The organism is Rhodococcus sp. GB-02, assembly GCF_053470465.1.
In genome coordinates this window covers 339287-454629 of the sequence record NZ_JBPUKE010000001.1, presented here as the reverse complement: position 1 = coordinate 454629, position 115343 = coordinate 339287, and the positions used below count along the sequence as shown (strand labels likewise).

Here is a 115343-nt window from a genome sequence, read left to right as displayed (position 1 = left end):
GGCTGAACTAGCTGGGCCGCCCGAGTGCAAAAGCCATTACGGGAAGCTGCGTCGTCGCGAGATTCAACAGAGATGCCACTCGCGCATCCGTGAATCCTGCGATGGCGCAGCCCACAAGTCCCATCGCCTCGGTCACAAGGTACAGATTCTGAACCAGCACACCGGCATCCACGTGCATCGTGCGGTAGTGGCGCATCGCGTACTTCTCGAGCGGCGCTTCCACGTCGGCGACCACAAACAAAAGAACCGGGAACACGTCGACGAACTCGGGCTGGAGCAGGCTCGCTCGAAGGTTTCCTTGTACGTCACCCGGCCGGACGGCCTCAGCACGGCCTTCCTGGATGTACCGGTACACCCCGGCTCCAAGCGAGTGTCCGGGTTGGCTGACAACAAACGACAGCCTCAGTTCGCGCATCCCACCGGCCGTCGGGCTGCTGACCAGACTGTGGTGCAGCACATTTGAAAGTTCATCGATTCCCAAAGCATCTTGCGCTGGGTTGTAGTGGCTCCGTCGTGCCTGCAAGATATCCGGAAAGTCCTGGGCCGGCAGTGGCGTCGGCGCCGGTAATTCAACGAACTCAGACGTCACCGGCGGCAGTGCGCCCTCGTCGAACGGTAGCTCCGACGGAGCCACCGTCCGGTCAAGCGCAGCATGCAGCGATACGACGGCCTCGACCCGCTCGAGGGCGGTCAAGACCTCACGAACCCGGGTGCAGCAGGCGAGATACCTCGGCAGCTCCGTCGATCGACACCAATTCACCGGCGAACCACGCCTCCGGGACGGCAAAGATCGCATTCGACGTCGCGGCAGGCGTCCCGGCAAATGCCGTGCGAGCAGCGTCGAGTGTGGATTCCCGAGCCGACTCGGTGGAGTAAACGACAAGAATTGCCTGCGGCGACTTCGCGAGTATCGATTCGGTGGCTACCTGGCCGAAGTACTTCCCATCCGGAAGGTCGCTCTCGTAGAGGTTCTTTCCCCCGGCCGCCTCGAGCACGCTGCTGTAGAGGCCCCTCGCCAGAGCGTAGGACTGCCCCTCCGAAACCTGAACCATCACAGTGGGAACCGGCTCTTTCCCGGCGACAGATGCCTCGGTTGCTGCGAGCGACTTCTTGCCGTCTACCAGGAGAGTTGCTGCCTCGTCACGTGTTCCGGTCAGGGTACCGAGACCGTCGATGTCGGACCAGACGTCGTCGATCCGCCCCTCGGTGACTGCCTTGTGGCAATACCCGCTGTTCACGAAGATCGGGATGCCGAGGTCGCGCAATTCGTCCATGCTCTGCAATCGCTCACCGTCGAACCAGTACTCGCCGTCGGAGACGATCAGATCTGGACGGGCGTCGAGCAGTGCTTCTTTCGCGGGAACTCCGGTACTCAGTACCGGCACGGCGGCGAACTGTTGCGCGAGTTCGGGGCTCGGTGGCGAGAGATCGGTATTCGATTGTCCGACAATGCGGTCGGCGGCACCGAGCTGAATGAGAAGCTCCGTCATCGACGGATACAGCGAGACTATCCTTTCGGCCGTCTTGGGCAACGTGATGTCGCGATCACAATTGGTGACCGTGATCTTCTCGGACGAGGCCGCAGCCGAATCGTCAGTGGAGTTCCCGCATGCGGTCAGTACGGCGGTGGCGGCCACGGCCGAGCAGAACAGCGCGGCAGTACGTATCGAGGTTTTCAAGACACTACTTCTTTCGTAGGTAGGAGAGGAGGGGCGAACGAGAGCAAGGGGCGCCCGGTCAACGGATGAGTGCCGAGATGCACCTGAACCCCGAAGACTTCGGACAGCAGATCCTCGGTCAGGACCTCGCCGGTGGGTCCCGATGCGACAACTGCACCCTCTGAAAGCAGGCACACGTAGTCGCAATATGCGGCGGCCAGCGCAAGTTCGTGGATCGCAACCACCGTCGTGGTGCCGAGTTCAGTGACCAGTTCCATCAATTCGAGCTGAGCACGGATGTCGAGGTGGTTGGTGGGCTCGTCCAGGACCAACACCGACGGCTGCTGGGCGATCGCCCTGGCCAACATCACACGCTGCTTCTCACCGCCCGACAATTCGGCGAAGAGTCGTGATCCAAAGCCCTGCATGCCGGTTCGTGCCAGTGCTGCGCTGACGATGTCCCGGTCGATCTCACCGAGTCGAGAAAATGCGCTGTGATGCGGCGTCCGGCCCGTTGCAACAACCTCGCGGACACTGAAAGAGAAATCGGATGAATGCTCCTGCCCCACAACACCGATGATGCGTGCTGCCGATCGTGGCGAGAGATCATCCCACACGTTCACCTCGTCCACCTTCACGATTCCGCTTTGCGGCTTCATCGAGCGGTACAACGCGCGCAGGAGGGAGGACTTTCCACTGCCGTTCGGTCCGACGAGCCCGACCACACTTCCCTCCGGTGCTTCCAGATCCACACCCGAAACCACCGGGCGCCCGCCCCGAACGACCTGAATTCCGCTGGCCGACAATCTCACGACTGCGCACCGCCGTCCCGTCGAAGCAACCAGAGAAAGAACGGAGCGCCCAATCCGGCGGTGATGATCCCGAGTGGCAATTCGTTGGGCGCATCCAGCATTCGAGCTGCAAGATCCACGATCACCAGGAAGGTGGCTCCAACCAGCGCGGTCGCGGGGAGCAGCTTGCCGTGATCGGATCCGACCAGAAGTCGTACGGCGTGCGGCACGAGCAATCCCACGAAACCGATTCCGCCGGCAACGGATACAACAACCGCGGTCAACAACGACGCAATCACCAGTAGTAGCAACCTGGTCCGACGCACGTCGACGCCTACCGATTGCGCGCTCTCGTCTCCCATAGCCAGCGCGTTGAGTTGGCGTGATTGCGTCAACAGCACCGCAGCACACATGGTGATCACCGCGGCGGGCACACCGAGATCCGACCAACTTGCCCCGCTTACCGAGCCCAGCAACCAGAAGAGCACTCCCGAAAGCTGGCTCGGATCGGCGCGCAACTGGACAAAACTTGTTGCAGCCGAGAGCAGATAGCCGATGGCAACTCCCGCCAGGACCATGCGCAGCGGGACAAGCATTCCCTCTCGCCTTCCCAGGACGAGAACCGCGATCAGGGAGACCATGGCTCCCAGGAACGCTGCCACGGGGACGCCGATCGACAGACCGGTTCCGATGCCGGTCGTCATGATCAGTACTGCGCCGAAGGATGCTCCGGAACCCACGCCCAGAATGTATGGATCGGCAATCGGGTTGCGCACCAACGCTTGCAGCACGGCGCCGGCCAACGACAACCCGGCGCCCGCCAATGCCGCAATCAGAATGCGCGGTACCCGCAATCCCCACACGATCCGATCGAGCAGCGGGTCGACCAGCGGACCGCCGACGTGCGCGTACAACACCGCGAATACGTCGGCAAAGGACACCGACGCGGCACCCGACCACACCGCGACGGTGGAGACCGCGGCAAGCACAACCGCCGTGGCCAACAGAAACGGGACGTACCCGCGCTCGCCGACGGGATGCGCGCGCGACGGCACTCGTGGTGCTGCCTCGCTGGTCAGCGTCATCGCACTCCTGAGTAGGTGGGGTTCGCAGTCATGAACAGGTGGATCTAACCATAACGACAGTCGTTTTCATTAATAGTCACATGCTCATCTGTGCGGGTAAGGGTCGGTCCGCAGCGCACTCGCCCACGCGAAGAGCGCCCCGACCAGCGCAGAGATGCACGCAACGAGGTAGGCGGTGCCGATGTCCCAGCGTCCTGCGATTACCCCCGCAAGCAACGCGCCGACCGGCGAACCACCCCAGGCGACCATCCTCGCCGTAGTGTTCACCCGGCCCTGAAGACGATCCGGAGTCAGACGCTGACGTGCACCGATGCCGTTGAGGATGGTGACGGTCGCACAGCCGGAGTAGACAGCGAGTGCCGTGATCGCGGCGCCGGTGTTGCCGGTTGTCGCAACGACGAACAGCACCACCGGGGCGATGGTCAGCGCACCGATCGTGATCGCCCCCACCGGCCACCGCGCCGGCAGCCGTGGAAGCACGAGAGCGCCGACCACTCCACCCACGGAGACCGCCGTCCACACGGCGCCGATCATCGGACTCGACGTCGAAATCCCCAGCCTCTCGGACGCGTACACCACGAGGAGAGCCGTAACTGCACCCTGCGTCAGCGAATTGACGAAGCCGACGCCGGTCAAGGCTCTCAGAAGCGGCGACTGCCAAAGGAAGCTGAGGCCTTCGCGTATGTCACGCGCAATTCCGGGTTCCGACCGCGGCGCCGCTGCAGGGGCAACCGAGAACGAGGCTCCGATCGACGCCATGGCCAGTCCGGCCACTACGTACGCCAGCGCATCAGCGCCTAATGCGTAGGCCGGGCCGATCGAGGCCACAAGCACGCCGGCTATCGCCGGAAAGACAACATCGATCAGCGTGCTGGACGTCCACAGCGCACTGTTCGCGGCCGGTATCCTCTGCCGGCCGACCAGAGCAGGCAGCGCTCCGAAAGCAGCGCCGTCGAACCACACGAAACACGTTCCGATGCACATCGATACGCCGACGGCATGCCACGCCGTCAATACGCCTAGCGCCTGCGCTGCCGGAATACTCGCCAAGGCGAGAGCAGCAACGGCCTGCGCACACAGGATGACCGTCCGCCGGTTGACTCGGTCTGCCACGGCGCCGGCAAACAAGCCGAACACGAGGTACGGCAGTACCGTCCCCGCAGCCGCGAGCGAGGTGAGAAACGGAGACCGACTGATGTCGAACACCAGGATCGGCATGGCCACTCCGGTGACCGCCGCACCGGCTACGGCAATCGTGCGGGCGGTGAAGAACAATCGAAACGATCTGTCCCGAAAGACATGTGGTTGCGCTTCGACGGATCCCGTCGTCGGGGTCTCGCTCATGTATGCACTCTCTTGTACCTGTTGCTCTCCGTCGCGATCTTTCGTACGGTGGCATCGTAATGGAAATGGTTTCCATTACGGAAGGGATGACAATGAGCAACATTTCGTTCGACAGCGTCTCCAACTCGGCTCCGGCCAATGCACTCCAGGGCGTCGGCACCAACGCTCTCGTCGACAACCCGTTCACCTTCGAGCCGGTTGCCGAGGCAACGTCCGCACACGCTCTGCAGGGTGTGGGCACCAACGCCCTCGTCGACAACCCGTTCAGCTTCCAGAGCTGAAACCTTTCCTGATCCAGACTGTTTCGACAGCCTGATCTGCCGATGACCCCGCCCGCATCCGACTCGTCGGGTGCGGGCACCGACAAGGAGATCCGTGTACGCCCTCGCCGACGGACACCAGCTGTATCCCACACCGGACGGTATTTGGCACTACCTGACACCGGACGAGAACGCAGTCACGATCGGTGCTCCTGCCGAAGATCTCGCAGAACTCGACAACTTCCTCCGGCGGTCGAGTTCGCTGCTCGGTGCCGGAGCGAGCGAGATCGCCGACGCTCTCGTCGCTCGCGGCGTGCTGGCTGTTCCAGGTCGAGCGCCGGAGATTCCGGGTCCACAGCGTGTGCTGATGGACGGTATCGGACCCGTAGTCGATGCCTGCATCGCTCTGCTCTCCAAGGCTCTTCCGGATCTCGAAGTCGTATCCACCACTGCGCCTGACGAAAACGACGTGGCATCTTCAGACCTCGTATTCTCGGTGGCCGACGCTCCTCCTCATGACGAGTGGTCGGAACTCGATACCTGGTGCCGCCGAAACCGAACACCGTGGCAACGCGTCCACGCGGAGCTGGGTGAGATCTGCATCGGGCCCTTCTTCGACGGTATCGACAGCGCAAGCTACCGGGACGTCTGCGGTCGACGGCTTGCCGCGTCGCGTGTCCCGGATCATCTGCAGGCGCTGTGGAATCACCTCGCCGGCAGCGAACCTCGCCCGCTTGAACTTTCACCCACCACAGCCGCAATGGCCAGTGCGCTCGCATGTTCGGACGTCGTGGCTGGTACCCGTGGCGCACCGCCATCACACCTTCATCACCAGATCCGGGTGAATCCGCGAACCCTCATGATGATTCGCCATCCCGTGCTACCTCTGCCAGGCGGCGTTCTCGAACCTTCGCCGACGCTCCGGTGATCTCACTCGGAGTGGCGATCCCAGCGGCAGACGGATCTTCGTTGGCTACGGATGTTCTTCTCCCACCAGAGTCTTCACCTCGAGGTCTGATCGTGATCCGCACCCCGTACGGGCGCGGGTGGCATCTGGCCGAGGGAATCGAATGGCGAGCGCGAGGAATTGCATTCATCTGTCAGGACGTACGTGGACGGCACGATTCCGCCGGTTCTTGGGAACCGTACGTCCACGAGCGCGAGGACAGTGCTGCCCTCGCCGAGTGGCTGCAGGATCAGCCGTGGACCCCGAACTGCGTCATCGCAAGCGGGGCTTCATACGCGGCAGGAACTGCCTGGGCGTTTGCTGCCGAGACCAACAGCGCCGATCGGCCCTTTCACGTTGGCGGCGTCGTCTCCAAAGTGCCGACCATCGGAAGCGATCGCGTCAAACGTGATCCCTCGGGGATACTTCTCCTCGCCGAGCATCTGGCGTGGTGGGGCGAGCACGGAGATTCGGCTTCGTCCCGTGAAGGTTTCATCCCTGCCCTGATGCGTTCGAATTCATCTTTGCTGGAACATCTCCCGGTGCAGTCGATGATCGAGAAAGTCGGCCTCACTTCCGATTCACCAGGTTGGGTGACGCCGATCAGCCGGGCTCGTGAACGCGAACTGTACGGCAGCGACGATCTCGTCTCCGCAGACGAATTGTCCGAGCTCGATGTCGCCGGACTGCACATCGGAGGCTGGGACGATGCGATGATTCGGGAGACGCTACGACACTTCGCATCCGTGGGGCGCGGGCCACAAAGTTTGATCGTGGGCCCCTGGGCGCATGACCTCCGCCCTGGAATGGTCGGCGAGACAAGTTTCGGCGGCCTTCAGGTCGAGTGGATGGAATCGATATTCTCGGCGCGGCCCCTGACTGTCAATCGGGTGTTCGACCGGGGTGTGGGCGAATGGTCGACCGAGCCGTATGTCACGGGTGCGAATCGCGTTCGTCTGGAACCAGACCTGGCGAGCGCTCCGTACAGTTTCTGGTACGACGCGGTGGACAACCGAAACGACTGTGTTGTCTGGACTTTCGACATGCAGCTCGAGTGTGTGCTGTCCGGAACACCTTCGGTGGAGCTGAAAGTGCACTCACCCGAGGGCGAAGCCGATTGGATCGTCGAGCTGAGCGTCGTCGATACCGCTGGAGTCACCAGGTCGATCGCACGCGGCGCTGGCGTCAGCCTTCGATCCGGCACGCAGACCATCGATCTCGATCCTGTGCTCCACACCGTGCTCCCCGGTGACGTTCTGTCACTGCGGATCTCGGGTGCGGACTTCCCACGGCTCGCACGCAATCTCGGAGACGGCGATCGCTATCGAGGAACACGCAGTATCGCACTGCACCAATCATTTTCCGGGTCGCTGACCCTGCCGATGCTCGGAGGAACCGACGATGAATGACGTGCTCGTCGACGCCCGGAGCGGCGTACTGACCTCACTGGAACCACACATTCGCTCGGACATGCCGACAGGCTGGGTCGGGTGGGCCGCGAAGGTGGCCGACACCCGCAACTTCGGCGGGAGTGGTTCGCGGTTTCGCGCCGACCCCTACGGATTCGGGGCTTCGATACGCGACGATGCCGCGGCACGCGGGGCGGCAACCGGTGAGGCCGCCGAAAGATACTGCGGCAACGTGGTCCCCGAAGATCTGGTCCACAGCAGTGCATCAGCGCTGGCACTGGCCGGCTCATGGGTCGTCGATCCGGCGAGTTTCGCGCTGTACAGCGAGGACCAGTACCGCCTTCCCGGATTCCCCTTCGTCCCCTTCACCTCTGCTCTGGATGTCCGCTGGGCACTGGGTCACACTATGGACGAGGGAGTGCCCACCTATGTGCCGGCCGCCCTGACCTATCTCGGGTACTACACGGGCACCCGTCGCCACGAACCACCGATCGCGTCGTTGCAGTACGCCGGAATCGCTGCTGGGCGCTCACGCGCCGAAGCCGAGATGTCAGCTCTGCTGGAACTTCTCGAACGCGATGCCACCGCACTGTGGTGGTGCGGAGACCGGTCACAGCCGGCAATCGAACTTTCCGACTGGGAGCGGTTGCCCGCGCACCGCCACCTCGGGGACCTGGAGAGCGAGACCCGGAGCGTTCGAGTGCTGCTGCTTCCTTCCCCCTTCGACATTCCTGTCGCCGCAGTGTGGATCCGGGATGACCGACGTGGATTGGTCGCCCTGGGCACCGCTTGTCGACCAACGATAGAAGCGGCCGTGTCGAAGGCTCTTGTCGAGGCGTACGCGGTACTGGCCATCACCATCGACCTCGCCGACCCCGACGGGCCGACCTGGCGCAGCGTGGCTGACGGAACGCTGCCGGCGCACCTGTACAAACCCTTTCGGGCCGACCGTCGTTACCGAGACGAGTTCGATCCGCAATGGAAGGACGTCGTCGATCTGCCGACCGTCGCCCAACTCTATCTCGACCCCGTGATGGCTAGCGCGGCGGAAGAGCATCTTTTCGACTACACCGAAATACGCTCGGTATCAGAGATTCCCGATGAAGCGCCGTTGAATCTGGATTCTCTCGTAGCGCTTCTGACGTCTCGAGGGCACCAGCCGATTTCCGTCGATCTCACCACCCGCGACATCTCGATTGCCGGGTTGCACGTCGTCCGCGTCCTGACTCCGGGCCTGTACAACAACGCCCCGGCAGCCTTTCCCCTTCTTGGAGGTAGCAGATTGACCAGCGCATCAACCACCCATCTGCATCTGCCGGTCCCCCTCGCATGACATCTTCGCTCGTTGACCGCCGAACTGGGATCATTCGAGAGCTGGTCGACGCCGTTGTTCCCCTGCACTTTCCGCCCGAGTTCAAGCTGATTCATTCGTATGTCTGCGATTCGGCGCGCTTTTCGCCCTGGTCCAGCGACTCGGCGGGCGCCGGATATTGCTTCGATCTGGGTGACCGTGCGCGGCCTACCGCAGCTGCGATAGGCGAAGCGGTGGAACGGTATTGCGGCAACATCGTCGCCAAACCGATCGTCCGCGAGTCCGCCGAAGCGTTGATCGGAGCAAGCATCGACCTGTCACAACTCGCGCGTTTCGACACTGCCCAGTACGCGCGGCCCCAGTTCCCGTTCGTCGAACCAACCGACGATCTGGAGATGGACTGGACTCGCGGAGCCGACCTGATCACGGGTTCGGATATCTGGGTACCGGCCGAACTCGTCTGGGGTTCGTATCCTCATTTCGTCGCCCGGACGGGTCCGGCGATCTCTCCGGTGGCTCAGGCGGGTCTCGCCGCCGGGCCCTCGGTGAAGTTCGCAATCGACAATGCCTTGCGCGAGATAGTCGAACGAGACGCGATGACGCTGTCCTGGACCGGGCGGCGTGGTGTTCGGGTCGTCACCGGCATTCCCGAGGTGCTTCGGCGACTGGGGAATCACGGCACCCTCTCGACCAGGTGGTTGTCATTCGACAGCGATTTCGGGATCCCGGTGCTCGGCGCCCTCGTCCACGACGGACTCACCGGATACTCGACCATCGGTACCGCCTGCCACGAAGAAGCGCAGACGGCTGCGTTCAAGTCACTCGGCGAAGCGCTTCAGCTGCAGCTGCTTTCCGCCGACTACGACAACCCGGAGAGCGGCATCGGTCGAGCCGCGGCCTCCCCGACCAGTCCGCTTGCGCCTTGGCGAGCTGACCGAAGCTATGCAGGCGCCTACCGACCGGATTTTGCCGACGTGATGGACTACGGATGCCACTTGCAACTTCACCTGGACCCGGAGATCCAAGCACGATTCGAGAGTGAGCTGGTCGGTGCCGTCGTCGGCGAGGTGGGACTCGACTCTCTAACATCAGCCGCCGGCACCGAAAGCGCTCTGACGGCAGCCGGTTTCAGGCCGGCATGGGTCGATCTCACCACAACTGATGTTCTCCACGCCGGCCTGCACGTCGTCCGCGTCGTCGTTCCCGGTTGTCTCACCAATGCGGCCGCCGGATTACCGTTTCTCGGCTCGTCCCGACTAGTCGACAGTCTTGCCGGACGCGCTGCTCGCACCATCCCATTGCCGCACTGACAGTTCGGGAACAGCAGCTTGCAACGACTCCGCGGTCTCCACCGAGTGGAACCACGTCGGCTTCGAGATCGCGGCGTCTCGAAGCACCTGCACGGCTCGTGCGGCGATGGTTGCCGTCGCAGCCGACTGGCTCCGTCCCGAAACCCAGAGCGCCGGAACGGTATCCGTTCTGGCCATCGCGACCCAACGATCCGAGCCCCACAGCTTCTTCGGTACTACCTTCTGGAGCGCGGGTGCCCACGTCATGGCCGCAAGTCCGAGCGTCGCGGTGGACGTGTCCAATCGCAGGTACGTCCTGACCGGAACACCGAGGTCTCGCGTCAACGCATGCTGGTCCGAAAAGTCGGCCCGCACAGCAGGACCGGTGCGGTATCCGATCGCATCGGCCGGCATTCGAAACGTCTTCATCCCGGTGTAGTTGCGGATCGATCGTCCGTCGGGATCAGGAAACCTCGTGCCCAACATCCCGTACGTCCACGCCGTTGCGGCCGGCCCGTGTAGTTCTCCACCGCCGAGGCCGATCAGGATGTTCACGGGTCCGTCGCCGAGTCGATGCGCCTCGGTTGCAAGGACACTGGTCAATCCCGGCGCCAACCCGACGCCCATCAGAACGGGTCCGTCGACCGCTTCCAATTCTTCGCAGTAGCTCGAGGTCGCCGTGATGTCGACGAATGCCGCCCCACCGCGTACCGCTTCGTCGGCCAGGCGAACGTCCTCGAAACCCGACGCATTCACCACGACATCGAAGTCTCGAACGACAGTCGAATACCCGCCTGGTTCTTTAAGATCAACGACGACGTCCGCGCGGGCAGGATCACGGCCGGCGGAGTACGCGGAGATTTCGGGGACCTTCGCGAGTTGTTTCATCAGGGGAATCCCGACGGCACCGTAGCCACCGAGTACAAGTACCTTCGCCATTATTTCACCTCCCGAGTCGCTAGAGTTCGACTCTAGAGTTAAACTCTAATCATGATTGAGGTTCTTCGGGAAGACACGTCGGCGCGGCGCAAGATCATCGCGGCAGCGCGTGAAGTCTTTGTCGATCCCGGCTACGCGGCCGCCACGATCAAACAGCTTGCCGCGGCGGCGGGCGTGTCGGTGCAGAGTGTCTATTTCGTGTTCGGCAACAAGCCGAGCGTGCTGTCAGCACTACTCGACGTGGCCGTTGCGGGCGACGAGGAAAAGACAGCAACTCTGGACCGACCGTGGGTGGCGGCAGCACTCGGCGCCCCACATCCCCTCGGGCAACTCCGGATTCAGGTTCACCACGGACGACTCATCCTCGAGCGCACCGCAGACATCCTGCTGGCACTGCGGGCCGCCGCTTCCGCGGACGACGACGCCGCCCGCTTGTGGCAAATCAACCGCACGCAGCGACGCACGGTGCAGGAACATCTGATGGTCGGCATTGTCGAAAAAGCGCCGACGGTCGACCTCGAAACAGCCGTGAACGTGTCACTCACGCTGCTCAGTCCCGAGACGTACACAGACCTCGTGGTCGGCGCGGGTTGGACCGGCCAACAGTACGAAGAATGGGTGGTCAACACCCTTGCCGCCACGCTCGGCCTGGACCGAACCGTCACATCCAGGAAGTAACTCGAACTACTTGGTGGGCTTGTCGTCGATGTGCCGTGGGTTGTTCCACAGGCGCTCCGTCAGATCGTGGAGGACGGCAAGGGTGATCGTGTCGTCGTCACGGCGAAGCAGCGACTGGCTGACCGTGGCCCGCACCAAAGTGCTGTCGGAGTGCACGAACTCCTTGACCGAGCCCGGTTCGGAACTCAGTTCGCGATGGGCCTGCTCGGCACTGACGTCGTCGGCATCCTTGTCGTAAAGAATGTCCTGCAAACGCAACGCCGAGACGGCCTTCTTGGGGTATCCCAGCATGTCAGCGAAGGACGGATTGGCAAAAACGATGCTGCCGTCGCGGTGAACGGCCATGACCGGCACCGGAAGCCTGTCGAGGAGAATCAGGGCAGGCATCTGCTCCAGATCCGCAATCGGCGATCGTGGCGGCTGCGCAACGTTGCGGCGGCGTTCCATAACACGTCCTCTCAAGTTGCCCGAGTCGACAACAGTCTAACTGCCCAGCAAATCGCGGGTTGACTTCCCGCCCGGATGCAGTGACGAATGCCCGAATCGTGCCCGCCTGAGTTACGCCGCGAGCGCCTCCTGGTCCTCCGCCAAGGAACCGTCAACAACACGATAGACAGTATCCATCCGATACAGGTGACTTCGGTCGTGTGTCACGAGAAGGGTTGCCGCCTCGTGTTCCCGCACCACCCCGATGATCAGATCCATGACGGCAGCACCGCGCTCCTGATCGAGCGCGCTGGTGGGCTCGTCGACCACCAGAAGCTGCGGATCGTTCATCAATGACCGCGCGAGATTGACCCGCTGCCGCTGCCCGCCCGACAGCTGGGACGGCCGTTTTCCGCTCTGATCCGCCAGTCCGACAGCGTCCAGCAAATCCATCGCTTTTGATTTCACGGCCTTGCGACGGGCCCACGACGTGAACACGGACTGCCCCAGATGCGCCATCACCTCGAGCTGCTCCAGTGCCGTCAACGACGACACCAGGTTGGACTGCTGAAAGACGATCCCGATGGACGAGCGTCGCAGCTCCGACGCCGCCCGCCGACTCAGCGCCGCGATGTCGGTGCTGCCCTCCGGCGTCCGGAGGTAGACGTGCCCGGAATCCGGACGGATCAGGGTCGACGCCACCGCCAACAGGCTGGACTTACCTGAACCCGAGGGCCCGGTGATCGCGGCGATCTCGCCGCGGTGCAGCCGCAGGGAAACGTCGTCCAGCGCCGTCACCCGCGATTGTCCGTCGGGAAACGTCAGGTCGACGTTCTGGATATCGAGAACTGTGGTGCCGGTAGTCATGGTCATCGTGCGCTCCCCAATGCTGTGAGTGGATCGGTGGTCGAGAGGAATCGAAGTGCAAAGGCCGCGCCGAGCAGACCGAGTCCGATCAATGCCACGGCAGGTACGACGGTCGTAGATGCGTCCAGGACGAACGGCATTGCGTCACCGATCAGCGAACCGGCCACCGCTGTCAGTCCGATCCCGACGGTGACTCCGGCGATCAGTACGATGAGTGCCTGGCCCAATGCGTCGCGCACCAGCGAACCGGTAGTCGCGCCCAGTGCTTTCAGCGTCGCGATGTCCGGGGTTCGCTGGATCGTCCACACCGTGAAGAACGCACCGATCACCAGGGCCGAGATCGCGAACAGCATGAGCGTCATCAACGTCAGAGACCCGTTCTCCGACTTGTACGAACCGATCGCGTCGAGCGAACCGCTGACCGTAGTCGACGTCGTCGCAGCCGACTTGTCGGTTGCGGAAGCGTCAGAGGCTCCGCTGACAGCCAGCACCGTCGCGACTCCGCCGCGCGGGTTGGCCGCCTGCCAGTCGTCAAGTGTCATCCAGACGACGGGCGAATGGCTGTACCAGTCGTCACCCCGAACGGCGCTGACGGTGAACTGCTGCGTACCGACGCTCACCTGATCGCCGGCGCTCGCCGCCAGATCGCGGGCGGCACCTTCGCTCAACACCACCGTGCCTGACGCCGACGGCGTCACGTCCCCGAAACCGCCGTCAGCACCGAACAGGGCGACCGACTTCTGATTTCCGCCGGCCAATCCTGCTTTCCCGCGACCGATTCCGATGGGATCGACGTCCTTCGACGTGGAGGTCCAGGCGTTGACCTGGTCCTGCGTGAGCGCCGACTCGTCGAACGACGCACCTGCTCCGGTGTCGGCGAACACGACCGTGTCGGCATTCATGGCCTCGATGGCTGACACGTTCTGATGGCGAAGCCCCGCAGTCAAACCGCTGAGAAAACTGACCAGAAGTGCAACCAACAGAACCACGACGGAGATCAACGCGAATCGACCTCGCGCTGCCCGTAAGTCCCTCATTGCGACAAACACTGTGAATTCCTTTCCTGTGCTTGCCTCTACGCTCCCGCGGATGCAGACTCTTTCCATCGCACCTCGGATCGACTTTCCAGCGCTCGAAAGAACCATCCCGGTTTACAACTTTTGATGGATGATCCGAGGCCGAACCTCGCTAAGCTGGGCGAGATGCACAGATCTCCGCTCACGCCTGTCTTCGCCGGCCTACAACTGGGTCTGCATGTCCTTGTCATGGCGCTGGCCGGGGTCGTGTTTCTCCGAGCGCTGATCGACGAATCCGACCTGACCGCAACCATCACCGCGCTGTCCGTGATCTTTGTTGCCGTCTATCTGTTCGGGGTCGCCAAAAGGCTGCGCGGCAATGCTGCCCGCTGGTGGTTAGCCGCGCTGACCCTCGTGTGGATCGCGACGATGGCGGTATCCGCCGACGCCGCCTACCTCGCGTTCGGACTCTTCTTCCTCTATCTCCATCTTCTGCGACGCCCCTGGAGCCTTCTTGCGGTCACCGCGGCAACGGCTGTCGCCGTGATCGGCACCGGACTCCATCGTGGATGGACGATTGCCGGCGCCGTCGGTCCGATCATCGGCGCTGCCGTAGCGGTTGCAATCGGTCTCGGATATCAAGCGCTGTACCGCGAGGCAGCTGAGCGCGGACGTCTCATCGACGAATTGATGAATACCCGTGAAGAATTGGCGTCGACGTCCCGCGATGCGGGAAAGTTCGCAGAACGCGAAAGGCTCGCGGCCGAGATTCACGACACCGTGGCCCAAGGACTTTCGAGCATCCAGATGCTCCTTCACGCTGCCGAGCGTGCCGATCCGGACAGCCCGGCCATCCGACAGATCAGCCTCGCGCGCGAAACTGCCGCAGACAGTCTTGCCGAAACCCGCCAACTCATAGCCGAATTGACACCCGCAGCCTTGGACGGTCAGTCGCTCGCCGACGCGCTTCGTCGAATCTGCGAACGCGCGAGCAGCCCTGAACTGGAAGCGCGATCCCTGGTCGAAGGCGAGGCGGTCCGGCTGCCGATGCCCCTCGAAGCAACATTGGTGCGTATCGCTCAGGGCGCGGTGTCCAATGTTCTCCGCCATGCGGATGCAACCAGAATGGCTGTGACACTGACGTATTCCGACGACACCGTCAGCCTCGACGTGGTCGATAACGGTCACGGCTTCGACGTGGCAGTTCTCGAACGTGGGCCGGCGGAATCTTTTGGCCTCAATGCAATTCGTCGACGCGTCGAACTGCAGGGCGGAACGTTCTCCATCGAGTCCGAGGCGGGACACACGGCCGTCGCAGTGACGTTTCCCCTCGATGTCGGTGAACAGTGATCCGCCTGCTGCTCGCCGACGATCACGCGATCGTGCGCGCCGGGCTACGAGCGCTACTCGAAAGCGAATCCGACATCGAGGTGGTCGGCGAAGCAGGGACCGCCGAGGAAGCCATAGCTTTCTGCGCCACCACGCCGGTCGACCTCGTGCTCATGGACCTGCGGTTCGGGCCAGGCAAGACGGGGGTCGACGCCACCCGCGCGGTATGCGCGCTGCCGAATCCGCCGCACGTGCTCGTCGTGACCAACTACGACACGGACGCCGATATCTTGAGCGCCGTCGAAGCTGGAGCCAGCGGCTATCTGCTCAAGGACACACCCCCGGTCGAGTTGCTGTCTGCCGTCCGCGCCGCTGCGAGCGGGGACAGCGTTCTCTCCCCTGCCATCGCGTCGAAGCTCATGACTCGCGTACGTAAGCCCGAAACCAGCCTCAGCCCAAGGGAAATCGAAGTGCTGAAGCTGGTCGCAGCGGGTCGGTCCAACCGAGAGATCGGTAAAGAACTGTTCCTCAGTGAGACCACGGTCAAATCGCATCTGGTCCACATCTTCGGCAAGTTGGGAGTGAAGTCGAGGACGTCGGCCGTCGCCCGTGCGCGGGAGTTGGGTTCGATCTGAGGTTTGTCCGAATTGTCGAAAGTAGCTGTACAGCAAGAATTTTCGCTTGCAATTCTCTTGTATTCGAAACTCTGTTCGAATATGATTGCTTCATGAACAGTCGGGATGCGTGGCAACTGGATGGCGAGGACCTCAAGAGTGAGGTTCTCGATCTGGTGCGTGTCCGGCACGAGTTGCAGTCGCGGATGGTGCTGCTGATCGTGGAGATGTTTTCCCGTGAGGTTCTCGGTGGGAAGGGTTTTCGGGCGATCGCGCAGTGGTTGCATGGTTCGACGAATCTGGAGATCGGTGAGTGCAGTCTGCTGGTCGGCCTGGCGCGGTTGTTGATGCTCGAACCTGTTGTCGCGGATGCGTTTCACCGGGGCGATGTTGATGCATTGAAGGCGCGGCAGGTGGCGTCGTTTTGTCAGCATCCGCCGAAGAACATGACCCTGGCGGAGGTGGACAAAGCTCGCGGGATCTTGTTGTCGTTGGCGTCGAAGAATATTGCGGATTGTGATGCGGTGCGGGCGGCGATCCGGAGGATCGAGAAGCAGTACGGCAAGCGTGAGGACGGTGTTCCGGTCGGGGAAGACTCTGAGCGGAATGAGTTCTACGCCTCGAAAGGCCTGTACGGGCGGGTCACAGTCAAGGGCGATCTGGATGCGGTGAACGGGGCGCGGTTGATCACGCTGCTCTCGAGCCTGTCCGGTCCGACGCCGGAGAAGGATGGCGTCAAAGACACCCGCACGCCGGCATTGCGGCGGGCCGACGGGTTTTGTGAACTACTGCGCCGGTACGAGCGGGCAGGGTTGGGTCCGATCGAGGGTGGGGTGAAACCGCACATCACGGTCACCGCCAGCGCCAAAGACATGACCGACCTCAAAGCATTGAAAGATCTGTTGCCGTCCACGGAGGAACTCGGGTTCGCATGGACGGACTGGGTGGGCCCGATCAGTATCGACACCGCACGGATGCTCGCCTGCGACTGCACCGTGACGCGGATCTTGTTGGACGAGAATGGTGTTCCGCTCGAGTGCGGTAAGGAAGCGAGAACGGCGACGGTTCCGCAGCGGCGAGCGTTGGCGGTACGCGATGGCGGTTGTGCGTTTCCAGGGTGCGGGACACCATCAGGGTGGTGCGACGCTCACCATATCGTTCATTGGAATGATGGTGGCCCAACAGATCTCGACAATCTGATCTTGTTGTGCGGTCATCATCATCGGACGCTGCACCACACCGAGTGGAGAGTGGAAATCGGCCCCGATCGAAAGACGGTGTTCTATCCACCGATGTCGATCGATCCGTATCAGCAGCCGATCGGCGGGAACAGCCCACCGACAGCCGCCTGAACGGGCATAACTGAAAATGCCAGCGTATGCACCGGGGAAGAAACCATGCCTCGGGGCATACGCTGGCGTTTTCAGCTGCTTTCGATGTCCGTCTTGCGACAGCATCTGTCTCCACTTCGACACGCAGGACCAATAGGGTCGAGGCATGTCTTTCTGCGAACCCGCCCGCGTCGTCACCGTCACGTCCCTGACCCCGCACATGCGGCGAATCAGCATCGAAGCAGAAGGCGACTGGCATTGGCCGACAGGCGGACAGGGCGACGAGCGCATCGACATCGCGTTCCCGAAACCCGGTGAAACAGAAGCAGAATACGACTACTTCAACAATCCCGACTACGGCAAGGCCGATCTCGGAACCGAGCCACCGTGGCGGCACTACACCGTGCGCAAGGTGCACGACGGCGGCCGACGTCTGGACATCGACTTCGTCGTGCACCCTGGCGGTATTGCAGCGGATTGGGCCCTGCGGGCCGAACCAGGTCACCTACTCGGCGTCTTCTGGTCGGACAGTTCTCGTTCCCATTACCAGGCTCCGGCGGGTCCTCGCTGGCAGCTGCTGGTCGCAGACGCCACGGGTCTCCCCGGACTGGGCAGGATTGTCGAAGAACTTCGTGAAGGCGATGTCGCACAAGCGATCATCGAGGTCGAAACCGAAGAGGATCGACAGGAATTTGTCACTCGCGGCGACGTCACATACACGTGGCTCGTGGGGAGTGGTCTCGGAAAGGCGCCGAGCGCGCTGTTCGAGGCTGTGGAGAAGGTCGAGTTTCCCGAATCCGAATCGGCCGACGTCTACGCGTGGGTGGCGTGCGAAAGCGCAACCAGCCGTCGTATTCGTAAGCATCTGAGGGAAGTTCGAGGAATCGCTCGCGACAAGCACAATGTTGTCGGGTACTGGCGAGAGGGCGCCGACGGCCACGTTTCCGGCATGAACAGCGAGGAAGTCACCGTCGGCGCCTGAGCGCCGTGATCACTCTGCCGGCAGTGTGTCGGTAGATTCTGCGGCTGTAGCTTCTGCGTCAGTCGGTTCTACATCGGCCGGCTTTTCCGCCAGCATCTCGAACAGTGCTCGGCGTGCCTCGGCAAGGATTGCCTCTGCCTTGGCGACCTGCTCAGCGGTCCCACCTGCGGCTACCGCGACAGCGGCACCTCGGAGTAGACCCATCGCGGGACGGAGCGCTGCGCCGGCTTCACCGAAGTGAGGGCGGCCGTGTCCGCGCTGGTCAGGTCGACCAAATCCGCGCTGGTCGGGCCGGCCAAATCCGCGCTGACCCTCGCGACCGCGTCGGCCTTCGGGGCGTCCTTCTGCTCGGTCTTCGAAGCGACCCTCGGGTCGCTCGGCATCGAATCCTCGACGGAAACCGTGTCCACGATGCGGGCCTCGGCGGCCATGCTCGCGACGTTCGTGCATTTCTGGGTTGTTGTGTGGGGCGTACATGTTGTCCTCCTGGACTGTCTGTGTTTGTTTGACGTATCGACGATATATCGACAATAGATCGAACGCAAGGTTCCGGAGAATAATTCCCGCACCCTCGTCCGGATACTCTGAAGCCGTGAACACGGATCTACAAGCCCAGGCCGCAGACGTCCTACGCCGCCTCGCACTCGACGAATCCCTGAAAGAACGCACCATGGCGGACGCTGCGACGGCAGCACTCGCACGGAAAGTCGCCGCTCGCTACATCGGCGGCGAAACCATCGACGACGCTTTCGACCGCCTCCCCTCGATCTTCGCGCGAGGACACAAGGCGAGCATCGAATACACCGGGGAAAGCGTCCGGGATCCCGAGCTCGCGAACGCCGAAACCGATGTTTTCGTGGAACTCGCGGAACGAATCGGCACGTCGGGTGTCGAGAGCACCGTGTCGTTCGACCTCTCGCACATCGGCTTGGTAATCGATCCGGAGCAGTGCTTTCGCAATGTCGTGCGCCTGGCCGAGGCCACGGAACGCGCAGGTGCCGAGCTGATCATCTCCGCCGAAGCGTCCGATCGCACCGACCTGGTCCTCGACATGCACGCGCGGCTGGCCGAGCGCTTCACTCACGTGGGGATCACCATTCAGGCCCGACTGCACCGGACCGCAAAGGATCTCGCCGCTCTGCTGGACCGACCCGGCCGCATCCGTCTCGTGAAGGGCGCCTTCCTCGAAGCCGAATCCGTCGCCTACCCGCGCGGTAGTGCCGAGCTGCGACGCGCGTATCTCGACTACGCAGCCCGAATTGTCGAATCGGGTCACCAGGTTTCCATCGCGACGCATGACCGCGACATCCTCGAAGCATTACGCGCCGAGCATGATTCGAAGCTCAGAGGCGAGCACATCGAGTTCGAGATGCTGCTTGGTCTCGGTACCGAGCAACTGGACGCCCTCCGAGCCGCGGGCTTCACCACACGCGAATACGTCATCTTCGGAACACAGTGGTGGCTGTACGTACTCAATCGCATCGCCGAAGAACCGGAGCGTGTCTACACCGCGCTCGTCGACGCCGCGCTTGTCACCACTGCAAACTGATCCGCAGCAACACAAGTGGGGCTGCACTCGAATCGAGTGCAGCCCCACTTGTGTAAGTTTCTAGCTCTCCAGAAACGCCTTGATGCGCGCCAGCGTGGTTTCCATTCCGGTCTGCATCAGCTGATCTCGACCCCGACCGAGCAGGCCGCTACCCGACATCATGCGGACGTAAAGCGCAGGCGTGGCATAGATTTCACGAGTCTCGGTAAGCACAGTGCCCGTTCCCGAAGGCTCGAGCACGTACGTCCACCGAGCCTTCGGCTCGTCCGATTCGAAGGAGAACTTCCGGCAGTCGACCACGTCGATCACCGTGCAGTGCGTGCTCCACCGAATCAGGCCGTGCTTGTTGGTGCCCTTGAACTTTGCACCCACTGTGCCCGGAGTTCCGGAAGTCCATGTTCCACCGGTGTTTTCAGGACTGAAGCGACCCATACCCTCGATGTCGCTGACAACCTTCCACACCGATACCGGCGTTGCCTCGATGTACGCGCTGGCGGTTTCCACCCGTTACCGGCCCGGAACCCAGGACATGATCTTAATGGCGTGAGGCATGAGCTTTGCCCACACCTTGGCCGGAAGTCCGCGCGGTCCACCGAGATTCATGACGCGAGTGGTAGCAACGGTCTGCGGTTCGGTGTACTTGATCAGACCCTCGGCGCCGTGACGACGACCGACGCCCGAGACACCCATGCCGCCCATCGGTGCAGCGGTGCTGCCCCAGGTGGGAGCGTAACCCTCGTCGACGTTGACGGTGCCGGCGTGGATACGCGCTGCGATAGCTTCACCGGCGGCCTTGCTTCCCGCCCACACACTGGCATTGAGGCCGTATTCGGTGTCGTTGGCCTGAGCGATGGCCTCCTCGACGTCCTTGACCGGGTAGATCGAGACGAGCGGCCCGAAGGTCTCGTCGCGGTAGCACTCGGCGTCCTCGGGAACCCCGGTCAGCAGGGTGGGCTCGTAGAACAGCGGTCCGATGTCCGGGCGGGCCTTGCCGCCGGCAATGACGGTGGCGCCCTTGACGACTGCGTCGTCGACATGAGCGGAGATTGCCTTGACCTGCGCCTCGGAGACGAGACTGCCCATCTCGATTCCGAATTCGTAACCGGCGGCGAGGTTCATCTTCTTGACGCGATCACCGAACATGCGGATGAACTCGGGAGCGATGGACTCTTCGACGTAGATGCGCTCGATGGAGATGCACAGCTGACCGGAGTTGGAGAAGCACGCACGTACAGCTGCGTCGGTGACCTCGCGCAAGTCTGCGCCGGCGGCGACGATCATCGGGTTCTTGCCACCGAGTTCGGCGGAGAAGCCGATCAGTCGACGACCGGCCTGCTCGGCGAGGAGCTGACCGGTCGCGGTGGAACCGGTGAACATGAGGTAATCGGTGTTCTCGACCAGGGCGGTACCGACGACGGAGCCCGGTCCGGGAACCACGGCGAAAAGGTCCCGGGGCAGCCCCGCCTTGTAGAGCAGTTCGACGCAGGCGAGCGCGCAGTACGGCGTCTGGCTGTCCGGCTTGAGGACAACAGCGTTACCGGCGAGCAGCGCGGCGATGGCGTCGGACACGGCCAGCGTCATCGGGTAGTTCCACGGCGAGATGACGCCGACGACACCCTTGGGCTGGTATCGGACGACGGTCTTCGTCAGGCCCGGAAGCATGCCGGAGACGCGACGCGGACGCAGCAGCTTCGGCGCCACGCGTGCGTAATGACGCGACGTCATCGAGATGTCGAGGACTTCTTCCTGAGCTGCGGTACGCGACTTTCCGGTCTCGGCCTGGGCCATGTCCATGAGTGCGTCGCGGTTCTCGAGGATGAGGTCGCGGTAGCGGTGGAAGACGGCAGCGCGATCGAGGACGGAGCGCTTGGCCCATTCCTTCTGGGCGACGCGCGCACGGGCGATGGCCGCAAGTGCGTCGTCGGCGGTGCCGACGGGGATGGTCGCCAGCTCCTTGCCGGTGAACACCTCGGTGATGGACTTCGTCGGGCGATCGGCAACATTGTCGATGGCGATCAGATCGGCGAGCCGCGAGAAGGTCGCAGCGGACGGAGCAGGCATTTCAGTACCCCTACTGGTGAGTAGTTCTTGGAGTTACACACAACTTACCCCGTCGGTGGTACCGATCACAGTGCCGAATCAGACAGAGTCAACCAATACTGCCTCTTTCGGACGTTTTGCGATCAACAACGACATGACTGCAGCGATCGCACACAGTGCGCCGGCCACGAAGAAGGCGGCGTCGTACGAGCCGATCTGATCACGAACGAGGCCGGCCAAGAAGGCCACCAGACCCGCACCGATCTGGTGCGATGCCAGCACCCAACCGAACACGATGGGAGCGTCGGCACCGAAGTGCTGACGGCACAGCGCGACGGTCGGTGGAACCGTCGCCACCCAATCGAGCCCGTAGAAGATGACAAACGCGATCATCGGCGGATTAACGGTGTTGGCGAGCAACAACGGCAGAAACAGCAGTGAGATTCCGCGGAACAGGTAGTAGATGCCGAGAAGTTTTCGCGAGTCCATGCGGTCGGTGAACCAACCCGAAGCGATGGTGCCGACCATGTCGAGGATTCCGATCAACGCCAACAGTGACGCGGCCGTGGTGATCGGCATTCCGTGATCGTGCGACGCCGGAACGAAGTGCGTTCCGATCAGGCCGTTGGTGCTCGCGCCGCAGATCGCGAAGGTACCGGCGAGAAGCCAGAACACCTTGGTCTTCGACGCCATCACCAGCACCGAGATCGCCCGGCCTCCGGCGCCGCCGCGCTGGTAGACAGGCTTGGCGGGTGGGGCGTAGTCGGCGGGGGCGCCGTAAGGCGTCGTACCCACGTCTGACGGATAGTTACGCAGGAACAGCAGAACGAACGGCACGACGGCCAGTGCGGCGAACGAGACCGTGAATGCGACGCTCTTCCAGTCGTACGTTTCCGCGATCTTGGCCAGGACTGGCAGGAACACCAGCTGACCGGCCGCGCCACCGGCCGTCAGAATGCCGGTCACGAGACCACGCTTTTCGACGAACCAGCGATCGACGACGGTGGCGACAAACGCCAGCGCCATCGAACCCGTACCGAGGCCGACGAAGACACCCCACAACAGAATGAGCTGCCAACTCGAGGTCATGAATATCGTGAGACCACTGCCGAGCGAGATGAGCGCCAACGCCGAAGTGACAACCGCCCGGATACCGAACCTTTCCATCAGGGCAGCGGCGAACGGCGAGGTCAGCCCGTACAGAATCAGGTTGACCGAGACTGCGGCGGAGATGCTGGCGCGCGACCAACCGAAATCCTCGTGCAGCGGATCGATCAGCACCGATGGGGCGGCGCGGAAGCTCGCTGCACCGACCAATGCCAGGAACGCCACGATCGCGACGGACCAGGCGCGGTGAAAGCGCGGCGTGCTTACCTGCTGTGGGCCCGATTCGGGGAGAGCGGTCTCAGAAGTCACAGAGAAGATTCTGCAGTTCGGATTCGATCGAGAACAGTGGCCGGATTGCCAATATATGAAAGAATCGAGCCATGTCTGGTCCACATCGCGTCGTCGTACTGGCGCTGAACGGAGTCATCCCCTTCGAACTCGGGATCCCCGCGCGCATCTTCGGGCGCGCCCTCGACGTCGAGGATCGGCCGCTGTACGAGATCCTGACGTGCACCGTCGACGGCAATCCCGTGCAGACAGACGCAGACTTCAGCATCTCGGTCGACCACGGGAAGGAGCTGCTCGCCACCGCCGACACCGTCGTCATCCCCGCGTCATACGAACTAGGCCCGGCGTACGAAGACGGCTACCTCTCCCCCGAGTTGGCCGCAGCGTTCCAACACATCCGCCCGGGCACTCGACTGGTCTCGATCTGCACCGGTTCGTACATCCTCGCCGCGGCGGGTTTGCTCGACGGACTCCGCGCCACCACGCACTGGCGCAACACCGACCATTTCCAGCGCGTCTACCCCAAGGTGAACGTGGACCCCGACGTGCTGTTCGTCGACGAAGGCCACATCCTGACCTCGGCCGGCGTGGCGTCAGGCGTCGATCTCTGTCTACACATCGTCAGGCGCGACCACGGCATGGAAGTGGCGAACACCGTCGCGAGGCGTTGCGTCGTACCGCCGTGGCGCGACGGTGGCCAAGCGCAGTACATCCGCCGCCCACTGGCCGACAAGCCTTCGGAATCGACTGCCGACGCTCGGCACTGGGCCCTCGAACATCTCGACGACCCGATCACGCTGGCGGACCTGGCGGCGTGCGCCAACATGAGTGTCCGTACGTTCAGCCGTCGATTCCGCGACGAAGTCGGAACGACACCGAACCGCTGGTTGACCAGCAGACGCGTCGATCGGGCGCGGGAACTCCTGGAGGAATCCGACCTGTCGATCGATGCGATTGCTGCTCGAACCGGCTTCGGGACTGCGACATCCATGCGTCAACACATGAACGAGGCCCTCGGCGTTTCACCGAGCGCCTACCGACGCACATTCAAGGCACCGGTGTAAGCGGCAGTACCAGGCACTATCCTGGAGGCCATGGCCGAACAGACTCGCCCGAACTTTCCCCAGTACTGCGGATACCTCCTGGGAAAGACACTCCCCGACCGGTACCAGGACTGGGTGCGAAACGATCTGGTCGGACCGGGCGCGCAGGCTCGCTACATCATTCGTTTCACCGTGCCGGCCACGCTGATCCTGCTCTTGTTCCTGTTGATTCCGGGACCGATCTGGATTCCCTTGGCCATGATGGCCTTGTTGCTCATCCCGCTCGCGTACTTCGTCGTGGCGCTCGGCACCATCTACCGCCGCCACCGCCTGCTGAGCCACGGACTCGATCCCGAACTGCTCGACGAGAAGGCCCAGCGCCGCGTCGATCGCACTCGCGAGGACTACGAGAAGCGGCACGGTCGCTGAGCACACCTCAGCGGAACATCGTCACTGCGGCCTTGGCGAGATACCTTCGGGTCCTTCTCGTAGTGATGCATCTTGGTGAGCTTGTCTTCCGGAATTCCCAGGAACTTGTAAACGGCCACCTGAGCACAGCGCACCGAGTGCTGCTCGGTGAACACCATGTCGAACGGCAGCTCCGCGAACTAACTGATGAACGCCAGGCGTAAGGCATGTGGCTGGGAATCGAATTAACGACGCTGTCCATGATCTCTTGTCTGCGCGTGGTAGTGCGGCTGATGGTGGACCACGATCGACAGAAGCACGTTCGAGTCCACGAACTTGTTGAGCGCATTTCCGGGGAGCTGCTTGGTGATTCGGGACATCTCGTTGATGAGCTCGTGTGACGACGTGGTGACAGTGAAGCTGGTCCACTCACTCTGCGCCCGGTCCCCGACGAACTTGTCAGGATTCCCGAGATCGTGGAAATGCTCGGTGGCCTGCTTCCACAGCAGCGCACTCGGTGGGTTTCTCATGTCTTCTGCGATCGGGGTGTACTGGTTGTACGCGGACCTGATGATACCCGCGAGAGTCTGAATGCGACTGAACTCGAGAATCATTCGGTTCATGTGCCGGCGAAGCTCATCAGCTTCGCCAACAGGTATCGATCGTTGTTGTCGAATTGCATGTGCTTGTAATCGTTCTCGCCGGGACGGAACCGGTTGACGAAGCCCGCGTCGTCGCCTAGCTCGCGATCGCCGTACTGACGCTGGGCGGTAGCGGCAGATTCGCCGCCATTCTCTCCATGCATGTCCAGGTCCATGATGGTGATGCCGGCACCGATCACGTAGTCCTTGTGAGACAGCTTGGAAGACATCGCGTTTCGTTCCTTACTCGAACGGATGACGTCCGTCACGGTCGATCGCAGCGCACCAGATCGAGCGCAAAACGCGCATAGTCGCGTGCAATTTCCTCGGGCGTTTGCGGTCCGCTCGGCCGATACCATTGCGCAACAGAGACACACATCACGACGATTGCACGCGCAGCCTGTCGCGGTCGATCCGTCCCGAACACACCCGCGGCAATTCCGTCGTCGACTTGCTTCGTCATCAACCATTGCTGGTAGTTGCGTGATTCCGTGATGCGCAACCTGTTCTCGTCTGTGAGACTGCGCATTTCGCTGGCACCGAGGAATCCTTGATCGCGGCGATAGATATGGAACAAGGTCACACATTCGACAAGGAAAGCCAGCCTTTCGTCGGGACTACCACCCTCGTCGATAGCCGCCAACGATCTCGTGTTGAGCTCGGCCATGGTGAGCTCGAGAATCTCGGCCAACATCTGTTGCTTACTCGAATAGTGGTGATACAGACCCGGAACACTCATCTGCGCACGTTTGGCGATCTCACGCATCGCAGCGCCGTGATACCCGGTCTTCACCATCTCCGCGAGCGCCGCCGCCAACACCGGATCGAACGAACTCGGGCCGAACCTTCGCCACTCGTTCGGGCGAAAATGTGCATCCGGGTCGGCGTCGTCGCCTCCCCATCGCGGCTGCTCTGCGGGGCGCACTATCGCAGCCGGAAGCAGAGCGTCGAAACGCACTCCCAGGATCCCTCCGATTGCCGCCAACCTGTCGACGCTGACTCTGGTCTTTCCGGTCTCGACAGCACTGAGCGTCGCCGGGCTGACATCGAGACGCCTGGCCAATTCGCGCAGCGAGAGCCCGCTGTGACGCCGCGCTTGCCGGATCGACGCCCCGATCAGGACGGCGTTCTCGAATTCGGTCATAGTGTTCAGTATTCCCGAACATAGGATTCCCAACAATGCGATGACCACGGCAATCGTCGATCCTGTTGACTACTGATTATCGGCCTGAACATGATGTCAATCACAAAAACCCAGGTCCGCCCGAGCGATCGTTCGGTGTCGGTAGCGAGAGGATCGAATCACCATGACCGAGGCGCCATATCTTGGAGAACTCCTGCGCGACGCACCCAGCAACTGGGGCAAGTGGGGAGAGTCCGACGAGGTCGGTTCACTGAACTACCTCGACGCCGGACAGGTTCTTCGTGGCGTCGGAACCATCAAGCAGGGTTCCGTGTTCACACTCCAACGTCTTATCGGCGATCCCAAGGGTGATCCGGTGTGGCCGGGACGCAGCCCCGCCGAGCGCACACAGATCTTCGACGAGAGCAGCTGGGACGGCGACGACGCCCCCAACTTCCCCGGCGGTCTGCATTACGCGGACGACAAGATCGATGCGTTCCTGCAGGGCTCGACGCAGTACGACGCACTCGGCCACGTCTGGTACGACGGTGCCCTGTGGAACGGATACTCGGCTGATACCACTGTCGGCGGCCTGGAGAAGGCCAGCGTCGAACCGATTGCCGACCGCGGCGTCGTCGGGCGGGCGGTACTGCTCGACATGGCGAAGTTCCGCGGCAAGGAAAACCTCGACAAGGCCGAAACCTTCACGCACCATGACCTTTTGGCGTGCGCAAAGTCGCAGGGCGTGACTATCGAGAAGCGTGACATCCTCGTCATACGTACCAACTTCCTCAAGCTGTTCTTCGACCAGGGCGAAGCCTTCTACGAGGGCTTCTGCGAGCCCGGCTTGATCTACAGCCCCGAACTCGTCCAGTGGTTCCAAGACATGGAGATTCCGAACCTGGTCACCGACACCATTGCCAACGAGGTCACCACCGACCCCGAAAACGGTGTGGCACTGGTTCTCCACAACGCATTGATGCGCAATCTCGGCGTGGTTTTCACCGAGATCTGCGATCTGGAGAAGCTGGCTGCAGACTGCGCATCCGACGGCCAATACACGTTCTTGTACGTCGCCGCACCGCTCAAGGTTGCCAAGGCCAGCGGCTCTCCCGTGAATCCGGTTGCCATCAAATGACATACGAAGATCGCCCTTGGTTGGCGTTGTACCGCAACGACGTTCCCCCCGACATCGACGTCGAACATCCCACAATGCTCGAAATGTTGGCGGCCACGGTTCGCTTTGATCCGGACGCCACGGCCGTGAAGTACTTCGACGGTCAACTCAGTTTCGCCGAACTGGATCAGCAGAGTGACGCCCTGGCCCGCGCACTCCGAGCAGGTGGCCTGGCGAAGGGAGACCGTGTCGCGCTCTTCCTGCAGAACGTTCCGCAATTCGTACTCGCCCTCGCCGGGATCTGGAAAGCCGGCGGCGTCGCAGTCTCGATCAATCCCATGAGCCGTGAACGAGAACTGGGATACCAACTCGAAGATTCCGGAGCAGCGGTTCTGATCGCTCTCGAGGGGCTCTACGAGTCCGTCGGCCGCAATGTCGTCGCCGACTCGCCGGTCAGGCGAGTCATCACCACCTCGGAACTCGAGTACCAAAGTCGCAACGATCCGAGGATTTTCGACGGAATCGTGAAGAAGGATCTCGGTACCGACGATCTCGCGACACTGATCGACGAGCATCGTCTCGGCGATCCGATCACTACCGACGCTGCACCGGAAGACATTGCGGTACTGACATATACGTCGGGAACCACAGGTCCGCCGAAGGGAGCGATGACCTCTCATGCGAACATGACTTTCAACGCCCAGGTCTACCGTGACTGGCTAGGGCTCACCCCGAAAGACACGGTTCTCGGCGTCGCACCGCTCTTCCACATCACTGGGTTGATCGGTCACATCGCGGTGTCGGTGCTGGCGAGAATGCCGCTGGTGCTGGCCTACCGCTTCCAGCCCGAGGTAATGCTCGACGCGATTCGTGAGCACCGCCCGACATTCACAGTCGGCGCGATCACCGCGTTCACCGCACTGCTCAACACTCCGGGTTGCGCGCCGGAAGACTTCACCTCCATGCGGTTGCTGTATTCCGGCGGCGCACCCATCTCGCCGACAGCCGCTGAGGCCGTCCGAGCCATGACCGGTGCTGCGCTGCACAACATCTACGGGCTGACCGAGACGACGTCGCCGACCCATGCCGTTCCCGTCGGCGCGGATACTCCGGTCGATCCCACGTCCGGCGCACTGTCCGTCGGCGTTCCGGTGCCGAACACCGTCGTCCGCATCGAAGACGAGGGCGGTGCGGTCCTGCCGATCGGAGAGATCGGCGAACTGGTCGTCCGTGGTCCACAGGTTGTGCGCGGTTACTGGAACAAGCCGGAGGAGAGTGCGTCGGCCATTCGCGACGGGTGGTTCCACACCGGCGACGTTGGGTTCATGGACGAAGCGGGTTGGTTCTACGTCGTCGACCGTAAGAAGGACATGATCATCGCGTCCGGCTACAAGGTGTGGCCACGCGAGGTCGAGGACGTCCTTGCCGAGCACCCCGCAGTCCGGGAGGCGGCCGTCGTCGGGATCGCCGACGAATACCGCGGTGAGACCGTGAAGGCGTTCGTCAGCCTCGTCGCGGAGGCCTCGGTGACGCCGGACGAACTGATCGATCACTGCAAGCAACGGATGGCGGCGTACAAATACCCACGATCCGTGGTGCTCGTGGAGGAACTGCCCAAGACCGTCACCGGCAAGATCCTGCGACGGGAATTGCGCACGACCTCCTGATCGACAACGGCAGGCGGGCCTCTTTCGGTCCGCCTGCTGTCTGATCGCGCACAGTTCCCGGTCGACCGCGCCATCGGGGTAATGGAACAGTAATATGTGCTGAGTACCCACGGAGAAACGGGAGACATCAGTGAGCAAGTTCGGACGTAAGAAGCAGCCGACGCCCAAGAGCTACCAGTGGCTGGCCATGACACTCATCGCGTTGTCGCTGTCCGTGTCGATCGGGATTGCTGCCAAACCTTCCTGAGCTCCTCGGATCCGAAACTTGTAACCCCGCGTCCATCCACACATGGGCAAAGGCAAATAGGTGCAATTCGGACGCTTAGCTGTTCTAACTTTCCTTCCGTCGTGCCACCTCGGCACCGACGCAGAGGACTCACACACCATGCGAAGCTCACGCTTCGGTTTGCTGGCGGCTGCCGGCGCGCTCGGACTCGTGCTTGTCACCTGTGGCGCTCAGTCCATCGCCACGGCGTCACCCTTGGGCTCGCTCGACGCTGATTCGAGTTCCGGCCCGGCCGAGACTCCGGCGTCGACCGACGGCGGCTTCACGTCCAAGACGCCGCACTCCCCCGGCCAACGCGTCGCCGACTATCAGGCCCCCCGACGGGATACTCCCCGGTGTACACGGAAAGCGTTGCACGCCAAGGTTCCCGGGCGCTGTCGAGCCTGAAGTACGACGACCTGAGTCTGCAGCTGTGGGAAATCGCAGAAGCCGAGAACGCATTGACTCCCGTCGGCAAGGAGTTCGGTCCGGCGCTTCGTGATCTCATGGCCGCCAACAAAAAGCTCGGATACGGCAACCTCAGCGGGCTCGGGGTCACCGAACACCGGCAGCTCAGGGCGCGGGTCACCGAACGCCTCCCCCAACTGTTCGACGCCATCGCAGCGCAACAGGGAGCCATCACGTTGACCTCGTCGGGTGTCGACCGTGCTGTGGACAGCGCTGAGAACTTCGCTCAGGGCCTGACCGGTGCGTTTCCAGCCGTCGCCGGCGATGTTGCACCGGCGACGCCGCCGTCCCGGGAGCGGACTTCCGGTTTGCACACGCAGAAACGATCATCCCCTTCGCGGCGCTCTTGAAATTACCGGGAATCACCGTCTCACAAGCCGAGGGCGATCTCTACACCTACGCGAACAATCTCTGGCGCGGAGCGAATGTCAGCCCGATGGCCGCCAACGTGCAGTGGGACGTGTTCGGCGGACCGGACGGTAAGCGCGTGGTCCGAATGCCCTACAACGAGCGCGAGACAGCATTTGCGGCCCCGTGCGCTCCGGCGAGCGCCGGGAGTTTCTTCTACACGCCGGACGAACTGGCCCGCTGCCTACCGGAGATTTCACCGGCGGCCTGAGGTCCGGACCGAGGTCGACGAGGGCGCGCCCATGCCTGGTGCAACGCCAGCATGCGCGCCTTCTCGTCGTCTTCCATCAACAAGGCGTCGCAGATACGTACGATGACCGGAGCCGAAACACCAACGGACGTACCCTGTTCCAGCCGCTGATAGTGATTGAAACTGATGTCGGCGATCTGTGCGACATCACGCCGACTGAGGCCGTGCATGCGGCGAGAACCCTCGCAGCGCATGCCGACCTTTTCGGGCGCAAGACTGTTTCGTTTCTCGACGAGCATCTGGCTCATCAACTGACGCGCGCTCGACCCGTCCACGTCGCCACCTTTTCCATCCCTGAAATATGCCTTCACCTAACATGTTTCAGAATATGGGATGGGACGGGCACGGCGGTATCTCCGAGATGACAGATAATCACGCGATACCGCCAACCCTTGCCTGTTCGGGCTGTGACGATCAGGCTATGAACCTGCCGATAGTCGGATTCGACTGGCAGATCGGACTACTGCCCCAGTTGATCGAACCGAACGCCGTCGCAACGACATTGCCGACGCCGGTATTCACCGTCGCGGACAGATACGGGTACGTCCCTACCAGGTCGACGATTCCGGACTTGCCGGTGTCTGTGTTAACCCACGCAACAGTGACCTGACCGGCCGCCGGGATAGGCGCAGCTGCCGGGAACGAATCGAAGCGAATGTCGCCCTTGGCAATGGGCGGATTGGCCTCTGGTCCGGACTGGCCGGTGAGACCGGTCAACGAAGCCAGCGACCCCTGATTCGGACACCCGATGGTGACGGCGGCGCCGCCGAAAGGATGGGGCGGATCAGCCGAGGCGACTCCGGCGAACATGACGCTCGCGGCAATCGGTAGTCCGATGGCCGCAAAAACCCCGGCCGTGCGTGTGACGCTCATAGCTGCTCCTCGGGTCGACAACACTTTCCGGATACCCCTGGTACAACGCCCGAAACGAAGGAAAGACGACTATTCACACCCCCTAGACAACGCGTGTTGTCAGAACTACAGTCGGTGGTGCAGCTCACACCTACCTCTGCCGCGCGCAGACCAGTCTCAGGGAGTGTTCAGATGAAGCGCTACGACCTCCGCAGTCGCACGGATCGACTCGATCCCGAAACCGATTACGAAGAGATGTCGCGCATCCTCGCGGCGCAGGAGTTTCCCTGGGACATCAATCAAGCGCTCAGCTTCGCGCTGTTTCGTACGTACGCAGTCCCCTCCATCGGCAAGCTCCTTTTCTCCACGGGCGAGTTCACCGACAAGGTTCAGAAACGCTACGACGACACCAGCCTGATCCTCGACGCCATCCTCGAGCACGGCCTCAGCAGCACCGAAGGCCGCAAGAGCGTCCGTCGAATGAATCAGATGCACGGCTCGTACGACATCTCCAACGACGACATGCTCTACGTCCTGGCCACCTTCGTCGTCACGCCGGTCAGATGGCTCGACGAGTACGGCTGGCGAAAAATGACCGAGAACGAGATCGTCGGGTCGACGAACTATTACCGCCACTTGGGCAGGTACATGAACATCAAAGACACTCCTGACACCTACGCAGGATTCGTCAAACTTCTCGACGACTATGAGCGCGAACACTTTTCATTCGATCCCGGCGCCCGGGCCGTCGCTGATTCCACCCTCGACCTGATGTGCACCTTCCCGCCCAACAACCTGGCGCCGAAGGCTCTGGTCAAGGGATTCGCGTTCGCCCTCATGGACGATCACCTACTCGACGCCTTCCACTACAAGCACCCGAGCACTGCGATGCGCGTCGTCTCACGCGGTGCGCTGAAGGTCCGTGCGCGTCTGCTGCGCTTCTTCCCGGTACGCACGAAGCGGAAATTCGCCCGCGAGCTGCCCAACATCCGCAGCTACCCGAGCGGATACAAGGTCGAAGACCTCGGCACCTTCCCCGCCGGATGTCCGGTCAAGCACCTCCAGGCAGACCAGCAGGCCAAAGCGTAATCGCGCTAGGACACCCTGCTGACAGAACTCGACAACTGTCAGCGATCTGGCGTCAGTACCAGTACGGCGGGACGATATCCGGGTCGTCGAGCACGGCGTCGATCCGCGTATCGGCCACAATTCGTGTGATCGCTTCCTCGGGGGCGGCGATGATCGCGAAATGTGGATCGACATCATTGGTAATGCACCAGGCATGATCAGCCGGCCAGATGAAGGCCGGATCAGGGGAAGAACCCCACGGCCAACGAGCTGAGTTTTCCACGCTCCAATCGGCGTAGTCGGCAAGCGTTCCACGAAAGAGCCAGTAGTCGCGATTGGGGATCTCGAACCGCGGAACGTCATCACCGACCGCCGACTCCCACCCGGTCCACATACAGAAATAGCACTCGTCAGGTGTGGTTGTGTAACTGGACAACACATCCAGGGCATAGCCGATCAGCACTTTCTCTTCCGGCCCGGTTTGATCGAAATCGACATCATTGGATTTCTGACCGGGAAAGCTCGGATCGGGGATGAACCGCAAGCGCGCATACTTCGGAAATCCGATCGGGCCGCGCCCTGCCAATTGATACCAAGGCAAATCCTGATCGACCAGCCAATCGGTAGCCGTCAGATCGGTGCACAATGTCAGGCCCGTGCTGGGCTGATCCGTATCTCTCATGCCGGCGCGAAGGATGAGTCTCGACCCGTGCGACGCAGGGTGATCAATTCGTGGTTCGTCTCGGCGTCGAGTCGACGCCCCTCTTCTTCGAACTCCATCAGCTCATAGAACCTGCGGGCGCGATCGTTGAGGGTGTAAACCTCGAGTGTCACCTCGCCGTGCATGGTGGAAGCGTGTTCGACCAACGCCCGCCCGACACCCAACCCTTGTGATGACGGCGCGACGAACAGTCCCCCGATTTCGGAGCCGATCATTCCCAACAGGCCAACGACTTCGGACTTGTGTTCAGCCACCCAATTGTCGGCCTGAATCAGATAAACCTCTCGCATCTTCTGCTCCCGTTCACCGGTCCCCTCACCCGCAAGGAACGGGTGGGCTCCGCGGGCTGCACGAGACCACAGGTCGACGACCACGTCCTCATCCGAGGGCTGGTAGCGGCGAATGATCAGATCCTGGTTCACAATCCGACCATACCCTCAGGCGATAGAGGACTGGCCGGCGCCGGAAATGTTCAATTCTCGGATCTACGCACGACGACTCCGCCGTATATCAGTGGAACAATTCCATTCATTGCAGCTCCGCAGTTACTGCGTTGTGCAAGGGTTATCCGATGACTAGCGGCGATCCGATGACCGACGGTGGAGGCCCGGCATCTTGGTGGAAGGTGACAGCGATTGTCACCGCAGTGCTTGTCGCCCTCACGTGCGGGGTCATCGTGTGGTCCTTCATGCCGCCGGTTGTGTACTTTCCGTTCTTTGCGCTCGCCACCTCAGTATTGCTCGGTTTGGGTGGAGTGTGGTTGATACTCAGCCTGATTGGTTGGATGAAGTACAAGACACTGCGTTTGAGCACAATCGCGCCGGTGATAGTCCTCGTCACCGGCGCGCTCGTGACGTTGTCCGTCCCTTCGCATGTTGCGTTTGCATTGTCGAAAGATTCCCTCGAAGCAGTCGCCGCGGATTGCCAGAAGTCGATGGACAACCAAACAATTGGCGTCTATCGGGTCTTACAGATCTGGCCCGTCGGCAACGGGTGCCGCTTCCACATCGAGGGCGGTCTGATCGATTCGATCGGATTGGCGTACTTACCTGACGGCGCACCATATCTCGGCAAGCCCCGCCGCGTCGGCGAGATCGGTTACCAGGAGTTCGACGGCGACTGGTACACGTTCGTTCAAGCGTTTTAACAGCGTGAAACTAGCCGACCAGCTTGGCCTTCAGAAGCACGATCGTGTCCGGAGTGAGTCCGAGACCTTCGGTGAGATAACCGTCGACGGTTCCGTAATCGCTGACTATCTGCGCGAGTCCAGCTTCCAAGTACGACGCATCGACACCGAGGGCCGGCTCGAGATTGGTCGCTACCTGCGGGCTCAGGGCCTGAGAGATCTGCGCAAGGATCTTCTCGTTGGTCGCCTGAAGGTAGGTGTTGCTCAACAGATAGTCCTCCATGATCGTCTGTGCGGGAACACCGGCGATGGACTGCAGCAACATCGCGGTCCAACCCGTGCGGTCCTTACCCGAGGTGCAATGGAACAACTGCACACCGTCACTCGCAGCGATGTCCGAAAGAACCTGCTTGAAGCCGGCCCGGCGCACGGGATCGGTGACAAAACTACGGTTGGTATCGACCAAGAACTGCTTGGCCTCCTCCGGCGACTTGATCGTTGTCGCGAGCTGGGTGAGATCCTTGAACTCGATCGGGATATTCGTGTACGAAACGCCGTCCGGGAGCTTGTCCGCGCCACCGATGAACGGGTTGGAGATCTCGGTTGCGCCGCGCAGGTCATAGGCGTCGGCAAGTCCGAGGCCGGCGAGCGTCGTCTTGTCTGCGTCGCTGGTCGCGGTCAGCGCATTGGACCGGTAGATGACACCGCGCTTGAGGCGTGAGCCGTCGACGGTGGCGTATCCCTTACCGTCGTTACCGGCGATGTCGCGAAAATTGGCCACGGAGGCCAAGTTCGGTGTCGGCGCGAGCACAGGATCGAGCGAGCCGAGATCGACCGATCCGAGCGATCCCGTGTTCAGAGAACCCAGGTCGAGCGGGATGGCCGTGGCGGGAGCGGCAAACAACAGACCTCCGGCGACAACAAGGGCGGCGGCCTTCGCAGTGCGAGCGAACAACATTCGTGATCGTGTGGACATGCGGCAGTACCTCTCTTTGTGGTTTGGTGAGCTGTGGTTACGGTGCGACGTCACCGATTCCGGTGAATCCGTATCGCTGGTGAGGTCCGATCACTGCTACCTCGAACAGGCCTGTCCCGGTGCGCGTTACGCCGTCCTCGACGAGGGTGAACCGGGCCAAATTGTCGACTGGGCACAGCATCTTCTTCCACGGTTCGATGTCCGAAACCTTCTCTCGCAGGCCTTGAACCACCAGTTCGCCCTGCCACATCCCGTGGCGCCAATCCTGCTCGAGTCCGTAGCCCGTGCCGACACCGATGTAATTGGGCAGTATTGGTTCGCAGGTGATCTCCAGGAGGTGGTCGGATTCGCCTGGTGCACCGGGGCGCCGGAAGTACAGAGTTCCGCTCTTCACCTCGCGGGTACCGGAAATGAAGGTGAGTTGGTGGTCGGGTCGACCCAACCACTCCGGCTCCCGCGAACGGTCCGCCCAGACGCGTGTCGCATCCTCGAGGATTCGGCGTCCCTGCTGATCTTCTTGAACGACCGTGACGACGGTGAAGTCCCCGAATTGCATGATCGAGTAGATCCAGAAGAAGTTCTGACTACCGGCGATCGACGGATCCGCCTTGCGTCCAGGAGGTTCCGCTTCGCCGACCGGTCGAACACCCCAGGATCGGTCGCGATTACCCCGCCACGTCTCCGGGGTGACCGGGATGACGTCGCCGTCGACGGTCAGGGATCCGGACCATGTTCCGGTCTGCACGAATCGTTGAGTGTCGAAGGTGACTCGTTCCAGCTGACGGTGAAAATGCCTGGCCTCGAGATTGGCGGGGCCGTCGGACTCGAATGTGAGGTCGAAGCTCAGGTCCGGCGCTTCGGGACTCGGGTCCAACATCACCCGCAGACGGTGCAGACCCTCGATGATCTCAATCCTCAACGGGCCTACTGACAGGTCCATTCGGTCGTCGCCCAAGGCTCGGGATGCCCGGAAGACTATGTGGTCTTCGCCGCGCCGAAGAACCGCAAAGCCATCGCACACACCGAGATTGGGGTACTGGCCGAGACCGATGATGAGAAATAGCGGCTCGGTGTCGCCGTCGACTCCTGCATGGCAGTTGAAGTAGTAGCGGTCGTAGAAGTTTCGATCCGAGGTGCCCACGTGGCGGATGGTCTCGGCGATCTGATGTACGGGGTAGTCGTCGAGCGGGGACAGTGTCATCGTGCATCTCCTGTTGTAACCGGGGCTGTAGCGAGCAATTCCCAATAAGTGCCGTCGAGCATGGCTTCGAGTGTCTTGTGGTGCAGGATCATCTCGTCCGGGTTGTCGGGGAATTCGGCCTGACCGAAAGCCACTGCGCGGCTTTGGACTCGGAACATGATCACCGCATGCCGCAACGCGGCGTACACGATGTAGAAATCGAGATCCGATACCTGGTGGCCGGACAGCGAGCGGTAGGCGTCTGCCACGTCCTCGCGACGCAGGAAGTCCGGCATTCCGGGGAGGCCTGCCATGGCAGCGAGATCCTCGAAGAACCTGTGCTGGAAGATCATCCAGCCGAGGTCCAGCTCACGCGGCCCCAGTGCAGCCATCTCCCAGTCGAGGACCGCCGCCGGCTCGAAGTCGCGGTAGATGACGTTTCCGATCCGCGAGTCTCCCCAGCACAGCACTGCGGAACCGGCATCGGTGGGGAAGTTCGCTTCGATCCAGTCGAAACCACGCTCGATCAACGGAGATCCTGGGCCGTCGGCTGTTGCCCACTCGTAATAGCGTCGCTGTTCCTCGAGGTGCGTGCGAAGTGCTTCTGCCCCAGTCGGTTCGGCACCGTCGCGGCACAGTTCGGGGAGAGCCAGGTGTGGATCGGCCATAGCGTGCAACTCCGTGAGCACCCGGACCGATGACTGCTGGAGTCGAGAACAGTCGTCGACTGAAGCCTCCGAGAGCCAGGATCCGAACGTGTACGGCATGACGTCCGGCGGGATTTCGCCGTCACGCCGTTCCATCACGAAGAACTCGCCGCCGAGCGCGTCCGGGTTGCTCTCGGACCAGTACACCCGCGGAACTGGCACCGACGTGTGAGCTGCGACGGCGCTCATGACCCGAAACTGCTGGTCCAGGTTGTACGTCGGGAAGATCGGTACCGCACTGTCTCGCGGGGCGATGCGGGCGACCAGGCGATGCTCGGCTCGAATCCCGTCCTCGATCCACGTCGCGTCGAAAAGCACAGTTTCGTTGGACATGCCGTTCGCGGCCGGTATCTCGACCGAGGTCACGGAGGGTTTCGAGCCTCGCCACAGCACGGTCGCGAGCCAGCCTTCGAGGCTGCGCCGCATTTCGGCCGGGTCGTTGCGGGATTCGCCGGGTCTGGCGAATTCGGCGTAGTCGGGATCTTCGCCTGAGGTTTCTGTTTCGGTTCGAAGGTTCATCACCACTCCTCGTGGTTCGGTGGCGCCGATGCGCACGTGCCGATAGTCGATACAATATGTATCGACTAAAGCCGTGACAGAATGTAACGGCCATCACAGCGATACCGCAAGGGATTTGCCCAAAATGTCCAAAGATTCCGAAACTCAGCACCGCCTGGGCCCGCAGCGAAACCCTGCGATCGACGGCGCAGTACTGGACGCGACCAGGCAACTGCTGGAAGAAAAGGGGTATGCAGGCACGTCCATCGACGCCATCGCCACCCGTGCGGGAGTGGGGCGCCCGGCGATCTACCGTCGGTGGCCGTCGAAGGCGCACATCGTCAACGACGCGATCTATCCGGTGCTCGACGTCGAACAGGGCGCGGACATCGACACCGAACTCGGCACCGAAGGCACGATCGCGGATCAGATCCGCGCGCTGGTGCACGGCGCGGTTGCACTGTTCGCAGCTCCTGCCACGCGAGCCGCTGCACCCGGGCTGATGAGCGAGGTGCGAACAAACGCGGAATTGCGTGAGGTTCTGGTGGTGCGGCAACTGGCCGGAGTCCGCGTCGAACTGAACCGTCGACTGGAAGCGGCGAGGGAGCGCGGCGACATCCGAAGCGGTGTCGACGCCGACGCTCTTCTCGACATCATGGCGGGCGCGGCCATCTTCGCGATGTCGGTTCGGGACGTCCCAGACCCGGGGCCGTTCGCCGACTCACTCGCCGACATAGTGCTGAACGGCATACTCCCCGGTTGCTAATCCACTGGCGCCGTACTGGTTTGGCCTACCCAGTCGAGGAACTGCCCATGGCCACCGGCTAGTCCCTGGGGTGTGCCGTCAAGAGAGACAACAAATTTGCCGCGACATTCCTCGGGTGCCACGGTCAGCTTGGCGTCGACTTCAGACAGAACTCCAATACCTTCGTTGGCGATCCAGTGACATGGCAAAGCGCGAACAACTTCTGTGAATTCCATTCTGGCAGTGGGGATCAGATAGTTGAGGACTGCGCTGTGAAAGACGACGATCGTGGTGTCGAGTGGCGCACGCTCGACGAGAGCGGCAACAGCCGACGTGAGATCTCCGCGAACCAGACGAGGCGGATCCGCACGCGCGAGGGCAGCAGCGTGGCGCAATCGCTGACGGCGATGGTCCTGTTCCGGCCACACAAGACTCTCCAACCATCCCATGTCGTCGGTATCGCTTACATCGAGTGGATTGAGGTCGATACCCGCCCGGTAGACCACGTCTGGGACTTTCTCCGGAATCGGCGGATTGCCAGTCGTCGCGCACTTGAGCAACACAGTGGACGGACCTTCTACTGGATGCAGGTACCTTTCCCTGCCATAGAGATAGCTGTAGCGGTCCGGATAGAGGCACAGGCCCGCCGAGGCACCGACTTCGATAAGTGAGAGCGGCCCTTTCAACAATCCGAGGACGGGAACCAGGACGGCGGCGCGGCCGGCTTCATTGGTCTGCGTAGTCCGGATCCGCGCGAGTTGTTCCACCTCGGACCAGTTCTCCCTCAGCCACCGGCGAAACGACGCATACGGCGCGACCGGGGCACCGAGGTGACGGCTCGCCCCGAATATCAGGTTGGGTTGCCTGCGGGGTTCTGGAAGTCGATCGATCAGAGCGAGGACTGCTGGATCCTCCGATACGCCGAGGCCCCATTCCTCGTAGGTCGCTGAGTTCCCTCGAGCCTCCACTTCCGCGAACGATCGGTACCAGCGCGATGTGTCCACCGTCGATGTCTACCGGATGCGGCATAGGTCTGGGAACCCGTGGTCGGCTCGCTGCCGACTATCCTGTGGGGCATGACCGAGCCTGTAGCGACCGCTGACCTTGCCGACGAGATCGGACCCGACATCCGCAGCTGCGACACGCAGTTCACCCAGTTCGGTGGACGTGAGGTCTTTGCCGGCCCCATCACCACCATCAAGTGCTTCCAGGACAACCTGCTCGTGAAGCAGACGCTCAGCGAACCGGGCAACGGCGGAGTCCTCGTCGTCGACGGCGACGCGAGCATCCACACCGCGCTGGTCGGCGACATCATCGCCGGCCGCGGCGTCGACAACGGCTGGGCCGGCGTCATCGTCAACGGAGCTGTCCGCGACTCGGCGATCCTGCGCACCCTCGACATCGGCGTCAAGGCTTTGGGTACTAACCCGCGAAAGAGCACTCAGACCGGTTCGGGTGAGAAGAACGTGCCGATCGAAATCGGCGGCGTCACCTTCAACCCCGGCGAGATCGTCTACAGCGACCAGGACGGCGTCGTCGTTCGCGAAAGCTAGTCAGAAATCGCGGGATCAGGCGGGGGCTTCCACTTTGGCGGCCATCCCGCCGATCTCGACGACATCGCCGTCACGAAGCTGACGGCCACGGCGATCTTCGACCTCACCGTTGACCGACACCATGCCGTCGGCGATCACTTCCTTGGCCTCCGCGCCCGATTCGATGAGGTTCGCGAGCTTGAGAAACTGACCGAGCCGAATCATTTCGTCGCGGATGGGTACTGCTGGAATGTTGTCGGTCATGTCAATCATCTTCCTCCTCCCACAAAACTGGACACGACAGACCACACTTAGCGTGAGGATCTGATCGACCGGTAGGAGAGGAAGCTCGATGGCACCATTGACCGAGGTATCGGACACCACTGCAGAGTTGGTGGAATCGCCACCCGAAAATCCGCGCCAGGCGCGTCGATTCCGCAAAGGGCGGTTCAGCCAGGTTCCCCATATCTCGGGACTGATCCTCGGAGTCTTCTCGGTACTGGTGTTCCTGTGGAGCATCTCGCCGGTACTGCGTCACATCGTTCGGGTTCCGCGCGAATACATCGACAATTACTACTTCGACGCACCGGATACGAGCCTGTCGTGGGCGCTCGTCGTCGCCCTGCTCGCCGCGGCCCTCGCGAGCCGCAAGCGCATCGCCTGGTGGCTGTTGACGATCTACCTGTCACTGATCACCCTCACCAACATCGCCTCAGCGATCGTCGACAAGAACCCGAACAACGCCGTGGCCGTTGTCGTTCTGCTGATCGTGATCGGAATCCTGATCGCCGCGAGGCCCGAGTTCTACACACGCGTACGACGCGGCGCCGGCTGGAAAGCTCTCGGCGTGCTGATCGGCGGCATGGCTGTAGCGACCGTGATCGGTTGGGGCCTGGTCGAACTCTTCCCAGGTGACCTGCCGCAGAACCAACGATTCCTGTGGGCACTGAACCGCGTCACCGCCGCGGCTTCGGTCGACAACGAGGTGTTCGACGGTCATCCACGCGTCTTCGTCAACACGATCCTCGGTCTCCTCGGCGCCATCGCACTACTCGCCGCCGTCATGACGCTCTTCCGCGCCCAACGCTCCAACAACGCCCTCACCGGAAACGACGAGTCCGCGATCCGCGGGCTGATCCAGAACTTCGGCGCCGACGACTCACTCGCCTACTTCGCCACCCGACGCGACAAGGCGGTCATCTTCGCGCCGAGCGGCAAGGCCGCGATCACGTATCGCGTCGAAATCGGCGTCTGCCTCGCCAGTGGTGACCCGATCGGCGATCCCGAAGCCTGGCCGCACGCCATCGAAGCCTGGCAGGGACTCGCGTCGCAGTACGGCTGGGCGACGGCCGTCATGGGCGCCAGCGAAACCGGAGCGACGGCGTACAAGAAGGCGGGCTTGAGCGTCCTGCAACTCGGCGACGAAGCGATCCTGCGTACCCGCGAGTTCAATCTCAACGGACGCGATATGCGTCCGGTCCGTCAGGCCGTCACCCGTGTGAGACGCCACGGCGTCACCGTCCGGATGCGACGCCATCGCGACATCCCGCCCGAGGACATGGCGGCCGTCATCATCCGCGCCGACGACTGGCGCGACACCGACACCGAGCGCGGCTTCTCCATGGCGCTCGGCCGATTGGGCGATCACCTCGACGGCGACTGCCTCCTCGTCGAGGCCGTCATGGGTGAAGGCACCGAGGACGAAAGCGTCGTCGGCATGCTCTCGCTCGTGCCGTGGGGTCCGAACGGCGTGTCGCTCGACCTGATGCGCCGCAAGCCGACTGCGCCCAACGGAGTCGTCGAACTGATGGTCGCGGAGTTGGCCACACGTTCGGACGAGATCGGGGTCGTACGGGTCTCGCTCAACTTCGCCGTGTTCCGCTCGGTATTCGAGGAAGGTTCGCGCATCGGCGCCGGCCCGATCCTCCGCATTTGGCGCTCGGTGCTCGTCTTCTTCTCGCGCTGGTGGCAGCTCGAAGCCCTGTACCGCTCGAATGTGAAGTACCAGCCTGATTGGGAGCCACGCTTCCTCTGCTTCGAAGACAACCGCGAACTGCCGCGCGTCGGATTCGCGTCGGCCATCGCCGAAGGCTTTGTGGTGCTGCCCAGTTTCGGGCGCAAGTCGAGCCAGGTCGTCAAACACACCGGCACGCATGTGGCGGTGCCCGCCGCTCTGGTGACGTCCGAAGGACTGCACGCCGACGGCAGTCCGCCGGACTCGGCGCCGTCGTTCACGACCAACGGCCCGCGTCGACCCGAGCAGGTTCGGGTGCGCATGAACAAGCTCGCGCAACTGGCCGACGAAGGAATCGCCGCGTACCCCGTCGCCTATCCGCCGACGCACACGATCGCGGCGGCAGCGAAGTCACCGGAGGGCACCCGCGTGCGAATCGCGGGACGCCTCCTGCGGGTCCGCGACTACGGCGGAGTGGTGTTCACGGACGTGCGCGATTGGTCCGGCGACATTCAGGTCCTGGTCGACCAGGACAACGTCGGCCGCGAGAAATTGGCGGAGTTCGCCGCCGAGTTCGATCTCGGTGACCTTATCGAGGTCAGCGGAACCATCGGCCGCAGCCGCAAGGGCGAACTATCGCTCATCGCCGCCGAATGGCGCATGAACGGCAAGTGCCTGCACCCGCTGCCGGACAAGTGGAAGGGCCTCTCGGATCCCGAGACCCGTGTCCGCCAGCGATACCTCGACATCGCTCTCAACCCGAAGGCCCGCGAACTGCTCGAGGCCCGAAGCGCCGTCGTGAAGTCGCTGCGCGATTCACTCGGTGGTCGCGGATACCTCGAAGTCGAGACGCCGATCCTGCAGCAGGTGCACGGCGGCGCGAACGCCGCACCGTTCCTGACACACATCAACGCGTACAACCTCGACCTCTATCTCCGCATCGCACCCGAGCTGTACCTGAAGCGTTTGTGCGTCGCGGGTATGGAAAAGGTGTTCGAGATCGGCCGCGTGTTCCGCAACGAGGGCGTCGACTTCAAACACAATCCCGAGTTCACGATCCTCGAGGCGTACGAGGCGCACAGTGACTACGAGGGCATGATGCGGATGTGCCGCGAGCTGATCCAGGCGGCGGCCGTCGCAGCGTTCGGTCGCGAGATCATCATGCGACCCGGCCCGGACGGCGAACTGGTCGAGGTCGACATCTCCGGCGAGTGGCCGGTGAAAACGATGCACGGCGCCGTCGCCGAAAAACTTGGCGTCGACGTCTCCCCCGAGACGAATCTCGAAGACCTGCAGAAGCTGTGCGACGCCAACGAGATTCCGTACCAGTCCAGCTGGGATACCGGCGCCATTGCGCAGGAAATGTACGAGCACCTGGTCGAGGACTACACCGAGTTCCCGACGTTCTACACCAACTTCCCCACCTCGATGTCGCCGCTCACCCGGCCGCACCGCAGCATCCCCGGCGTCGCCGAGAAGTGGGACCTGGTGGCGTGGGGCGTCGAACTCGGAACCGCGTACAGCGAGCTGACGGACCCCGTGGATCAACGCAACCGGCTCACCGAGCAGTCGATGCTCGCGGCCGGCGGCGACCCAGAAGCGATGGAATTGGACGAGGACTTCCTCCAAGCCCTCGAACACGCGATGCCGCCGACGGGTGGTCTCGGGATGGGCGTCGACCGAATCGTCATGCTGATCACGGGTGGCAGCATCCGCGAGACGCTGGCCTTCCCCCTCGCGAAACCGCGTCAGTAGTCCGGATTCTCGCGTGCCGGAATTGTTCCACGTGAAACCACCGGGCGAAATCTTGCAGGTCGGCGAGAACCGGCTGCATGTTCTGGCCGAAGGCGACGGCCCCGTCGTCGTCCTGTGCGGCGGGCTGGCAGGCAACTGGTTCGACTGGGATGACTGCGCACGTCATCTCCAGTCGGACCACACCGTCGTCCGGTTCGATCGCCCGGGTTTCGGACTCAGTGAGCCGACTTCCGAAGTGCCGACCGTGCGCGGTGAAGCTCAGCGGATCCTCGATGTTCTCGACGCTCTGGGGTTGGCGGGGCCGGCGGTGGTGGTCGGCCACTCCATCGCCGGCTTCTACGTCGAAGGCTTTGCACGCCTCTTCCCCGATCGCGCGGCGGGAATGCTCCTCCTCGATTCCAGTGCCGAGAAAGAACCGAAACGTCTTTTCCCCCGCGACCTACTGCTGATCGCCTCCCGGGCCGCCGCGGCCTCGTTCAGCACCACCGGGCTGCAACGTCTCCTCGGCACCACGACGCGCAAGATCCTCAACCAGTCCGTGCCGCCGAGCGGCTCCTCGGACGCGACGCTCGAATGGGTCCGGAAGATCTACCGCGAGCCTCATTATCTGGAAGCGGCGATGGTCGAATACGTCGCATACACCGATATGGCGTTGGAGCTCACCGCTTTACGACGGTCGAGCACGCACCCCCTACCCGACATCGACCGTAGCGTCGTCGCCGCGCACACGGGCCACACCACCCCCTGGTCCATCGCCTGGATGGCGAAACAGCAGAAACTCGCCACCTACCTCGGCGGAAGCTTTCACGTACTACGCCCGGCGCATCACCACGCCATGATCGATCAGCCCGAGGAGTTGGCGGAATTGATCCGGCGCCTCACGCAGCCGAACCGTCGAGAGTGACACCTAAAGTTACAACTCGGACAGTAGCCGGATCATTGCTAGTCTCGGACAGCTTCTGCTTTCTACGACAGGCTGACCATGGACCGTTCGACACGTCAGGTGCGCTCGTGCCTGATTTTCGTGGCGATCCTCGTTGTCGCCCTGGCGGGCATCGCCGCCCGTCCGCCCGGGTTTCTCTCGACCTTCTGGCCCGCCAACGCGATCCTTCTGGGCATTCTCCTTCGTAACCCTCGCTCGTTTGCGCCGATCGGACTGGCTGTCGGCGGCGCCGCGCTGATGACAGCGGATCTTGCGACCGGAAGCCCCGTGCAGCGGGCCTTCGAACTGAATGCGATCAACCTGATCGGAGTCACGACGGGATTGATCGCCGCGAACTTGCTCGGCTGCTTTCCACAGCGAGTCTCCGAAGCGAAGTACACCACCAGAGTCTTTCTCGTTTCGGTTCTGGCATCTCTGACGGCCGGGTCCGCCAGCGCACTCCGCACTCAACTCCACGAAGGAAGCGGTGCGGCAACGGAATTGGTGGGGTGGTTCTTCGCCGACCTGTGTACGTATCTGATCGTGCTGCCGATCGTTCTGTCGGCACCGACGCTCGAACACATTCGTAGAACCTTCGGGCCGTCTGTGCGGCAGAGTCTGCGCGTGAGGCGGCTCACACAGATCCTTGCGCCGCTAGCCGCACTCCTGGTCTGTCTGCCGTTCGCCTTGGAGGTGCAGGGTGCTCTTGCGCTACTGCTCCCGATGCCGGCGCTCCTGTGGTGCGCGATGCGCGTCTCACTGTTCAGCACTTCGCTACTGGCAGCCGGATGGAGTGCCTGGGCACTGGTCATGGCGGGCAAGGGGCGACTGGCACTGGCAGATCCGATTCACCTGCTGAGCGAAGGCGTGACCACCAGAATCTCCGTCATCTTGATGGCACTCTCCCCCATCGCCGTGGCCGTCGCGACGGGCGCACAGCGACGCGCTGAGCGAGAACTCCAACGAATCGCCGAATGCGACGCTTTGACCGGAACGCTGAGTCGCCACGCGTTCTGGACCCAATCGCAGGAACTCCTCGACGCCCAGCACGCGGCGCAACGACCGATCGCCGTCATGATGCTCGATCTCGACCACTTCAAATCCATCAACGACAACCTCGGTCATCTCACCGGCGATTCGGTCCTCGAACAATTCGGAAACACCCTCCTCGCCACTACCGAAGGACTGGGACTGTCCGGTCGACTGGGTGGTGAAGAATTTGCCGTCGCGATAGGCGACTGCACCTTCGAGGAAGCCATCCAGCTCGCGGAGCGGATTCGGCAGACCCAGGAGGCTCACGCGCGATCCATTCGCGGTTTCGCGGGAACGGTCAGTATCGGCGTCGCCTGGGTCGATCGTGCGATGCCGGGCATGGAGACTCTGCTCGACATCGCCGACAACGCGATGTACCAGGCAAAACGCGACGGCCGAAACCTCGTGGTGGCGTTCGATCTCTACATGGCAAGGTGACGTAGGTGCAACTACTTCTGATCCGACACGCGCTCCCCGAACTGGCCGAGGTCACCGAAGGCCGCGCCGATCCCTCGCTGACCGACGAAGGCCACGCTCAGGCACTACGGCTGCCCGCAGCACTGGCGCCGTACCGGATCACCGGGCTCTTCAGCAGCCCGCAGAAGCGTGCGCTCGAGACCGCGGCCCCGGTATCGGAGGTGTTGGATCTTCCAGTCACCCAGCTCGAGGGTCTGGCGGAATACGACTACGAGCAACCGCACTACATCCCGATGCACGAGGTCTTGGAACGCGCACCGGAAACGTATGCGCGCATCAAGGCCGGCTGGCTACCCGAGTCGGTGGACGGCGACGCTTTTCGTGAGCGCGTACTCGGTGCGATCGACGAGATAGTCGCGGCAACCGACAACGACGCCACCGTCGCGATCTTCTGCCACGGCGGCGTCGTCAACATCGTTTTGCAGGAACTACTCGGGCTGCAGCGTCCGTTGACCTTCCCGATCGAGTACGTCTCCGTGACGCGAATTCTTGTTTCCCGTAATGGAAGCCGCAGGGTCGGGTCGATCAACGAAACCGGTCACGTGCGAAACATGTTGCGCGTCTAGCTCAACTCACACGTTGTGGCACGCCACCTGGTGTCCACCCTCGACGAGACGGAGTTCGGGAACTTCCTCCGCACAGAGATCCGTGGCCAGCGGGCACCGGGTACGAAACCGGCAGCCACTGGGCGGATTGAGCGGCGACGGCAGTTCGATGACCTTCTGCTCGACGTTCTGCGCCGCGGTCACGGTGGCGTCGGGATCGGGAATCGAAGCCAGCAGTAGCTGCGTATACGGGTGCAGCGCACGGTTCTGCATGTCTTCTGCGGGAACGATTTCGCAGACGCGACCCAGATACATGATCATCACGCGGTCACTGATGTTCTTCACGACGGCCATGTTGTGCGCGATGAACAGCAAAGACAGCCCGTGACGCTTCTTCGCGTCCTCGAGCAGGTTCAGAATCTGCGCCTGCACGGACACGTCGAGGCTCGAGACCGGCTCGTCACAGATCAGGACCTTGGGGTCGAGCATCAACGCGCGGGCGATGCACACGCGCTGACACTGTCCGCCCGAGAGCTCGCGCGGGGTCCGGTCCCACACCATGTCCGGGTCCAACCCGACCTCGGCCAGAACCTCGCGCGCCCGAGCTTCGATGGCGGCCTTGTCTTTTCCGCCCCAGATCGACGGACCCTCGGTGATGAGAGCCTTGACCTTGCGTCGCGGGTTCAGCGAGGAGATCGGATCCTGAAAGATCATCTGCAACTGGGTGCGGCTGCGACGCAACTCCTCCGCGCCCAGTGCCGTCATCTCCGTCCGTCCCAGGCGAATGGAACCCGACGTCGGCGAAGGCAACTGCATGATCGCCCGGCCCGCCGTGGACTTGCCGCAGCCGGATTCACCGACCACACCCAAGGTTTCACCCGGGGCGACGGTGAAGCTGATCCCGGATACAGCATGAACCGTCTGACCCTTGCCGACGTTGAATTCGACGACCAGGTCCTCGACCGTCAAGGCCGCGTCCACCGTCTCGGGCTTTCTGGTATCCACTGATGCAGTCATCAGACCATCTCCTTCACCGCGAGCGTCAGACCCGCTGCGGTCGTGCCGGCCTTCTCGTTGGCGACCAATGCCGTTGTGCCTTCCGGGGTATCGACCGGGTAGTGGCACGCGAACGTATGACTTTCGGTTGTGTTGTCCCCAGGGCCGCCGGGAGCCAGAGCCGGGTCGCCGGTCAGGCAGTCGTCCTGGGCGTACCGGCAGCGAGCGGCGAAGCGGCAACCGGTGATCGGCTTCGTCATGTCCGGGAGCCCACCCGGAATTGTCTGCAGCACTGTGTGCGTCGGCGATTCGAGTCGCGGAATCGCGGCCATCAGCGCTTCGGTGTACGGGTGACACGGACGAGTGAACAACTCTTCAGTCGCCGACGTTTCCACGACGGAACCGGCGTACATGACGGCGACACGATCCGATCGACCCGACACCACACCGAGGTCGTGGCTGATCAGGATGACGGCCATGTTGAGCTTGTCGTTGAGTGAGGCGAGCAGATCGAGGATCTGCTTCTGTACCGTCACGTCGAGAGCGGTCGTCGGCTCGTCCGCGATCAGCAGTTTCGGCTCGCAGGCCAGGGCCATCGCGATGACCACGCGCTGCCGCATACCGCCCGACAGTTCGTGCGGGTACTGATCGAGCCGACGCTTGGGCTCGGGGATACCCACCATCGACAGGAGTTCCGCAGCGCGATCGCGGGCCGCGTCCTTCTTCAGACCCAGGTGGAACTTCAAGGATTCGGTGATGTGGGTGCCGATGCGCTTGAACGGATTGAGCGAGGTCATCGGATCCTGGAAGACCATGGCGATCTCGGGTCCCCAGAAGTGCTTCATCTCCGACTTCTTCATCGTCGACATGTCGCGGCCGGCAAATGTCACCGTCCCGCTGATGCCGAGGGCCGGACCCTTCTGGAGCAGACCCATGATGGTGCGCCCGAGAACCGACTTGCCGGAACCGGATTCGCCGACGATGCCGAGAGTTTCACCGGCCGAGACGTGGATCGAGACACCGTCGACTGCTCGCAACTGGCCACGCGGAGTGGCGAATACGGTTCTGATGTTGTCCGCCTGCAGCAGCGGAACGCCGTTCTGAGCTGAAGTGGTCACAGCTTACTCCGATACTTCTCGCCGATGAGGTTGAAGGAGAACACCGTCAGGAAGAGGAAGACGCCTGGTACCAGGACGATGAACGGATGCTTCTCCACGATCCCGCCCTGACCTTCGGCAATCATGTTGCCCCAGGTCGGATCGGGTTGTGCGATACCGAGTCCGAGGAAGCTCAGTGAGGCTTCCGCGACGATCAGACCGGAGACGGCCACCAAGCCGAGCGCGGCGACGGGAACGAGGACGTTGGGAACCAACTCGCGCCAGATGACACGCCATTTGGTGGCGCCCATGGCACGGGCGGCAAGCACGAACTCCCGTTGGGCGACAACGATGGTGTTGGCCCTCGCGATTCGAACCATGCTGGGAATACAGAGAATCGAGAGTGCGAGCGTGATGTTGCGCAGGTTCGACGTGAGCACTGCGGCCAGTGCGATCAGCAGGACCAGGGAAGGAATGGCCAGCAGCGAGTTGGTCAGGATTCCGACGACGGCGTCGACCTTGCCGCGGAAGTAACCGGCCATGACGCCGATGGTGCCACCGATGATCATCCCGATCAGTACGGCGCAGATGGCCACGGTCAAGGATGCTCGAGCCCCGAACAGGGCGCGGGCGAGGAGGTCGAGACCGAAGTTGTTGGTACCCAACGGGTGATCGGACAGCAGACTCGGCGAGGAGAAGCCCGGCTCGGCCAAGGTCTTGACCGTGTCCTTGTACTCACCGAGCGGCAGCAGCGGCGCGAAGATCGCGGCCAGGATCAGCGCGACCAGCCAGATGCACGCCAACCAGTACGACAGATCGAACTGACTGCCCCACTTGGACGTACCGAGTTTGCCGAGACCCTTGAAGAGGAAAACCAGGGCAACGAGCGCGAGCACGATGCGGACGGTCATCATGATGGCCGAACCGAAGAGCGCGGTGCCGAGAAGCGCAACGCCGACCACTGTGAGAATCGATCCGATCAGGACCAGATTCTTGGGCTGTTCCAACGTCTCGACGGGACCGGGAGCCAGCAGGACTGTCTGCTGCCGGTATGTCATCACCTCGGACGGGGCCGGTGACGGGGCCGCTCCGTCTGGCGTCACTTCAGACATGGACACGACGACTCCTCGGGTCAAGATAGGTGTACAGAACATCGATCGCACTGTTGACGAGGACGTAGATGACGGCGATCACGACCACCGCGCCCAGCAGCATCGGCGAATCACCTTGCTGCGCTGCGCGGACGATGAGCGTGCCCATTCCGGGCAACGAGAAGAGCGTCTCGACGATCACGGTGCTGCCGATCATGCCGCCGAGAGCCAGACCCATCATCGTGATGAGCGAGAACGACGACGGCCGAAGCGCGTCACTGAAAAGTACTCGCAGCGTGGGCATTCCCTTGGCCTTCGACGCGAGGATGTAATCCTCACGGAGCGTCGTCACCAGGTCGGATCGGAGAACGCGAGTGAACATCGCCATCTCGAGGAGGCTGATGGTGATTGCGGGAAGTATTGCGTGTGAGAGGTTTCCGGAGAGGCTGTCGCCGATGCGCACCCACTGTGATCGCGGGAACCAGCCGAGCCAGTTGACGGTGACCATGATCAGCAACAGACCGGCGAGGAAGCTCGGGACGGAAAGAACACCGAACGTCGCGGCGCTGATGACGCGGTCGATGACGCCGCCTTCGTGGTGCGCCGACCAGAGTGCGAGCGGCACGGCGACGACGAGTGCGATGACCAGACCCATCACTGCCAACTGAACGCTGACGGGGAGAGCGGAACTGATCGCGGTGAGGACGTCCTGCTGCGGGGGAACAAGCGAGTTGCCGAGGTCGCCTTGCAGAGCGCTGGTCAGCCAGTCCCAATAGCGAACCAGGAGTGGGTCGTTGAGCCCGAGCTGCTGCCGAACTTCCTCGTACTCGGCGGGCGTGCGGCCTTCACCGAGAACGGAGACAGCAGGATCGCCGGGGATCAGTGATGCCAGCACGAAGGTTCCGAAGCTGACGATCAGGATCACAATGACGAGCTGGCCCAATTTCTTACTTATTGCGCCGATGTTCATCGATTTCGTCTCCTTCGGACAGCGAGCTCGCAATACACAGCAGTTCCTCTGATTTCAGGTCTTCGTTCGCGGCCGGCCCCGATCCGCTGCAATATCGGCGCGGGGCCGGCCGTGAACTTCAAGCTCTCTAGGACTTCAGGCTCTCTAGGACTTCCAGGCTCCGTCGAAGAGCACGATTCCGTCGAGGCTCTGCTCGAGACCGTGAACATTCTGGTTCCAGACGTCGAGTGCGGCGACGTTGCCCCACACCTGCCACGGGACGGTCTCGTTGGCGCGTTCCTGGATCTGTGCCAGGACTGCCTTCTTGTCGTCGTCGGTGGTTGCGACGCCCAACTTGTCCAGTAGAGCGTCCATTTCGGCGTCGGAGTAGCCGGTCGCGTTGTTACGGCCGCCGGACTTGATGCCCGTGTACAGACGCTCGTAGGGATCGGCCTCGGCAAGGCTCAATGCTGCGGTGCTCATGTCGTAGTCGTGATCGGCGTACATCCGCTTGACCAGATCACCTGCACCGGTGACGTATTCGATCTGAGCGTCGAATCCGACTGCGTTGAGCATCGCCTGGATGGCCAGAGCGGTCGCCTGCGCGGACGGTTCCTGGATGGAGAGGAACGTGATCTTTCCGTCGTAGCCGTCGGCCTTGGCCTGATCGAGCAGTTCCTTCGCCTTGGCGGGGTCGACGCCGATCGGTGCGACGTCGTTGTGCCAACGCGAGGTGTCCTGGAAGATCTCCTGGCCGGGCAGTCCCTTGCCGTTGTTGACGCGGGTGTTGAGCGTCTCCGGATCGACGGCCAGCGCCATCGCCTGGCGGACACGAACATCCGAGCCCGGGCGGCCCGGGGCCATGTTCACGTTCGCGATGTAGCCGAGCGACGGGATGTCGACGAAGCCGGGGTAGCCCGACTCGATCAGATCCAGGATCGGGGTGAGCGTACGCATGTACGCGGCATCGATGCCGCCGGTCTCGAGGGCTTCGGCGGTGGGCTGAGCGCCGACGATGCTGATCAGCTTGAGCTTGTCGATGTTCGGTGCGCCGTCGTAGTAGTCGGGGCGAGCAGCCAACAGAAGTTCCTCGTTGGGAGCGAACTTCTCGAGAGTGAAGGCGCCGGCACCGATCGGGGTGAACTGGTCAGCCTGCTGGGCGCTCGGGGCGACGATCATGCCGGGTCCGGTGGCGAGCATCGACTGGATGCCCGTCCACGGATCAACGAGGTTGAAGACAACCGTCGTCGCGTCCGGGGTGTCGATCGAGGCAACCTTGGAAGCCCAGAGGCTCGACTGAGGTCCCTTGTTGGTGACGTAGCGGTTGATGCTGTCCGCCACTGCTTTGGAATCGAAAGCTGTTCCGTCGCTGAACTTCACACCGTCGCGCAACTTCAGCGTCCAGGTCTTGCTGTCCGAACTCGCTTCGAGCGACTGGGCGAGCTTGGGCTCGAACTTCTGCCCGATGGGGTCGTAACGCATGAGCACGTCGTAGATGGCGCTGAGCTCGCTGCCACCGGTAGCGCCGGCAACCTGAGCCTTCGCGGGATCGAGAGTCGTGACCGCCGAGTAGCCGCTGAACGTCAGCGTGCCGCCCTTGGTGGGAGTGCCGGGGTCGGCCTGCTCGTTGACCATGCCGATCTTCAGCGAGGAACCGGAATCAGCGGATTCGCCGCCGCCATTGCTCGAGCCATTGTCGGCGCACGACGTCAGGAACATACTTGCGGTGATCGCCAGCGCAGCCGCAGCCAATCTGCGACTTCCGCGGCGGGAACTACGACTCATTCGAATGCCTCCAAGGCGGGGTAAGACCATGACGTGATGTGGAACACGAAACAGTCTGTGATGGGAGGCACAGAAAATCGGATCGAGTCTCGCTCAGTGGAATCGGTTAAGTTGCAGGCCTCAACGGTCGGGTAAACCGACCCTGGCCAGCAAATACCCTCGCCGAGATCAGACCAGGCGGTCTAGTCCAGATCTAGTCTCGATCCAGCGTCGCTTCCTCGAGATCGAGCTCTCGAAGTACCTTTCGGAGAACCTCGTCGTCGATCCGGCCGGCATCGCGCTCGGCGATGAAGACACCTCGCTCGGCATCGATCATCTCGAGGCGCAGCGAGCGGAAGGCATTCGACGGGCTCTCCCCCAGATCCTCGTCGCTGCGCCCCAGTCGCTCCCACGCCGAGTTCGCGCGGTGGGTGTTCCAGCTTCGCAAGATGTCTGCGGCACGATTCCGGACCTGAGGAACGTCGTCGGCGTCGGCTCCGACCAACTCGTCCAGCCGCGCCGCAGCGGCCCGCGCAGCCTTGTCCTGTGCTGCCGCCTCAGCGCGTGCGTCGGACTGCGCTTCGTTGCCCTGCACGCCGAGGACACGGATGACCCACGGCAGCGTCAGGCCGTGCAGCAGTAGCGTGCCGACCACAACGACAAATGTCAGGAAGAGAATCAGCGAACGGCCGGGGAAGTCCTCCCCACTGTTGACCGTCAACGGAATCGCGAAGGCAGCCGCCAGTGACACGACCCCTCGCATACCGGCCCACGACACGACGAACACCGCCCGAGCCGAAATCTCCGGTTCCCTCGCCCTGATGCGGGGAGACAGCCAACGCGGTACATACGTGAACGGGAACACCCAGGCGATCCGCACCACTACGACAGTCACGAGAACGGCAACCGACGCCCAGACGACGATCGAGGTGCTGTACCCCTGCAATCCGTTGACAACGCTGGGCAATTGGAGCCCGATCAACAGGAAGACGAACGACTCCAGGATCAGGTCGACGGCCTTCCACACTGCCGTGTCCTGCAAGCGCGTCGCATAACTCGCGCGGGTGGAGCGCTGGCCGAGGAACAATCCGGCCACGACGACGGCGATGACGCCCGACGCGTGGACCTCTTCTGCAGCCAGATAGGTGAAGAACGGCACCACCAATCCGATTCCACTCTCCATCACCGGATCCTGGAGTTTGCCGCGAACCTTCGAGATGACAAAGCCCACCGCAAGTCCGATCACCGTTCCACCAACCGCTGCGACGAGGAAGGTCTCGAAGCCGCCGATCAGCGTCGCACCAGTACCCACGGCGGCGGCGAGAGCAACCTTGTACGCCGTCAGAGCGGTGGCGTCGTTGAGCAGGCTCTCCCCGCCCAGCAGGGTCATGATTCGGCGCGGCAGACCGAGCTTGCGTCCGATTGCGCTCGCGGACACCGCGTCCGGCGGCGCCACGATGGCGCCGAGAACCAGTGCCGCTGCAATCGAGAACTCCGGCACGATCAGGTAGGCGACAAAGCCCACCGCTGCCGTCGTCGCCAGGGGCAGCCCCACTGCGAGAAATCCGATCGGACGCAGATTGGAACGCAGTGCCAGATATGAACTGTCCAGTGCTGCCGAGTACAGAAGTGGAGGCAACACGACGAACAGTACGAGGTCGGGATCGAGTTCCAATTCCGGAACACCCGGTATCTGACAGGCGATCAAACCGACCAGGACAAGGATCAGCGGCGAAGACAATCCGAACCTTCGCGCGACCGCCGCCACCAGCAACGCCGCTACTACAACCCCCAGTAATATGCCGTTCACCCTGGCAGCATGCAGTATGGAAGGCGATGAAGAAAATCCTGAAGCGAGCAGCAGCTCGCACACAGCAGCCCGCGCCCGCTCCGACAGGTTGCGAGGAACTAACCAATGTGCCCGACACGGACCCGGCGGCGCTGACACCCGGCGTCTGCCAGGAGTGCGCCGCGTTGGGCGAGGATAACTGGTCTCACCTGCGCATGTGCCTGTCCTGCGGCCACGTCGGATGCTGCGATTCCAGCCCTCATCAACACGCCACCAACCACTACCGCGACACCGGGCACCCGGTCATGCGCTCACACGAGCCCGGCGAATCCTGGCGCTGGTGCTACGTCCACGACCTGATGGACTGACGGCGCGCGACTCCCAGTGCACTGCGCATAGTGCCCACCTGCCACGGCGCACAGCCCTCGGCGTTGCGCACATTGCTCAATCCACTGGGTAGCTATTGCCCAATCTGTATGCCGATGATGGACTTTGACGCAGAATCTGCACAACAGATCAACAGGTGCGGATGGACTTTGCCGCACCGAACGGTTCGGCCTCAGGAAGTCCTGCCAAACATCACAACCACATCGTCGGCCCCACGATCTGGGGTCCAGGCGGTGCGGTGATCGATGTCCACTACTGAAGGCAGGACCGGCCGTGAACAGCCCCAGCATCAACCAGAACGCTCCCGAGTCACTGGCGGAGATCGAGAAGCGCGTTCTGTGGTTGTCGACCGCGATGATCCATCACGCCAACCGTGTTCGGCCGAACCCCAGCGGGCTCAAGGTCGGCGGCCATCAGGCCTCCTGCGCGTCGATGGTCTCGATCATGACGTCGCTGTGGTTCGGCCAACTTCGTTCCGGCGACCGGGTTTCCGTCAAGCCGCATGCGGCGCCGGTGCTCCACGGCATCAACTATCTGCTCGGTGAACTCGACGAGTCCTACTTGACGACTCTGCGCGAATTCGGGGGCCTCCAGAGCTACCCGAGTCGATCGAAAGATCCTGATCCGGTGGATTACTCGACCGGTTCGGTGGGCATCGGCGCGACGGCTCCCATCTGGGGCGCCATCGCACGCCGATACGTCGACGCCTCCCTCGGCGGCGCCGGAACCGGGCGTCAGTACTCCCTTGTCGGTGACGCCGAACTCGACGAGGGCGCTGTGTGGGAAGCAGTTCTCGATCATTCGGTTGCCGAACTGGGTGAGATCGTGTGGATCGTCGACCTCAACCGGCAATCACTCGACCGGGTGGTCCCGAACATCGCGGCAACCCGCCTGGAGCGCATGTTCTCAGGCGCCGGCTGGCAGGTCATCACCGTGAAGTTCGGCGCACTGCTGGAATCACTGTTCGCCCGGCCCGGCGGCACCGCGTTGCGCGAACGAATCCTGGACATGCCGAATCCGGAGTACCAGCGTCTGCTGCGATGCACGGCTGACGAGGTGCGTCTGAGACTGCCTGGCGACGCGGCGGACGCCGACGCGATCACGTCGCTGATCAACGACCTCGACGACGCCACGGTGCTCGAGGCCATCCGCAATCTCGGTGGCCACGACCTCGACGCTCTGCGAGAGGCGTACGCGCAGATCGACGACACCCGTCCCACCGTGATCATCGCGTACACGATCAAGGGCCGGGGCCTGCCGACGCAGGGTCATCCGCAGAACCATTCGTCGCTGCTCACCATCGAGCAGTACAAGCACCTGGCGGCGGAACTCGGTATGGATCCGTCGAAGCCCTGGGAACGGTTCGAGACCGACAGCCCGGCGGGCCGCATCTGCGCCGAAACCGCTGGGCGCCTGGCTCGCCCGAAGGTGGAGCATCTGGTGCCTCCGGCGGTTCCGAAAGATATCGGCCGCACTCCCTCCGGCACATCCACCACTCAGGCAGCTCTCGGTCGGGCGCTGCTCGACCTCAGCCGCGAAGCGCCGGACGCCGCGAAACGTGTTGTCACACTGAGCCCGGACGTCAGTTCCACCACGAACCTGGCAGGCTGGCTGAACAAGGTCGGGGTGTGGTCCCCCAACGAGCGGCACAACTGGTTTGCCGACGACGCCGAAACGATCATGCACTGGCGTGAGAAGCCCACCGGTCAGCACATGGAACTCGGCATCGCCGAGACCAACCTAGTCGGGCTGATGGGCGAACTCGGAGCGACCTGGAGTCGTTGGGGCCAGCCACTCTTCCCCATCGGCGTGATGTACGACCCCTTCATCGAGCGGGCTCTCGAACCGTGGTCGTACGGCATCTACGCCGGTGGACAGTCGATCATGGTCGGCACTCCGTCGGGCGTCACCTTGGCTGCCGAAGGTGGTGCGCACCAGTCGATCAAGACCCCGTCCATCGGTCTGGAACAGCCGGGGTGCGTCAGTTTCGAACCGGCGTTTGCCGTCGACGTGGAGTGGACGCTCCTCGACAGCATCGGACGCCTGGGCCGCCCCGACGGGAGCTCGTCGTATCTGCGTCTGTCGACTCGTCCGGTCGATCAGGCCCTGGCCGCGGTACCGACCGATCCGGCTGCGCGAGAACGCCGTCGACGTCAGGTGGTCGCCGGGGCTTACACGCTGCGGCACAATCCTGATCCTGCCGTCACTCTGGTCGGTATGGGTGCCACCGTCACCGAAACACTGGTCGCCGCAGAAAGACTCGGCGAACAAGGTGTTTCCGCGGACGTCGTGTGCGTGACCAGTCCGGGCTTGCTCTTCGAAGCACTCCAGTCTCGGCGCGGCCTCGCGGACTGCCCGTCGTGGATCCTGGATCAGGTCTTTCCGAGCAGCCGTTCCGCGCCGATGGTGACCGTTCTCGACGGACACCCGCACACCCTCGCGTTCCTGACGGGAATCAACAACGTCCCGGGCGCTGCGCTCGGAGTGAGCCGGTTCGGTCAGGTCGGTTCGCTCGAGGACGTCTACCGGTACCACGGCCTCGACTCCGACAGCATCGTCCGCGCCGCCCTCGATCTCACTTCTTGATCAATCACACTCTCTGATGCCGAGAAGCGTCCCCCGTGGGGAACGCTTCTCGGGTCTGGTCAGTTCTTCAGGTGTCTAGTTCTTCCAGGCCTTGTCGAAGAACATGATTCCGTCGAGGCTCTGCTGAATGCCGTGGACGTTCTGTCCCCACACACCGAGCCAGGGAGTGTTGCCGTAAACCTGCCACGGCACAACCTCATTGGCGCGCTCCTGAATCTTGGCGAGCACCTCGATCTTCGCGTCGTTCGACGTCGCTACACCCAACTGGTCGAGCAACGAATCGATCTCGGGGTCGGAGAAGCTCGTGGCGTTGTTTCGTCCACCCGACTTGAGATTCGAGTACAGACGCTCGAACGGATCGGCTTCCGCGAGGTTGGCCGAACCTGTTGCCATGTCGAAGTCGCGGTCGGCGTACAAACGCTTGACGACGTCGGCAACCGAATTGACGTACTCGATCTGGAAGTCGAATCCGACGGCGTTGGCCATCGACTGCAGTGCCAGAGCCATCGCCTGCGCCGAATTCTCTTGGAGCGTCAGGTACGTGATCTTGCCGTCGAAACCGTCGGCCTTGGCCTCGTCGAGAAGCTGCTTCGCCTTGGCGGTGTCGACGCCGATCGGAGCTACGTCGTTGTGCCAGCGAGAGGTGTCCTGGAAGACGACCTGCCCGGGGAGGCCTTTACCTTCGTTGAGCCGGTTGTCGAGAGCGACGGGATCGGTTGCGAGCGCCAATGCCTGACGTACCCGCACGTCGGCACCGGGACGACCGGGAGCCGTGTTGACGAGCGAGAGGTACGACAGCGACGGAATGTCGACGAAGCCCGGGTAGCCGGAGTCGATCAGATCCAACACGTTCGGAAGCGAACGCATGTACGCGACGTCGGTGCCGCCGCTTTCGAGCGATTCGGTGGTGGACTGCGAACCGACGATGCTGATCAACCGCAGCTTGTCCACGTTCGGGGCACCGTCGAAGTAGTCTTCCCGAGCGTCGAGGATCAATTCCTCGTTGGGAGCGAACTTCTCGAGGGTGAACGCACCGGCGCCGATCGGGGTGAACTGATCGCCCTGCTGGGCGCTCGGCGCGACGATCATGCCGGGGCCGGTGGAGAGCAGTGACTCGATACCGGTCCAGGGGTCGACGAGATTGAAGACGACCGTCGATGGATCCGGAGTGTCGACCGACGCGACCTTCGATGCGTACAGACTCGACTGCGGTCCCTTGTTGGTGACGTAGCGATTGAGGCTCGCCGAGACGGCCGCCGAATCCACCGGAGTGCCGTCACTGAACTTCACACCGTCGCGCAGCTCGAGAGTCCACGTCTTGAAGTCCGAACTCGGCTCCATCGACTCTGCGAGCTTCGGAACAAATTCCTTGGACGCCGGGTCGTATCGCAAGAGCGTGTCGTAGATGGCGCCCAACTCCGAACCGGCGACCGAACCGGCGATCTGCGTCTTCGCGGGATCGAGATTCGTGACGGCGGAGTACCCGCTGAACGTGAGCGTGCCACCCTTGACCGCGTCACCCTCGCCGGATTGCTCGTTGACCGGGCCGATGGACAACCCTGAACCGGAATCCGGTGCGTCGCCGCTTCCACCCCCGTTCCCGCTGTCAGCGCACGACGAGACGAACAGGCCGGCGGAGACAGCCAGCGCGACGGCGGCAACCTTGCGGTGACCGCGCCGAGAACTGCGACTCATTCAAAACCTCCAGGTCAGAAACTGTGATGTGAAGCATTGTCGAGACAGTTTGTGACTTAAGGCACAGGTATTAGTCGTAGGTCCCGCTCAGTGGAATGAAGCGCGACGATTGGTCAGTTTTCGAGCGACATTCGCAGGTCAGACCCTTAGCGAAGGACAGGAATTCGTTCTGATTCAGGCGCCTTTCAACGGATGAATCGCCGGGGCGCCGTCGAGGAGCGGACCGGCAGCGGCCAGCGCAGCCTGCAAATGCGGGGACTGCATGTGAGCGTCCAACTCCTCCTGCCCGCGCCAAGTTTCGATCGTGACGAACGTGCCGGGCGCAGCCGCTGACTCGAACAACTCGTACGACACGCAGCCGTCCTCGGACCGACTCGCCTCCGCGAGAGTTGTCAGAGCCGATCGGACGTCGTCCTCGGAACCGGACTTTGCCGGGATGGTTGCAACTACACGAAGCTCGCTCATCGGATACCTTTCGCAGAGGGGAAGTCAGCTAGAGACACACGCCACAAACGTACACACGAAAAGGGCAACCAATGGGGCTACTGAAGGACGTCACCGGCTGGCGACGCGGAACGAAGTTGCAGCGTCGACTGCGCGATCTCACCGGCACGCTGGTGGTGATCACCGGTGCGGGCAGCGGCATCGGGCGTGAAACGGCCCTCGCCTTCGCGGCCCAGGGAGCTATCGTCGTCGTCTCCGACATCAACCTCGAAAGCGCGCAGGACACTGCGGCGCTCATCAACACACCCACTCAGGCCAGCGGAGCCGAAGCGGTGTTCGGTGGCGGTTCCCACGCCTACCAGGTCGACGTGTCCGACGAACAGGCAGTGATCCGGTTCGCAGAGATCGTCGCGGCACATCACGGCGTGCCGGACATCGTCGTCAACAACGCCGGAATCGGGTTCTCCGGAACGTTCGCCGACACCGAGCAACGCCAGTTCGAGCACGTCATGGACATCAACTTCTGGGGAGTTGTCTACGGCTGCCGCGCCTTCACCCCGATGATGATCGACCGAGGAACCGGCGGGCACGTCGTCAATCTGTCCTCGGCCGCCGCGTACACGCCTCAGAAGGCCCTCACCGCGTATTCGACCAGCAAGGCAGCGGTATTCATGCTGTCGGATTGCCTACGGGCAGAACTGCTTCCACACGGCATCGGCGTCAGCACCATCTGCCCCGGCCTCGTGCACACGAACATCCTCAAGACCACCGAGTTCGCCGGGACCACCGCCGAGGAGCAGCTCGAGAACCAGACCAAGGTCGACAACTTCTACCGGAAGCGAAACTTCACGCCCGATCGAGTGGCCAGCGCCATCGTGAAAGCAGTTCGCACGAACAAAGCCGTCGTACCCGTCACCGTCGAAGCCAAGCTCGGGCGCACAATCAGCCGGTTGTCGCCCGGATCGATGCGCGTCGGAGCTCGGTTCGAGATCTAGGTCAGCTGCCGAAGCTCAGACTGCCCGTGAAACCCTGCAGCACATCGGCTTCCGAACGGGGAAGAACCTCGTAGGTGCTGGCGTACTGGCCACTGAAACCGGTGACGGTGATCGGGCGTCCTACCTCGACGGCGTCGACGTCGATTCCGGTCTGGGTGTTGACGAAGATGACGGTGTTTCCTTCGACACCCGAGACCAGGATCTTGTGACCGTAGGGAAGGTCGTCGACGACGGGTCCGCTCACGATTCCGGACACCGTCACGAGACGACCCTCGCTGCCCTCACCGATTGCATTGAGGGGCAGTCGCGCCGGGCTGATCTGGGAGGTCGTGCCGATTACCTCGACGGCAGTCGGGCGGACGACAAGCAGGCCCTCCTGGTCCGCGAGGACGCCGATGACCCGAACCTGATCGCCGAGAGTAATCCCGGAGTTGTTCGGATCGCTGATGTAGATGCCTGAATTGCCACTCTGGAGACCAAAGCCCTTGTCGTAGAAGCTGGATTCGAACACTCCGGACGGCGTAGTCGCGGTTCCCACGACGGTGACCGTCGTTCCGATGGCCTGCGCACGGGCTGACGCAATGGAGTCCGCGGACACCTCACCAACGGCTGCCGCCGGCTCCGCCGTTGCCGCAGTACCGACAAACATCGTGGCTGCCGCCACCACGGCCAGGGCCGTCACACCCCGACGTAGAACCGGACTCGCAAGAACGCTGTCTCGAAACATATTTGAGGACTCCCCTGTGATTTCGTGGCCGCGCAGGTCCTCCTGATGGAGTGCCGCCTTCGCCCACCCTGAGGCACAGGTTATTACAGGTCGGACGCCGCAGCGGTGGTGACATTCCGTCACCACCGCTGCGCCTGGGCATCCGAATTTCTAGGAACCGGAGCTTCCGGACGAACCGCTCGAGCCGCTGGATCCTGTTCCGCCACCGAGATCGTCGAGAGGATCGCTACCGGTGAGCCCGCCCGGGTACAGGTAGGCGTCGGAGATCGTGCTGAGCGAGGTTCCGGAAGTGGCCGGTACCTTTGCGCGCCAGTTGACGATCGGATTCAGTACTCCGAACGGTCCGCAGCCACTGGCGGTGGGCAGCGCGAAGCCGGTGGCCTCGTTCCCGACCGGGCTCACTTTCAGCGCATTGTCCGGGAGCACCGTGTAGGTCGGGACCACCGACGGGTCAGGCGAGAGACGGAGATTCACCGGCGCCGCCGCGGAACCCAGGTAGCAGTTGTCACCGAGGAACGCGTTGTTGATCTTCATCCGCACCGGGATGCTCAGATCCATGTCGGTGATGATGCCGTTGAGCGTCGGCGCAGCCGTTGCCTCCACCTCGGCCGTTACTGCGGCCAGGCCGAAGAGATTGCCGAACGGAAAATCGATTCCCAGAACGCCGCCGGGAACCGTCAGCGGCTTGGAGTAGACACCGTTGTGTCCGTCGTCCCGCGGGAGAAGAACGGTGGACTCACCTTCACCGGAGCCGGCCTCGGCGGCAATGATCATGTCGCCTTTTCCGATCGGAAGGTTGAAGCCGTTGTTGTCGAAGGTTCCGCTCTGAACCACTACCGACACACAGGATTCGGCAGTAGCCGGACACACTGCGGCGCCCGGTACCGAATTGTCCACCGGGTCCTGAGCCGAGGCCATCGGCGCTGCAAAAGCCAGCACTGCACCTGCGGTACCTGCAATAACGGCCACGCGCGTGCCGAGACGTCTGATGCCGTTCTTGTGAGATGTCTGCACTGATTTCTCCCTGCCTTTTATGTGATGGGGGACGAAACTCGCAGTTATTGCTTGTGTTTCGACCGCCGCCGACAAGGTCTTGCGGTGTGCTCCTACTCACAAGTAACAACTGAACAGATGTATATCACAGGACTTCGACTTAAAAACAGGGCAAAAGGGAGTTTCCTTAAAACGGACAAACTAAGCGGTACGGTGTGTAACACTCACGGGTGATGAACACGAACAGACTGGTCCTCTGCGTCGCGGCAACGGGCCTACTCCTCAGCGGCTGCAGCAACCAATCCGACCGCGATGCAGCAGAATCCACATCTGCTGCCACCAGCACCACGGTGGCGGCGACGTCGAGTTCAGCTGCCCCCGAGTCCCTGTCGGCGCTGGCGACCAGCCCACCCGCCGCAACTCCGGAAGCCGCGCCGAGCGTGGTCGAATCGACGCCTCCACCGGTGTCACTACCGGTAGCGCCACCGGCAAACTCAGTGCCACAGCCAAACGCACCGATCGACGCCCGGTCACCGGAAGAGATCGTCGCGAACGCGGGTGAGAAGGGACAGCGGTACATCGCCGCTCTGCGCCTGGCCGGGATCCCTCCCGCCGGAATGGATTCCGCAGAAATTCTTTACGCCGACGGCACGTGCAAGGCTCTTGCCGACGGCATGCCTCGGTCCGAGGTGCTGGCGGAGTTCGACTCCGTGGGCGAGGTGTACTCACAGATCACGCCGATGTCCTCGCAGCGAATCGCCGAGATCTACGTCGACACCGCGCAGCAGACATACTGCTGACGAGCGATGTGATCAGGCCTTGCCGGCCAACCAGCCGTGCAGCCAGGATGTCGCCGAATTGCCCGCGCCGTCAACGACGTAACGCGTGTAGTCGGTGTGGACTTGCGAGCCGTAGAAGTCGACCAACTGATCGACGCGCCGCGAATTCGCGCCCGGATCGAGCTGAGCGATCAGTGCGGGGAGCCCGCCGGCTGTCACCAGATCATTGACGATCACGGCGGCCTCGTCGCGCAGCGCGAGCGCACTGGCGGGAGTGGGATCGGACGCCTGAGCCATGAATCCGGCCAGACGCATCACAAAATCGTCCTTGGGCGTCGAGCAGTACAGGTCACCGACCGCGCACAGCGTCACCGTTTTGCCTGACAGCCAACCGAATCCACCGATGCGCGGGCCACTGGCACCGTTACCGCCGACAGCGGGGCCGATCAGGACGTCGGACTCGGAACGACGGGGATCGGACAGCAAGCCGACGCCCTCCACCCGAGTCGGGGGAACAACGCCGATGCCCGTTCCGATCTCGGCGGCGAGATCGCCTGCCGCGTCGGCACCCTGGCTGTATCCGACGATGGCGAAGCGAGTGTCACCGCACGAGGCTGCCATGGCGCCGATCATGCCGCGGGCATTGTCGACGGCCTGCTGCTTCGACTTGGCGTAGACGTTGGATTCCCAGGGGAACGCCGTCGCCGAGTAGGTGACGTAATCGGTGCGCACGGAGCCCGGAAGCCCGTTGGTCACCGGGGCGAGCATGCCGGCGCCGGGCCTGGTGCCCGAGGGCTCCCACGTTCCCGGGATGGCCACGACGTACAGGCTGGGGCAGGGATCAGCCGACGCCACGGGAGCACTGACAACCGGTACCACTACTGCCGCAGCTAGTGCCGACAACACCGCAACGAGACGCCTCGCACGCATGAAACTCCCCTGATTTACCTTCAGCAACCCATACACCACTATCGATGCTCAGGAATCATACTGTCTGGGCGTTGTGTCTGTCCGATGCACGATCGATGAATGTTTGTTACAGATCGTGCGAATTACTTGCAGAAACACAGCCGCACCCCACCGAATGCGGTGGGGTGCGGCTGTGCAAGAGCCTCTAGCGCTGCGGAGCCGCTGTCGGGTGGATCGGTGACGGAAGGGCCGTGACACCCTCGAGGTAGGTGTCCACAGCAGCTGCTGCGGAACGTCCCTCGGCGATGGCCCAGACGATCAGGGACTGACCGCGGCCCATGTCGCCGGCCACGAACACACCGTCGACGTTGGTGTTCCACTTCGACGTGCGGGCGACGTTGCCACGCTCGTTCAAGTCGACACCGAGATCGGTGAGCAGACCCGGCTTCTCGGGACCGACGAAGCCCATGGCCAGGAGCACGAGATCGGCTTCGAGCTCGAAGTCCGAGCCCTCGACCTTCTCGAAGCGACCCGACTTCATCTCGACCTCGTGAGCCTTGAGACCGGTGACCTTGCCGTTTTCACCGACGAAGTTCTCGGTGTTGACGGAGAACAGACGCTCGCCGCCTTCCTCGTGAGCGGAAGCCACGCGGAACATGAGCGGGTACGTCGGCCACGGAGTCTGCTCCGCGCGAGTCTCCGGCGGACGCGGCATGATCTCGAACTGGTGGACACTGGCCGCGCCCTGACGGTGCGAGGTGCCGAGGCAGTCCGCACCGGTGTCGCCGCCGCCGATGATGACAACCTTCTTGCCCTCAGCGGTGATGGTGGGAGCGTCGAGGTCACCCAACTGCACGCGGTTGGCGATCGGCAGGAACTCCATCGCCTGATGGATGCCGTCCAGTTCGCGACCCGGGATCGGCAGATCGCGAGCTGCGGTGGCGCCGCCGGCCAGAACCACTGCATCGAACTGCTCGCGCAGCTCGTCCGCGGTGATGTCCACGCCGACATTGACGTTGGTCTTGAAGACGGTGCCTTCGGCTTCCATCTGCTCGAGACGGCGGTCGATGTGCCGCTTCTCCATCTTGAACTCGGGGATGCCGTAGCGCAGCAGGCCGCCGATGCGGTCTGCCCGCTCGAAGACCGTCACTGCGTGACCGGCACGGGTCAGCTGCTGCGCTGCAGCCAGACCGGCCGGACCACTGCCGACAACTGCGACCTTCTTGTTGGTGGCGTGCGCGGCGCGAACCGGCTTGACCCACCCTTCGTCGAAGGCCTTGTCGATGATCTCGACCTCGACCTGCTTGATGGTGACCGGATCCTGGTTGATGCCCAGGACACAGGACGCCTCACAGGGTGCGGGGCACAGACGACCGGTGAACTCCGGGAAGTTGTTGGTCGCGTGCAGACGCTCGATGGCGTCGTGCCAGTGGTCCTTGTAGACCAGGTCGTTCCACTCGGGAATCAAGTTTCCGAGAGGGCAACCGTTGTGGCAGAAAGGAATTCCGCAGTCCATGCAACGGCTGGCCTGAGTCTTGAGGGTTTCGTTCGGGAACTCCTCGTAGACCTCTTTCCAGTCGAGCAGGCGCAACGGCACCGGCCGGCGAACCGGAAGTTCGCGCGACGTGTGCTTCAGGAAGCCGCTTGGATCACCCACGAGCTGCCTCCATAACTGCCTCGTCCACGTTCTTGCCATCCTTCTCTGCGGCCGCGATGGCCAAAAGAACCTTCTTGTAGTCGCGGGGCATCACCTTTGCGAAGTGACCCACCTGCTGCGACCAGTCGCCGAGGATGCGCGTGGCAACCTCGGAGCCGGTTTCGTCGCGATGACGTTCGATGACGCTCTTCAACCAGGTGAAGTCGTCGCCCGAAAGATCCTCGAGGTCCACCAGTTCGGTGTTGAGGTTCTTCTCGAATGCCTTGTCGGGGTTGTAGATGTACGCGACGCCACCGGACATGCCGGCGCCGAAGTTACGTCCGGTGGCTCCGAGGATGACCACCTTTCCACCCGTCATGTACTCGCAACCATGATCGCCCACACCCTCGACGACGGCAGTGGCGCCGGAGTTACGGACTGCGAAACGTTCGCCGACGACACCGCGAAGCAGAGCCTCGCCGCTGGTGGCGCCGAACAGGATGACGTTGCCACCGATGATGTTGTCCTCGGCGACAAAGCCTTCCGCTGCATCGAGCGGCGGGCGTACGACGATGCGTCCACCCGAGAGGCCCTTGCCGACGAAGTCGTTGGCGTCGCCGTGCAGGCGCAGGGTCATACCGCTGGGCACGAAAGCACCGAAGCTGTTACCGGCGGAACCGGTGAACGTGATGTCGATGGTGCCCTCGGGCAAGCCCTCTCCACCGAACGCCTTGGTGACCTCGTGGCCGAGCATGGTGCCGACCGTGCGGTTGACGTTGGTGATCGCGGACTCGAAGGAGACCGCCTCACCCTTGTCGAGTGCGTTGCGGGCCGAGACGATCAACTGCTGATCGAGCGCCTTGTCGAGACCGTGATCCTGCGTGCCGGTGCAGTGGACGTCCTGGTCCATGAACGCGGACTCGACCTGGGTGAGGATCGGCGACAGATCGAGATTGCCTGCCTTGCTTCCCTTCCAGTGATCGAGAGCGCGCGTGGTGTCCAGCATGTCGACCTGACCGACGGCTTCGAGCAGCGTGCGGAAACCGAGTTCCGCGAGAAGCTCGCGAACCTCTTCGGCGATGAACATGAAGAAGTTCTCGACGAATTCCGGCTTGCCACTGAAACGCTGACGCAGCAACGGGTTCTGCGTCGCGACACCGACGGGGCAGGTGTCGAGATGGCAGACGCGCATCATGATGCAGCCCGAGACCACCAGCGGTGCGGTGGCGAAACCGAACTCCTCGCCGCCGAGCAGGGCAGCAACGACGACGTCGCGACCCGTCTTGAGCTGGCCGTCGACCTGCACGACGATGCGGTCACGGAGACCGTTGAGCAGCAACGTCTGCTGGGTCTCGGCGAGGCCGAGCTCCCACGGTGCGCCCGCGTGCTTGACGGAGGTCAGCGGGGTGGCACCGGTGCCACCGTCGTGACCGGAGATCAGAACGACGTCGGCATGTGCCTTGGAGACACCGGCCGCGACGGTTCCGACGCCGACCTCGGAGACCAGCTTCACGTGGATGCGGGCCTGCGGGTTGGCGTTCTTCAGGTCGTGGATCAGCTGAGCGAGATCCTCGATCGAGTAGATGTCGTGGTGCGGCGGCGGCGAAATCAGGCCGACGCCAGGCGTGGAGTGCCGAACCTCGGCCACCCACGGGTACACCTTGTGAGCCGGAAGCTGGCCGCCCTCACCGGGCTTGGCTCCCTGCGCCATCTTGATCTGGATGTCGGTGCAGTTGCTCAGGTAGTGCGAGGTGACACCGAAGCGTCCCGACGCGACCTGCTTGATGGCGCTGCGACGCAGATCGCCGTTCTCGTCCGGCGTGAAGCGCGACGGATGTTCGCCGCCCTCACCGGAATTGGAGCGGGCGCCCAGACGGTTCATCGCGATGGCGAGAGTCTCGTGAGCCTCGGCGGAGATGGAGCCGTAGCTCATCGCACCCGTCGAGAAACGCTTGACGATCTCGCTGGCCGGCTCGACCTCGTCGATCGAGATCGACGGCCGCTTGCCGATGTTGAAGTCGAACAGACCACGCAGAGCGGCAAGGCGCTCCGACTGGTCGTTGACCAGGGTCGTGTACTCCTTGAACACCTCGTACTGACCTGTGCGAGTTGCGTGCTGGAGCTTGAAGACCGTGTCCGGGTTGAACAGGTGGTACTCGCCTTCACGACGCCACTGGTACTCGCCGCCGACCTCGAGCTCGCGGTGAGCGCGCTCTTCGGGGCGATCGAGGTACGCGATGCGGTGACGTGCTTCGACGTCGGCTGCGATCTGGTCGAGGCCGATGCCACCGAGCTGCGACTGCAGACCGGTGAAGTACTCGTCCGTCAGCTCCTGCGAGAGGCCGATGACCTGGAACAGCTGAGCACCGGTGTACGACGCGAGCGTCGAGATGCCCATCTTGGACATCACCTTCAGGACACCCTTGCCGGCTGCCTTGATGTAGTTCGCGATGCCCTTCTCGAGGGTCAGACCCTCGAGCTCACCGTTCTGCAGGAACTCGTCGATGGTCTCGAAAGCCATGTACGGGTTGACCGCTGCGGCACCGAAGCCGATGAGGAGCGCCATGTGGTGCACCTCGCGGGCGTCGCCGGCTTCGACGATGAGACCGACCTTGGTGCGCGACTTCTCACGAACCAGGTGGTGGTGCACGGCTGAGGTGAGGAGCAGCGACGGGATCGGCGCGTAATCCTCGGTGGACTCGCGGTCCGAGAGCACGACGATGCGTGCGCCACCCTCGATTGCCTGCGAGACCTGGTACTTGATGCCCTCGAGCGCACGACGGATACCGTCGCCGCCTTCCTTGACTGGGTACAGGCCGCGGATCACGACGCTGCGGAAGCCCGGGAATTCGCCGTCGTCGTTGACGTGAACGAGCTTCGACAGGTCGTCGTTGTGCAGGATCGGCTGCGGGAGCGCAATCTGCTTGCAGGAGTCCGCATTCGGGTGCAGCAGGTCACCCTCGGGGCCGATGGTCGCGCCGAGGCTGGTGACAACCTCTTCACGAATCGCGTCGAGAGGCGGGTTGGTGACCTGAGCGAAGAGCTGCGAGAAGTAGTCGAACAGCATCCGGGGACGTGACGAGAGCACGGCGATCGGAGTGTCGGTACCCATCGAGCCCAGTGCCTCGGCACCGGAGAGTGCCATCGGCTTGACCAGCAGGTTGACCTCTTCGCTGGTGAAACCGAAGAGCTGCTGACGCAGAACGACGCGCTCGTGCGACATGTACGTGTACGGGCGGTCCGGCAGGTCGTCCATGTGGATCAGACCTTCGTCGATCCACTGCTGGTACGGGTGCTCGGCAGCGAGTTCGGACTTGAGTTCGTCGTCGCTGATGACCCGGCCCTGCGCGGTGTCCACGAGGAACATGCGGCCGGGCTGGAGGCGGACCTTGCGGACCACGGTGGACGGATCGATCGGCAGAACGCCGACCTCCGACGCCATGACGACGAGGCCGTCTTCGGTGATCCACAGACGCGACGGACGCAGACCGTTGCGGTCCAGCACGGCGCCGATGACGGTGCCGTCGGTGAAGCACACCGACGCCGGTCCGTCCCAGGGCTCCATGAGAGCCGAGTGGTACTCGTAGAACGCCCGACGAGCGGGGTCCATGCTCTCGTGCTTCTCCCAGGCTTCCGGGATCATCATGAGAACTGCGTGCGGCAGGCTGCGGCCGGCGAGGTGCAGCATCTCGAGCACCTCGTCGAAACGAGCGGTGTCGCTGGCGCCCTGGGTGCAGATCGGGAAGATCTTGTCCAGGTTCTCGCGGCCACCGAAGACGTCGCTGTCGATGAGGGACTCGCGAGCGCGCATCCAGTTCTCGTTGCCGGTGACGGTGTTGATCTCACCGTTGTGAGCGACCCGGCGGAACGGGTGCGCCAGCGGCCACGACGGGAACGTGTTGGTGGAGAAGCGCGAGTGGACCAGGCCAAGTGCGCTCTCGACACGATCGTCCTGCAGATCGAGGTAGAAACCCTTGAGCTGCGGGGTGGTGAGCATGCCCTTGTAGACGAACGTCTGGCCGGACAGGCTGGGAAAGTACACGGTCTCGCTACCCGGGCCACCCTTGCCGGCGCCTTCGGAGCCGAGTTCGTGCTCGGTGCGCTTACGCACCACGTATGCACGACGCTCGAGATCCATGCCGGTGTACTTGTCACCCTCGGAGCCGATGAAGATCTGACGGAACGTCGGCATCGCGTCGCGCGCCAATGCGCCAAGCGAGGAGTCGTCGGTTCCGACCTCGCGCCAGCCGAGAACCTTCAGGCCCTCTTCGACGACGATCTTCTCGACTGCAGCAGCAGCCTCGTGTGCATCGGCGTCGCCCTGCGGGAGGAATGCGATACCGGTTGCGTACGCGCCTTCGGCGGGCAGCGCGAAGTCCACGACAGCTCGGAAGAACTTGTCGGGAACCTGCAGCAGAATGCCCGCACCGTCACCCGTGTTGGGTTCTGATCCGGCAGCGCCGCGATGCTCGAGGTTGACCAGAGCGGTGATCGCCTTTTCGACGATGTCCCTGCTGCGGCGACCATGCATGTCGACAACAAATGCGACTCCACAGGAGTCGTGCTCATTGGACGGGTGATAGAGGCCCTGGGGGCCTGGAAGTTGCTTCATACCCAGCCTTCGTATGCCATAAAGATGCACCGACGACCAGCAGCGCTGATGGCCATCAACTTGCAATGCAAGTCCTTCAAAGCACCGACACGACGATGTGTTCGGTACCACCGAAGTAGCCGCCCTGCGCAGACGCGATGGTGTGCGTTCTGGCACCCGGCGACGTGAGTCTTCGGTCGGTTGAAACTTTTGTGAGTCAACCGTGTAACGAAAACGATAATTCAGAACCCCGGCACGGGCGCAACTAAGGTAGCCCTATAATTGCTCTGAACTGCGGCGATGCAGGGAGCCAGAAGGCCCCTCGACAGATTTCGGAGCTGCGTCTGTGCAGAGAAGTTCCGATTCACAGGATACCGAATCCGCAGGAAACAGGCGCGATGGGCGATGAATGCAACAACTGGCCGCAGCGATAAGAATCAGCTGCGGCCAGTGCGCCTCGAACTGTAACAAAAGTTGATCGATCAACCAAGGTCTAGGCCTGAATTGTTTGCTCGCAGAATGCCATCGCTGTAATTTCCGTAGGCTCACCCTTGAGAAGACGGGTGGCGAAGAGCAAATGACAACAGCAGTAGTGGTGGGCAGTGGCCCCAACGGCCTCGCAGCGGCGATCGAACTCGCCCGCGCAGGAATCGACGTCCATGTCATCGAGGGTGCGGACAAGATCGGCGGCGGCACCCGCAGCAGCGAATACATAGTCGACGGACTCGTCCACGACGATTGCTCCGCCTTCCATCCCACGGCCTTGGCGTCTCCCTACTTCAAGGCACTCGACCGCGAATTCGGGCTCGCCAAGCACGGCCTGACGTGGCTGTGGCCCGAGATCGATCTGGTCCACCCACTCGACGACGGCACCGCCGGGGTTCTGTGGCGCGATATCAACCGGACCGCTGAGGGATTGGGTGTCGACGGTAAGAGGTGGCTCGACGTCTTCGAATACCTCTCCGAGAACTTCGACGAGTTGGTGCAGGACGTCTTCCAGCCGATCGTGCACGTTCCGAAGCACCCGCTGATGCTCGCCCGTTTCGGGACGGGCGCTCTGCTTCCCGCGACGGGTTTCGCTCGGATGTTCAAGACCCCACAAGCCCGGGCACTGTTCGGTGGCGTCGCGGCGCACATGTTCGGGACGCTGACCCTTCCACTCTCCAGTGCTGTCGGCTCGATGCTCACTGCTGGAGCCCATGCTCACGGTTGGCCTGTGGCGCAAGGTGGTTCAGGATCAATTGCGGAGGCGCTCGCCTCGATCCTGCGCAGCCTCGGTGGCACCATCGAAACCGGAAACTGGGTTACCAACCACTCCCAGATCGCCGACTACGACATCGTGATGCTCGACATCGCTCCCGATGCGGCCGGTCGTCTGCTCGACGGTCGGCAGCCCGACCGCATTGCCCGGGCCTACCGCAAATTCCGCTACGGCACCGCCGCGTACAAGGTCGACTACGCCGTGCGTGGTGATTCCGACGGAAGCGTCGTGCCGTGGACGAATCCGCACGCCCGCAAGGCCGGCACCCTGCATCTGTCCGGGACGATTTCGCAAACTGCTGCCGCCGAACGTCAGACCGTGCGGGGTCAGATGCCGGACAAGCCTTTCATTCTGTTGGGCCAGCAATTCTTGGCCGACCCCTCCCGATCTGTGGGAGACATCCATCCCGTGTGGGCGTATGCGCATGTGCCGCACGGCTATCCGGGTGACGCGACCGACGCGATCACGCGTCAGATCGAGCGGTTTGCGCCGGGATTCCGGGACCGGATCGTGGGCATCCACGTGCGCAATGTGCCGCAGATGCAGGCGTACAACCCCAACTACGTGGGCGGCGACATCTCCGCGGGGGCGAACACTGCGCGGCAGATCATCGCGCGCCCCCGATTCGGGCTCGACCCCTATGCCACTGGGGTTGAGGGCGTCTACCTCTGCTCGTCCGCGACGCCCCCGGGCGGCGGGGTCCACGGGATGGGTGGGTTCAATGCTGCGCGGGCGGCGCTGAAGTCTCGGGGTTGAGCGTCCCCGATGGGGACGACATTTCGGACATACGTGAACCAATCGTCGCTATCCAAGGAAAACGGAGAACTTCTGTCGGACACGCCCGAAACACAAATACGGGCCGTAACTCAAGTGCGCCTGGGTTCCGGCCGCGCCTCTGAACAAGAGGTTGAACTGACCCTGTTTGCGCGCTGGCTGCGTCGCTTCAGATCGAGCCCGGCGTAGCGACCGCTGGCGAGAAACTACTGGCATTGGCCCACATCGACGAATTGGAAACTCGCGATGCCATCGACATCAAGGTTTGTACGGAGCGAACTCCTGATCCCCGATGCGCTTCCCAGGTTCTCAGCTCGGTTCAACCCTGCCGTGTCTGCCGCCGAGTAATGGCTTCGCCGCGGTCCAGATGGATACGAAATTTCGCACCTTCACAATGATCGAATCGGATCAAGAAGTTTGAGCCGCCCTCCGTCACCATGGCCACTCGAATATTCAGGTGGAGGATGACCGCTCACCAACCGTGTCTGTCCATCTCTGCACACCACCTGTGCGCTGACATGCGAACCGATCTGCAATCAACGGCGTTCGATCCCTTCAATCTCGTCGGAAACCCGGACGCCCGCAGCGATTCGACGTTGATTGTCGACGCGGGTTTTCGACACACCCCACCTGCGCAATCGCCACGGCTGACCAGATGCCGAATATCGATCGAATGTCGGACTAAGGGATCCACCGGGAAACCGTGGTCCTTCCCCGCGAACCTTATTAATGGTCTCGGCGTGGGTACCCGATGCGCATCGATTCGGAAGAGCGGGCCGCTGCGATTCACGCCGAGAATGCACGACGCGAGCGTGACCGCTAAGTCGACACGGCAGACTTGGTAGGCCAAGTCCGAGCTCTACACGATCCTAGGTGGTCGGAACTTGAATGGATTGTCGTCCGATCGGGGGGCTGGTTGACGTCATGTCGGTGCGGAAGGCCACAATTGGTCCCGTGACTGAGAAGCAGAATATCGTTGTGCTTGATTCCAACATCCTGTGCAATACGCCCTTTCTTCAAGCTGAGGCCCTCCAATCTTTCTCGGACCACGCCGTCGAGCGTCGAATCAAGGTTGTAGTTCCCGAAGTCGTCGTAATGGAGACGGTCAACGTAGTTCGAAGGACTTGGGAGGAGGAGTTGGGCAAAGTTTCAGGATTCCGCATCAATGCCTGCGGTATCGCAAACGAGCTCGAGGCGGTCACTTCCGCAGTGAGCGCGAAGATCGCGAGTTACGAGAACGATCTTCGGTTACGTTTGAGCACGCTTGGATTTGATATTGTCCCGGTCCCGGATGTGCCCCATATTGAGATTGCACGTCGCGCATCTGAATCGGTAGCACCGTACCTTCCGAAATCTTCCAAGGAAAATTATCGAGACACTCTGATTTGGCTGACTGTGTTAGATGTCGCAGAAAGCAACCCGGACGATGTCGTGTGGTTCCTGAGTGAAAACCATAAAGACTTCGGCCACAAAGCTACGCAATCGAGCAGAAACGACCGTTTCACGGTAGGGCTCCTCCAGGAACTCACCGAGCGTGGGCTCACAGGGAGAGTCCGTTACTCTACCGATCTTTTCGCACTTGAGCAGCATTTTGCTAGCGAGTGGGAGCCGATCGATTCCGCTGAGCTTGCAGCGCGGAGCGAAATGCTCAGCATGTCAATTCTCTCAGAGTCGCTGAGTCGCACGTTGGTCGGTTTCCCCCTGGACCCCGACCAGACAGGGATGTCCGACAGCGTAATTCGTGCTCACATTATCGGTGCCGCAGCTCAACTCGACGGCTGGTCATTTCACGAAGCAGCTGGCCGTGGCGAGAAAAGGTGGACTGCCAAATTCATCGTTCCGATCGAAGTCGATATTTCTACCATCGAGTCAGCGACCACGAATGAGTTCACGAAGACGCTCAATATCTCGGGGGTTGTGACCGTAGAGGCGGATGGGACACCCACAGCTCTGTCAATCGTGTCTGCTATCGCTCTGCCTGGTGACGAAGCTCAAGAACGAGCAGAGCGAAGGACCGCCCGTGCTGAACGTCGTCTCAATGAATCAGCCGTCGTTTCTGGGTTGGGTAAGAGTTTCACCATTAATCCTGATCTTGTTTCTGGGCTGGGTAAGAGTTTCACCATTAATCCTGATCTTGTTTCTGGGCTGGGCAAGAGTTTCACCATTAATCCTGATCTTGTTTCTGGGCTGGGCAAAAGCGTCACCATTAATCCTGATCTTGTTTCTGGGCTGGGCAAAAGCGTCACCATTAATCCTGATCTTGTTTCTGGGCTGGGCAAAAGCGTCACCATCGATCCGAGCATGGTCTCTGGGCTGGGCAAAAGCGTCACCATCGATCCGAGCATGGTCTCTGGGCTGGGCAAAAGCGTCACCATCGATCCGAGCATGGTCTCTGGGCTGGGCAAAAGCGTCACCATCGATCCGAGCATGGTCACGGGACTCGGCAAGCGTGTCATCCCCGATGCCAGGACAGAGTCTCCCTCTCAGTCTTCGAACCTAGAGAGCGACCAAGCGGACGAATCGTGATCGACCCACGATCGAAAACGAACGAATGAGAGACGACCCGAAGTACCGCAAAACTATGCCGTTCCGGACAATCTCGATGTCGTTGTTGGCGCCGTCCCGGAGCACAAACTCGGGCTTGGGTCCGTTCACGGCGAAGATCAGGATCACCAGGGAGCGCACGGGCGAATGGTGGGCGAAGTTGTCTCTGAGGCTGAGTCGGCGTTTTTTCGTGGCTGAGAAACGATCGAAGGAGAGACGACACCCAGCAGTGCATAACTATGCAGAATGAGTCGCTTCCCTATTCTGTACGAATGGCACTACATGATCGCCGCGAGCGGTGGCTCGCGAATGCCCGCTCCGTTCACATGACGACGGATGGACTGCTGACAGGCGGCGGCCTACCTGTGGACAGGGACGCAGTCATCCACATGTCCAGCATCGTTGGAACTCTGCAAGGGGTTTTCGGAGACCAGGTTGAAGCACTGGACGGCGACACACCCGAAGGAGAGCTAGCTGTAGCAGTTGCGCCGCTCGAGGCTGCGCTCCGCAAATTTGATGCTCTCGGAAATCCCGAACTCCCGAAGTCCAATGGCGAACTGCGAGATGTACTAGGCGAGTTGCGCGATGCAGCGGAATTGGTAGCGGTAACATTGGATACCGATCCAGCCTTACGAGTTCAGTCGGTCGACGAGGTGATCGACGAGTTCGCTGAAAGCTATCGGGTAGCTCTGCTTCTCACGCTGACCGCGTGTCACTCACTGTCGACCAGGGTGGTTGGGTGGCGCGACTCCAAAGACGACGGCAAGGCCCCCGGTGACCATCTGTCCGTGTCAACGATGAAGCTCGTCGACACGAATGCCGCTGGCACAGTTCCTATGTCGATGCTATCTAGCTTGATGACTGCTCCCCCTTCCATCATGACTCCAGGTAATGAAGCCGCCATGTTTGCGGAGATGTTCAGCGGCGGCACTCCTCCGCCGCTGTATCGCATGGCATATGGCCAGTGGTTCGGCACTGTGGCCGCGCTGTGGGAGGACGTGTATCGGGAGCGATTAGCAACTGCTCATGGAGTCGATAACGATGGCGAACCGTGGCGCAAGAACGATGTGCAGTCGGAGTTCTTCTACGAGTTGTGTCAGATCCGGCACGACTTCGCCCACAAGGACGGACTGTGCGATGAAAGTGCTGGGAATAAGGTTCTGAACTGGGGAATCGCTGGGAAGCCTCTAGCGCCGACCCCCCGCCAGATGTTGTCGCTGATTGATTCCTTCCCGGCCAGTGAACTACGCAAGACCCCGGTGCGGGTTCCTCGGACCAGCGAACGCTTGCCGTACAACTTTCCGTCCGAGTGGGTTGCGAAGGTCAAGGACCGCGTCGTTGCGATCGAAAAGACCAAACGCCTTCGGCCCGAGATATTGAAACGAGTCATCGACACATGGTTGGCGAGCACTGGTGGAACGTGATCACATCCGGGAACGGGACTAGGAGCGGCTACCAGCGCGCCGATGCTGATGCAAGGAAGATGACTCCTCCATCGATCGACTCGTTCGAAGATCCTGAATGAATGTCCACCAATCGTGGAGGGCGCGGGGCCTCCGCGTCCCTAGCTCAGGAATCGGCCGGTAGTAGTCACGTTCGTTCGGCCCGAATGGGACGGGAATACTCTCTCGAAATGTGCTGTGGTCGTATGGATTTCTCCCGCTAGCTCGGTGGCGGACGAAGAAGATTGGAGACCCGTCGAACTCATCACCTGATGGTTCGATGTGCTCGATCCAATCCCAGGGAATGTGACCGCACTTCAAAACAGCTGGGGCTGGATCGTTGGTTTCGGTTAGCGTCCGACGGCCACCGTCGTAGTAGCTCGCAATTGCTGTTTCGATGACTACTACACCGCTGTGAACAATCTCGATTAGTTCCGGTCCGGTGAAGGCATGACCCCGCCAAGTCATTGCGTTGCTACCGTCGTATCCACGCTGGTAGCGCGCAACATTCATCACGATGACTTTGCTATTTATGCCTTGGGTGCGAATCGGTCCGAGTATCTTCCATGCGTCGTTTTCGAGTTCGCGCGCGCGCTCGCGCTGCTGTCGAAAGGACAAGCGCCGACCTAGCGCGAAGATAGCGAGCGTAACGGCGAGCGAGGTTATTGCTACGACGAGGGATAGAAGTCCCATCCAGGTAAAAGAAGCAGGCACGGAGCGAGGGTATCCGCAAGCGCCTAGTGGTTGCTCGGCCCGGCGTGAATTACGACCACCGGACCGCTCGGTCACACGATAGGTGGTCTAAAACGATCGAATGACAGACGACCTACAGGCTGCGTTGCCTGGCGGTGGGTCCTGCTTGCCGATCTTGCAGGAGTGATCATCCCGGACTCGTCCGAGTCACGCGAATCAGGACACGCCCCGAATCACACACACCAATGCCGCGACAACGGTGGTTGTTGAAACCCTGGCGTAGCCCAAAAAGTCGCCCACAAGGCACAGTGTTGCAGAACTCACCGACAGGCGACGTTTCGGGACAAATGCAATGGGACGGGTTTTTGCAAAACTCCTCTGGCTGGTCGCTTTGTCTGATCATCGCCGTCCGTTTCATGTCCGAGAAACGAACTTGCTCTCAACAGGTCAACGCATCACTACTGGTGAGATGATGCGTGGCCGTGGAGGCGTGGGTGGGCAGCAAGGCATTGGGATTCACTGTGGAGCAGGAGAACCTGATCTGGGATCTCCACCGCCGCGGAGAATCACTAGGAGAAATCGAGCGGATCCTCGGAGTAACGATGCCCCGAATTCGTCGTTTCCTACGTGAGTCCGGCGGTATCCGACCGGTCCCACGAGCACGAAGACGCGGCCACATCACCGCCGGCGAACGAGAAGAGGTCTCGCGAGGAATCGCCGCCGGCGACAGCGCTCGGACCATCGCCGAGAAACTGGGAAGATCCCCGTCCACGATTGCACGCGAGATTGCCCGCAACGGTGGCCGTGTTGCCTACCGGGCGGTCGAGGCGGATGCAGCGGCGTACGTCCGCGCGCGCCGGCCTAAATTACCGACGCTGTCTATGCGGCCGATTCTGCGGGAAACCGTCACCGCGAAGCTTCACGAGCAGTGGTCGCCTCAGCAGATCTCAGTCTGGCTCCGACGCGAGCACCCGGACGATCCGCAGATGTGGGTCTCGCACGAGACGATCTACCGTTGCCTCTACATACCGTCACGGAAAGTATTCGACAGCACTGCATTTCACGAACTCCGCACCGATCGGCCGATTCGTCGACCGAGGGGAAAGAAACGCTCCCACGGTCGTGGGCGGATACGAAATATGGTCTCCATCGATCTTCGAGGAGCTGCGGCAAACGATCGTAGCGAGCCCGGCCATTTGGAAGGCGATCTCGTGTTCGGCATCCGGCCGTCAGCGGTGGCGACATTGGTGGATCGGCAATCACGCGTTACCCGTGTGGTGGCATTGCCGGACGGCTACCGAGCTGAGACGGTCGCGGACGCGCTAATCACCTGCCTGGGCTCGCTACCTGCCCATCTGCGTAGGTCGCTGACCTGGGACCGAGGAAGGGAAATGGCCGAGCACGAGCGCATCACCGCAGCTCTCGACATGCCCGTCTACTTCTGCGCTCCGCATCATCCGTGGCAACGCGGGACGAACGAAAATACGAATGGGCTGCTGCGTCAGTATCTGCGCAAGAACGCTGACCTGCGCACTTTCAACCAAGATGGACTGGATGCGATCGCAGCCAAGCTCAACGATCGACCTCGTCGAGTGCTTGACTGGGAGAGTCCACGGCGAAAAGAAGAGCAGGTGCTCGGCGCCATCTAAAGCAAATAGCAAACTGGAGAATCTGGCGCCTGCCCAGTCAGAGCTTGTTGTCGTTGCTGCCCGCCCAAATCGGGCTATCGGTTACCTTCGCTGCCCGCCCAAATCGGGCTATCGACTACCTTCCGAAACCTCGGCGACCCGCCGATTGAAGAAATTTTGAGCATCAACCAGTTCCAAATTCTCACAGCAACCTCCGCATAGTGTTCCACCGTCAACACTAACCGACCGGCGTGACTCTTTCGGGTATCACCGTAATGTTGGCGATGCGTTGACCTGTTGAGACCAAGAACGATTGATAAATGTTTCGGGTTCTCCGCCGAGCACAATGACAATCGCGAGTGCGAGTGCGGCGAGCAAAGCGCCTAGCTGAATACGAGCTGCCCGGAGGCTAAAAGTCGGTCATGATCAGGTTTTTCCTTCCAGAGGTCCCGGTCTGGAGCCTCGCCGGGTTGCCTCCCGGTGGGGCTCCATTAGCTTTCGCGTATGTCCGCATCTACGGATATACGTAAATACGAAGGGTCAGCGTCGAGCGAGAACGTCACGTTTCACCCGGTTACTGAGAGTTTCGTCGGCCAACCGACGTTCAACCAAGACGACAAGAATCTCCTGGGCAGTCACCCGGGCAACTCCCAAGTCTCTGGCTGTTGGGAACGACGAAGCACTTCGTGCCGAACCACCCCGCCATGGCGGGAATGTCCGTTATCTTCCTCGATAGTGGTTGCAATCTCCTGGCTGCTTGGCATCCCGCGCACGGATGCTGTCACCACGAAAGGGAGCACATCTGTGAATGGACTCGAAACGCCTACTCGTTTGTCCCGGACCACCGCGGCCCTCGGTGTCGGCGCGCTCGCTGCCGCGATCACCTTCGGCAGTGCAGTTGGTACTGCATCAGCCGATAGTCCAGTCGTCGACTTCGGCAGTATCTCGTTCTCGGTGACCAACGGTCCCGACAACACCATCTACGACATCAACGCCGTCATCAATCTCCCACCCGGCACACTGCCGCCAGGGATGATGAACCCTCAGATCACTGCGCCCGCCGCGGCCACTCAACCAGTCGGCAACCCGTTTGGGGGCACCGCATTGGACTTCGTTCTGAGCTTCATTCAGGCTGCGGCCAGATAGCCGACAACAAAAAACGAGGCCACCAACTCTTGTGAGTTCGTGGCCTCGTCTTGTGGTGGGCGAAGGGGGACTTGAACCCCCACGTCCCGAAGGACACTGGCACCTGAAGCCAGCGCGTCTGCCATTCCGCCACTCGCCCGAGCAACGCCGAAACATTATCACGACAAACTTTGAAAGTTCTATTCGTGCAGATCAGGGCACGAATCGATGAACACCGAGCACCCGAAAGCCCAGAACCGATACCATGCTGAAACAGCGGCCAGGTACTGCCGAAGCGACATTTGACAGTACCGTGGAACCTGTACAGCAGTTTGGACGACACGCGACAAGGCGGTGCCGGCGCTACTTGCCGAGCATTTTGCCGTCGTAGATGCGAGGCGAGAGGAGGGCCCGATGGGCATCGTGCAGCGATTCGAACGAAAGCTCCAAGGAGCTGTCGGCGACGCATTCGCGCGGGTCTTCGGTGGTGGTGTTGTGCCGCAGGAAGTAGAGGCGGCGCTCCAGCAGGAGGCACGTGACCGCGTCGAGCACCTCGGCGGCGGAATTCTTCTCGCCCCCAACAACTACGTGATCACCATCAACAACTCCGATCACGAAGAATTGGCAGCAGACCGCGAACTGACGACCAAAGCTTTCAGCCGACACCTGCAGGATTTCATCCGCGATCAGGGTTGGCAGACGTACGGCGACATCTCGGTCACTTTCGAGCCTTCGCCTACGCTCCACACCGGTCAGTTCCGCACCCGCGGAACCGTCGACCCGGATGGTGACGCCGAGCAGGCATCGCCGCCGTCGCATGTTCCGCAGGTTTCGTCGCGGCCTCCACAACGGCCGCCTCAGCGACCCGCACCGATTGTTCCCCCTGTTTCCAATCCAGTCCCGTCACAACCAGGAGCCGGCCCCATGACGCAGAACTCAGGCTACGAACCAAGCCGCGAACCGGCGGGTCGCCAGCCCGAACCGCAGCAGCCGGCACGGAACGGGTACTCCCACGACGACGGCGGCTACGCCGCTCCACAGGGCCAGGAAGCGCCGTACCAGAACGGTTACGACCGCGGCGACGGTTACCGCACGGGCGACGACCAGCAGGGCTACAACCAGCAGCAGGGTGGCTACGACCAGCAGGCGTACCCGAACCAGCAGCAGCCGTACGAGCAGGCCGGTTACGACCAGCAGGGCTATGACCAGCAGGGCGGCGGCTACGACCAGCAGGGTTACCAGCAGCAGCCGTACGACCAGCAGGGCTACGGCCAGCAGGCGTACCAGGGTGGGTACGACCAACAGGGCTACCAGCAGGGCGGCGGTTACGACCAGCAGGGCTACCAGCAGCAGCCGTACAACGGCCAGTCCTACGATCAGCCGGGCTACGACCAGCAGAGCTACCAGCAGGGCGGCTACGACCAGCAGGCGTACACACAGCAGCCGTACGAGCAGGCCGGCTACGAGCAGGGCGGCAACTTCGAGCAGACCCAGGCCTACCCGCAGCAGGGCTACGCCCAGCCGCAGGGCGGTTACGCACCGACGGCCCAGAGCCTGACGGCAACCCTGCAGCTCGAGGACGGCAGCGGACGCCACTTCCAGCTTCGCGACGGCAGCAATGTCATCGGCCGCGGCCAGGAAGCTCAGTTCCGCCTCCCGGACACCGGCGTCTCACGTCGCCACATCGACATCCGTTGGGACGGCCGCACCGCGATGCTGTCCGATCTGGGATCCACGAACGGCACCACCGTCAACGGAGCACCGGTGCAGGACTGGCAGCTGGCGGACGGCGACATTATTCGCGCAGGTCACTCGGAGATTCTGGTTCGCATTCTCTGAGCTGAGAAACGGACGCCAGGATTTTTCCGATAACAATCGAACATTCGGCGGTCCGTCGGCGCGCCGCCGTCACGCGGCTGTCAGTATCGTGATCTTCGGGGCCCAGAGCCCCCTATGATGCTGCCAGTCGACAATGCTCGAACCCCGCTGCGGCGGGGCTCGAGCCATAGAAGGAGGTGGACAGCCGTGCAGGGCCTGATTCTGCAACTCACACGGGCGGGCTTCCTGCTCCTACTGTGGCTGTTCGTCTGGGCAGTCCTCCGCACTCTCCGCTCCGACATCTATGCCGGCTCCGGGGTCAGGGTTCCGCCGCGGTACACCCGCGCCGGAAAGGTCCTGCCCTCGCTGGGCAAGGCGAAGGTGCCTCGGTACCTGGTGGTCACGCAGGGCGCCCTCGCCGGCACCCGCATCACCCTGGGTTCACAGCCGGTCATGATCGGTCGCGCCGACGATTCGACGCTCGTTCTCACCGACGATTACGCGTCGACGCGCCATGCACGGCTCTCGCAGCGCGGCGCCGACTGGTACGTCGAGGATCTCGGTTCGACCAACGGCACCTATCTGGACCGCGCCAAGGTCACCACTGCGGTGCGCGTCCCGCTGGGCACCCCGGTTCGCGTCGGCAAGACGGTAATCGAGCTACGCCCGTGACCCTTGTTCTCCGCTACGCGGCGCGCAGCGACCGCGGTCTCGTGCGCTCCAACAACGAAGATTCCGTGTACGCCGGTGCCCGTCTGCTGGCTTTGGCCGACGGTATGGGCGGCCACGCGGCCGGTGAGGTCGCGTCGCAGTTGATGATTGCCGCTCTGGCGCATCTCGACGACGACGAGCCCGGCGAGGATCTGCTCGGCAAGCTCGAGGCAGCCACCCGCGAGGGCAACGATTCCATCGCCGATCACGTCGAGGAAGAGCCCGAACTCGACGGCATGGGCACCACGCTCACCGCAATCCTCTTCTCCGGCAGCAAGCTCGGCCTCGTGCACATCGGCGACTCGCGCGCCTACCTGCTGCGCGACGACCACCTGACGCAGATCACCCGCGACGACACGTTCGTTCAGTCGCTGGTCGACGAGGGCAGGATCACCGCCGAACAGGCACACACGCACCCGCAGCGATCCCTGATCATGCGGGCGTTGACCGGCAACGAGATCGAGCCGACGCTCACCGTGCGCGAAGCCCGCGCCGGCGATCGTTACCTGCTCTGCTCCGACGGCCTCTCCGACGTGGTCAGCGACGAGACCATCGAGAACACGATGCGCGAAGGCTCGCAGGAGCAGTGCGCCGACCGTCTCATCGAATTGGCGCTGCGCAGCGGCGGTCCCGACAACGTCACCGTCGTCGTCGCCGATGTCATCGACCTCGACTACGGCCAGTCGCATCCCATCGTCGCGGGTGCCGCGTCGACGGAAGAGGAAGAGGACTCCCCTCCCCCCAACACCGCTGCCGGCCGCGCCGCTGCCATGCGTCCGCCGCGCGCGACGCCCAAGCGAGTTGTCTCCCAACCCGAACCGGAACCGAAGAAGAAGCGGAACCGGTTGTGGTGGGTGGTCCTCGCTGTGGTGCTGATCGCGCTGGTCGGCGTCGGCGCCGTGATCGGCCGCGCCGTCATCCGCAACAACTACTACGTCGGCGAAGACAACGGCCGCGTGACGGTGCTGCGCGGCATCCCCGGTTCGGTGCTCGGCTACTCGCTGCAAGACGCGGATCTGGTGGGTTGCGTCGGCGACGACGACGTCCTGACCCTCGTCTCCCCCGACGCGATTCCCAGCAACTGCAACATCCTCGAGGTGACGGATCTGCAGCCGTCGGCGCAGGAGCAGGTGCGCGCCGGGCTGCCGTCCGGCAAGCGTGAAGATGCGCAGAGCCAGATGATCCGTCTCATCGGCGGCGATCTGCTTCCTCGTTGTGAGCCGGTTCCGACAACGACGGCCGCGCCCACTCCCCCGCCGGCACCGGAGACCACGCCGCCCCCCGCACCGCCCGCGGAGCCTGCTGCGCCGACGACGGCGGCACCCACGACTACACCTACGCCGACCGAAGTGCCCGGTCAGACTTGCAGGACGGTCAACTGATGTCGTCCAACGCAGCTGCGGGGACGGCCTTTCCGAGTCCGCCTGGAGGTTTTGCCCCGGCGCCGGTCCAGTCGACCCGTCGAAACATGGAGCTGCTGCTCCTGGGCTTTGCCGTCATCATCACGACGGTCTCGCTTCTGCTCGTCGAGGCGAGCCAGGAACAGAAGATCACTCTCGATCTGGCCAAGTACGCGCTCGCGTACACGGGCTTGTTCCTGATCGCGCACTTGGCAATTCGGCGGTATGCGCCGTACGCCGATCCGCTGTTGCTGCCGATCGTCGCCCTGCTCAACGGCCTGGGGTTGGTGCTCATCCACCGACTCGACCTCGCCGACGAACAGACAGCGCTCTACAACGGCGTCGAGGCACCGTCACCGGATGCGAACCAGCAGGTCATGTGGACTGCACTGGCGATCACCGGTTTCGTGCTGCTGCTGGTGTTCTTGAAGGACTACCGCCTGATGGCGCGGTTCAGCTACACCCTCGGCCTCGCAGGTCTGGTGTTCTTGGCGATTCCCGCGATCCTGCCGGCGAAGTTCTCGAGCGTGAACGGCGCGAAGATCTGGATTCGTCTGCCCGGATTCAGCATTCAGCCAGGTGAGTTCGCAAAGATCCTGCTCATCATCTTCTTCGCGTCCGTGCTCGTCGCCAAGCGCGACCTGTTCACCTCGGCCGGTAAACACTTCCTGGGCATGGACTTTCCGCGTGCCCGCGATCTCGGTCCGATTCTGCTCGCCTGGATCGTCTCGGTAGGCGTTCTCGTCTTCGAAACCGACCTCGGTACGTCGCTGCTGCTCTTCAGCACCGTGCTGGTGATGCTCTACATCGCGACCGAGCGTGTGGGCTGGCTGGTGATCGGCGGCGGACTGCTGGCCATCGGATTCTTCTTCGCCTACAAGATGTTCGGACACGTACGCGTTCGCGTCGACACCTGGCTGGACCCGCTCGGCGACTACGCCAATACCGGCTATCAAATCTCGCAGTCACTGTTCGGCCTGGCCACCGGTGGTATCGCCGGAACAGGTCTGGGCAGTGGCCGACCCAACCAGGTGCCGTTCGCGAAGACGGACTTCATCATCGCGACCATCGGCGAAGAGCTCGGTCTGATCGGCCTGGCCGCTGTGCTGATGCTGTTCCTGCTTCTCATCGTGCGCGGCCTGCGTACGGCATTGGCAGTGCGCGACAGCTTCGGCAAACTGCTGGCCGCCGGTCTGTCGTTCACCATCGCGATCCAGATTTTTGTCGTCGTCGGCGGCGTCACCAAGCTGATCCCGCTGACGGGTCTGACAACACCGTTCATGTCGTACGGCGGCTCGTCGCTGCTCGCGAACTACCTACTGCTGGCCATCCTCGTCCGGATCTCGGACGCGGCTCGTGCGCCGGTAGTGACGAAGAAGAAAGGTCCGCCCCCAATCGCTGACGCCAATACCGAGATGATGCCGCGCGTATGAACACTCCACTGCGCCGCGTCGCGATGGCCGTCATGGTGATGGTCGTCGCGCTCCTCGCCAACGCCACGTACGTACAGGTCATCAAGGCTGACGACCTGCGAGCCGACCCGCGCAACTCGCGGGTGCTGCTCGACGAGTACTCACGCCAGCGAGGTCAGATCTCGGCGGCCGGACAGGTACTAGCGGCCTCCCAGGCCACCGACGACCGGTACAAGTACCTGCGCCAGTATCCGAATCCGTACCCGTACGCACCGGTCACGGGCTTCTACTCGATGCAGTACGGCAGCGCCGGCCTCGAGCGCACCGAGGATCCGATTCTCAACGGCTCGGACAACCGGTTGTTCAGTCAGCGCTTCTTCGATCTGGTCTCCGGACGCGATCCGCGCGGCGGCAACGTGGTCACGACGCTCAATCCGGCCATGCAGCAGGTGGCGTACGACCAGTTGACCAGCAAGGGTTACACCGGTTCCGTCGTCGCCATCGAGCCGAGCACCGGACGCATTCTGACGATGGTCAGCACGCCGAGCTACGACCCGAACCTGCTTGCCAGTCACGACGGCGCCGAAACCACGCAGGCGTGGGACGAGCTCAATGCCGATCCCAACGATCCGCTGGTCAACCGTGCGATCTCGCAGACCTACCCGCCCGGCTCGACGTTCAAGGTGCTCACCACGGCCGCAGCTCTTGGCAACGGTGCGACCCCGGACGACCAGCTGACCGCGGCTCCGCAGATCACGCTGCCCGGCACGAGCACGACCCTCGAGAACTACAACGGCAGCACGTGCGGCCCCAACCCGACGGCGTCGTTGCGTGAAGCGTTTGCGCGCTCGTGCAACACGGCTTTCGTCGAACTGGGCATCAAGGACGGCGCCGACGCCATCAAGGATGAAGCCAGCGCTTTCGGCATCGGACCCAACACTCCCGCGATCCCGCTCCCGGTTGCGGACAGCACCGTCGGCGACATCTCCGACGACGCGGCTCTCGGCCAGACCAGCATCGGCCAGCGCGACGTCGCGGTGACCCCGCTCGAGAATGCAGTGATCGCCGCTACCGTCGCAAACGGTGGTGTGCGGATGCAGCCCAACCTGATCTCCCAGTTGCAGGCACCCGATCTGACCGATCTCAGTACGCCGTCACCGGTGTCGATGGGTCAGGCGATCTCGCCGGCAGTGGCGGCAACGCTGACCGATCTGATGATCGGCTCGGAGAACTTCACCGGCGGCGACGGCAAGATCCCCGGGGTTCAGATCGCGTCCAAGACCGGTACCGCCGAGCACGGCGTGAACCCGCGGGAAACCCCGCCGCACGCCTGGTACATCGCTTTTGCACCGGCGCAGAATCCGACGGTCGCCGTGGCCGTCATAGTCGAGAACGGTGGTGACCGCGGACTTGCCGCTACCGGTGGCTCGGTTGCTGCGCCGATCGGTCGTGCAGTCATCGCAGCCGGAATCCAAGGGGGCTGAACCGTGGCGTTGAACAACGGCGCTTTGATCGCCGATCGTTACCGATTGATCCGTCTCATCGCCACTGGTGGGATGGGTCAGGTGTGGGAAGCCACCGACTCCCGGCTCAACCGTCGCGTCGCCGTCAAGGTACTCAAGTCCGAGTTCTCTTCCGATCCGGAGTTCTTGGAGCGCTTCCGCTTCGAGGCCCGCACCACCGCGCAGCTCAACCATCCCGGTATCGCCGGAATCTACGACTACGGCGAGACCCGCGACAGCTCGGGCGATTCCACGGCGTACCTGGTGATGGAACTCGTCAACGGCGAGCCGCTCAACGCCGTCCTGGCGCGCGTCGGTCGCCTCGCGGTTCCGCATGCCCTCGACATGCTCGAGCAGACCGGCCGCGCCCTGCAGGTCGCACACGACGCCGGTGTCGTGCACCGCGACGTGAAGCCGGGCAACATCCTCATCACGCCGACGGGCCAGGTGAAGATCACGGACTTCGGCATCGCCAAGGCCGTCGAGAACTCCCCTGTCACGCGTACGGGAATGGTGATGGGCACCGCCCAGTACATCGCGCCCGAGCAGGCTCTCGGTCAGGATGCGACCGCGGCGAGTGACGTGTACTCGTTGGGAATCGTCGGATACGAAGCACTTTCGGGTCGACGCCCGTTCACCGGTGACGGCGCGCTCACCGTCGCGATGAAGCACGTGCAGGAAACCCCGGCGCCGATGCCGGCCGACCTGCCGCCGAACATCCGCGAGCTCATCGACATCACGTTGACCAAGGATCCGGCCGGACGCTACGCCAGTGGCGGCGAGTTCGCCGACGCCGTTGCAGCCGTTCGGGCGGGTAGGCGTCCACCGCCGCCCGGTCTGCTCGCCACCGGTGCCGCCAGCGCGTCGCCGGCTACGGGTGCCACGCAGGTCATGCCGCCGACGTACGCGGGTCCGGCGACAGGCGCAGCTGCTGCGGACGACGCGGCGGTCGGCGGAATGACCAGTGGGCAGAAGGCCGTGGCATGGGCCGGCGGCGGATTGATCTTGTTGGCGTTGATCATCGGCGGAGTCTGGATCGCGACCGACGGTCCCAGCGACCCGACACCGCCCGTCGTCACGTCCACGACGTTGCCGACCACGACGACGACCAAGCCCACCACGACAACAACTCGGCCGACGACGACGACCACCGAGCCGACCACCACGACGACTCGGCCGACGACAACCACGACCGAGCCGACAACCACCACAACAACGCCGACCACGACAACAACCACTCCGACGACCACAACCACCACCACGACGACAACGACGACCACAACGACCACTGAGCCGTTGGCGGATCCCGGAGACGCTGAAGAACCGCTAGGACAAGACCAATGACGACACCCCGCAATCTCTCCTCCCGCTACGAGCTGGGTGAGATTCTCGGCTTCGGCGGAATGTCCGAGGTTCACCTGGCGCGCGACCTCCGACTCAGCCGCGACGTCGCGATCAAGGTGCTGCGTGCAGACCTCGCGCGCGATCCCACGTTTTACTTGCGGTTCCGTCGTGAGGCGCAGAACGCTGCCGCGCTGAACCATCCGGCGATCGTGGCCGTCTACGACACCGGTGAAGCCGAGACCGACGCCGGGCCGCTGCCGTACATCGTCATGGAGTACGTCGACGGCGACACGTTGCGTGACATCGTGCGCAGCACCGGGCCGATGTCTCCGCGCAAGGCGATGGAAGTGATCGCGGACGTCTGTGCCGCTTTGGACTTCAGCCACCGCAACGGCATCGTGCACCGCGACGTCAAGCCCGCCAACATCATGATCAACCGTGCCGGTGCCGTGAAGGTGATGGACTTCGGCATCGCCCGCGCGATCTCCGACGCGTCGAGCCCGATGACGCAGACGGCTGCCGTGATCGGCACCGCTCAGTACCTCTCGCCGGAACAGGCGCGAGGTGAGCAGGTGGACGCACGTTCGGACGTCTACTCGCTCGGTTGTGTGCTGTTCGAGATTCTGACGGGCGAGCCGCCGTTCAAGGGTGATTCACCGGTCGCCGTGGCGTACCAGCACGTTCGTGAAGATCCGCAGACGCCGTCGGAGATCAATCCCGACATTCCGCGCGAGCTGGATTCGATCATTCTCAAGGCGATGAGCAAGAACCCGGCCAACCGCTACCAGAGCGCCGGCGACATGCGCAGCGACTTGGTACGCGTCCTGGGCGGTCAGCGTCCGAGTGCGCCGATGGTGATGAACGACGAGGACCGCACCACCATCCTCGGCGCCGTCGGCTCCGACACCGGGAACTACCGCACTGCTCCTGATCCGGTCGAGCCGGTTCCTGCACGGACAACTCGCGCTGCCGAGCCGCCTGCCAAGAAGAAGGGCGGACGCTACGCCCTGATGGGCATCGCGGCGCTTCTGGTGATCGGACTGGTGACGTTCTTCCTCATTCGGGTGAACTCGCCGAAGGTCGAGATGGTGACCGTTCCGGGTGACCTCACCAACCAGCCCGCTGACGTCGCCGAGGCGACGCTGACCAACGCCGGATTCCAGGTGGAGCGTCAGCAGAAGACGGACAAGGTCATCGCCGCCGGAAACGTCATCACGACGCGTCCGGTTGCCGGGGTGCGCATCGAGAAGGGCAGCACCGTCACCATCGACGTGTCCACCGGACCCGAGCAGGTCGCGATCCCGCGCCTGACCGGCCTGAGCCAGGACGACGCCGAGAAGAAGCTCAACTCCGTTGGTCTCCGACTCGATCCGACAATCGGCAAGGCGGCGTCGACCATTGCCGAGGTCGACAAGATCGTCAATCAGGACCCGGCCGTCGGAGTGTCGGTTGTTCTCGATTCCGCGGTCTCGATCACCGTCGGCACCGGTCCGGAGCAGGTTCGTGTCCCGGATGTGACCGGTCAGCGTGAAGAGGTGGCGAGGCCCAACATCGAAGGTGCCGGGTTCGTCGTCCAGATCACGGAGATCGATTCGGGACTGCCGAAGGGACAGGTCGTTTCGACCGACCCGACCGGTGGCACGTCGGCCACCAAGGGTTCGACCGTGACGCTGCGAGTGTCCAACGGCAACCAGGTCGCGATGCCTGATCTGACCAACAAGACGGTGTCCGAGGCGTTGACCACGCTTCGCGCAGCCGGTTGGGCGGGAACCGCGTCGCAGCTGGTGCAGAACCAGAGCACGACGCTCACCCCGGAAATGGTGGGCAAGATCGTCTCGCAGACGCAGCCTCCGGGCTCGGAGATCTCCAAGGACGCGGTCATCACCGTCAGCGTCGGAGCGCTCGGAATCCCCGGCCGCTAGAGCGAGCGAATAAAAGTGCCTCCCGGAGATTTCCGGGAGGCACTTTTTTGTGGACAGGTGTCAGAGAATTGCGGGCAGGGCTCCACCGAGCGCCGACGCGACCTCGGCCTCGAGGGCTGCAACGAGTCCTTCCGGGGGCGCCTCACCGCAGACTGCGAGCCAGTTCGCGAGCATCCGGTGCCCACCCTGAGTGAGTACGGACTCGGGGTGGAACTGGACGCCGTGAATCGGCAGTTCGCGGTGACGCATCGCCATCACGACGCCGCTCTCGGTGTGTGCGGTCACCTCGAGTTCCTCGGGAATGGTGTCCTCGAGAACCGTCAGCGAGTGGTAGCGGGTAGCGGTGAACGGATCGGGCAGCCCGGCCAGGACGCCGACGTCCTTGTGGTGAACCAGACTCGTCTTGCCGTGAAGCAGTTCGGGAGCGCGGTCGACGGTTCCGCCGAAAGCCGCACCGATCGCCTGGTGTCCGAGGCAGACGCCGAGCAGCGGGGTCTTGGTGTCGGCGCAGACCTTCACCAGATCCATCGTCGCTCCCGCGCGCTGCGGAGTTCCGGGGCCAGGGCTCAGGAGAATGCCGTCGAACTGCGCTACTGCACCCTCGAGGTCTGCCGTCAGTTGTGGATCGTCGTTGCGCCAGACCACGGCTTCGGTTCCGAGCTGGCCGAGGTACTGCACCAGGTTGAACACAAAGCTGTCGTAGTTGTCGACGACGAGAATCCTCATGAGAGCAGGGTAAACGCCCGTGCTATCCGCCGGTATAGGCGGGGACCGTGATCTGCGACGGCGTCGCCTGCGTGTACCCGAGGCCGAAGCGGGTCGCGTACTGCTTGTAGATCCGAATGCCCGGTTCGGCAGCGAGTGCCGCCTCGAGGCGCGCAACATCGCCGATCGCGCTCATCACGTACGGCGGGCTGTATGTACGGCCGTGAAGAAGGAGGGTGTTTCCGATGCACCGCGGCGCCGACGTACTGATGATCCGTTGGTCCTGCATGCCCACCGCTTCGGCCCCGCCGGCCCACAGTGCGTTCAGGACGCTCTGGACGTCCTGCTGATGCACGACGAGGTCGTCCGGGGTGGCGTCGACCGGATACTTGCCGTCGGCGTTGCGCGGGGCGTCCGTCATGGTGACCACGACGCCGGGGCCGGTCATCTCCGTCAGTCCTGCATCTGCGGAGATGTTCTTGATGTCACCGAGAGCCGCTGCCACGCCGGCGTCGGACCGAGCGGCGTCTTCCTGCAGCGAATCGAGCTGAGCGGCAAGTTCGTCCCGGTCGGCCGAAACTTTTTCGGCATTGGCCTGGGCGCTGCGGACCAGATCGGAAAGCCTGGTGCTTTCGGTGACCTGGAGCTGATTTTCCTCGGCGGATCTCTGCGCCGTGGCGACCATCAGACCGGCTACCAGGCAGACGGCAAGTACACCGATGTGCCAAACAGTTCGTGAAGATTCACCCGAAGACACGTGGCTCCTCCCGGATTGTGCAGGTCGGCCGGTGACCAACTGGACACAGCTACGTTAGCGTGTAGGTAACACATGCAGGTCACACCGTAGAGCGAGGACGCCATGCCCAAGTCGAAGGTCCGTAAGAAGAACGACTACACAGTCAACCCAGCAAACCGCACTCCGGTGAAGGTGAAGATGGGTCCGTCGAGCACGTTGTACGTCTCCGTGATGCTCGGATTCATGCTTGTCGGCCTGGCGTGGCTGATTGTGTACTACTTGGCCGCGGATTCGATCACGTGGATGAACGACTTGGGAAACTATAACTTCCTCGTCGGCTTCGGTTTCATGGTTGTGGGCCTTGTAATGACCATGAGATGGCGCTGACCAGCGATTATCTGATTCGGCTCGGATCGTGACCGTCTCTCAATTACATGGGTGTCATTCATCCCCATTGTGGATAACTCCTGTGGACAACCTAGGAAGTTATCCACATGCTCGAGGATGAATTTCATCCACAGCCTCGTGACAACGCCACAGAGGTCGTCTCTTGGGCCACTCCGATGGGTGTTGTCTACGCGATGTTCGGCGGCGGAATTGCCCTCGCGATCGCCTCGATCCTCGCGCCCACGGAGCCTGCCGGACGCTTCCTGCTCGCCCTCGCGGTGATCGGGCTGTTCGTGATGGGCGGACTCGCCCTGCGTCAGCGTCCCCGCCTGGCGGTGATCGAAGACGCGGGAACCAAGTCGATCGCGGTGCAGCGATTGCGCGCCCGGCACACGTTCACCCGCGAACAGATCGACCGCGTGCGGCTTGTCCGCTACCCGCGTCTGGGTCGACGCGTCCCGATGCTCGAGATCGACATCGTCGACCGGCCCACCGACACGGAGAAGCTGTTGATCTTCGGACGCTGGGATCTCGGTACGTCGCCAGAGGACGTCCTCGACGTGCTCGCTGTCCACGGATTGGTGCCGCCCGAGAAGTAGGGTCGAGCGGTGAGTAGTCCAGAAGTTTCAGAGCGCGGTTCAGAGCGCGCGGAGCGCGGCCGCCTTCTCGACCTCGCCGCCGACTACGTCCTCGAGTTCGGTGTCTCCTCGGCAACGCTTCGGGGGCTCAGCCGCGCACTCGGCTCCAACAATCGCATGCTTCTGTACTACTTCGGAAGCAAGGCCGGACTGCTCCTCGAGGCACTGCGCCGCGCCGGGCTTCGCTTTCCCGGGATCACCCACCTCCTCGATCTGATCCGCGATTCCGAGATCCCCATCGCGGACCGCCTACACGACGCGTGGGGCATCCTCGCCGACCCCGAACTTGTTGCCTACCATCGACTCTTCTTCGAACTCTTCGGTGTGGCCGCATTCGACTCGGAGCAGTACCGCCCTCTCCTCGAGGGCGTTGCCAACGAATGGGCCGACGAAACTGCCCGCGCCATAGCCGAAACCGGCGTCGACGCCGAGCTTGCCGAAACTCTTGGACACGAGATCGTTGCCGCCTGGCGCGGTTTCCAGATGACGCTGATCGGTGGCGGCGACCGCGCAGTGGTCGACCGTGCCGCCCGGCATCTGACGGAATCGATTGTTGCCAACGTGCATTCTGCGGCGAGGCCGATTACATAGCGAGCGCCGCCAGGTCTGGTTGCACGATGTCGAGAGCCTGCTGCGGCACTGCCACGGCGTCACTCGACCATCCCCAGATCGAGTACAGCTCACGGCCGGGGTCGGTGTATCCGTCGCGGCCGTGCAGTACCCGGTAGTTGTCGATGCAGATCATCTCGCCGGCTTCGGCGCGGAACATCGGACCGCTGTCGCGCACGTGAATCACAGCCTCACTCCACTGCTTCACCAGCGGCCACTGCGCTACTTCCGATTCACCGGCGATCGGCGCGAGATACGGGTGATGCCGAACCTGGTTGCGTCCACTCGGGACCGTCCTGGCGATCGGCGCAAAGGAGTTCTGCGGGAAGTTCGGCTCCGAATGGTCGATGTCTGTGCTCCAACAGAATTCGGCCAATTCAGCGGTTGCGGGATCGAAGGCGAGCAACCGCGTGAGCTTGACCGCGTCGATGAGGAACGAGTCACCGCCACTCGGGTACGCCGGGCGCTTGCACCACAGAAAAAGATAGTCGGGCGCGTAGTCACCGAACGCAAAACCGTCGTTGTGGGCAGTCATCCGCTCGCCGGAGATGCCGAACGAGCGCTTCCTGCCGCGTTCGTCCACCGGTTGGGTGTCGACGACGGCGGCCTCGGCGTCCTGACTTTTTGCGCTCGCCTCGAACTGTCGTCCGACGCGAATGTACTTCTCACCAAGCAACTTCGACGCAAAGGCAATCGCATCGCCCTCGGTGTGCAGCCCGCCGAAAACCGCGGCGCCGTCCAGTGCGATCGCGGCCCGAACCGCTGCCACCGTATCCACGCGCCGGGGAACAACACTTGCCTGCGTCAAGTCGGAAGAGAACATCCGCGACTCCTTACATCGAGTTGAACCAAGTGGTTCAACTCAGCGTAGGGACTCGCCGTTTCGGCGGTGTAACTCCGGAAACCGATTCGGTTACGGAGCTGGCTCTTCAGATCACCCTGCCTTTCAAATCACCTTGCCGGGGTTCATGATTCCGTGCGGGTCGAGTGCGCCCTTGATCGCGTGATGCATCGCAACAACCGCCGGTGACAGTTCCTGCGCCAGGCCGCCCATCTTCAACAGGCCGACGCCGTGTTCACCGGTGACGGTTCCACCCAACTCGAGGGCGTTGTCGATGATCTCGGCAAAAGCGGCCTGAGCACGCCTCCGCGCCGCTTCGTCGTCGTGTGGCGTGATCAGCAGCGGATGCAGGTTGCCGTCACCCGCATGCGCGATGTTCGCGATGTGCGTGTCGTGCCGGGCCGAGATGGCCTCGATGCGCGCCAACATTTCCGGAACCGCCGCCTTGGGAACACAGATGTCCTCGGTCAGCACCGGGCCGAGCCGCTCAAGGGCGGGGTACGCCAGACGCCTGGCGGAGAACAGTGCGTCGGCTTCCTCCTGGTCGGTGGACCTGGCACTCCAGGTGGCTCCGGAGCGATTGAAACAGGCCAACATTCGCTCGGCTTCGGCGTCGCCGATCTCGCCCGGTGTGTCGATGCGGCCGAGCAGGACCACCTCGGCGTCGGCTGAGAGGCCCATGTTCTTCCAGGCATCGACGGCAAGCAGGCACTGTCGATCGATCAGCTCGAGGGCCGACGGCGTGAGACCGTCGGCAGCTACAGCTTCGACGGCCTTGCCCGCAGCGACGATGGAGTCGAAGTATCCGACGATGGTGCGTTCAGGATCGCGCTGAGGACGAAGCTTGACGGTCACCTCGGTGATCACGCCGAGAGTGCCCTCGGAGCCGACCATGAGCGCCGAGAGATCAAACCCAGCCACTCCCTTGGCAGTTCGACGCCCGAGCCGAACCAGCTCACCGGTTCCGGTGACCACCTGCATGCCCAGCACGTAGTCCTTGGTGACGCCGTACTTGACGCAGCACAGGCCACCAGCGTTGGTCGCGACGTTGCCGCCGATCGTCGACCAAGGCGCGCTGGCCGGGTCGGGCGGATACCAGAGACCGTGCTCGGCGCAGGCGTCGCGGAGGTGGTCATTGACCACTCCGGGTTCGACCACGGCCAAACGCTCGAGGGTGTTGATCTCCTTGATGGCGTTCATCGCGTCGAAGGCGATCACGACGCCGCCGGCAACCGCGTTGGCTCCACCCGACAGACCGGTGCCGGCGCCGCGCGTGACGACGGGCGCACCGTGGGCAATGCACGCCTGCACAACTGTCTGTACCTGCTCGGCTGTGCGCGGACGGACCACCGCTACGGGCATCTCGTACGGAGCCCACTCGGCGTCGTCGTGGATGTAGCTCGCCATGATGTCGGGGTCGGTGATCAGTCGATCCGCATCGATCTGCGAGCCGAGCGCCTCGAGGAGTGTCATGCCTCCACGATAGTGACGGCGGCTACACCACCCCATGTAGATTTACTCCGAGAAACCGGAAACCGTATGGACATTCTCTCCATACTCACCATTGGTCTGACAAGGGAGTGCCGATGCACGAGAACTGGCTACAGCTTCTCCTGGCCGAGGCATCCACCGAGGAACTGATCGAGCATCGCGATCAGTTGGCCGCCGGGTCAGCTCCGGAGGCCGCTGCCGAGATCGAGCGAGAAGCCCGATCGGCGCTTCAACTACGAAGTCTCCTGGCTCAGCGCCGACAGCGCGCCACCGAACTGGGGGCGCTCAACGACATCGCGTCGCTGCTCACCACGATGCACGATCACCACGCCCTCCTACAGGAGATCGTGGATCAGGCCAAACGACTACTCGGCGTCGACCTTTCGTACCTTGCTCTCATTCATGACGACATCTTGATCATCGAAGTCACGAGCGGGGCGTATACGTCGCAGCTGCTCGGACTCACGGTTCCGTTCCGCGAAGGTCTGATCGGTCGAGTAGTCGAGAACTCCTCTCCTGCTTGGTCTTCGGACTATCGCAACGATCCATCGTTTGCACACATCGGGCCGGCGGACGACGCAGCGCGGGCCGAGAACATGCGCGGCCTGTTGGCCGTGCCACTGACGTTGAACGGCAAGATCCTGGGTGCACTCTGCGCGTGCAAACGTCAGGAGCGGCGTTTCGGCAACGAGGAAGTTGCGTTGCTGTCCGCTCTCGCAGCTCATGCCTCGGTGGCGATCGAGAATGCCCGCTCTCTCGAACGCTATCGCGCGACGGTTGCAGAAGTGAATGCAGCGAACACCGAACTTGCGGAGCGCACAGCACTTCTCGAACAGACCCTGACCTGGGACCGAGCGCTCACACAGGTGGTTCTACGCGGCGGTGGAGTCCGTGAACTCGTGGAAGAAACCTCCGCGTCGACGGGTTCGCCGGTGTTCTTCGTGACCGGAACATCCGAGATTCCACCGGGATTGCAACGGGTGAGCGAGAGTGTTCGTCGAGTTTTCGACATCTTCGCCGCAGACCGACGCGAGCAGGAAGTGACGCTCATCGTCGGTGAGCAGTTCCTGTTCGCCACCGAAGTACGCAGTGCCGGTGACCAACTCGGAGTTCTGTTCCTGCTCGCACGCCAGGAACCCACCGCCGCCATGAGGTTGGCACTCGAAAGGTCTGCCCCTGCCATTGCGCTGGCACTGGTCGGCGAACGGGCGGCCAGGGAAGCCACCCGCCGAGCACGCGACGCGTTCTTGGTCGATCTGATCACCAGGCCTGCGCCGACGCCGGCCGAAGTCACCGGCCAGTTCCGCCTGGCCGGGCTCAATCCTGACCGCTCGTACACCGTCGTGGTGGCCCGCCCGGCAGACGCCGTCGACCGTACTCGTCGCAGCATCGAGGAGATTGCATTTCCCTCGGGAACTGTTGTTGCCGAGCATGGTTCACGAGTAATTGCATTGATTCCCGGAATGTCACCGGCAGAGGTTGCGGCGGCGTGGGTGCAGCCGGCGGAGAACCCGACCGTCGGAATCGCCGATCCCGCCGTTGGAGCGGAAGGTCTGGCGCGAGCCTATGTCGAGGCGCAGCACACTGTCGATGTCCTCGAGACGCTCGGGCGGGCCTCACACGTGGAACCGGCAAGTTCACTCGGTATCTACCGAATTCTCCTCAGCCGCACCGGCCGCGACGAACTGGAAGCGCTGACGCAGCGGTCCCTCGGCCCACTCCTCGAGGAGGAGCAGCGACGCGGCGTTCCGCTATTGGACACCCTCGCGTCGTACCTGTCGCACAATTGCAAGCACTCCGCGACCGCCGCAGCGCTCGCGATTCACGCCAACACTCTCTACCAACGCCTCGAGTCGATCGACCGGTTGATCGGTACACAGTGGCGGCAGCCGGACCAGGCGCTCGATCTTGCGCTCCTGATCCGGCTACGTGCCAGTGCGGGGAAACTCGGTCAGATCTGAGCAGGCTTGCTCGATCGCTTTGCCAGAACCACTACAAGGATTGCGGCACAGAGCATCACGGCGCCCACCACCCACAAACCTGCCTTGGCATTTCCGGTCACATCGGTGAGCCAGCCGGTGATGTACGGAGCGCCGAAGCCCGACGCGTTGCCGATCGAGTTGATCATCGCGATACCGGCGGCCGCACTGGCGCCCGTCAGGAACGTGGTGGGCAGGTACCAAAAGACGGGGAGTGCACACAGCACGCCGACGGCGGTGAGCGAGACGGCGATCATGACGGTGAACGGTGAATCCAGGTAGAGCGCAATCGGAATGGATACCGCACCCAAGAGCGTCGGCGCTGCGACGTGCCACATTCGTTCACCGGTCTTGTCGGAATGGCGGCTCCACAGCACCATCGCGACGGCGCCGATCGCGTAGGGGACGGCCACGATCAGGCCGGTCTCGACGAGCGAAAAGTCGGTGTTGAACGTCTGCTTGAATCCCGCGACGATGCTCGGCAGGAAGAAGCTCAAAGCGTAAAGGCCGTAGGTGATTCCGAAGTAGACCAGACCGAAGCCGATGACACGGGGGTCGCGCAGGGTCTTGCCGGCCGACTGGTGACCGGCGTCGCCGAGTTCTTTTTCCTCGTCCGCCATGGACTTCATCAGCCACGTGCGCTCCTCGAAGGTCAACCACTTGGCGTCGGCGGGACGGTCGGTGAGGTAGAACCAGACGACAAACGCCAAGATCACGGCCGGCAGACCCTCGATCAGGTACATCACGCGCCATCCGGCCAGGCCGAACAGACCGTCGCCGTACTGGATGATGGCGGCCGAGAGTGGGGCGCCGAGCGCCGACGAAAGCGGAAGCGTCAGCAGGAACAGGCCCATCAGGCGTACGCGATACTTCTTCGGGAACCAGAAGGTCAGGTAGAGAAGAACTCCGGGGAAGAAGCCGGCCTCCGCGATTCCCAGCAGAATGCGGAGGAAATAAAGGCTGCCCACGTTGGGCACGAATGCCAGCGCAGCAGCCAGGATGCCCCAGGTGAGCATGATGCGCGCGATCCACAACCGGGCACCGAAGCGGTGCAGGGCCAGGTTGCTCGGCACCTCGAACAGCAGATAGCCGACAAAGAAGAGTCCGGAGGCGAGCCCGAACATCGTCTCGGTCATCCCGAGGTCGGCGCTCATGGTGAGCTTCGCGAAAGCGATGTTCGTACGATCCAGATAGTTCACGAAATAGAGCAGGATCAGAAAGGGGATCAGCCGTCGCGCTACCTTCTTCACCACGCGAGATTCGATCTCGCTCGGCGCAACCCCACCGTCAGTGGTGGTGCTATCGGTGGAGGTCATGGCAGGGGTACTCCTCGGAAAAGGTCAGCGGTGCTATCTACGAAGTGACTCAAGCCACAGTAGAAGCACCGCTGACCTCAACCTATGTGAAGTTCACCCATGAGTTGGAGCGCAACGTGGAGGAAAGCTCCACAACTATCGCGCAAACAGTGTCGGCCTGCGATGTGCCCAAGGCATAGCCTTCTCGAGGTCACCCGCCAACGCGAGGAGTGTCGCCTCGTCTCCGTAGGCACCGATGAACTGAATCCCGATCGGCCAGCCTTCGGCCGAGGTACCGAGCGGCAACGAGATGGCAGGATTGCCAGTCGCGTTCGAGATTGCGGTGAACGATCCGAACTCGAATATCTTGTCCGCCCAACCTTGTGCGTCCAATGCATCGTCGTCTGCGTCGAGATGCCCCAACGCAGTATTCGGCGAGCTGGTCGTCGGCGTCAAGATCACGTCATAGGACCCCAGGAACCGCGCATATTCGCGTCGGACGGTGTTGAACACGTTCTCCACCGCAAAAACGTCCCGCGCACCGAGTTTCGCGCCGTATTCGGCACACGCGAGAGTGGTCGCTTCGAGGTGATCCGTGCCGGGAGTGAATCCCAGTTGTTCACCCGCACCTGCCACAGCCTGCGCAAGAAAACTGCACCACGCATCGAGGTTCGCACGATTGAACATCTCCATGTCGATCGATGGCGCCGCGCACTCGACGAGGTGACCCATCGCTTCCAGTTGTGCGGCAACGACCTTCACCGACCGTACGCACTGCTGATCGACCGGCCGTCGTGGATCACCGGAATCCACGGAGACGGCAACTCGAAGCTGTCTCGATCCCCTTGCAGCACTCTCCGCGAACGAGTCGACCTCACTCGGAAACAGATACTTGTCGCCCGGCTCCGTCCCCGCGACGGCGTCGAACAACGAAGCGCAGTCACGCACGGTTCTGGTGACCGCAAACTCGATTCCCATGCCCAGCAGTGGATCCGAGTAGTCGGGGCCAGGGCTTACTCGTCCGCGACTCGGCTTGAGTCCGACGAGTCCGCACGCCGCCGCTGGAATGCGAATGGAACCTCCGCCGTCGTTCGCGTGAGCCATCGGAAGTGCGCCTGCCGCAACAAGAGCCGCGGATCCGCCACTGGATCCTCCGGGGCTGCGGGTGGTATCCCAGGGATTGCGCGTCGGCTTGCCGTAGGCCTTTGCCTCCGTTGTCGCGTTGAATCCCATCTCGGGTGACGTCGTCACCGCGATGGTTGCAAGACCGGCCCGCCGAAAGCGCGCCATCAAATGACTGTCGTACGGATACGTGACGCCGTCTCCGAACAACCTGCTGCCGTTGCGCTGCGGGACACCGGCAGCGTGAATGATCAGATCTTTGATCGCGAATGGCACTCCGGAAAATGGCCCGTCGGCGTTGTAGTCCAAGGGGTCGAATCGGTCACCGACCACTGCTGCGAGTTCACCGTCCACCTGATCCAGCGCAGTTGCTGCCGCAGACTGCACCTGAGAGGCGCTCACCTGCCCACTTGCAATCAGTGAGGCAAGCTCAGTCGCATCGCAGGCTGTGTAATCCGAAACATCCATCGTCGTGCTCCAAGTGCTCGAGGTCCAGTGATGGAGGAGAACCTAGGAGCAGGTGCGCTCGGACGAGTCCGTCGATCAGGGGATGCGGAGACAGCTGACTCGTGCTGTGACCCAAGGCATAATTCAGGGATGGCTGATCCGACCTCGAGACGCTTGGCTGCCGCGCTGAGGCTGCGTGACGCCTTACCCGTGATGGATCCGGCGCGCGCCCTCTTCGAATTGCAGGAAGCAGTGCCGTACCACCACGCCGGACTGTCGCGGTGGGATCCGTCCGAACGCACCCACCGGACAGTCGCGAGCCTGGGATACCCGGCGGCATCCCTCGACGTCGTCAACACTCAAATGGCAGCGCATCCCGTATTCGAACAGCTTCAGGCGCAGCGGCTGCCGATCGTTCTGCACGACGTCGACGATCACCTACGGACCGGAGCTCTGTTCGATACCGTCATCGCACCGTTCTACAGCGACGGCATCAGCCAGTGTCTGTTCGCGGGCGACGGTCGCTATCTCGGAATGTTCAACGCGAGTACAACACCCGGGCACTATCTCGACGAGCAATCGAAAGTGACAATCGCTCTACTGGCAGCGTCGTTGGCATCCACCCTCGACCCTTACGAGCCCGACCGGACGGCGCTGCGCGATTCACGGCCGACAGCTCTGATCACTCCGGACGGCACCGTCGCCGACGGCCCTATCGAACTACCAGTGGCTGTGCGCACCACCGGCGCCGACTGTGCTCGAACGGGCGCCCCGGCCGCTTACCTGTCACTTGACGGGACTTCGGTAATTCGTCTGGAGGTAACGCCGACCCGCGGGGGCCTGGCCGTCGTCAAATGGCATTCGATCGAGCCCCCGATGGGGTTGACTCGACGCGAACTGGAAGTGCTGGCACTGATACCGACCGGGGATTCGAACACGGCCATCGGTGCACGTCTGGGAATCGGAGCAGCAACGATTGCTACACATGTCGAACGCGTGATTCGGAAAGTAGGCGTCCCCAATCGAACCGCCGCGGCAGCACTGGCGACCCGATGGGGATTGCTCGCTAACTGATTCCCAGCTGTTCGCGAAGTTGGACGACGCGCAGCACGATGACTCCCAACGTCACCACGGTGACGGCACCAAAAGCGATCCACCCGATACGTACGGCTTTCACACGGTTATCACCGGCGCCCAACCACTGTGGGGTGTACAGGAAGGCAGCGGCCGTTGCGGCACCTGCCACCAGACCTCCCGCGTGGCCCCAGAACGAGATCCCGGGCAGCGAAATGCTGATGATCACATTGATCGCGATCACCGAGATGATCGGGACCGGACTTCGACGCAAACGCAGCAGAAGTACGGCCTGTGCGCCCATGATGCCGAAGATCGCGCCCGACGCCCCGGCAGTCCAGGACAGGGCCGTGAGCGAAGAGAACACCGGCTGGAACGCCATCACCGACGCGGAACCGCCGAGGAGCGAAACCAGGTAGATGCCGATGTACCGCGAGCGGCCCATCACGATTTCGGTATCGCGCCCCAGGATGTAGAGGGCGTACATGTTGACCGCGAGGTGCAAGATGCCGAAGTGCAGGAACCCGGAGCCGATGAGCCGGAACCAATCACCGCTGGCAACCAAACCTGGATTGAGTGCCCAGTTCGCGAAGATCGACGAGCCGACCTGGTTGTTCATGATGCTTCGCGACTGCGCGAAGGTCGCGAGGAACGCCAGGACGTTGAGCCCCATCAAGGTGTACGTCACGACCGGGACCGCACGGGTGGGGCTCACCGTGTTTCCGGCGACGCCCCGAACGGGACGGACATCACGCTGACCGGCAGCTACACAGTCGACACATTGGTATCCCACCGCCGCCTCGCGGAGACAGTCCGGGCACGCCGGGCGTCCACAACGATTGCAGGAAAGTGCGGTAGGTCGATCTGGATGGCGGACGCACCGCGGTTGGGGCGGGATGCCCTCACTCGCACCGCCGCCCCAACCGGGGTTCGTCATCTGCTTATTTTACCTGTTCAGGAGATGGTGATGCTGTTGATCACGACGGGCTCGACCGGACGATCGCCACGATCGACGGCGGTGGAGGAGATAGCGTCGACAACCTTCTTGGAATCGTCGTCGAGAACCTCACCGAAGATGGTGTGGCGACGGTTCAGGTGCGGCGTCGGGCCGGTGGTGATGAAGAACTGCGAGCCGTTGGTTCCCGGGCCTGCGTTGGCCATGGCCAGCAGGTAGGAACGGTCGAACTGCAGTTCCGGGTGGAACTCGTCACCGAACTTGTAGCCCGGGCCGCCGGTGCCCGTTCCGGTGGGGTCGCCACCCTGGATCATGAAGCCGTCGATGACGCGGTGGAAGATGGCACCGTCGTAGAACGGGCCGGTCTTGGTGCCGGCGGCGTTTGCGGTGGTGTACTCCTTCGAGCCGTCGGCGAGGCCGACGAAGTTCTCGACGGTCTTCGGCGCATGGTTGCCGAACAGAGCGATCTTGATGTCGCCGCGGTTCGTGTGCAGCGTTGCGGTTGCGGTCTGATGAGTTGAAGTCACACCACCATCGTGCCATTGCCGACGTTCTCGCGGATGTCGCCCCGCAAAAGTCTCCCTGTCCTCGCCTCGCTGTTATGGCACAGTGAAGTCATGACACGAGTGACCGAGTCCCTCAGCACGCAGTTGCCCGACACCTTCGATCACGCGCGCGCCCGCGTCGAGGACACCTTCGACGAGACTGCCGCCTACCTCGAAGAGACAGCGGCTCGTATCAAGGAGTCCGAGGCAGTCGACAACGCTCGCCGCATCGCCGCGGTGGTCGCGACGTCGGTCGCTCGCGGCGCCGGGCAGGTCGGGTTGTTCCTGGGTCGTCAGGGCAAAGTCCTCGCCAAGAAGGGCGTCGAGCGCGCGAAGGCCATCCCCGCAAAGTCCGCGGAACGCACCGAGAAGCCTCGTGGCCGCAAGCGCGTCACGGTGTTCGTCATCGCCGGTGTTGCGGTGATCGGCGGTGCGGTGTTCTTCAAGAGCCGCCGACGCGAGCATCCGCCGGTCGCTTCCGCACCCCCTCGCCTCGAGGAGAACTCGGCGGAGAAGACCGCGTAGTCGACATACAAAGCCCCGGAACAGATTATGTTCCGGGGCTTTTCGATGCCTGGAGGTCAGCAGTTGGACGGTGCCGGGACGTTGTTGAAGCGATCGATCATGTACCCGACGGATTCGGGGGTACCCACCAGATACGGCGTCGCGTGATTGATTGCCAGTCCCGGAATGATCGGGGGCAGTTCGTTGACGGAGAACTGCACCGTCGCACCCTTGCCGCACCAGTCACGAGCCAGTTGCTGTCCCTGGCCGAACGGAACGATGTCATCTGAGCGGCCGTGCTGGATCAACACGGGCGACTCCGGCGTCAGCTTGCCGATCTTCTGTTCGTCGAGGATCGCCTGCGCCATGGGTAGGCGGGCCAGAACTGCGGAGAGCGATTCACCGGAATTGGTGAAGCTCGACGACTGCTGGAAGCCGAACTGCATACCACTTTCGGCGACGCACTGGTTCTTGGTGGCGGCCAACATCTGTCGGCCACGATCGTTGATCTCGGCGTCGAGCAACGGCTGGACCTCGGGGTACTGCGCGACGATGCCGTTGAGCGCGTAGCCGATCACTCCGGTGAGGAACGTGCCGTCGACCTGCTGCAGCGTCGCCGCCAGATCAGCGGGCGGTGCGCCTGCGTATGTGCCCTTGAGATCAAGTTCGGGAGCGTACGACGGCTTCAATTCCGTTGCCGCAGCGGCAGCTCCACCGCCTTGCGAGTAACCCCACAGTCCGACGGGTCCGTCGGCGGGAATGCTTGTGTTCGGGAGTTTCTGAGCGGCGCGCACCGAGTCCAGAACGGCGTGCGCTTCGGCTTCACGGTTGACGTAGGTGTGATCGCCCGGAGTTCCGAGACCCTCGTAGTCGGTGACGACGACGGCAATGCCGTTGAGCAGCAACGTGTTCACCCAGATGGACTCGTAACCGACCATGACGTCCGTCGGGAACTGGTACTCGATACCGGTGTTGAACAGCTTGGACGGTGCGCACTGATCGCCCTGTCCATGCGTTCCCACCGCTGCGGCAACCAGTGGACGCGCCCCCTGCCCGGTCCACGGATTCGACGGTTCGAGATAGGTGCCCGTCACGGCAACGGGAGCACCCTTGGCGTCCTCGCTTCGGTACATGATCTTGGTGGCGGTTGCCGGCCACGGACCGTTCGATCCGGGCACGCTCAGCAGCAGTGGTGACGGCTCACTCTTGATGAGATCTCCGTTGGCACCTGCCGGAATCTCGGACGGCGGTGTGTAGAAATCCGCAGGTTCAGCCATTGCGGCGGGGGCCGTCACAGCACCCATGACCAGTGCTGCGACGGAGACCCCGGCCGCCCACCATGCTCTGCTCTTCACGTTTCGATCTCCCCACGCTCGCTTGCGCTGTGGCTTGGCACACAGCGAACGCAGAGTAACACATACCTCACGTAACACTTTCTTGTGAGGTTTTTGCCTTAACATGCTGAATTACAACCGTTTACGACTACTTCGTGGGCTCCAAATTGGAGGTCAGCAGCGAACGAAGCTTGTCGGTATCAGCCGAGGTCCACGCCTCGGGGTGCAGGATCTTGGCCCACATGTCCGCCGCATCCTCGCCGTAATTATGACCGTGCCCGGACGGGACGTCAGCCGAGAAGACCATGTCGAGGGTTACCTGCCAGAAGGTCACGAGAGGCACCCACGTCATTCCCGGATCCACGTCGCGACCCAGCGGTTCCTTGAGCCAATCCGGCTTGTTGAGCAGCAGGTCGAAGGACCACCATGTGATCGGGTCGCTGGCGTGCTGCCAGTACACGATCCGGTCGTCGTCCCAGTCGGACTTCAGCTCCAGATCCTCCGGATCACCGGCAAACCGAATTGCCTGGCCGCCGTCGATCACCGGCAGGATCTCCGGTGAGCCCGAGTCACGACTGTCCGTGATTTCCTGCCATTGAGCAGTGAAATTGGGGGTTCCGACCCACAGTGCGCCGTCGACGCGCGTCATCATGTCCTGAGCGCCGGCAAATGCGGCCTGGCCACCGTAAGAGCCGAGGCTCTCACCGAAGACGACCAGCTCGGGTCGCGTCTCCACGGGCAGGTCGATCCACTTGGCGTACACCGCGTTGAACAGTGCGCGACCGGCAATCATCGGTGTCTCGCGGTCGGCGATGAAGGCCAACGGACTCGGAAGGAACGAATACTGCATCGACGCGATCGCCGTGTCCCCGCTCTCGACGTACTCGAACGCCGACGCGACGTCCTCGTTCACCCAACCGCGGCCGGTGGTCGTCACGACTGCGAGGGTTCCGCGGTCGAATCCGCCGGTGCGCTCCAACTCGTCGACGACCCGCTGTGCGACACCGTTGATCGAGTCCGAGGATTCACGTCCGGCGTACACCCGGATCGGTTGCTTCGCTTCACGTCCGGTCAGCGCAGAAATCTCGGCTGCGGTGGGACCACTGCCCATGAAGGTGCGACCCTCCTGGCCGAGCGAATCCCAGGCTTCGGCAGACATCGGTGAACCACTCCGCTCAGCGATCATGGGTTGTTCGATGCCGTCCGGTGTCTCGTGATCGGCACCGGAGAAACTCCAGTTCGCGAAGGCGATCAGCCCGTTATACAGCGCGCCGTTCACGATGAAGATGCCGAGAGCGAAGATGACGATCAAGCTGCCGACCTTCGCCGCCTCGAGGGGAACGAACCGAAGTGCGACTGTGGTGAGCTTGTTGGTGGTGAATCGAAGACCGCGACCGGCCTCGAGCAGGATGAACCAGATACCGAGCGAAATAATTAGCACCAGAAGGTAATTCGCCTGATTGGTGCGGGGAACCTCGACTAGGTCACGAACGATCTGCTGCCACCACGAACCGAGAACCAAGAACGTCGGAACAAGAATGACGGCCGCGACCAACAGGATTCGCCAGCCGATCTTCTTGGTGCGATCCGACCACTGCGGCTCCACCCCGCACTTGCGGATCATCCAGGCAACCGTCACGCCGACGCCGTATCCCATCGCGAGCGAGATGCCCGTCGCAACGCCCTGCAGGTACCACGCGCGCGGCAACAGGGACGGACTCATCGACCAGGTGAAGAAGACCAGAGCAAAGGCAAGCCCGACCGGGTGCAGCGTCTTGCAATAGAGGCGCAGCCGTTCCCACACACGTTTCATGCCGGAATCGTATGCGCCCCGTGACCGAATCAGGTCACGAGGCGCACACGCGTCCAGCCTGTTTACGGAGCGAAGCGCAAAATCGCGGCAACTGCGCCGCCGCCCGGAATGTCCTCCGCACGTACAGCGAGCACCCGAGCGCCCGTCAAAAGCGAACGACGAGCGATCTCGTCGACGACACCGTAGGTGCTTCCGTTAGTCGACTCACCGGTCGTGAGAGCGCCCGTCTGGGGATCGAGACTTCCGGGTACGACGGAATCGATGTCGATGAAAACGGTGTCGACCTGTCCGTACGTCGCGGCTGTTGCCACGTCGGCGACGTCCGTCTGAGTGCGCCCCTGTTCCGTGCGCACATTGAAGGTCTCACGCACCGCCGCCAACTGCTCGGCGTGGAAATCGTCGAGCGCCGGCCGCGAACCGTCCGCCACTTCCTGCGTCGACAAGGCTTCCGGGTTTCCCTCGACGGTTTTGTCGACCAGGTGGCGGTACGAATTCACGGAGCGATACACCGACGCGATGGGTTCGGCAGCAGCCAGGATCAAGGGGACGTCACGGCCCGCGAGGACACCGCGGACCTCGTGATCGACTGCACGGGCGTACTGATTGACGCGCAACTTTCGGCTGTCCGACCCCGACAACCGACCCGCCTCGGTACGGCTGTTGATCGACGACTTGCCCGCGTGATCCGCAGCATTCTTCGGCATTCCCTGAACACGAACCTCGTCGGCCGGCTGATCGGCAGCGATCTCGATCAGTCGCACCGAACCCTCTGCCAGAGCGAGAACAAACGCCGTCTGGGGGAACGTCACCGAACGGAGCAGTGGCTTGAGATGGAACCGATCGCTGACCGTTTCGAGCGCCTGCAGACGGTTGGGGAGGCGGAAGGTCACCAGACGCTCCGGCGTCGCGTACGTGACCAATGAGCGCGACTGGAAGCGCCAGAAATCGTCGTCATCGTCGAGCTCTGCGTATTCGGCCTCGAACTGCTTGCGCTCGGCGGGATCCTCCACCGATGCGAGTGCCGAGCGGACCTGGTCCTTGAAGGCTATGCGGGCTTTGTCGTAATCCTGCGGCGCATCTTCAGTCGGAGTCACGATGGTGATGCAGGTGGGCCCTTCCACCTCCGCGAGTGCGGCAATTTCACCGTGGCTGGGAATGTCGTTGTGAAGCACTACGAACCTCCTGAAATTGGGTTCTCCTCACGCTACGCCCGGCTGGTTATGACCACTAGACTTTCCGGAGAATTCGGGACGAACGGGCCATAGTGGGCGCGGTTCTGGCCACCCCACTCCGAGCGAACGGCACGTTCATCGCCTTCAGTGCGCCGAAAGTACCGTTCGCTCATAAGGGGAGGGCCACGAGTCGGGCACCGGCTGGCCGGACATCGGCATACAAAAACACCCTCCCGGATCCCGGGAGGGTGTTTTCTTACTGTGGAGCCTAGGAGATTCGAACTCCTGACATCTGCCTTGCAAAGGCAGCGCTCTACCAACTGAGCTAAGGCCCCGTTCGGTTTTCTGACCGGAGTCAGAGTACCTAGGTTCTATCCTGTTTCCAAATCGTGCCAAACCTTGTCTCCGCGCTGACTTTTGATCAGCTTGGTGACCCCGAGAGCTACCAGAATTCCGGCCCCGACAAGCAGGAAAACCTTCATTCCAGCAACCCTTCTTCGGCACATGGGAGTGGGCCTAGGAGGACTTGAACCTCCGACCTCTTCATTATCAGTAAAGCGCTCTAACCACCTGAGCTATAGGCCCCTGAACCGATTCCAAAGATTACCCCACCGGGCCGCTGACACCAAAACGGGCCCGGCGGAGCAATGTTTTCGCAGGTCAGTCGCGGTCGGCGAGAGTTACCTCTACGCCGCCAACCAGGTCGCTGCAGAGGTTGTAGATGAACGATCCGATCGTGACGAGTGCCGTGAAAAGCACCATGTTCGCGATGCCGATCAGCGCGGCGTAGCCGAATACCTGGCCCGCCGTCACCAGACCGTCGGAGCCGCCGTCGGCAACGATGTCGGTGAACGCGTTGTTCAGGCGATCCCAGACGCCCATACCGTCGAGGACGACGTAGAGCAGCCCTACGGCCACCATCCACACGAAGAACAGCGACACCGAGATCACGGACGTGATCTTGAGCGTGGACCACGGGTCGATGCGACGGATCTGAACCGTTGCGCGCAGCGGCGCACCGTCGACGACCGAAGCCGATACGGCGTGAGTTTTCTCACCCTTCACTGCAGCAGGCAACGGATGCTTGGCCTCGGAGAGGTCAGGCATGTCCTTCGGCAGATCCTTGCGATCGATGTGCCGAGTGGGCCCGTCGATCGCGGCAGCTTTTGCTTTCGGATTTGCGACGGTGGGATTTGCAGCCTTCGGATTTGCGCCCGGGGGTGCAACTGCCTTGGCTGCGACGGTCGGTGCGTTGCTCTTGGCTGCTGCCGCACCAGCGACGCCACCGGTAGCTGCGGCCGCCGCCGTTCCCGTCACGACGGGACGGGACGAAGGGTTGCCGGCAGGGCGACCTGCCTGTGCACCCGTAGGACGATCCGCCTGAGGCTGTCCCTTCGGTGCGGGAGATTTGGCCGGGCCACCCTGTGCAGGGCCGGCCGCTGCAGGACGCTGCGGACCGGCAGGTGGCTTACCCCCGGCAGGACCTGCCGGTCGACCCGCAGAAGCACCAACTGGTCGCGTGATGTTGGTCTGCGGCTGACTTTGCGGAGCCTGATTCTGCAGTGGCTGAGCCTTCGACGCCGGGGCCTTCGACGCCGGATTCTGAGCAGCCGGATTCTGAGCTGGCTTCCCCTGCGGCTGACCTGACGGCTGGGGTCCGCGCTGCCACGGCGGTGCCTGGCTGCCACGAGCCTGATTGGCAACCGGTTGCGGCGGAGCCTGACCGTCACCCTTCGCCGGGGTTACCGGCGCAGCCGGAGCCACAGAAGGAGCGGAAGGAGCCTGACCCTTGGCCGCACCCGCAGCGTCGGAACCTCCACCTGCCGGCTTCTGAGCCGACGGGCCACGAGGCGGCTCAGGTGCCTTGGGCGCCGGAGCTGCCTCGGAAGCTTTGGGTCCGCCGTCCGCTGGAGCTGCAGGTTTCGAGGTCTGCGGCCCCGCCGGAGCAGCTGCCTGCTCCGGCTTCGGTGGCGTCGAACCTGAAGGGCTTTCGCTCTTCTGGTCACTGCCCGGCTGGTTGGGAGTGCTCACTAGGACTCCTTAGCTCCATCGGCATTGTCTGCGTTGTCGGTGGTCTCTGCAGCGAGCTCTTCGGGCTCGTCGGCATTGCGCGCAATCGCGAGCAGTGTGTCGCCTTCGCCGAGGTTCATCAGACGCACGCCCTTGGTCTGGCGTCCCGCCTTACGAACCTGCTTGGCAGCCGTTCTGATGACGCCGCCGCCCGAGGTGATCGCGTACAGCTCGTCGTCGTCGTCGACGATGAGCGCACCGACCAGAGTGCCACGTTTCTTGTCGTACTGAATCGTGAGCACGCCCTTGCCGCCTCGACCCTGCACCGGGTAGTCCTCCATGCCGGTTCGCTTGGAGTAACCGCCCGAGGTGGCGACCAGGAGGAACGTGCCTTCACGAACGACGTTGAGCGAGAGCAGCTCGTCGTCACCGTTGAAACGCATGCCCTGGACACCGGAAGTGGCGCGGCCCATCGGACGCAGTGCCTCGTCGGTGGCCGAGAAGCGGATCGACTGGCCCTGTGCCGAGACGAGAAGCAGGTCGTCGTCGGCGGAGCAGAGAACAGCGCCGACCAGTTCGTCTTCACCGCGCAGGTTGATGGCGACGATGCCACCGCTGCGGTTGGAGTCGAAGTCGGTGAGCTTGGACTTCTTGACCAGACCGTTGCGAGTGGCGAGCACCAGGTATGGCGCGTCTTCGTACGTCTTGATCTGGATGACGGACTGGATGCGCTCGTCCGGTTGGAAGGCCAGCAGGTTCGCCACGTGCTGACCGCGAGCAGTACGGCTCGCCTCGGGCAGTTCGTAAGCCTTGGCGCGGTAGACGCGGCCCTTCGTGGTGAAGAACAGCAGCCAGTCGTGCGTCGAGGTGACGAAGAAGTGCGAGACGATGTCGTCCTGCTTGAGGCCGGCACCCTGAACACCCTTGCCGCCGCGCTTCTGCGATCGGTAGAGATCGGTCTTGGTGCGCTTGGCGTAGCCGGTCTCGGTGATCGTGACGACGACGTCTTCACGGGCGATCAGATCCTCGTCGTTGACGTCTCCGTCGGCGGCGATGATGCGGGTACGACGGTCGTCGCCGTACTTGTCGACGATTTCCTTGAGCTCGTCACGAACGATCGCGCGCTGACGCTCCGGGCGAGCCAGAATGTCTTCGAGGTCCGCGATTTCGAGTTCGATCTCGGCCAATTCGTCGACGATCTTCTGACGCTCGAGGGCGGCCAGACGACGCAACTGCATGCCGAGGATGGCGTCGGCCTGGATCTCGTCGACGTCGAGCAGTTCCATCAATCCGGCGCGAGCGATGTCGACGGTCTGCGACGCACGGATCAAGGCGATGACCTCGTCCAGAGCGTCGAGCGCCTTGACCAGACCACGCAGGATGTGGGCGCGCTCCTGTGCCTTGCGAAGCAGGTACCTGGTACGACGAACGATGACCTCGAGCTGATGCGTCGTGTACAGACGGATCATCTGGTCGAGGCGCAGCGTGCGCGGCACTCCGTCGACGATGGAGAGCATGTTGCAGCCGAAGCTGGTCTGCAGCTGGGTGTGCTTGTAAAGGTTGTTCAGCACGACCTTGGCAACGGCGTCACGCTTGACGGTGACGACGATGCGCATGCCGACGCGGTCCGAGGACTCATCGTGGATGTCGGAGATGCCACCGATCTTGGCGTCACGAACCTGCTCCGCGATGGAAGTGATCAGGTTGTCCGGGTTGACCTGGTAGGGCAGCTCCGTGATGACGATCGTGGTGCGGCCCTTGGCATCTTCTTCGATCTCGACGACGCCGCGCATACGAACGGAGCCACGGCCGGTGGTGTAGGCGTCCTGGATGCCCTGTCCACCGACGATGAGCCCGTGTGTCGGGAAGTCGGGTCCCTTGATGCGCTCCATGACGGCAGCGAGGGTGGCTTCCTCGTCCGCCTCGAAGTTCTCGAGCGCCCAGTAGATGGCCTCGGCAACTTCACGCAGATTGTGCGGCGGAATGTTGGTGGCCATACCGACGGCGATGCCGTTGGAACCGTTGATCAGAAGGTTCGGGATGCGGCTGGGCAGAACCGTCGGTTCCTGCGTCTTGCCGTCGTAGTTCGGGGTGAAATCGACTGTCTCGTGGTCGATTTCGCGCAGCATTTCCATCGCGAGCGGCGTGAGCCTGCACTCGGTGTAACGCATGGCGGCTGCGCCGTCGTTGCCGCGGGAGCCGAAGTTTCCCTGACCGTCGACGAGCGGGTAACGCAGCGACCACGGCTGGGCCATACGGACCAACGTGTCGTAGATCGAGGAGTCGCCGTGGGGGTGGTAGTTACCCATGGTCTCGGCGACCGGTCGGGCAGACTTCACGTATCCGCGGTCGGGGCGATATCCGTTGTCGTACATCGCGTAGAGCACGCGGCGGTGCACCGGCTTGAGTCCGTCGCGGACATCCGGCAGAGCGCGACCGACGATGACGCTCATTGCGTAGTCGATGTAGCTGTTCTGCATTTCCTGCTGGATGTCGACCGGTTCGATCCGGTCGTGTTGCGGACCGTCCGGTGGCAACGTGGTGTCGGTCATGAGCTCACTTTCTTAAGAAGAACGAAGGGGCGAGGGCGCCTTGTGTGCGGAAAAGGAGTCCGAGGACTCCTCAACCGCGCACAGGGCCGCAGGCCCTACACGTCGAGGAAACGAACGTCCCGGGCATTGCGGGTGATGAAGCTGCGTCGTGCTTCGACGTCTTCGCCCATCAGCACGCTGAACAGCTCGTCGGCAGCAGCCGCGTCGTCGAGCGTGACGAGACGCAGAACGCGCACCGTCGGGTCCATCGTGGTTTCCCACAGCTCCTTGGCGTTCATCTCGCCGAGGCCTTTGTAGCGCTGGATGCCGTCGTCCTTGTTGATCTTCTTGCCGGACTCGAGGCCGGCCTTGACCATCGCGTCGCGCTCGCGGTCGGAATACGCGAATTCCGGCTGCGCACCCTTCTGCCATTTGAGTTTGTACAGCGGCGGCTGCGCGAGGTAGACCTTGCCGTGCTCGACGAGCGGCCGCATGAAGCGGAACAGCAGCGTGAGCAGCAGCGTTGCGATGTGCTGACCGTCGACGTCGGCGTCGGCCATGAGCACGATCTTGTGATAGCGCAGCTTGGCGATGTCGAACTCGTCGTGGATGCCCGTGCCGAACGCGGTGATGATCGACTGGACTTCGGTGTTCTTGAGGACGCGATCGATACGCGCCTTCTCGACGTTGATGATCTTTCCGCGAAGCGGGAGGATCGCCTGGTACATCGAGTCTCGGCCGGACTTGGCCGAGCCGCCTGCGGAGTCGCCCTCCACAATGTAGATCTCGGACTTCTCCGGATCGTTGGAGCGGCAGTCGGCGAGCTTGCCGGGCAGGCCACCGAGGTCGGTCGCGCTCTTACGACGGACCAGCTCACGTGCCTTACGTGCGGCAACGCGGGCCTGTGCCGACGAAACAGCCTTGTTCACAATGGTTTTCGCGTCGGCGGGGTTCGCCTCGAACCAGTGCGCGAGGTGCTCGTTGCACGCCTTCTGGACGAAGGACTTGACCTCGGTGTTGCCGAGCTTGGTCTTGGTCTGACCCTCGAACTGGGGCTCACCGACCTTCACCGAGATGATGGCCGCGAGTCCTTCACGGATGTCGTCACCGGTGAGCTTGGGGTCCTTGTCCTTGAGCAGCTTCTTTTCGAGCGCGTACTTGTTGACCGTTGCGGTCAGTGCGGCGCGGAAGCCCTCTTCGTGGGTACCACCCTCGTGGGTGTTGATGGTGTTGGCGAAGGTGTGGACGGACTCCGAGTAACCGGAGTTCCACTGCATTGCGACCTCGAGCTCGTGGCCGGTGCCCTTGGCGGTGAATCCGACGACCGAGTTGTGGATCGGGGTCTTGCTCTTGTTGATGTGCCGGACGTAGTCCTCGAGTCCACCGGGGTAGTGGTAGATGCGGGTCTTGGACTTACGCGGCGCTGCCTGAGCAGCTTCTTCGGCTTCTTCGGCAGCAGACTTGGGAGCCTCGGCTACCTCGGCAGCTTCGTCGTCGATGACCTCGGCGCGCTCGTCGGTCAGCGTGATGGTCAGGCCCTTGTTGAGGAAGGCCATTTCCTGCAGACGACGCGCAACGGTCTCGAAGTTGTAGCGGGTGGTCTCGAAGATCTCGGGATCGGCCCAGAAACTGACGGTGGTGCCGGTCTCCTTCGTCGGATCGCCCTGTACGAGCTCTCCCGGCTTGGAATCGGTGTACGTCTGCTGCCACCGGTAGCCGTCGACCTTGATGTCGACGTCGAGCCGGGTGGAGAGCGCGTTGACCACCGAGATACCGACGCCGTGCAGACCACCGGAGACGGCGTAGGAGTCGGAGTCGAACTTGCCGCCGGCGTGCAGCTGGGTCAGCACGACCTCGACGGTGGGAACTCCGGAGGCATGCATGCCGACCGGGATGCCACGGCCGTCGTCGATGACGCGGATTCCGCCGTCTTCGAGGAGAGTGACCTCGACCTTGGTGGCGTGTCCGGCCATCGCCTCGTCGACCGAGTTGTCGACGACCTCCCAAATGAGGTGGTGCAGGCCGCGTTCACCGGTGGAACCGATGTACATGCCTGGACGCTTACGTACCGCCTCGAGTCCTTCGAGGACGGTGATGGACGACGCGTTGTAGTCCTTGCTGGAAGTGCTTGTATCTGACTTCTGGGCAGCCACGGGTGGGTAGCTCTCCTTCTCCGTCAATACTCGAGCGCAGCCGTCAGCAAGCCCTTGCGGGTGTCGTCGGAGCGGGTTCGAGAATGTTGCCGCTAGTTACCGTTGACCATCTTACTGGTAAGCACCGACTAGAAGCGGCCAATGACACCCCTGGCTGCGCCGCAGACGAATTTTTACGATCCCCGGAAGGTGAAACGCTAGGAAGTTTGCTTCTCCAAGCGACGCTCTCTCAGGCTCGCGATAAATGCCCGCGCATGTTCGGCAACCTCGCCAGGATGTGAAAACGGCGACCAGTGTCCCGCGGGAATTTCACGTCGCTGCAGGTCGGAGACCCATTTTTCGGCGTCCTCGTATCCCACCGGACGAACGGCTTTGTCGTACTTGTTCAGAATGAGCTGAACGGGCACGTCCGTGTACCGATCCCGCGGCTTGCCGAGAGACGGCCGGATGTTCGCGCGATAAAGCTTGAGTCCGTTCACCATGTCGTCGGCGATGGTGGGCGCGGTGTTGACCACACGGGGGTCCAGACCGTCGAAGAACCCCAGAAATGCCGGCCAGTGCTTGGAGAACCACAGACGCAACGGAAGGGTGCACAGGCCGGGAATCTGGAACAGAACGGTGTAGGCCGACGCAATTCCCTGCGCCGCCGGGCCGAGGAAACGACGCTTGGACGCGCTCGCCCGGATCCACTTACCGAGATGATCGAGATTCGGGCCCGAGATGGAAGAGAACGACGCGATCTTCTCTTCGGCACCCGGCTCGCAGACTGCCTCCCAGGTTTCGACGGATCCCCAGTCGTGTGCCAGAACGTGCACCGGCTTACCCGGGCTGACCGCGTCGATGACGGCAAACAGATCGCCGGCCAGTGCGCTCAGTTGGTAGTCCTGCACCCTCGAGGGGATCGTGCTCTCGCCGGCCCCGCGGCTGTCGTAGCTGACGACGCGGAAGTCATCTGCGAGCAAAGGCACGACGCGGTTCCACAATTCATGGGTGTCGGGCCAACCATGCACCAGGACGATGGTCTCACCGTCCGCTTTGCCCTGCTCGAACACGGCCAGGCTGACGGAACTGTTGGTCACCCGACGCGCGGTCACGGCATGGACAGGAGAGTGTTTGGACATTGACTGACCCTTCGGCTGTGAATCCTTCGGACTGAGAAATCTAGAGATCGAGAACGAGACGTCCACCGTCGGAACGGGATACGCAGATGAGCATCTCCGTTTCCTGCTCGGTGTCGGTCAGACGCCTTTCGCGGTGA

Annotated in this window: 103 protein-coding genes and 3 tRNA genes (2 of these 106 running past the window's edge); 48 read left to right on the top strand and 58 right to left on the bottom strand. The window is 62.7% G+C overall.

Annotated elements, in window-relative coordinates; genetic code table 11:
* On the top strand, positions 1-6 hold the 3' portion of the coding sequence (locus tag ACSW29_RS02200) for an SHOCT domain-containing protein (RefSeq protein WP_448276289.1). Its footprint begins 288 nt before the window's first position; only the last 6 of its 294 coding nucleotides appear in the window; its start codon lies off the left edge, out of view; the stop codon is at positions 4-6.
* Position 7: 1 nt separating this feature from the next.
* On the opposite strand, the gene ACSW29_RS02195 is transcribed toward ACSW29_RS02200, so the two are convergent.
* The 5 genes from ACSW29_RS02195 to ACSW29_RS02175 form a co-directional block, all read right to left on the bottom strand.
* The gene (locus tag ACSW29_RS02195) at positions 8-694 is read right to left on the bottom strand and encodes a SagB family peptide dehydrogenase (protein WP_069146708.1); all 687 of its coding nucleotides are present in this window, start codon (positions 692-694) and stop codon (positions 8-10) included.
* Positions 695-698: 4 nt separating this feature from the next.
* Positions 699-1679: an ABC transporter substrate-binding protein gene (locus ACSW29_RS02190; RefSeq protein ID WP_448276288.1), complete on the bottom strand. Its 981-nt coding sequence runs from the start codon at positions 1677-1679 to the stop codon at positions 699-701.
* The gene (locus ACSW29_RS02185; RefSeq protein WP_448276287.1) at positions 1676-2470 is read right to left on the bottom strand and encodes an ABC transporter ATP-binding protein; all 795 of its coding nucleotides are present in this window, start codon (positions 2468-2470) and stop codon (positions 1676-1678) included. The genes ACSW29_RS02190 and ACSW29_RS02185 overlap by 4 nt, the downstream gene beginning before the upstream one ends.
* Positions 2467-3534 carry a FecCD family ABC transporter permease gene (locus tag ACSW29_RS02180; RefSeq protein ID WP_448276286.1) on the bottom strand — a complete coding sequence of 356 codons (1068 nt, stop codon included), beginning with the start codon at positions 3532-3534 and terminating at the stop codon, positions 2467-2469. Before ACSW29_RS02180 ends, ACSW29_RS02185 begins: the two co-directional genes overlap by 4 nt.
* Positions 3535-3618: 84 nt before the next feature.
* Positions 3619-4878, bottom strand: coding sequence for an MFS transporter (locus tag ACSW29_RS02175; protein ID WP_448276285.1), 1260 nt, complete (start codon positions 4876-4878; stop codon positions 3619-3621).
* A 92-nt stretch (positions 4879-4970) separates the two neighbouring features.
* Here ACSW29_RS02175 and ACSW29_RS02170 point away from each other — a divergent pair, with 92 nt between their 5' ends.
* The 5 genes from ACSW29_RS02170 to ACSW29_RS02150 all read left to right on the top strand — a co-directional run bounded on the left by ACSW29_RS02170 (position 4971) and on the right by ACSW29_RS02150 (position 10115).
* Positions 4971-5159 carry a streptamidine-related RiPP repeat protein gene (locus ACSW29_RS02170; protein WP_003943543.1) on the top strand — a complete coding sequence of 63 codons (189 nt, stop codon included), beginning with the start codon at positions 4971-4973 and terminating at the stop codon, positions 5157-5159.
* A 94-nt stretch (positions 5160-5253) separates the two neighbouring features.
* Entirely contained in the window at positions 5254-6066 is an 813-nt protein-coding gene (locus ACSW29_RS02165; RefSeq protein WP_448276284.1) for a hypothetical protein, read from the top strand.
* A complete protein-coding gene (locus ACSW29_RS02160) occupies positions 6063-7493 on the top strand; it encodes a CocE/NonD family hydrolase (protein WP_448276283.1) in 1431 nt (476 codons plus the stop codon). Before ACSW29_RS02165 ends, ACSW29_RS02160 begins: the two co-directional genes overlap by 4 nt.
* Positions 7486-8826, top strand: coding sequence for a YcaO-like family protein (locus tag ACSW29_RS02155; protein ID WP_448276282.1), 1341 nt, complete (start codon positions 7486-7488; stop codon positions 8824-8826). The genes ACSW29_RS02160 and ACSW29_RS02155 overlap by 8 nt, the downstream gene beginning before the upstream one ends.
* Complete coding sequence (locus tag ACSW29_RS02150) at positions 8823-10115, top strand: YcaO-like family protein (RefSeq protein ID WP_347875661.1); 1293 nt, start codon at positions 8823-8825, stop codon at positions 10113-10115. The genes ACSW29_RS02155 and ACSW29_RS02150 overlap by 4 nt, the downstream gene beginning before the upstream one ends.
* On the opposite strand, the gene ACSW29_RS02145 is transcribed toward ACSW29_RS02150, so the two are convergent.
* Positions 10062-11033 (bottom strand): hypothetical protein, encoded by a 972-nt coding sequence (locus ACSW29_RS02145; RefSeq protein ID WP_448276281.1) that lies wholly within the window; start codon positions 11031-11033, stop codon positions 10062-10064. The two genes, ACSW29_RS02150 and ACSW29_RS02145, sit on opposite strands and share 54 nt — an antisense overlap.
* A gap of 51 nt (positions 11034-11084) precedes the next feature.
* Here ACSW29_RS02145 and ACSW29_RS02140 point away from each other — a divergent pair, with 51 nt between their 5' ends.
* Positions 11085-11711: a TetR/AcrR family transcriptional regulator gene (locus tag ACSW29_RS02140; RefSeq protein ID WP_448276280.1), complete on the top strand. Its 627-nt coding sequence runs from the start codon at positions 11085-11087 to the stop codon at positions 11709-11711.
* A gap of 6 nt (positions 11712-11717) precedes the next feature.
* Here the strand turns inward: ACSW29_RS02140 and ACSW29_RS02135 are convergent, their stop codons facing one another.
* From ACSW29_RS02135 to ACSW29_RS02125, 3 genes are all read right to left on the bottom strand, one after another.
* Positions 11718-12158 carry a PAS domain S-box protein gene (locus ACSW29_RS02135; RefSeq protein ID WP_230816116.1) on the bottom strand — a complete coding sequence of 147 codons (441 nt, stop codon included), beginning with the start codon at positions 12156-12158 and terminating at the stop codon, positions 11718-11720.
* Between the two features lie 111 nt (positions 12159-12269).
* A complete protein-coding gene (locus tag ACSW29_RS02130) occupies positions 12270-13010 on the bottom strand; it encodes an ABC transporter ATP-binding protein (RefSeq protein ID WP_448276279.1) in 741 nt (246 codons plus the stop codon).
* Complete coding sequence (locus ACSW29_RS02125) at positions 13007-14053, bottom strand: ABC transporter permease (RefSeq protein ID WP_448276278.1); 1047 nt, start codon at positions 14051-14053, stop codon at positions 13007-13009. The genes ACSW29_RS02130 and ACSW29_RS02125 overlap by 4 nt, the downstream gene beginning before the upstream one ends.
* 114 nt (positions 14054-14167) lie before the next feature.
* Between ACSW29_RS02125 and ACSW29_RS02120 the strand changes: the two genes are divergently transcribed.
* From ACSW29_RS02120 to ACSW29_RS02105, 4 genes are all read left to right on the top strand, one after another.
* A complete protein-coding gene (locus ACSW29_RS02120; protein WP_448276277.1) occupies positions 14168-15370 on the top strand; it encodes a sensor histidine kinase in 1203 nt (400 codons plus the stop codon).
* On the top strand, positions 15367-15984 hold the full coding sequence (locus ACSW29_RS02115) for a response regulator (protein ID WP_019746299.1): 618 nt from the start codon (positions 15367-15369) through the stop codon (positions 15982-15984). The genes ACSW29_RS02120 and ACSW29_RS02115 overlap by 4 nt, the downstream gene beginning before the upstream one ends.
* A 92-nt stretch (positions 15985-16076) precedes the next feature.
* Positions 16077-17315 carry a DUF222 domain-containing protein gene (locus tag ACSW29_RS02110; protein ID WP_448276276.1) on the top strand — a complete coding sequence of 413 codons (1239 nt, stop codon included), beginning with the start codon at positions 16077-16079 and terminating at the stop codon, positions 17313-17315.
* 145 nt (positions 17316-17460) lie between these two features.
* Positions 17461-18276, top strand: a complete 816-nt coding sequence (locus ACSW29_RS02105; RefSeq protein ID WP_205907230.1) for a siderophore-interacting protein — start codon at positions 17461-17463, stop codon at positions 18274-18276.
* Positions 18277-18446: 170 nt separating this feature from the next.
* Here the strand turns inward: ACSW29_RS02105 and ACSW29_RS02100 are convergent, their stop codons facing one another.
* The gene (locus tag ACSW29_RS02100) at positions 18447-18707 is read right to left on the bottom strand and encodes a hypothetical protein (RefSeq protein ID WP_448276273.1); all 261 of its coding nucleotides are present in this window, start codon (positions 18705-18707) and stop codon (positions 18447-18449) included.
* A 161-nt stretch (positions 18708-18868) separates the two neighbouring features.
* Between ACSW29_RS02100 and ACSW29_RS02095 the strand changes: the two genes are divergently transcribed.
* Complete coding sequence (locus tag ACSW29_RS02095) at positions 18869-19825, top strand: proline dehydrogenase family protein (RefSeq protein ID WP_347875654.1); 957 nt, start codon at positions 18869-18871, stop codon at positions 19823-19825.
* A gap of 60 nt (positions 19826-19885) precedes the next feature.
* Here ACSW29_RS02095 and ACSW29_RS02090 read toward each other — a convergent pair whose 3' ends face one another.
* From ACSW29_RS02090 to ACSW29_RS02080, 3 genes are all read right to left on the bottom strand, one after another.
* A complete protein-coding gene (locus ACSW29_RS02090; protein ID WP_347875653.1) occupies positions 19886-20329 on the bottom strand; it encodes an SRPBCC family protein in 444 nt (147 codons plus the stop codon).
* 3 nt (positions 20330-20332) lie between these two features.
* A complete protein-coding gene (locus ACSW29_RS02085) occupies positions 20333-21886 on the bottom strand; it encodes a succinic semialdehyde dehydrogenase (protein WP_095969378.1) in 1554 nt (517 codons plus the stop codon).
* A 78-nt stretch (positions 21887-21964) separates the two neighbouring features.
* Positions 21965-23281: an MFS transporter gene (locus tag ACSW29_RS02080; protein ID WP_448276272.1), complete on the bottom strand. Its 1317-nt coding sequence runs from the start codon at positions 23279-23281 to the stop codon at positions 21965-21967.
* Between the two features lie 71 nt (positions 23282-23352).
* Here ACSW29_RS02080 and ACSW29_RS02075 point away from each other — a divergent pair, with 71 nt between their 5' ends.
* Together ACSW29_RS02075 and ACSW29_RS02070 are read left to right on the top strand one after the other, a co-directional pair.
* Positions 23353-24324 (top strand): GlxA family transcriptional regulator, encoded by a 972-nt coding sequence (locus ACSW29_RS02075; RefSeq protein ID WP_230816127.1) that lies wholly within the window; start codon positions 23353-23355, stop codon positions 24322-24324.
* Between the two features lie 30 nt (positions 24325-24354).
* A complete protein-coding gene (locus ACSW29_RS02070; RefSeq protein WP_448276271.1) occupies positions 24355-24732 on the top strand; it encodes a DUF5313 family protein in 378 nt (125 codons plus the stop codon).
* Between the two features lie 224 nt (positions 24733-24956).
* On the opposite strand, the gene ACSW29_RS02065 is transcribed toward ACSW29_RS02070, so the two are convergent.
* Genes ACSW29_RS02065 through ACSW29_RS02055 form a run of 3 tightly spaced genes read right to left on the bottom strand, consistent with a single transcriptional unit; the run spans position 24957 to position 26496 of the window.
* Positions 24957-25334 (bottom strand): oleate hydratase, encoded by a 378-nt coding sequence (locus tag ACSW29_RS02065; protein WP_448276269.1) that lies wholly within the window; start codon positions 25332-25334, stop codon positions 24957-24959.
* Positions 25331-25582, bottom strand: a complete 252-nt coding sequence (locus ACSW29_RS02060; RefSeq protein ID WP_448276267.1) for a hypothetical protein — start codon at positions 25580-25582, stop codon at positions 25331-25333. Before ACSW29_RS02060 ends, ACSW29_RS02065 begins: the two co-directional genes overlap by 4 nt.
* Positions 25583-25617: 35 nt before the next feature.
* Positions 25618-26496 (bottom strand): TetR family transcriptional regulator, encoded by an 879-nt coding sequence (locus ACSW29_RS02055; protein ID WP_317826746.1) that lies wholly within the window; start codon positions 26494-26496, stop codon positions 25618-25620.
* 163 nt (positions 26497-26659) lie between these two features.
* Here ACSW29_RS02055 and ACSW29_RS02050 point away from each other — a divergent pair, with 163 nt between their 5' ends.
* The 4 genes from ACSW29_RS02050 to ACSW29_RS02035 all read left to right on the top strand — a co-directional run bounded on the left by ACSW29_RS02050 (position 26660) and on the right by ACSW29_RS02035 (position 30611).
* Positions 26660-27613: a cyclase family protein gene (locus ACSW29_RS02050; RefSeq protein WP_230816131.1), complete on the top strand. Its 954-nt coding sequence runs from the start codon at positions 26660-26662 to the stop codon at positions 27611-27613.
* A complete protein-coding gene (locus ACSW29_RS02045) occupies positions 27610-29259 on the top strand; it encodes a class I adenylate-forming enzyme family protein (protein WP_317826747.1) in 1650 nt (549 codons plus the stop codon). The genes ACSW29_RS02050 and ACSW29_RS02045 overlap by 4 nt, the downstream gene beginning before the upstream one ends.
* 621 nt (positions 29260-29880) lie before the next feature.
* Complete coding sequence (locus ACSW29_RS02040) at positions 29881-30342, top strand: histidine-type phosphatase (RefSeq protein ID WP_448276264.1); 462 nt, start codon at positions 29881-29883, stop codon at positions 30340-30342.
* The gene (locus ACSW29_RS02035) at positions 30339-30611 is read left to right on the top strand and encodes a hypothetical protein (protein ID WP_448276262.1); all 273 of its coding nucleotides are present in this window, start codon (positions 30339-30341) and stop codon (positions 30609-30611) included. Before ACSW29_RS02040 ends, ACSW29_RS02035 begins: the two co-directional genes overlap by 4 nt.
* Here the strand turns inward: ACSW29_RS02035 and ACSW29_RS02030 are convergent.
* Complete coding sequence (locus tag ACSW29_RS02030; protein WP_317826750.1) at positions 30557-30925, bottom strand: helix-turn-helix domain-containing protein; 369 nt, start codon at positions 30923-30925, stop codon at positions 30557-30559. The two genes, ACSW29_RS02035 and ACSW29_RS02030, sit on opposite strands and share 55 nt — an antisense overlap.
* A gap of 139 nt (positions 30926-31064) precedes the next feature.
* Positions 31065-31523, bottom strand: a complete 459-nt coding sequence (locus ACSW29_RS02025; protein ID WP_230816135.1) for a hypothetical protein — start codon at positions 31521-31523, stop codon at positions 31065-31067.
* A gap of 171 nt (positions 31524-31694) precedes the next feature.
* Between ACSW29_RS02025 and ACSW29_RS02020 the strand changes: the two genes are divergently transcribed.
* Positions 31695-32591 carry an oxygenase MpaB family protein gene (locus tag ACSW29_RS02020; protein ID WP_317826751.1) on the top strand — a complete coding sequence of 299 codons (897 nt, stop codon included), beginning with the start codon at positions 31695-31697 and terminating at the stop codon, positions 32589-32591.
* Positions 32592-32643: 52 nt separating this feature from the next.
* Here the strand turns inward: ACSW29_RS02020 and ACSW29_RS02015 are convergent, their stop codons facing one another.
* Together ACSW29_RS02015 and ACSW29_RS02010 are read right to left on the bottom strand one after the other, a co-directional pair.
* The gene (locus ACSW29_RS02015) at positions 32644-33252 is read right to left on the bottom strand and encodes a hypothetical protein (RefSeq protein ID WP_230816137.1); all 609 of its coding nucleotides are present in this window, start codon (positions 33250-33252) and stop codon (positions 32644-32646) included.
* Positions 33249-33713, bottom strand: a complete 465-nt coding sequence (locus ACSW29_RS02010) for a GNAT family N-acetyltransferase (RefSeq protein ID WP_448276258.1) — start codon at positions 33711-33713, stop codon at positions 33249-33251. Before ACSW29_RS02010 ends, ACSW29_RS02015 begins: the two co-directional genes overlap by 4 nt.
* A gap of 149 nt (positions 33714-33862) precedes the next feature.
* Between ACSW29_RS02010 and ACSW29_RS02005 the strand changes: the two genes are divergently transcribed.
* Complete coding sequence (locus ACSW29_RS02005) at positions 33863-34438, top strand: hypothetical protein (protein ID WP_448276256.1); 576 nt, start codon at positions 33863-33865, stop codon at positions 34436-34438.
* Between the two features lie 10 nt (positions 34439-34448).
* Here ACSW29_RS02005 and ACSW29_RS02000 read toward each other — a convergent pair whose 3' ends face one another.
* From ACSW29_RS02000 to ACSW29_RS01990, 3 genes are read right to left on the bottom strand one after another with little or no spacing between them, the layout of a single operon-like run.
* Positions 34449-35393 (bottom strand): tyrosine-protein phosphatase, encoded by a 945-nt coding sequence (locus tag ACSW29_RS02000; protein ID WP_448276254.1) that lies wholly within the window; start codon positions 35391-35393, stop codon positions 34449-34451.
* A 37-nt stretch (positions 35394-35430) separates the two neighbouring features.
* Positions 35431-36594: a hypothetical protein gene (locus ACSW29_RS01995; protein WP_448276252.1), complete on the bottom strand. Its 1164-nt coding sequence runs from the start codon at positions 36592-36594 to the stop codon at positions 35431-35433.
* Entirely contained in the window at positions 36591-37799 is a 1209-nt protein-coding gene (locus ACSW29_RS01990; RefSeq protein WP_448276251.1) for a phosphotransferase family protein, read from the bottom strand. The genes ACSW29_RS01995 and ACSW29_RS01990 overlap by 4 nt, the downstream gene beginning before the upstream one ends.
* Before the next feature lie 124 nt (positions 37800-37923).
* Between ACSW29_RS01990 and ACSW29_RS01985 the strand changes: the two genes are divergently transcribed.
* Positions 37924-38544 carry a TetR/AcrR family transcriptional regulator gene (locus ACSW29_RS01985; RefSeq protein ID WP_448276250.1) on the top strand — a complete coding sequence of 207 codons (621 nt, stop codon included), beginning with the start codon at positions 37924-37926 and terminating at the stop codon, positions 38542-38544.
* Here ACSW29_RS01985 and ACSW29_RS01980 read toward each other — a convergent pair.
* Positions 38541-39527, bottom strand: coding sequence for a DUF2332 domain-containing protein (locus ACSW29_RS01980; protein ID WP_448276249.1), 987 nt, complete (start codon positions 39525-39527; stop codon positions 38541-38543). The two genes, ACSW29_RS01985 and ACSW29_RS01980, sit on opposite strands and share 4 nt — an antisense overlap.
* 72 nt (positions 39528-39599) lie before the next feature.
* Between ACSW29_RS01980 and rraA the strand changes: the two genes are divergently transcribed.
* Positions 39600-40076, top strand: a complete 477-nt coding sequence (rraA, locus tag ACSW29_RS01975) for a ribonuclease E activity regulator RraA (protein WP_003943552.1) — start codon at positions 39600-39602, stop codon at positions 40074-40076.
* A gap of 15 nt (positions 40077-40091) precedes the next feature.
* Here rraA and ACSW29_RS01970 read toward each other — a convergent pair whose 3' ends face one another.
* Complete coding sequence (locus ACSW29_RS01970; RefSeq protein ID WP_003943569.1) at positions 40092-40319, bottom strand: RNA-binding S4 domain-containing protein; 228 nt, start codon at positions 40317-40319, stop codon at positions 40092-40094.
* Between the two features lie 88 nt (positions 40320-40407).
* Here ACSW29_RS01970 and lysX point away from each other — a divergent pair, with 88 nt between their 5' ends.
* The 4 genes from lysX to ACSW29_RS01950 all read left to right on the top strand — a co-directional run bounded on the left by lysX (position 40408) and on the right by ACSW29_RS01950 (position 46761).
* A complete protein-coding gene (gene lysX, locus ACSW29_RS01965) occupies positions 40408-43764 on the top strand; it encodes a bifunctional lysylphosphatidylglycerol synthetase/lysine--tRNA ligase LysX (RefSeq protein WP_448276248.1) in 3357 nt (1118 codons plus the stop codon).
* 13 nt (positions 43765-43777) lie between these two features.
* Positions 43778-44668 (top strand): alpha/beta fold hydrolase, encoded by an 891-nt coding sequence (locus ACSW29_RS01960; protein WP_448276247.1) that lies wholly within the window; start codon positions 43778-43780, stop codon positions 44666-44668.
* A gap of 78 nt (positions 44669-44746) precedes the next feature.
* On the top strand, positions 44747-46156 hold the full coding sequence (locus ACSW29_RS01955) for a GGDEF domain-containing protein (RefSeq protein WP_230816148.1): 1410 nt from the start codon (positions 44747-44749) through the stop codon (positions 46154-46156).
* A gap of 5 nt (positions 46157-46161) precedes the next feature.
* Positions 46162-46761, top strand: a complete 600-nt coding sequence (locus ACSW29_RS01950; protein WP_448276246.1) for a histidine phosphatase family protein — start codon at positions 46162-46164, stop codon at positions 46759-46761.
* Positions 46762-46767: 6 nt separating this feature from the next.
* On the opposite strand, the gene ACSW29_RS01945 is transcribed toward ACSW29_RS01950, so the two are convergent.
* From ACSW29_RS01945 to ACSW29_RS01920, 6 genes are all read right to left on the bottom strand, one after another.
* Positions 46768-47757 carry an ABC transporter ATP-binding protein gene (locus ACSW29_RS01945; RefSeq protein ID WP_230816150.1) on the bottom strand — a complete coding sequence of 330 codons (990 nt, stop codon included), beginning with the start codon at positions 47755-47757 and terminating at the stop codon, positions 46768-46770.
* Positions 47757-48854: an ABC transporter ATP-binding protein gene (locus ACSW29_RS01940; protein ID WP_448276245.1), complete on the bottom strand. Its 1098-nt coding sequence runs from the start codon at positions 48852-48854 to the stop codon at positions 47757-47759. Before ACSW29_RS01940 ends, ACSW29_RS01945 begins: the two co-directional genes overlap by 1 nt.
* Positions 48851-49945, bottom strand: coding sequence for an ABC transporter permease (locus ACSW29_RS01935; protein WP_448277391.1), 1095 nt, complete (start codon positions 49943-49945; stop codon positions 48851-48853). Before ACSW29_RS01935 ends, ACSW29_RS01940 begins: the two co-directional genes overlap by 4 nt.
* A complete protein-coding gene (locus ACSW29_RS01930; protein WP_448276244.1) occupies positions 49938-50894 on the bottom strand; it encodes an ABC transporter permease in 957 nt (318 codons plus the stop codon). Before ACSW29_RS01930 ends, ACSW29_RS01935 begins: the two co-directional genes overlap by 8 nt.
* Positions 50895-51038: 144 nt before the next feature.
* On the bottom strand, positions 51039-52658 hold the full coding sequence (locus ACSW29_RS01925; protein ID WP_448276243.1) for an ABC transporter substrate-binding protein: 1620 nt from the start codon (positions 52656-52658) through the stop codon (positions 51039-51041).
* Between the two features lie 193 nt (positions 52659-52851).
* Positions 52852-54447: a Na+/H+ antiporter gene (locus tag ACSW29_RS01920; protein ID WP_448276242.1), complete on the bottom strand. Its 1596-nt coding sequence runs from the start codon at positions 54445-54447 to the stop codon at positions 52852-52854.
* A 26-nt stretch (positions 54448-54473) separates the two neighbouring features.
* On the opposite strand from ACSW29_RS01920, the gene ACSW29_RS01915 reads away from it, so the two are divergent.
* Together ACSW29_RS01915 and ACSW29_RS01910 are read left to right on the top strand one after the other, a co-directional pair.
* The gene (locus ACSW29_RS01915; protein ID WP_448276241.1) at positions 54474-54794 is read left to right on the top strand and encodes a UBP-type zinc finger domain-containing protein; all 321 of its coding nucleotides are present in this window, start codon (positions 54474-54476) and stop codon (positions 54792-54794) included.
* A gap of 292 nt (positions 54795-55086) precedes the next feature.
* On the top strand, positions 55087-57399 hold the full coding sequence (locus ACSW29_RS01910; protein WP_448276240.1) for a transketolase-like TK C-terminal-containing protein: 2313 nt from the start codon (positions 55087-55089) through the stop codon (positions 57397-57399).
* A 75-nt stretch (positions 57400-57474) separates the two neighbouring features.
* Here the strand turns inward: ACSW29_RS01910 and ACSW29_RS01905 are convergent, their stop codons facing one another.
* Both ACSW29_RS01905 and ACSW29_RS01900 read right to left on the bottom strand, forming a co-directional pair.
* Positions 57475-59094 (bottom strand): ABC transporter substrate-binding protein, encoded by a 1620-nt coding sequence (locus ACSW29_RS01905; RefSeq protein ID WP_230816155.1) that lies wholly within the window; start codon positions 59092-59094, stop codon positions 57475-57477.
* A gap of 174 nt (positions 59095-59268) precedes the next feature.
* A complete protein-coding gene (locus ACSW29_RS01900; protein ID WP_003943546.1) occupies positions 59269-59559 on the bottom strand; it encodes a putative quinol monooxygenase in 291 nt (96 codons plus the stop codon).
* Positions 59560-59630: 71 nt separating this feature from the next.
* On the opposite strand from ACSW29_RS01900, the gene ACSW29_RS01895 reads away from it, so the two are divergent.
* Positions 59631-60533: an SDR family NAD(P)-dependent oxidoreductase gene (locus ACSW29_RS01895; RefSeq protein ID WP_230816156.1), complete on the top strand. Its 903-nt coding sequence runs from the start codon at positions 59631-59633 to the stop codon at positions 60531-60533.
* Position 60534: 1 nt separating this feature from the next.
* On the opposite strand, the gene ACSW29_RS01890 is transcribed toward ACSW29_RS01895, so the two are convergent.
* Both ACSW29_RS01890 and ACSW29_RS01885 read right to left on the bottom strand, forming a co-directional pair.
* Positions 60535-61260 carry a hypothetical protein gene (locus ACSW29_RS01890; protein WP_448276239.1) on the bottom strand — a complete coding sequence of 242 codons (726 nt, stop codon included), beginning with the start codon at positions 61258-61260 and terminating at the stop codon, positions 60535-60537.
* 150 nt (positions 61261-61410) lie between these two features.
* Complete coding sequence (locus ACSW29_RS01885) at positions 61411-62274, bottom strand: hypothetical protein (RefSeq protein ID WP_448276238.1); 864 nt, start codon at positions 62272-62274, stop codon at positions 61411-61413.
* A gap of 212 nt (positions 62275-62486) precedes the next feature.
* Here ACSW29_RS01885 and ACSW29_RS01880 point away from each other — a divergent pair, with 212 nt between their 5' ends.
* Positions 62487-63053 (top strand): DUF732 domain-containing protein, encoded by a 567-nt coding sequence (locus ACSW29_RS01880; protein ID WP_448276237.1) that lies wholly within the window; start codon positions 62487-62489, stop codon positions 63051-63053.
* 12 nt (positions 63054-63065) lie between these two features.
* Here ACSW29_RS01880 and ACSW29_RS01875 read toward each other — a convergent pair whose 3' ends face one another.
* From ACSW29_RS01875 to gltB, 3 genes are all read right to left on the bottom strand, one after another.
* Positions 63066-63962: a cutinase family protein gene (locus ACSW29_RS01875; RefSeq protein WP_230816160.1), complete on the bottom strand. Its 897-nt coding sequence runs from the start codon at positions 63960-63962 to the stop codon at positions 63066-63068.
* A gap of 184 nt (positions 63963-64146) precedes the next feature.
* A complete protein-coding gene (locus ACSW29_RS01870) occupies positions 64147-65598 on the bottom strand; it encodes a glutamate synthase subunit beta (RefSeq protein ID WP_230816161.1) in 1452 nt (483 codons plus the stop codon).
* On the bottom strand, positions 65591-70189 hold the full coding sequence (gene gltB / locus ACSW29_RS01865; protein WP_448276235.1) for a glutamate synthase large subunit: 4599 nt from the start codon (positions 70187-70189) through the stop codon (positions 65591-65593). The genes ACSW29_RS01870 and gltB overlap by 8 nt, the downstream gene beginning before the upstream one ends.
* A gap of 556 nt (positions 70190-70745) precedes the next feature.
* Between gltB and ACSW29_RS01860 the strand changes: the two genes are divergently transcribed.
* Positions 70746-72185 carry a phytoene desaturase family protein gene (locus ACSW29_RS01860; protein WP_448276234.1) on the top strand — a complete coding sequence of 480 codons (1440 nt, stop codon included), beginning with the start codon at positions 70746-70748 and terminating at the stop codon, positions 72183-72185.
* Between the two features lie 972 nt (positions 72186-73157).
* Complete coding sequence (locus ACSW29_RS01855; RefSeq protein ID WP_448276232.1) at positions 73158-74729, top strand: PIN domain-containing protein; 1572 nt, start codon at positions 73158-73160, stop codon at positions 74727-74729.
* Here the strand turns inward: ACSW29_RS01855 and ACSW29_RS01850 are convergent.
* Entirely contained in the window at positions 74700-74888 is a 189-nt protein-coding gene (locus ACSW29_RS01850; RefSeq protein ID WP_448276231.1) for a hypothetical protein, read from the bottom strand. The genes ACSW29_RS01855 and ACSW29_RS01850 overlap by 30 nt on opposite strands.
* 131 nt (positions 74889-75019) lie before the next feature.
* Here ACSW29_RS01850 and ACSW29_RS01845 point away from each other — a divergent pair, with 131 nt between their 5' ends.
* From ACSW29_RS01845 to ACSW29_RS01835, 3 genes are all read left to right on the top strand, one after another.
* Complete coding sequence (locus ACSW29_RS01845; RefSeq protein WP_133728228.1) at positions 75020-76171, top strand: hypothetical protein; 1152 nt, start codon at positions 75020-75022, stop codon at positions 76169-76171.
* A 1205-nt stretch (positions 76172-77376) separates the two neighbouring features.
* Positions 77377-78531: an IS30 family transposase gene (locus tag ACSW29_RS01840; protein WP_448276230.1), complete on the top strand. Its 1155-nt coding sequence runs from the start codon at positions 77377-77379 to the stop codon at positions 78529-78531.
* A 783-nt stretch (positions 78532-79314) separates the two neighbouring features.
* Entirely contained in the window at positions 79315-79656 is a 342-nt protein-coding gene (locus ACSW29_RS01835; protein WP_448276229.1) for a hypothetical protein, read from the top strand.
* A gap of 53 nt (positions 79657-79709) precedes the next feature.
* Here ACSW29_RS01835 and ACSW29_RS01830 read toward each other — a convergent pair.
* Positions 79710-79795 (bottom strand) — tRNA-Leu (locus tag ACSW29_RS01830).
* 254 nt (positions 79796-80049) lie between these two features.
* On the opposite strand from ACSW29_RS01830, the gene ACSW29_RS01825 reads away from it, so the two are divergent.
* The 7 genes from ACSW29_RS01825 to pknB all read left to right on the top strand — a co-directional run bounded on the left by ACSW29_RS01825 (position 80050) and on the right by pknB (position 89744).
* Entirely contained in the window at positions 80050-81474 is a 1425-nt protein-coding gene (locus ACSW29_RS01825; RefSeq protein WP_448276228.1) for an FhaA domain-containing protein, read from the top strand.
* Between the two features lie 186 nt (positions 81475-81660).
* Positions 81661-82125 (top strand): FHA domain-containing protein FhaB/FipA, encoded by a 465-nt coding sequence (locus ACSW29_RS01820; RefSeq protein ID WP_003943418.1) that lies wholly within the window; start codon positions 81661-81663, stop codon positions 82123-82125.
* Positions 82122-83546 carry a PP2C family protein-serine/threonine phosphatase gene (locus ACSW29_RS01815; protein ID WP_317827128.1) on the top strand — a complete coding sequence of 475 codons (1425 nt, stop codon included), beginning with the start codon at positions 82122-82124 and terminating at the stop codon, positions 83544-83546. Before ACSW29_RS01820 ends, ACSW29_RS01815 begins: the two co-directional genes overlap by 4 nt.
* Positions 83546-84997, top strand: a complete 1452-nt coding sequence (locus ACSW29_RS01810; RefSeq protein WP_007735775.1) for an FtsW/RodA/SpoVE family cell cycle protein — start codon at positions 83546-83548, stop codon at positions 84995-84997. The genes ACSW29_RS01815 and ACSW29_RS01810 overlap by 1 nt, the downstream gene beginning before the upstream one ends.
* Positions 84994-86460, top strand: coding sequence for a peptidoglycan D,D-transpeptidase FtsI family protein (locus ACSW29_RS01805; RefSeq protein WP_317827127.1), 1467 nt, complete (start codon positions 84994-84996; stop codon positions 86458-86460). Before ACSW29_RS01810 ends, ACSW29_RS01805 begins: the two co-directional genes overlap by 4 nt.
* Before the next feature lie 3 nt (positions 86461-86463).
* The gene (locus ACSW29_RS01800) at positions 86464-87822 is read left to right on the top strand and encodes a protein kinase domain-containing protein (RefSeq protein ID WP_448276227.1); all 1359 of its coding nucleotides are present in this window, start codon (positions 86464-86466) and stop codon (positions 87820-87822) included.
* Positions 87819-89744 carry a Stk1 family PASTA domain-containing Ser/Thr kinase gene (gene pknB / locus ACSW29_RS01795; protein ID WP_448276226.1) on the top strand — a complete coding sequence of 642 codons (1926 nt, stop codon included), beginning with the start codon at positions 87819-87821 and terminating at the stop codon, positions 89742-89744. The genes ACSW29_RS01800 and pknB overlap by 4 nt, the downstream gene beginning before the upstream one ends.
* A gap of 60 nt (positions 89745-89804) precedes the next feature.
* Here the strand turns inward: pknB and ACSW29_RS01790 are convergent, their stop codons facing one another.
* Together ACSW29_RS01790 and ACSW29_RS01785 are read right to left on the bottom strand one after the other, a co-directional pair.
* Positions 89805-90470, bottom strand: a complete 666-nt coding sequence (locus ACSW29_RS01790) for an aminodeoxychorismate/anthranilate synthase component II (protein ID WP_003942537.1) — start codon at positions 90468-90470, stop codon at positions 89805-89807.
* Between the two features lie 22 nt (positions 90471-90492).
* Positions 90493-91206, bottom strand: coding sequence for a DUF881 domain-containing protein (locus ACSW29_RS01785; RefSeq protein WP_020967993.1), 714 nt, complete (start codon positions 91204-91206; stop codon positions 90493-90495).
* A gap of 102 nt (positions 91207-91308) precedes the next feature.
* Between ACSW29_RS01785 and crgA the strand changes: the two genes are divergently transcribed.
* The 3 genes from crgA to ACSW29_RS01770 all read left to right on the top strand — a co-directional run bounded on the left by crgA (position 91309) and on the right by ACSW29_RS01770 (position 92801).
* Complete coding sequence (gene crgA, locus ACSW29_RS01780; RefSeq protein WP_003942576.1) at positions 91309-91572, top strand: cell division protein CrgA; 264 nt, start codon at positions 91309-91311, stop codon at positions 91570-91572.
* A gap of 107 nt (positions 91573-91679) precedes the next feature.
* Positions 91680-92171: a PH domain-containing protein gene (locus tag ACSW29_RS01775; protein WP_448276225.1), complete on the top strand. Its 492-nt coding sequence runs from the start codon at positions 91680-91682 to the stop codon at positions 92169-92171.
* 9 nt (positions 92172-92180) lie between these two features.
* A complete protein-coding gene (locus ACSW29_RS01770; protein ID WP_448276224.1) occupies positions 92181-92801 on the top strand; it encodes a TetR/AcrR family transcriptional regulator in 621 nt (206 codons plus the stop codon).
* On the opposite strand, the gene ACSW29_RS01765 is transcribed toward ACSW29_RS01770, so the two are convergent.
* Together ACSW29_RS01765 and ACSW29_RS01760 are read right to left on the bottom strand one after the other, a co-directional pair.
* Positions 92794-93642 carry a TauD/TfdA family dioxygenase gene (locus tag ACSW29_RS01765; protein ID WP_448276223.1) on the bottom strand — a complete coding sequence of 283 codons (849 nt, stop codon included), beginning with the start codon at positions 93640-93642 and terminating at the stop codon, positions 92794-92796. The genes ACSW29_RS01770 and ACSW29_RS01765 overlap by 8 nt on opposite strands.
* A 123-nt stretch (positions 93643-93765) precedes the next feature.
* Positions 93766-95133: an FAD-binding oxidoreductase gene (locus ACSW29_RS01760; protein ID WP_024487653.1), complete on the bottom strand. Its 1368-nt coding sequence runs from the start codon at positions 95131-95133 to the stop codon at positions 93766-93768.
* A 113-nt stretch (positions 95134-95246) separates the two neighbouring features.
* Here ACSW29_RS01760 and ACSW29_RS01755 point away from each other — a divergent pair, with 113 nt between their 5' ends.
* Entirely contained in the window at positions 95247-97112 is a 1866-nt protein-coding gene (locus ACSW29_RS01755) for a helix-turn-helix domain-containing protein (RefSeq protein WP_448276222.1), read from the top strand.
* Here the strand turns inward: ACSW29_RS01755 and ACSW29_RS01750 are convergent.
* Both ACSW29_RS01750 and ACSW29_RS01745 read right to left on the bottom strand, forming a co-directional pair.
* The gene (locus tag ACSW29_RS01750; protein ID WP_230816183.1) at positions 97103-98446 is read right to left on the bottom strand and encodes an MFS transporter; all 1344 of its coding nucleotides are present in this window, start codon (positions 98444-98446) and stop codon (positions 97103-97105) included. The genes ACSW29_RS01755 and ACSW29_RS01750 overlap by 10 nt on opposite strands.
* A gap of 135 nt (positions 98447-98581) precedes the next feature.
* On the bottom strand, positions 98582-100015 hold the full coding sequence (locus ACSW29_RS01745; RefSeq protein ID WP_448276221.1) for an amidase: 1434 nt from the start codon (positions 100013-100015) through the stop codon (positions 98582-98584).
* Positions 100016-100144: 129 nt separating this feature from the next.
* On the opposite strand from ACSW29_RS01745, the gene ACSW29_RS01740 reads away from it, so the two are divergent.
* A complete protein-coding gene (locus tag ACSW29_RS01740; protein ID WP_448276219.1) occupies positions 100145-101068 on the top strand; it encodes a LuxR C-terminal-related transcriptional regulator in 924 nt (307 codons plus the stop codon).
* On the opposite strand, the gene ACSW29_RS01735 is transcribed toward ACSW29_RS01740, so the two are convergent.
* Positions 101061-102005 (bottom strand): rhomboid family intramembrane serine protease, encoded by a 945-nt coding sequence (locus ACSW29_RS01735; RefSeq protein WP_230816186.1) that lies wholly within the window; start codon positions 102003-102005, stop codon positions 101061-101063. The genes ACSW29_RS01740 and ACSW29_RS01735 overlap by 8 nt on opposite strands.
* 17 nt (positions 102006-102022) lie before the next feature.
* On the bottom strand, positions 102023-102550 hold the full coding sequence (locus tag ACSW29_RS01730; RefSeq protein ID WP_007729190.1) for a peptidylprolyl isomerase: 528 nt from the start codon (positions 102548-102550) through the stop codon (positions 102023-102025).
* 90 nt (positions 102551-102640) lie between these two features.
* Here ACSW29_RS01730 and ACSW29_RS01725 point away from each other — a divergent pair, with 90 nt between their 5' ends.
* Positions 102641-103093 (top strand): hypothetical protein, encoded by a 453-nt coding sequence (locus ACSW29_RS01725; RefSeq protein WP_448276217.1) that lies wholly within the window; start codon positions 102641-102643, stop codon positions 103091-103093.
* Between the two features lie 56 nt (positions 103094-103149).
* Here ACSW29_RS01725 and ACSW29_RS01720 read toward each other — a convergent pair whose 3' ends face one another.
* The 10 genes from ACSW29_RS01720 to ACSW29_RS01675 form a co-directional block, all read right to left on the bottom strand.
* A complete protein-coding gene (locus tag ACSW29_RS01720) occupies positions 103150-104427 on the bottom strand; it encodes a lipase family protein (protein WP_448276216.1) in 1278 nt (425 codons plus the stop codon).
* A 127-nt stretch (positions 104428-104554) separates the two neighbouring features.
* Complete coding sequence (locus ACSW29_RS01715) at positions 104555-106219, bottom strand: alpha/beta hydrolase (RefSeq protein WP_448276215.1); 1665 nt, start codon at positions 106217-106219, stop codon at positions 104555-104557.
* 62 nt (positions 106220-106281) lie between these two features.
* Positions 106282-107391, bottom strand: a complete 1110-nt coding sequence (locus tag ACSW29_RS01710; RefSeq protein ID WP_317827113.1) for a baeRF11 domain-containing protein — start codon at positions 107389-107391, stop codon at positions 106282-106284.
* A gap of 262 nt (positions 107392-107653) precedes the next feature.
* Positions 107654-107726: transfer RNA gene (locus tag ACSW29_RS01705), tRNA-Ala, on the bottom strand.
* A 176-nt stretch (positions 107727-107902) separates the two neighbouring features.
* Positions 107903-107976 (bottom strand) — tRNA-Ile (locus ACSW29_RS01700).
* A gap of 75 nt (positions 107977-108051) precedes the next feature.
* Positions 108052-109422: a DUF3566 domain-containing protein gene (locus ACSW29_RS01695; protein WP_448276214.1), complete on the bottom strand. Its 1371-nt coding sequence runs from the start codon at positions 109420-109422 to the stop codon at positions 108052-108054.
* The gene (gyrA, locus tag ACSW29_RS01690) at positions 109422-111953 is read right to left on the bottom strand and encodes a DNA gyrase subunit A (RefSeq protein WP_019746215.1); all 2532 of its coding nucleotides are present in this window, start codon (positions 111951-111953) and stop codon (positions 109422-109424) included. The genes ACSW29_RS01695 and gyrA overlap by 1 nt, the downstream gene beginning before the upstream one ends.
* A 95-nt stretch (positions 111954-112048) precedes the next feature.
* Positions 112049-114085, bottom strand: a complete 2037-nt coding sequence (gene gyrB, locus ACSW29_RS01685; protein ID WP_003942515.1) for a DNA topoisomerase (ATP-hydrolyzing) subunit B — start codon at positions 114083-114085, stop codon at positions 112049-112051.
* Positions 114086-114282: 197 nt separating this feature from the next.
* Complete coding sequence (locus ACSW29_RS01680) at positions 114283-115206, bottom strand: alpha/beta fold hydrolase (protein WP_448276212.1); 924 nt, start codon at positions 115204-115206, stop codon at positions 114283-114285.
* A gap of 40 nt (positions 115207-115246) precedes the next feature.
* On the bottom strand, positions 115247-115343 hold the final stretch of the coding sequence (locus ACSW29_RS01675) for a PDR/VanB family oxidoreductase (RefSeq protein ID WP_448277390.1). It continues 1025 nt past the right edge of the window; 97 of the gene's 1122 nt are visible here — the last part of the coding sequence; its start codon lies beyond the right edge, outside the window — the gene reads right to left on this strand; its stop codon occupies positions 115247-115249.

What these genes read in the sequence shown, in the direction of transcription:
- ACSW29_RS02180 (WP_448276286.1), bottom strand. Translation starts at nt 3,534, where the DNA reads ATGACGCTGACCAGCGAGGCAGCACCACGAGTGCCGTCGCGCGCGCAT.
- ACSW29_RS02175 (WP_448276285.1), bottom strand. Translation starts at nt 4,878, where the DNA reads ATGAGCGAGACCCCGACGACGGGATCCGTCGAAGCGCAACCACATGTC.
- ACSW29_RS02170 (WP_003943543.1), top strand. Translation starts at nt 4,971, where the DNA reads ATGAGCAACATTTCGTTCGACAGCGTCTCCAACTCGGCTCCGGCCAAT.
- ACSW29_RS02155 (WP_448276282.1), top strand. Translation starts at nt 7,486, where the DNA reads ATGAATGACGTGCTCGTCGACGCCCGGAGCGGCGTACTGACCTCACTG.
- ACSW29_RS02150 (WP_347875661.1), top strand. Translation starts at nt 8,823, where the DNA reads ATGACATCTTCGCTCGTTGACCGCCGAACTGGGATCATTCGAGAGCTG.
- ACSW29_RS02145 (WP_448276281.1), bottom strand. Translation starts at nt 11,033, where the DNA reads ATGGCGAAGGTACTTGTACTCGGTGGCTACGGTGCCGTCGGGATTCCC.
- ACSW29_RS02140 (WP_448276280.1), top strand. Translation starts at nt 11,085, where the DNA reads ATGATTGAGGTTCTTCGGGAAGACACGTCGGCGCGGCGCAAGATCATC.
- ACSW29_RS02135 (WP_230816116.1), bottom strand. Translation starts at nt 12,158, where the DNA reads ATGGAACGCCGCCGCAACGTTGCGCAGCCGCCACGATCGCCGATTGCG.
- ACSW29_RS02130 (WP_448276279.1), bottom strand. Translation starts at nt 13,010, where the DNA reads ATGACCATGACTACCGGCACCACAGTTCTCGATATCCAGAACGTCGAC.
- ACSW29_RS02120 (WP_448276277.1), top strand. Translation starts at nt 14,168, where the DNA reads ATGGATGATCCGAGGCCGAACCTCGCTAAGCTGGGCGAGATGCACAGA.
- ACSW29_RS02110 (WP_448276276.1), top strand. Translation starts at nt 16,077, where the DNA reads ATGAACAGTCGGGATGCGTGGCAACTGGATGGCGAGGACCTCAAGAGT.
- ACSW29_RS02105 (WP_205907230.1), top strand. Translation starts at nt 17,461, where the DNA reads ATGTCTTTCTGCGAACCCGCCCGCGTCGTCACCGTCACGTCCCTGACC.
- ACSW29_RS02100 (WP_448276273.1), bottom strand. Translation starts at nt 18,707, where the DNA reads ATGGCCGCCGAGGCCCGCATCGTGGACACGGTTTCCGTCGAGGATTCG.
- ACSW29_RS02085 (WP_095969378.1), bottom strand. Translation starts at nt 21,886, where the DNA reads ATGCCTGCTCCGTCCGCTGCGACCTTCTCGCGGCTCGCCGATCTGATC.
- ACSW29_RS02075 (WP_230816127.1), top strand. Translation starts at nt 23,353, where the DNA reads ATGTCTGGTCCACATCGCGTCGTCGTACTGGCGCTGAACGGAGTCATC.
- ACSW29_RS02070 (WP_448276271.1), top strand. Translation starts at nt 24,355, where the DNA reads ATGGCCGAACAGACTCGCCCGAACTTTCCCCAGTACTGCGGATACCTC.
- ACSW29_RS02065 (WP_448276269.1), bottom strand. Translation starts at nt 25,334, where the DNA reads ATGAACCGAATGATTCTCGAGTTCAGTCGCATTCAGACTCTCGCGGGT.
- ACSW29_RS02060 (WP_448276267.1), bottom strand. Translation starts at nt 25,582, where the DNA reads ATGTCTTCCAAGCTGTCTCACAAGGACTACGTGATCGGTGCCGGCATC.
- ACSW29_RS02055 (WP_317826746.1), bottom strand. Translation starts at nt 26,496, where the DNA reads ATGACCGAATTCGAGAACGCCGTCCTGATCGGGGCGTCGATCCGGCAA.
- ACSW29_RS02050 (WP_230816131.1), top strand. Translation starts at nt 26,660, where the DNA reads ATGACCGAGGCGCCATATCTTGGAGAACTCCTGCGCGACGCACCCAGC.
- ACSW29_RS02045 (WP_317826747.1), top strand. Translation starts at nt 27,610, where the DNA reads ATGACATACGAAGATCGCCCTTGGTTGGCGTTGTACCGCAACGACGTT.
- ACSW29_RS02025 (WP_230816135.1), bottom strand. Translation starts at nt 31,523, where the DNA reads ATGAGCGTCACACGCACGGCCGGGGTTTTTGCGGCCATCGGACTACCG.
- ACSW29_RS02020 (WP_317826751.1), top strand. Translation starts at nt 31,695, where the DNA reads ATGAAGCGCTACGACCTCCGCAGTCGCACGGATCGACTCGATCCCGAA.
- ACSW29_RS02015 (WP_230816137.1), bottom strand. Translation starts at nt 33,252, where the DNA reads ATGAGAGATACGGATCAGCCCAGCACGGGCCTGACATTGTGCACCGAT.
- ACSW29_RS02005 (WP_448276256.1), top strand. Translation starts at nt 33,863, where the DNA reads ATGACTAGCGGCGATCCGATGACCGACGGTGGAGGCCCGGCATCTTGG.
- ACSW29_RS02000 (WP_448276254.1), bottom strand. Translation starts at nt 35,393, where the DNA reads ATGTCCACACGATCACGAATGTTGTTCGCTCGCACTGCGAAGGCCGCC.
- ACSW29_RS01995 (WP_448276252.1), bottom strand. Translation starts at nt 36,594, where the DNA reads ATGACACTGTCCCCGCTCGACGACTACCCCGTACATCAGATCGCCGAG.
- ACSW29_RS01990 (WP_448276251.1), bottom strand. Translation starts at nt 37,799, where the DNA reads ATGAACCTTCGAACCGAAACAGAAACCTCAGGCGAAGATCCCGACTAC.
- ACSW29_RS01985 (WP_448276250.1), top strand. Translation starts at nt 37,924, where the DNA reads ATGTCCAAAGATTCCGAAACTCAGCACCGCCTGGGCCCGCAGCGAAAC.
- rraA (WP_003943552.1), top strand. Translation starts at nt 39,600, where the DNA reads ATGACCGAGCCTGTAGCGACCGCTGACCTTGCCGACGAGATCGGACCC.
- ACSW29_RS01970 (WP_003943569.1), bottom strand. Translation starts at nt 40,319, where the DNA reads ATGACCGACAACATTCCAGCAGTACCCATCCGCGACGAAATGATTCGG.
- lysX (WP_448276248.1), top strand. Translation starts at nt 40,408, where the DNA reads ATGGCACCATTGACCGAGGTATCGGACACCACTGCAGAGTTGGTGGAA.
- ACSW29_RS01955 (WP_230816148.1), top strand. Translation starts at nt 44,747, where the DNA reads ATGGACCGTTCGACACGTCAGGTGCGCTCGTGCCTGATTTTCGTGGCG.
- ACSW29_RS01945 (WP_230816150.1), bottom strand. Translation starts at nt 47,757, where the DNA reads ATGACTGCATCAGTGGATACCAGAAAGCCCGAGACGGTGGACGCGGCC.
- ACSW29_RS01935 (WP_448277391.1), bottom strand. Translation starts at nt 49,945, where the DNA reads ATGTCTGAAGTGACGCCAGACGGAGCGGCCCCGTCACCGGCCCCGTCC.
- ACSW29_RS01930 (WP_448276244.1), bottom strand. Translation starts at nt 50,894, where the DNA reads ATGAACATCGGCGCAATAAGTAAGAAATTGGGCCAGCTCGTCATTGTG.
- ACSW29_RS01925 (WP_448276243.1), bottom strand. Translation starts at nt 52,658, where the DNA reads ATGAGTCGTAGTTCCCGCCGCGGAAGTCGCAGATTGGCTGCGGCTGCG.
- ACSW29_RS01915 (WP_448276241.1), top strand. Translation starts at nt 54,474, where the DNA reads ATGAAGAAAATCCTGAAGCGAGCAGCAGCTCGCACACAGCAGCCCGCG.
- ACSW29_RS01905 (WP_230816155.1), bottom strand. Translation starts at nt 59,094, where the DNA reads ATGAGTCGCAGTTCTCGGCGCGGTCACCGCAAGGTTGCCGCCGTCGCG.
- ACSW29_RS01900 (WP_003943546.1), bottom strand. Translation starts at nt 59,559, where the DNA reads ATGAGCGAGCTTCGTGTAGTTGCAACCATCCCGGCAAAGTCCGGTTCC.
- ACSW29_RS01895 (WP_230816156.1), top strand. Translation starts at nt 59,631, where the DNA reads ATGGGGCTACTGAAGGACGTCACCGGCTGGCGACGCGGAACGAAGTTG.
- ACSW29_RS01890 (WP_448276239.1), bottom strand. Translation starts at nt 61,260, where the DNA reads ATGTTTCGAGACAGCGTTCTTGCGAGTCCGGTTCTACGTCGGGGTGTG.
- ACSW29_RS01880 (WP_448276237.1), top strand. Translation starts at nt 62,487, where the DNA reads ATGAACACGAACAGACTGGTCCTCTGCGTCGCGGCAACGGGCCTACTC.
- ACSW29_RS01875 (WP_230816160.1), bottom strand. Translation starts at nt 63,962, where the DNA reads ATGCGTGCGAGGCGTCTCGTTGCGGTGTTGTCGGCACTAGCTGCGGCA.
- gltB (WP_448276235.1), bottom strand. Translation starts at nt 70,189, where the DNA reads ATGAAGCAACTTCCAGGCCCCCAGGGCCTCTATCACCCGTCCAATGAG.
- ACSW29_RS01860 (WP_448276234.1), top strand. Translation starts at nt 70,746, where the DNA reads ATGACAACAGCAGTAGTGGTGGGCAGTGGCCCCAACGGCCTCGCAGCG.
- ACSW29_RS01845 (WP_133728228.1), top strand. Translation starts at nt 75,020, where the DNA reads ATGGCACTACATGATCGCCGCGAGCGGTGGCTCGCGAATGCCCGCTCC.
- ACSW29_RS01825 (WP_448276228.1), top strand. Translation starts at nt 80,050, where the DNA reads ATGGGCATCGTGCAGCGATTCGAACGAAAGCTCCAAGGAGCTGTCGGC.
- ACSW29_RS01810 (WP_007735775.1), top strand. Translation starts at nt 83,546, where the DNA reads ATGTCGTCCAACGCAGCTGCGGGGACGGCCTTTCCGAGTCCGCCTGGA.
- ACSW29_RS01805 (WP_317827127.1), top strand. Translation starts at nt 84,994, where the DNA reads ATGAACACTCCACTGCGCCGCGTCGCGATGGCCGTCATGGTGATGGTC.
- pknB (WP_448276226.1), top strand. Translation starts at nt 87,819, where the DNA reads ATGACGACACCCCGCAATCTCTCCTCCCGCTACGAGCTGGGTGAGATT.
- ACSW29_RS01790 (WP_003942537.1), bottom strand. Translation starts at nt 90,470, where the DNA reads ATGAGGATTCTCGTCGTCGACAACTACGACAGCTTTGTGTTCAACCTG.
- crgA (WP_003942576.1), top strand. Translation starts at nt 91,309, where the DNA reads ATGCCCAAGTCGAAGGTCCGTAAGAAGAACGACTACACAGTCAACCCA.
- ACSW29_RS01775 (WP_448276225.1), top strand. Translation starts at nt 91,680, where the DNA reads ATGCTCGAGGATGAATTTCATCCACAGCCTCGTGACAACGCCACAGAG.
- ACSW29_RS01765 (WP_448276223.1), bottom strand. Translation starts at nt 93,642, where the DNA reads ATGTTCTCTTCCGACTTGACGCAGGCAAGTGTTGTTCCCCGGCGCGTG.
- ACSW29_RS01760 (WP_024487653.1), bottom strand. Translation starts at nt 95,133, where the DNA reads ATGACACTCCTCGAGGCGCTCGGCTCGCAGATCGATGCGGATCGACTG.
- ACSW29_RS01755 (WP_448276222.1), top strand. Translation starts at nt 95,247, where the DNA reads ATGCACGAGAACTGGCTACAGCTTCTCCTGGCCGAGGCATCCACCGAG.
- ACSW29_RS01750 (WP_230816183.1), bottom strand. Translation starts at nt 98,446, where the DNA reads ATGACCTCCACCGATAGCACCACCACTGACGGTGGGGTTGCGCCGAGC.
- ACSW29_RS01745 (WP_448276221.1), bottom strand. Translation starts at nt 100,015, where the DNA reads ATGGATGTTTCGGATTACACAGCCTGCGATGCGACTGAGCTTGCCTCA.
- ACSW29_RS01740 (WP_448276219.1), top strand. Translation starts at nt 100,145, where the DNA reads ATGGCTGATCCGACCTCGAGACGCTTGGCTGCCGCGCTGAGGCTGCGT.
- ACSW29_RS01735 (WP_230816186.1), bottom strand. Translation starts at nt 102,005, where the DNA reads ATGACGAACCCCGGTTGGGGCGGCGGTGCGAGTGAGGGCATCCCGCCC.
- ACSW29_RS01725 (WP_448276217.1), top strand. Translation starts at nt 102,641, where the DNA reads ATGACACGAGTGACCGAGTCCCTCAGCACGCAGTTGCCCGACACCTTC.
- ACSW29_RS01715 (WP_448276215.1), bottom strand. Translation starts at nt 106,219, where the DNA reads ATGAAACGTGTGTGGGAACGGCTGCGCCTCTATTGCAAGACGCTGCAC.
- gyrA (WP_019746215.1), bottom strand. Translation starts at nt 111,953, where the DNA reads ATGACCGACACCACGTTGCCACCGGACGGTCCGCAACACGACCGGATC.
- ACSW29_RS01680 (WP_448276212.1), bottom strand. Translation starts at nt 115,206, where the DNA reads ATGTCCAAACACTCTCCTGTCCATGCCGTGACCGCGCGTCGGGTGACC.